The 111,396-nt window shown below is 66.9% G+C and carries 108 protein-coding genes, 1 tRNA gene and 1 riboswitch (1 of these 110 only partly in view); of the genes, 46 read left to right on the top strand and 63 right to left on the bottom strand.

Annotated features, from left to right (window positions below):
* From M4578_RS14785 to M4578_RS14765, 5 genes are all read left to right on the top strand, one after another.
* Positions 1-473, top strand: partial view of a type I polyketide synthase gene (locus tag M4578_RS14785; RefSeq protein ID WP_258094059.1) — the 3' end only. The gene continues 5,986 nt to the left of window position 1, outside the view; 473 of the gene's 6,459 nt are visible here — the last part of the coding sequence; the start codon falls outside the window, past its left edge; its stop codon occupies positions 471-473.
* Between the two features lie 5 nt (positions 474-478).
* Positions 479-1,501, top strand: a complete 1,023-nt coding sequence (locus M4578_RS14780; protein WP_258094058.1) for a glycosyltransferase family 2 protein — start codon at positions 479-481, stop codon at positions 1,499-1,501.
* A gap of 5 nt (positions 1,502-1,506) precedes the next feature.
* A complete protein-coding gene (locus tag M4578_RS14775; RefSeq protein ID WP_258094057.1) occupies positions 1,507-6,150 on the top strand; it encodes a MupA/Atu3671 family FMN-dependent luciferase-like monooxygenase in 4,644 nt (1,547 codons plus the stop codon).
* A gap of 4 nt (positions 6,151-6,154) precedes the next feature.
* On the top strand, positions 6,155-6,811 hold the full coding sequence (locus M4578_RS14770) for a 4'-phosphopantetheinyl transferase family protein (RefSeq protein ID WP_258094056.1): 657 nt from the start codon (positions 6,155-6,157) through the stop codon (positions 6,809-6,811).
* Between the two features lie 214 nt (positions 6,812-7,025).
* Entirely contained in the window at positions 7,026-8,351 is a 1,326-nt protein-coding gene (locus M4578_RS14765; RefSeq protein ID WP_258094055.1) for a GumC family protein, read from the top strand.
* 261 nt (positions 8,352-8,612) lie between these two features.
* Here the strand turns inward: M4578_RS14765 and M4578_RS14760 are convergent, their stop codons facing one another.
* The 6 genes from M4578_RS14760 to M4578_RS14735 all read right to left on the bottom strand — a co-directional run bounded on the left by M4578_RS14760 (position 8,613) and on the right by M4578_RS14735 (position 16,589).
* On the bottom strand, positions 8,613-9,983 hold the full coding sequence (locus tag M4578_RS14760) for a CpsD/CapB family tyrosine-protein kinase (RefSeq protein ID WP_258094054.1): 1,371 nt from the start codon (positions 9,981-9,983) through the stop codon (positions 8,613-8,615).
* Positions 9,984-10,205: 222 nt separating this feature from the next.
* The gene (locus M4578_RS14755; protein ID WP_258094053.1) at positions 10,206-12,305 is read right to left on the bottom strand and encodes an NAD-dependent epimerase/dehydratase family protein; all 2,100 of its coding nucleotides are present in this window, start codon (positions 12,303-12,305) and stop codon (positions 10,206-10,208) included.
* 12 nt (positions 12,306-12,317) lie between these two features.
* Entirely contained in the window at positions 12,318-13,277 is a 960-nt protein-coding gene (locus tag M4578_RS14750) for a glycosyltransferase family 2 protein (protein WP_258094052.1), read from the bottom strand.
* A complete protein-coding gene (locus tag M4578_RS14745) occupies positions 13,274-14,512 on the bottom strand; it encodes a glycosyltransferase family 4 protein (protein WP_258094051.1) in 1,239 nt (412 codons plus the stop codon). Before M4578_RS14745 ends, M4578_RS14750 begins: the two co-directional genes overlap by 4 nt.
* Complete coding sequence (locus M4578_RS14740) at positions 14,509-15,477, bottom strand: NAD-dependent epimerase/dehydratase family protein (protein ID WP_258094050.1); 969 nt, start codon at positions 15,475-15,477, stop codon at positions 14,509-14,511. The genes M4578_RS14745 and M4578_RS14740 overlap by 4 nt, the downstream gene beginning before the upstream one ends.
* A complete protein-coding gene (locus M4578_RS14735; RefSeq protein WP_258094049.1) occupies positions 15,465-16,589 on the bottom strand; it encodes a Gfo/Idh/MocA family protein in 1,125 nt (374 codons plus the stop codon). Before M4578_RS14735 ends, M4578_RS14740 begins: the two co-directional genes overlap by 13 nt.
* Positions 16,590-16,894: 305 nt before the next feature.
* Here M4578_RS14735 and M4578_RS14730 point away from each other — a divergent pair, with 305 nt between their 5' ends.
* Entirely contained in the window at positions 16,895-17,659 is a 765-nt protein-coding gene (locus M4578_RS14730) for a WecB/TagA/CpsF family glycosyltransferase (RefSeq protein WP_258094048.1), read from the top strand.
* 30 nt (positions 17,660-17,689) lie between these two features.
* Here M4578_RS14730 and M4578_RS14725 read toward each other — a convergent pair whose 3' ends face one another.
* The 5 genes from M4578_RS14725 to M4578_RS14705 all read right to left on the bottom strand — a co-directional run bounded on the left by M4578_RS14725 (position 17,690) and on the right by M4578_RS14705 (position 25,014).
* Positions 17,690-18,457: an SDR family oxidoreductase gene (locus M4578_RS14725; protein WP_258094047.1), complete on the bottom strand. Its 768-nt coding sequence runs from the start codon at positions 18,455-18,457 to the stop codon at positions 17,690-17,692.
* Complete coding sequence (locus tag M4578_RS14720; RefSeq protein ID WP_258094046.1) at positions 18,454-20,019, bottom strand: GMC family oxidoreductase N-terminal domain-containing protein; 1,566 nt, start codon at positions 20,017-20,019, stop codon at positions 18,454-18,456. Before M4578_RS14720 ends, M4578_RS14725 begins: the two co-directional genes overlap by 4 nt.
* Complete coding sequence (locus tag M4578_RS14715) at positions 20,016-22,085, bottom strand: acyltransferase family protein (RefSeq protein WP_258094045.1); 2,070 nt, start codon at positions 22,083-22,085, stop codon at positions 20,016-20,018. The genes M4578_RS14720 and M4578_RS14715 overlap by 4 nt, the downstream gene beginning before the upstream one ends.
* Before the next feature lie 223 nt (positions 22,086-22,308).
* Complete coding sequence (locus M4578_RS14710) at positions 22,309-23,604, bottom strand: glycosyltransferase family 4 protein (protein WP_258094044.1); 1,296 nt, start codon at positions 23,602-23,604, stop codon at positions 22,309-22,311.
* Positions 23,605-23,613: 9 nt separating this feature from the next.
* Positions 23,614-25,014 carry a hypothetical protein gene (locus tag M4578_RS14705; protein ID WP_258094043.1) on the bottom strand — a complete coding sequence of 467 codons (1,401 nt, stop codon included), beginning with the start codon at positions 25,012-25,014 and terminating at the stop codon, positions 23,614-23,616.
* Between the two features lie 267 nt (positions 25,015-25,281).
* Between M4578_RS14705 and M4578_RS14700 the strand changes: the two genes are divergently transcribed.
* From M4578_RS14700 to M4578_RS14680, 5 genes are all read left to right on the top strand, one after another.
* On the top strand, positions 25,282-26,421 hold the full coding sequence (locus M4578_RS14700; protein WP_258094042.1) for a glycosyltransferase family 4 protein: 1,140 nt from the start codon (positions 25,282-25,284) through the stop codon (positions 26,419-26,421).
* Positions 26,422-26,578: 157 nt separating this feature from the next.
* On the top strand, positions 26,579-29,428 hold the full coding sequence (locus M4578_RS14695) for a molybdopterin oxidoreductase family protein (protein ID WP_258094041.1): 2,850 nt from the start codon (positions 26,579-26,581) through the stop codon (positions 29,426-29,428).
* Entirely contained in the window at positions 29,425-30,174 is a 750-nt protein-coding gene (locus M4578_RS14690; RefSeq protein ID WP_258094040.1) for a 4Fe-4S dicluster domain-containing protein, read from the top strand. Before M4578_RS14695 ends, M4578_RS14690 begins: the two co-directional genes overlap by 4 nt.
* A complete protein-coding gene (locus M4578_RS14685; RefSeq protein WP_258094039.1) occupies positions 30,175-31,044 on the top strand; it encodes a dimethyl sulfoxide reductase anchor subunit family protein in 870 nt (289 codons plus the stop codon). It abuts the gene before it with no gap.
* Positions 31,045-31,995 (top strand): nuclear transport factor 2 family protein, encoded by a 951-nt coding sequence (locus M4578_RS14680; RefSeq protein WP_258094038.1) that lies wholly within the window; start codon positions 31,045-31,047, stop codon positions 31,993-31,995.
* Positions 31,996-32,041: 46 nt separating this feature from the next.
* Here the strand turns inward: M4578_RS14680 and M4578_RS14675 are convergent, their stop codons facing one another.
* Together M4578_RS14675 and M4578_RS14670 are read right to left on the bottom strand one after the other, a co-directional pair.
* Positions 32,042-32,659: a DUF1523 family protein gene (locus M4578_RS14675; RefSeq protein WP_258094037.1), complete on the bottom strand. Its 618-nt coding sequence runs from the start codon at positions 32,657-32,659 to the stop codon at positions 32,042-32,044.
* A 9-nt stretch (positions 32,660-32,668) separates the two neighbouring features.
* Positions 32,669-32,935: a hypothetical protein gene (locus M4578_RS14670; protein WP_258094036.1), complete on the bottom strand. Its 267-nt coding sequence runs from the start codon at positions 32,933-32,935 to the stop codon at positions 32,669-32,671.
* A 234-nt stretch (positions 32,936-33,169) separates the two neighbouring features.
* On the opposite strand from M4578_RS14670, the gene M4578_RS14665 reads away from it, so the two are divergent.
* A complete protein-coding gene (locus M4578_RS14665; protein WP_258094035.1) occupies positions 33,170-33,730 on the top strand; it encodes a hypothetical protein in 561 nt (186 codons plus the stop codon).
* Positions 33,731-34,043: 313 nt separating this feature from the next.
* Here M4578_RS14665 and M4578_RS14660 read toward each other — a convergent pair whose 3' ends face one another.
* The 3 genes from M4578_RS14660 to M4578_RS14650 all read right to left on the bottom strand — a co-directional run bounded on the left by M4578_RS14660 (position 34,044) and on the right by M4578_RS14650 (position 37,341).
* On the bottom strand, positions 34,044-35,246 hold the full coding sequence (locus tag M4578_RS14660) for an aminopeptidase P family protein (protein WP_258094034.1): 1,203 nt from the start codon (positions 35,244-35,246) through the stop codon (positions 34,044-34,046).
* A 248-nt stretch (positions 35,247-35,494) separates the two neighbouring features.
* Positions 35,495-35,863 carry a hypothetical protein gene (locus M4578_RS14655; protein ID WP_258094033.1) on the bottom strand — a complete coding sequence of 123 codons (369 nt, stop codon included), beginning with the start codon at positions 35,861-35,863 and terminating at the stop codon, positions 35,495-35,497.
* The gene (locus tag M4578_RS14650; RefSeq protein ID WP_258094032.1) at positions 35,860-37,341 is read right to left on the bottom strand and encodes an NAD-dependent succinate-semialdehyde dehydrogenase; all 1,482 of its coding nucleotides are present in this window, start codon (positions 37,339-37,341) and stop codon (positions 35,860-35,862) included. The genes M4578_RS14655 and M4578_RS14650 overlap by 4 nt, the downstream gene beginning before the upstream one ends.
* A gap of 81 nt (positions 37,342-37,422) precedes the next feature.
* On the opposite strand from M4578_RS14650, the gene M4578_RS14645 reads away from it, so the two are divergent.
* Positions 37,423-38,211, top strand: coding sequence for an alpha/beta hydrolase (locus tag M4578_RS14645; RefSeq protein ID WP_258094031.1), 789 nt, complete (start codon positions 37,423-37,425; stop codon positions 38,209-38,211).
* Positions 38,212-38,306: 95 nt separating this feature from the next.
* The gene (locus M4578_RS14640) at positions 38,307-40,466 is read left to right on the top strand and encodes an esterase-like activity of phytase family protein (RefSeq protein ID WP_258094030.1); all 2,160 of its coding nucleotides are present in this window, start codon (positions 38,307-38,309) and stop codon (positions 40,464-40,466) included.
* Between the two features lie 221 nt (positions 40,467-40,687).
* Here M4578_RS14640 and M4578_RS14635 read toward each other — a convergent pair whose 3' ends face one another.
* On the bottom strand, positions 40,688-41,212 hold the full coding sequence (locus M4578_RS14635) for a hypothetical protein (RefSeq protein ID WP_258094029.1): 525 nt from the start codon (positions 41,210-41,212) through the stop codon (positions 40,688-40,690).
* 319 nt (positions 41,213-41,531) lie between these two features.
* Here M4578_RS14635 and M4578_RS14630 point away from each other — a divergent pair, with 319 nt between their 5' ends.
* Complete coding sequence (locus M4578_RS14630; RefSeq protein WP_258094028.1) at positions 41,532-41,723, top strand: glycine zipper family protein; 192 nt, start codon at positions 41,532-41,534, stop codon at positions 41,721-41,723.
* 283 nt (positions 41,724-42,006) lie between these two features.
* Here M4578_RS14630 and M4578_RS14625 read toward each other — a convergent pair whose 3' ends face one another.
* The 7 genes from M4578_RS14625 to M4578_RS14595 form a co-directional block, all read right to left on the bottom strand.
* Complete coding sequence (locus tag M4578_RS14625; protein ID WP_258094027.1) at positions 42,007-42,483, bottom strand: Hsp20 family protein; 477 nt, start codon at positions 42,481-42,483, stop codon at positions 42,007-42,009.
* A 143-nt stretch (positions 42,484-42,626) separates the two neighbouring features.
* Positions 42,627-43,415, bottom strand: coding sequence for a trypsin-like serine peptidase (locus tag M4578_RS14620; protein WP_258094026.1), 789 nt, complete (start codon positions 43,413-43,415; stop codon positions 42,627-42,629).
* Positions 43,416-43,444: 29 nt separating this feature from the next.
* Positions 43,445-44,224 (bottom strand): trypsin-like serine peptidase, encoded by a 780-nt coding sequence (locus tag M4578_RS14615; RefSeq protein WP_258094025.1) that lies wholly within the window; start codon positions 44,222-44,224, stop codon positions 43,445-43,447.
* Between the two features lie 89 nt (positions 44,225-44,313).
* A complete protein-coding gene (gene glcF / locus M4578_RS14610) occupies positions 44,314-45,606 on the bottom strand; it encodes a glycolate oxidase subunit GlcF (RefSeq protein ID WP_258094024.1) in 1,293 nt (430 codons plus the stop codon).
* Positions 45,607-45,616: 10 nt separating this feature from the next.
* A complete protein-coding gene (locus tag M4578_RS14605; protein ID WP_258094023.1) occupies positions 45,617-45,970 on the bottom strand; it encodes a hypothetical protein in 354 nt (117 codons plus the stop codon).
* Positions 45,967-47,076 carry an FAD-binding protein gene (locus tag M4578_RS14600; RefSeq protein WP_258094022.1) on the bottom strand — a complete coding sequence of 370 codons (1,110 nt, stop codon included), beginning with the start codon at positions 47,074-47,076 and terminating at the stop codon, positions 45,967-45,969. Before M4578_RS14600 ends, M4578_RS14605 begins: the two co-directional genes overlap by 4 nt.
* A 70-nt stretch (positions 47,077-47,146) precedes the next feature.
* Positions 47,147-48,589 (bottom strand): FAD-linked oxidase C-terminal domain-containing protein, encoded by a 1,443-nt coding sequence (locus M4578_RS14595; protein WP_258094021.1) that lies wholly within the window; start codon positions 48,587-48,589, stop codon positions 47,147-47,149.
* A 121-nt stretch (positions 48,590-48,710) separates the two neighbouring features.
* On the opposite strand from M4578_RS14595, the gene M4578_RS14590 reads away from it, so the two are divergent.
* The 3 genes from M4578_RS14590 to speB all read left to right on the top strand — a co-directional run bounded on the left by M4578_RS14590 (position 48,711) and on the right by speB (position 50,879).
* On the top strand, positions 48,711-49,121 hold the full coding sequence (locus M4578_RS14590) for a CopD family protein (protein ID WP_258094020.1): 411 nt from the start codon (positions 48,711-48,713) through the stop codon (positions 49,119-49,121).
* Positions 49,122-49,125: 4 nt separating this feature from the next.
* Positions 49,126-49,830, top strand: coding sequence for a DUF599 domain-containing protein (locus tag M4578_RS14585; RefSeq protein WP_258094019.1), 705 nt, complete (start codon positions 49,126-49,128; stop codon positions 49,828-49,830).
* A 71-nt stretch (positions 49,831-49,901) separates the two neighbouring features.
* Complete coding sequence (speB, locus tag M4578_RS14580; protein ID WP_258094018.1) at positions 49,902-50,879, top strand: agmatinase; 978 nt, start codon at positions 49,902-49,904, stop codon at positions 50,877-50,879.
* A 30-nt stretch (positions 50,880-50,909) separates the two neighbouring features.
* On the opposite strand, the gene M4578_RS14575 is transcribed toward speB, so the two are convergent.
* The 3 genes from M4578_RS14575 to M4578_RS14565 all read right to left on the bottom strand — a co-directional run bounded on the left by M4578_RS14575 (position 50,910) and on the right by M4578_RS14565 (position 52,163).
* The gene (locus M4578_RS14575) at positions 50,910-51,251 is read right to left on the bottom strand and encodes a DUF2794 domain-containing protein (protein ID WP_258094017.1); all 342 of its coding nucleotides are present in this window, start codon (positions 51,249-51,251) and stop codon (positions 50,910-50,912) included.
* 353 nt (positions 51,252-51,604) lie between these two features.
* Complete coding sequence (locus tag M4578_RS14570; protein ID WP_258094016.1) at positions 51,605-51,847, bottom strand: hypothetical protein; 243 nt, start codon at positions 51,845-51,847, stop codon at positions 51,605-51,607.
* A gap of 231 nt (positions 51,848-52,078) precedes the next feature.
* Positions 52,079-52,163, bottom strand: a tRNA-Leu gene (locus tag M4578_RS14565).
* A 136-nt stretch (positions 52,164-52,299) separates the two neighbouring features.
* Between M4578_RS14565 and M4578_RS14560 the strand changes: the two genes are divergently transcribed.
* Positions 52,300-52,797 carry a Hint domain-containing protein gene (locus tag M4578_RS14560; RefSeq protein WP_258094015.1) on the top strand — a complete coding sequence of 166 codons (498 nt, stop codon included), beginning with the start codon at positions 52,300-52,302 and terminating at the stop codon, positions 52,795-52,797.
* Between the two features lie 12 nt (positions 52,798-52,809).
* Here M4578_RS14560 and M4578_RS14555 read toward each other — a convergent pair whose 3' ends face one another.
* The 4 genes from M4578_RS14555 to M4578_RS14540 all read right to left on the bottom strand — a co-directional run bounded on the left by M4578_RS14555 (position 52,810) and on the right by M4578_RS14540 (position 55,812).
* Positions 52,810-53,721: a DMT family transporter gene (locus tag M4578_RS14555; RefSeq protein WP_258094014.1), complete on the bottom strand. Its 912-nt coding sequence runs from the start codon at positions 53,719-53,721 to the stop codon at positions 52,810-52,812.
* A 99-nt stretch (positions 53,722-53,820) separates the two neighbouring features.
* Entirely contained in the window at positions 53,821-54,198 is a 378-nt protein-coding gene (locus M4578_RS14550; RefSeq protein ID WP_258094013.1) for a hypothetical protein, read from the bottom strand.
* 15 nt (positions 54,199-54,213) lie between these two features.
* Positions 54,214-54,987: a DUF6478 family protein gene (locus M4578_RS14545; RefSeq protein ID WP_258094012.1), complete on the bottom strand. Its 774-nt coding sequence runs from the start codon at positions 54,985-54,987 to the stop codon at positions 54,214-54,216.
* A gap of 69 nt (positions 54,988-55,056) precedes the next feature.
* On the bottom strand, positions 55,057-55,812 hold the full coding sequence (locus M4578_RS14540; RefSeq protein WP_258094011.1) for a dihydroxy-acid dehydratase: 756 nt from the start codon (positions 55,810-55,812) through the stop codon (positions 55,057-55,059).
* 240 nt (positions 55,813-56,052) lie between these two features.
* Between M4578_RS14540 and M4578_RS14535 the strand changes: the two genes are divergently transcribed.
* From M4578_RS14535 to M4578_RS14515, 5 genes are all read left to right on the top strand, one after another.
* A complete protein-coding gene (locus M4578_RS14535) occupies positions 56,053-56,940 on the top strand; it encodes a CPBP family intramembrane glutamic endopeptidase (RefSeq protein ID WP_258094010.1) in 888 nt (295 codons plus the stop codon).
* A 71-nt stretch (positions 56,941-57,011) separates the two neighbouring features.
* On the top strand, positions 57,012-57,917 hold the full coding sequence (gene accD, locus M4578_RS14530; protein WP_258094009.1) for an acetyl-CoA carboxylase, carboxyltransferase subunit beta: 906 nt from the start codon (positions 57,012-57,014) through the stop codon (positions 57,915-57,917).
* Positions 57,914-59,188, top strand: a complete 1,275-nt coding sequence (locus M4578_RS14525) for a bifunctional folylpolyglutamate synthase/dihydrofolate synthase (RefSeq protein WP_258094008.1) — start codon at positions 57,914-57,916, stop codon at positions 59,186-59,188. Before accD ends, M4578_RS14525 begins: the two co-directional genes overlap by 4 nt.
* A gap of 137 nt (positions 59,189-59,325) precedes the next feature.
* Positions 59,326-59,904 carry a rhodanese-like domain-containing protein gene (locus M4578_RS14520; RefSeq protein WP_258094007.1) on the top strand — a complete coding sequence of 193 codons (579 nt, stop codon included), beginning with the start codon at positions 59,326-59,328 and terminating at the stop codon, positions 59,902-59,904.
* A gap of 31 nt (positions 59,905-59,935) precedes the next feature.
* Positions 59,936-60,535: a LysM peptidoglycan-binding domain-containing protein gene (locus tag M4578_RS14515; RefSeq protein ID WP_258094006.1), complete on the top strand. Its 600-nt coding sequence runs from the start codon at positions 59,936-59,938 to the stop codon at positions 60,533-60,535.
* Between the two features lie 417 nt (positions 60,536-60,952).
* Here M4578_RS14515 and zapE read toward each other — a convergent pair whose 3' ends face one another.
* Positions 60,953-62,017 (bottom strand): cell division protein ZapE, encoded by a 1,065-nt coding sequence (zapE, locus tag M4578_RS14510; RefSeq protein ID WP_258094005.1) that lies wholly within the window; start codon positions 62,015-62,017, stop codon positions 60,953-60,955.
* A gap of 146 nt (positions 62,018-62,163) precedes the next feature.
* Between zapE and M4578_RS14505 the strand changes: the two genes are divergently transcribed.
* Complete coding sequence (locus M4578_RS14505; protein WP_258094004.1) at positions 62,164-63,408, top strand: MFS transporter; 1,245 nt, start codon at positions 62,164-62,166, stop codon at positions 63,406-63,408.
* A gap of 24 nt (positions 63,409-63,432) precedes the next feature.
* On the opposite strand, the gene M4578_RS14500 is transcribed toward M4578_RS14505, so the two are convergent.
* Genes M4578_RS14500 through M4578_RS14485 form a run of 4 tightly spaced genes read right to left on the bottom strand, consistent with a single transcriptional unit; the run spans position 63,433 to position 65,664 of the window.
* Positions 63,433-64,053: an HAD family hydrolase gene (locus M4578_RS14500; RefSeq protein WP_258094003.1), complete on the bottom strand. Its 621-nt coding sequence runs from the start codon at positions 64,051-64,053 to the stop codon at positions 63,433-63,435.
* A 2-nt stretch (positions 64,054-64,055) separates the two neighbouring features.
* Positions 64,056-64,508 (bottom strand): YaiI/YqxD family protein, encoded by a 453-nt coding sequence (locus tag M4578_RS14495; RefSeq protein ID WP_258094002.1) that lies wholly within the window; start codon positions 64,506-64,508, stop codon positions 64,056-64,058.
* Positions 64,505-65,431, bottom strand: a complete 927-nt coding sequence (locus M4578_RS14490; protein ID WP_258094001.1) for an AEC family transporter — start codon at positions 65,429-65,431, stop codon at positions 64,505-64,507. The genes M4578_RS14495 and M4578_RS14490 overlap by 4 nt, the downstream gene beginning before the upstream one ends.
* 53 nt (positions 65,432-65,484) lie before the next feature.
* On the bottom strand, positions 65,485-65,664 hold the full coding sequence (locus M4578_RS14485; RefSeq protein ID WP_258094000.1) for a zinc-finger domain-containing protein: 180 nt from the start codon (positions 65,662-65,664) through the stop codon (positions 65,485-65,487).
* A 74-nt stretch (positions 65,665-65,738) separates the two neighbouring features.
* On the opposite strand from M4578_RS14485, the gene M4578_RS14480 reads away from it, so the two are divergent.
* Positions 65,739-66,665, top strand: a complete 927-nt coding sequence (locus M4578_RS14480; RefSeq protein ID WP_258093999.1) for an ABC transporter ATP-binding protein — start codon at positions 65,739-65,741, stop codon at positions 66,663-66,665.
* Positions 66,666-66,831: 166 nt separating this feature from the next.
* On the opposite strand, the gene M4578_RS14475 is transcribed toward M4578_RS14480, so the two are convergent.
* Together M4578_RS14475 and M4578_RS14470 are read right to left on the bottom strand one after the other, a co-directional pair.
* Positions 66,832-67,200, bottom strand: a complete 369-nt coding sequence (locus M4578_RS14475) for an HIT domain-containing protein (RefSeq protein WP_258093998.1) — start codon at positions 67,198-67,200, stop codon at positions 66,832-66,834.
* Between the two features lie 7 nt (positions 67,201-67,207).
* Positions 67,208-68,785: a beta-1,6-N-acetylglucosaminyltransferase gene (locus M4578_RS14470; RefSeq protein ID WP_258093997.1), complete on the bottom strand. Its 1,578-nt coding sequence runs from the start codon at positions 68,783-68,785 to the stop codon at positions 67,208-67,210.
* A gap of 142 nt (positions 68,786-68,927) precedes the next feature.
* Here M4578_RS14470 and M4578_RS14465 point away from each other — a divergent pair, with 142 nt between their 5' ends.
* Positions 68,928-69,746: a sulfotransferase family protein gene (locus M4578_RS14465; RefSeq protein ID WP_258093996.1), complete on the top strand. Its 819-nt coding sequence runs from the start codon at positions 68,928-68,930 to the stop codon at positions 69,744-69,746.
* A gap of 4 nt (positions 69,747-69,750) precedes the next feature.
* Here the strand turns inward: M4578_RS14465 and M4578_RS14460 are convergent, their stop codons facing one another.
* Together M4578_RS14460 and M4578_RS14455 are read right to left on the bottom strand one after the other, a co-directional pair.
* Positions 69,751-70,356: a hypothetical protein gene (locus tag M4578_RS14460; RefSeq protein WP_258093995.1), complete on the bottom strand. Its 606-nt coding sequence runs from the start codon at positions 70,354-70,356 to the stop codon at positions 69,751-69,753.
* Positions 70,357-70,397: 41 nt separating this feature from the next.
* Positions 70,398-71,024, bottom strand: coding sequence for a TetR/AcrR family transcriptional regulator (locus tag M4578_RS14455; protein ID WP_258093994.1), 627 nt, complete (start codon positions 71,022-71,024; stop codon positions 70,398-70,400).
* A 79-nt stretch (positions 71,025-71,103) separates the two neighbouring features.
* On the opposite strand from M4578_RS14455, the gene M4578_RS14450 reads away from it, so the two are divergent.
* A complete protein-coding gene (locus tag M4578_RS14450; protein ID WP_258093993.1) occupies positions 71,104-71,856 on the top strand; it encodes an SDR family oxidoreductase in 753 nt (250 codons plus the stop codon).
* A gap of 26 nt (positions 71,857-71,882) precedes the next feature.
* Here M4578_RS14450 and M4578_RS14445 read toward each other — a convergent pair whose 3' ends face one another.
* Entirely contained in the window at positions 71,883-72,470 is a 588-nt protein-coding gene (locus tag M4578_RS14445; RefSeq protein ID WP_258093992.1) for a DUF1285 domain-containing protein, read from the bottom strand.
* A 68-nt stretch (positions 72,471-72,538) separates the two neighbouring features.
* Between M4578_RS14445 and M4578_RS14440 the strand changes: the two genes are divergently transcribed.
* From M4578_RS14440 to M4578_RS14425, 4 genes are read left to right on the top strand one after another with little or no spacing between them, the layout of a single operon-like run.
* Positions 72,539-73,540, top strand: coding sequence for an AAA family ATPase (locus M4578_RS14440; RefSeq protein WP_258093991.1), 1,002 nt, complete (start codon positions 72,539-72,541; stop codon positions 73,538-73,540).
* The gene (locus tag M4578_RS14435; RefSeq protein ID WP_258093990.1) at positions 73,537-74,415 is read left to right on the top strand and encodes a DUF58 domain-containing protein; all 879 of its coding nucleotides are present in this window, start codon (positions 73,537-73,539) and stop codon (positions 74,413-74,415) included. The genes M4578_RS14440 and M4578_RS14435 overlap by 4 nt, the downstream gene beginning before the upstream one ends.
* Positions 74,412-77,195: a DUF4159 domain-containing protein gene (locus tag M4578_RS14430; protein ID WP_258093989.1), complete on the top strand. Its 2,784-nt coding sequence runs from the start codon at positions 74,412-74,414 to the stop codon at positions 77,193-77,195. Before M4578_RS14435 ends, M4578_RS14430 begins: the two co-directional genes overlap by 4 nt.
* A complete protein-coding gene (locus tag M4578_RS14425; RefSeq protein WP_258093988.1) occupies positions 77,192-79,231 on the top strand; it encodes a glutamine amidotransferase in 2,040 nt (679 codons plus the stop codon). Before M4578_RS14430 ends, M4578_RS14425 begins: the two co-directional genes overlap by 4 nt.
* Here M4578_RS14425 and M4578_RS14420 read toward each other — a convergent pair.
* From M4578_RS14420 to rpsU, 3 genes are all read right to left on the bottom strand, one after another.
* Positions 79,228-79,575: a hypothetical protein gene (locus M4578_RS14420; protein WP_258093987.1), complete on the bottom strand. Its 348-nt coding sequence runs from the start codon at positions 79,573-79,575 to the stop codon at positions 79,228-79,230. The genes M4578_RS14425 and M4578_RS14420 overlap by 4 nt on opposite strands.
* Before the next feature lie 72 nt (positions 79,576-79,647).
* Positions 79,648-80,946: an alpha/beta hydrolase gene (locus M4578_RS14415; protein ID WP_258093986.1), complete on the bottom strand. Its 1,299-nt coding sequence runs from the start codon at positions 80,944-80,946 to the stop codon at positions 79,648-79,650.
* A gap of 225 nt (positions 80,947-81,171) precedes the next feature.
* Positions 81,172-81,378 (bottom strand): 30S ribosomal protein S21, encoded by a 207-nt coding sequence (gene rpsU / locus M4578_RS14410; protein ID WP_007818122.1) that lies wholly within the window; start codon positions 81,376-81,378, stop codon positions 81,172-81,174.
* 115 nt (positions 81,379-81,493) lie between these two features.
* Here rpsU and M4578_RS14405 point away from each other — a divergent pair, with 115 nt between their 5' ends.
* A complete protein-coding gene (locus M4578_RS14405) occupies positions 81,494-82,180 on the top strand; it encodes a COQ9 family protein (RefSeq protein WP_258093985.1) in 687 nt (228 codons plus the stop codon).
* Between the two features lie 9 nt (positions 82,181-82,189).
* Positions 82,190-83,173, top strand: a complete 984-nt coding sequence (locus M4578_RS14400) for an NAD(P)H-quinone oxidoreductase (protein WP_258093984.1) — start codon at positions 82,190-82,192, stop codon at positions 83,171-83,173.
* Positions 83,174-83,223: 50 nt separating this feature from the next.
* Here the strand turns inward: M4578_RS14400 and M4578_RS14395 are convergent, their stop codons facing one another.
* Positions 83,224-84,078 carry a DUF2189 domain-containing protein gene (locus tag M4578_RS14395; RefSeq protein ID WP_258093983.1) on the bottom strand — a complete coding sequence of 285 codons (855 nt, stop codon included), beginning with the start codon at positions 84,076-84,078 and terminating at the stop codon, positions 83,224-83,226.
* 191 nt (positions 84,079-84,269) lie between these two features.
* Here M4578_RS14395 and M4578_RS14390 point away from each other — a divergent pair, with 191 nt between their 5' ends.
* Complete coding sequence (locus tag M4578_RS14390) at positions 84,270-85,256, top strand: quinone oxidoreductase family protein (RefSeq protein ID WP_258093982.1); 987 nt, start codon at positions 84,270-84,272, stop codon at positions 85,254-85,256.
* Between the two features lie 45 nt (positions 85,257-85,301).
* Here M4578_RS14390 and M4578_RS14385 read toward each other — a convergent pair whose 3' ends face one another.
* The 3 genes from M4578_RS14385 to M4578_RS14375 all read right to left on the bottom strand — a co-directional run bounded on the left by M4578_RS14385 (position 85,302) and on the right by M4578_RS14375 (position 87,976).
* Positions 85,302-86,132, bottom strand: coding sequence for a C40 family peptidase (locus M4578_RS14385; RefSeq protein WP_258093981.1), 831 nt, complete (start codon positions 86,130-86,132; stop codon positions 85,302-85,304).
* Positions 86,129-87,511 (bottom strand): leucyl aminopeptidase family protein, encoded by a 1,383-nt coding sequence (locus tag M4578_RS14380; RefSeq protein WP_258093980.1) that lies wholly within the window; start codon positions 87,509-87,511, stop codon positions 86,129-86,131. The genes M4578_RS14385 and M4578_RS14380 overlap by 4 nt, the downstream gene beginning before the upstream one ends.
* Positions 87,512-87,583: 72 nt before the next feature.
* Positions 87,584-87,976 (bottom strand): hypothetical protein, encoded by a 393-nt coding sequence (locus M4578_RS14375; protein WP_258093979.1) that lies wholly within the window; start codon positions 87,974-87,976, stop codon positions 87,584-87,586.
* A 139-nt stretch (positions 87,977-88,115) separates the two neighbouring features.
* Here M4578_RS14375 and M4578_RS14370 point away from each other — a divergent pair, with 139 nt between their 5' ends.
* Positions 88,116-88,763: a carbonic anhydrase gene (locus M4578_RS14370; RefSeq protein ID WP_258093978.1), complete on the top strand. Its 648-nt coding sequence runs from the start codon at positions 88,116-88,118 to the stop codon at positions 88,761-88,763.
* Between the two features lie 6 nt (positions 88,764-88,769).
* On the opposite strand, the gene M4578_RS14365 is transcribed toward M4578_RS14370, so the two are convergent.
* Entirely contained in the window at positions 88,770-89,102 is a 333-nt protein-coding gene (locus tag M4578_RS14365) for a hypothetical protein (protein ID WP_258093977.1), read from the bottom strand.
* A 156-nt stretch (positions 89,103-89,258) separates the two neighbouring features.
* Here M4578_RS14365 and M4578_RS14360 point away from each other — a divergent pair, with 156 nt between their 5' ends.
* Positions 89,259-89,768, top strand: a complete 510-nt coding sequence (locus M4578_RS14360) for a relaxase/mobilization nuclease domain-containing protein (protein WP_258093976.1) — start codon at positions 89,259-89,261, stop codon at positions 89,766-89,768.
* Between the two features lie 170 nt (positions 89,769-89,938).
* On the opposite strand, the gene M4578_RS14355 is transcribed toward M4578_RS14360, so the two are convergent.
* Positions 89,939-90,076, bottom strand: coding sequence for a hypothetical protein (locus M4578_RS14355; protein WP_258093975.1), 138 nt, complete (start codon positions 90,074-90,076; stop codon positions 89,939-89,941).
* Positions 90,077-90,316: 240 nt separating this feature from the next.
* On the bottom strand, positions 90,317-91,339 hold the full coding sequence (locus tag M4578_RS14350) for an aspartate-semialdehyde dehydrogenase (RefSeq protein ID WP_258093974.1): 1,023 nt from the start codon (positions 91,337-91,339) through the stop codon (positions 90,317-90,319).
* A gap of 460 nt (positions 91,340-91,799) precedes the next feature.
* Between M4578_RS14350 and M4578_RS14345 the strand changes: the two genes are divergently transcribed.
* Complete coding sequence (locus tag M4578_RS14345; RefSeq protein WP_258093973.1) at positions 91,800-93,677, top strand: polysaccharide biosynthesis protein; 1,878 nt, start codon at positions 91,800-91,802, stop codon at positions 93,675-93,677.
* Positions 93,678-93,743: 66 nt separating this feature from the next.
* Here the strand turns inward: M4578_RS14345 and M4578_RS14340 are convergent, their stop codons facing one another.
* On the bottom strand, positions 93,744-94,586 hold the full coding sequence (locus M4578_RS14340) for an LOG family protein (protein ID WP_258093972.1): 843 nt from the start codon (positions 94,584-94,586) through the stop codon (positions 93,744-93,746).
* A gap of 75 nt (positions 94,587-94,661) precedes the next feature.
* Here M4578_RS14340 and M4578_RS14335 point away from each other — a divergent pair, with 75 nt between their 5' ends.
* Complete coding sequence (locus M4578_RS14335; RefSeq protein WP_258093971.1) at positions 94,662-95,579, top strand: threonine/serine dehydratase; 918 nt, start codon at positions 94,662-94,664, stop codon at positions 95,577-95,579.
* A gap of 11 nt (positions 95,580-95,590) precedes the next feature.
* Here M4578_RS14335 and M4578_RS14330 read toward each other — a convergent pair whose 3' ends face one another.
* From M4578_RS14330 to cobU, 6 genes are all read right to left on the bottom strand, one after another.
* Positions 95,591-97,813, bottom strand: a complete 2,223-nt coding sequence (locus M4578_RS14330; protein WP_258093970.1) for a sialate O-acetylesterase — start codon at positions 97,811-97,813, stop codon at positions 95,591-95,593.
* A gap of 108 nt (positions 97,814-97,921) precedes the next feature.
* Positions 97,922-98,728 carry a hypothetical protein gene (locus M4578_RS14325; protein ID WP_258093969.1) on the bottom strand — a complete coding sequence of 269 codons (807 nt, stop codon included), beginning with the start codon at positions 98,726-98,728 and terminating at the stop codon, positions 97,922-97,924.
* Positions 98,725-99,777, bottom strand: coding sequence for a GSCFA domain-containing protein (locus tag M4578_RS14320; protein ID WP_258093968.1), 1,053 nt, complete (start codon positions 99,775-99,777; stop codon positions 98,725-98,727). The genes M4578_RS14325 and M4578_RS14320 overlap by 4 nt, the downstream gene beginning before the upstream one ends.
* Before the next feature lie 75 nt (positions 99,778-99,852).
* Complete coding sequence (gene cobS, locus M4578_RS14315) at positions 99,853-100,602, bottom strand: adenosylcobinamide-GDP ribazoletransferase (RefSeq protein ID WP_258093967.1); 750 nt, start codon at positions 100,600-100,602, stop codon at positions 99,853-99,855.
* Complete coding sequence (gene cobT / locus M4578_RS14310) at positions 100,599-101,609, bottom strand: nicotinate-nucleotide--dimethylbenzimidazole phosphoribosyltransferase (protein ID WP_258093966.1); 1,011 nt, start codon at positions 101,607-101,609, stop codon at positions 100,599-100,601. The genes cobS and cobT overlap by 4 nt, the downstream gene beginning before the upstream one ends.
* Position 101,610: 1 nt before the next feature.
* Complete coding sequence (cobU, locus tag M4578_RS14305) at positions 101,611-102,117, bottom strand: bifunctional adenosylcobinamide kinase/adenosylcobinamide-phosphate guanylyltransferase (RefSeq protein WP_258093965.1); 507 nt, start codon at positions 102,115-102,117, stop codon at positions 101,611-101,613.
* 43 nt (positions 102,118-102,160) lie between these two features.
* Between cobU and M4578_RS14300 the strand changes: the two genes are divergently transcribed.
* From M4578_RS14300 to M4578_RS14285, 4 genes are all read left to right on the top strand, one after another.
* Complete coding sequence (locus tag M4578_RS14300) at positions 102,161-102,751, top strand: histidine phosphatase family protein (RefSeq protein WP_258093964.1); 591 nt, start codon at positions 102,161-102,163, stop codon at positions 102,749-102,751.
* Complete coding sequence (gene cbiB / locus M4578_RS14295) at positions 102,748-103,683, top strand: adenosylcobinamide-phosphate synthase CbiB (protein WP_258093963.1); 936 nt, start codon at positions 102,748-102,750, stop codon at positions 103,681-103,683. Before M4578_RS14300 ends, cbiB begins: the two co-directional genes overlap by 4 nt.
* A gap of 133 nt (positions 103,684-103,816) precedes the next feature.
* The gene (locus M4578_RS14290) at positions 103,817-105,205 is read left to right on the top strand and encodes a DUF1800 domain-containing protein (RefSeq protein WP_258093962.1); all 1,389 of its coding nucleotides are present in this window, start codon (positions 103,817-103,819) and stop codon (positions 105,203-105,205) included.
* Between the two features lie 5 nt (positions 105,206-105,210).
* Positions 105,211-106,446, top strand: a complete 1,236-nt coding sequence (locus tag M4578_RS14285) for a DUF1501 domain-containing protein (protein WP_258093961.1) — start codon at positions 105,211-105,213, stop codon at positions 106,444-106,446.
* Positions 106,447-106,480: 34 nt separating this feature from the next.
* Here M4578_RS14285 and M4578_RS14280 read toward each other — a convergent pair whose 3' ends face one another.
* A complete protein-coding gene (locus M4578_RS14280; protein ID WP_258093960.1) occupies positions 106,481-107,197 on the bottom strand; it encodes a response regulator in 717 nt (238 codons plus the stop codon).
* A gap of 132 nt (positions 107,198-107,329) precedes the next feature.
* Between M4578_RS14280 and mce the strand changes: the two genes are divergently transcribed.
* Both mce and M4578_RS14270 read left to right on the top strand, forming a co-directional pair.
* A complete protein-coding gene (gene mce, locus M4578_RS14275) occupies positions 107,330-107,734 on the top strand; it encodes a methylmalonyl-CoA epimerase (protein WP_258093959.1) in 405 nt (134 codons plus the stop codon).
* Between the two features lie 29 nt (positions 107,735-107,763).
* A complete protein-coding gene (locus M4578_RS14270) occupies positions 107,764-108,060 on the top strand; it encodes a DUF1467 family protein (RefSeq protein WP_258093958.1) in 297 nt (98 codons plus the stop codon).
* Between the two features lie 14 nt (positions 108,061-108,074).
* Here the strand turns inward: M4578_RS14270 and M4578_RS14265 are convergent, their stop codons facing one another.
* Both M4578_RS14265 and M4578_RS14260 read right to left on the bottom strand, forming a co-directional pair.
* Positions 108,075-108,776, bottom strand: a complete 702-nt coding sequence (locus tag M4578_RS14265; protein ID WP_258094104.1) for an EI24 domain-containing protein — start codon at positions 108,774-108,776, stop codon at positions 108,075-108,077.
* Positions 108,773-109,351 carry a nitroreductase family protein gene (locus M4578_RS14260; protein ID WP_258093957.1) on the bottom strand — a complete coding sequence of 193 codons (579 nt, stop codon included), beginning with the start codon at positions 109,349-109,351 and terminating at the stop codon, positions 108,773-108,775. The genes M4578_RS14265 and M4578_RS14260 overlap by 4 nt, the downstream gene beginning before the upstream one ends.
* 110 nt (positions 109,352-109,461) lie before the next feature.
* Positions 109,462-109,612: riboswitch (FMN riboswitch) on the top strand.
* A gap of 74 nt (positions 109,613-109,686) precedes the next feature.
* Here M4578_RS14260 and M4578_RS14255 point away from each other — a divergent pair.
* On the top strand, positions 109,687-110,121 hold the full coding sequence (locus M4578_RS14255) for a 6,7-dimethyl-8-ribityllumazine synthase (RefSeq protein WP_258094103.1): 435 nt from the start codon (positions 109,687-109,689) through the stop codon (positions 110,119-110,121).
* Between the two features lie 300 nt (positions 110,122-110,421).
* Here the strand turns inward: M4578_RS14255 and M4578_RS14250 are convergent, their stop codons facing one another.
* The gene (locus M4578_RS14250; protein WP_258093956.1) at positions 110,422-111,042 is read right to left on the bottom strand and encodes a hypothetical protein; all 621 of its coding nucleotides are present in this window, start codon (positions 111,040-111,042) and stop codon (positions 110,422-110,424) included.
* A 9-nt stretch (positions 111,043-111,051) separates the two neighbouring features.
* Positions 111,052-111,282 (bottom strand): hypothetical protein, encoded by a 231-nt coding sequence (locus M4578_RS14245; protein ID WP_258093955.1) that lies wholly within the window; start codon positions 111,280-111,282, stop codon positions 111,052-111,054.
* Positions 111,283-111,396: the final 114 nt, after the last annotated feature.

Here is a 111,396-nt window from a genome sequence, read left to right as displayed (position 1 = left end):
TGATCCAGATGCAGGAGCTGAAGGCCAAGGGGCTGTTCTATCCGGTGATCTGGGCGCGCAACCGGCTCCGCTGGGAGATTGCCAAGCGTCAGGCCAAGGACACGACCGAGGCGCAGCACAGCTTCCACAACGCCGAGATCGAGGCGGCCTTCCTGAGCGCCGTGGCGCAGTATCAGGTGCAGCCCTGGGACGGACGGCTGGTGCTCTACCGCCCGCCGCTGGTCGGCAAATGGCAGGTTTCGGGCGGCCGCATGGTCAACTCCGAACGCGCCTATGTGATGAACGATAACGACTGGGGCCAATATGTGCCGCATGTCGAGGTGCATGAGGTGCCGGGCGATCACGACTCCATGGTGCTGGAACCCAATGTGCGGGTGCTGGCCGGCCTGATGCGCGAGGCGATCACCGGCGCCGAGGCGCAGATGCGCGGTGCGCAGGTGGTCGAATTCCCCGGCAGCCGGGCAGCGGAGTGAGACAGATGGATCCCAAACTTCTGGTCGTTTCGCTGAACTTCCGTACCGCCGAGATGACGCTGCGCTCGGTGCAGTTCGCGCTGCGCGAAATGGCGGGGCTCAACGCCGAACTGGTGATCGTGGACAACGACAGCGGCGACGGCTCGTTCGAGGCGATGCAGGCGGCGCTGTCCGCCGAACCCTGGGCGCAGGGCGCGCCGATCCGGCTGATCCAGTCGGGCCATAACGGCGGGTTCGGCGCCGGCAACAATGTGGGCATCCGCGCCGGCTGGTCGGACGGGTCGGAACCCGATTACGTCTACCTGCTGAACTCCGATGCCTTTCCCGGTCCGGGCAGCCTGAAAGCGCTGCTCCGGCATCTCGAAACCCATCCCGAGGCGGGGTTCGCCGGAAGCTATATCCATGGCGAGGACGGCGCGCCGCATCACACCGCCTTCCGCTTCCCCACGATCCTCTCCGAGCTGGAAAGTTCCGCGCGCTTCGGCCCGATCTCGCGGCTGCTCGAAAAGCACCGCGTCTGGCTGGAGATCCCCGAGGCGACACAGCGGGTCGATTGGCTGGCGGGTGCCTCGCTGATGATGCGGCAGGGTGTTCTGGACGAAATCGGCCTCTTCGACGAGACTTTCTTTCTCTATTTCGAAGAAACCGAGCTTTGCCTGCGCGCCGCCCGCGCCGGCCATGAAACCCATTACGTCCGCGAGAGCGAAGTCGCCCATATCGGCTCTGTCTCGACCGGAATGAAGATCTGGAAGCGCGTGCCGGCATTCTGGCTCGACAGCCGCTGGTATTATTACACAAAGACCCGTGGCCGCGCCTATGCGGCCATGGCCACCCTCGCGCATCTGGCGGGCGGGGCGCTCTGGCGGGTGCGGCTGGTGCTGCAACGCAAGACCCCGGCAGACCCGCCGCATTTCCTGCGCGATCTTCTCGTCCACGATCTTAAGGCGCTCTTTCGGCCTTTGCCGGAAAAGCGCATAGCGGGGACCGTCCGCCAGACGGCACCCGCGCTTGAAGCACAAGCGGAGTAGGCAACATGGCCCAGTTTTCCAGTGTGGTAATCGGCAACGAATCCCTTCTCGTCCAGTGCAGCGAAAAGCTGCTGGCCGCAGGGCACCCCATCCGAGCGGTGATCACCCGCAACGCGGACATCGCGGCGTGGGCGGCAGGCCGCGGTCTGACGGTGGTGGCCCCGGGCAAGGGGCTGGCCGAGCGGCTTGAGGGCCTCTCCTTCGACTGGCTGTTGTCGATCTCAAACCTCGACATCATCCCCGCCGCCGTGCTGGCGATGCCCGCCAAGGGCGCGGTCAATTTCCACGACGGCCCGCTGCCGCGCCACGCCGGGCTGAACGCGCCGGTCTGGGCGCTGATCGAGGGCGAAAGCCGGCATGGCATCACCTGGCACATGATCGAGGGCGGCGTGGACGAGGGCGACATTCTGGTGTCGCGCGGCTTCGACATCTCGGCGGCGGATACGGCGCTGACGCTCAACACCAAGGCCTATGAGGCCGCCATCGACAGCTTCGGCGATCTGATGGAGCAGCTCGAACACGGGCTGCGCCGGGTGCCGCAGGATCTGTCGCTGCGCAGCTATCACGCGCTGGCCGACCGGCCCTCGGCGCATGGGCTGCTGGATTTCACGCGGCCCGCTGCCGAACTGGCGCAGCTCTGCCGGGCGCTGGATCACGGCGGCTATGCCAACCCGCTGTCCTCCCCCAAGGTCCGGTCGCATGGCAAGCTCTGGCTCGTGGGCAAGGCCGTGGCCGTCGAAGGCGCCGGTGCGCCCGGCGCGGTGCTGGAAGCGACCGACGATCATCTGACCATCGCCTGCGGCAGCGGCGCGCTGAAGATGGAGCATTTCACCCATGTCTGCGGCGCACTGGCGCTGGTCGCGCAGGTGGGCAAGCCGGGTGAGGTGCTCGACGTTCTTTCTGCCGACGAGCGTAGGACTGTGGATGCGAAGATTTCGCAGGTCGCAGGCGGCGAAGGCTACTGGCGCAAGCGCCTGACCTCGCTTGCCCCGGTCGAACTTCAGGGCCTTGGCAAAAACGGTGGCGAACTGGTCTCGCGCCCGCTGTCGCTGGGCTCGGACGTGACCGCCATCGCGCTGGTCGCCGCCTGGGCGGCGCGGCTCGACGGGCACGAGATCTGCGATCTGGCCTATGCCGACGCGACGCTGAAAGGTCTCTCCGAAGGCGGCTTCATCGCTCCTTGGGCGCCGCTGCGGGTCGAGGCGACGGGCACCGTTCAGGCGCTGTCCGAGGCCGTTGAGGGTGAACTGGCCAAGGTGCAGAAACACAAAGGGTTCGCCACGGATCTGCCCGCCCGCGACCCCGCGCTTTCCGGCGCGCCGCAGGTGCCGCATGTGGGCCTGAGCTTCGGTGCAGGGCATATCCCCGGCACCGCCGTTACCGTCGAACTGGGCGCAGATGGCGCCACGCTTCACACCGACACGGGCCGCATGCCGCAGGCGCAGGCCGAGCTGCTGGCCGCGCGGCTGGAGCTGCTGGCAGGCGCGGCGCAAAGCGACGCTCAGCTCGCCTCCCTGCCCGCGCTGCCCGAGGCCGAGCGTGATCTCGTGCTGAACGCCTGGAACGCCACCGGGCAGGAGCATGACCGCAGCCTGACCATGCAGGCGGCCTTCGAGGCACAGGTCGCGAAGACCCCCGACGCCGTGGCGCTGGTCTTTGAAGACCAGTCGCTGACCTATGCCCAGCTCGACGCGCGCGCCAATCAGGCGGCGCAGGTGCTGCGCGGCATGGGGGTGCAGGCGGGCACGGTTGTGGGCCTCTTCACCCGCCGCTCGGTCGACCTGATGGTCGGCGCCTTGGGCATCCTCAAGGCGGGCGGCGCCTATCTGCCGCTCGACCCGTCCTATCCGGCGGACCGGCTCAAGCATTACATCGCCGACAGCGGCGCGCCGGTGATCGTCACGCAATCGGCGCTGAAAGCCGACCTGCCCGAACACAACGCGGAAATTCTGGTGATCGACGCCGACCCGCGTCTTGCGCAGGCCACGTCCGAACCTCTGGGTGCCGCCAGCACGCCCGAGGATCTGGCCTATGTGATCTACACCAGCGGCTCGACCGGCACGCCCAAGGGCGTGATGATCGAGCATCGCAACGTGCTGAACTTCTACCTCGGCATGGATGCCAATGTGCCGCACGATCCGGCGGGCACCTGGCTGGCGGTGACCTCGCTCAGCTTCGACATCTCGGTGCTGGAGCTGTTCTACACCACCGCGCGGGGCTTCAAGGTCGTGCTGACCTCGGACGAGGATCGCGGGCTGATCTCCAAGGGGCCGATGCCGCTGTCGGATCACGAGATGGCCTTCTCGATCTACTACTGGGGCAACGACGATGGCGTCGGCCGCGACAAATACGCGATGCTGCTGGAAGGCGCGAAATTCGCCGACGAGAACGGGTTTTCCGCTGTCTGGACGCCGGAACGCCACTTTCACGCCTTTGGCGGCCCCTACCCGAACCCCTCGGTGACCGGCGCCGCCGTGGCCGCCGTCACCCGCAATATCGCCGTGCGCTCGGGGTCTGTCGTCGCCCCACTGCACCACCCGGCGCGCATCGCCGAGGAATGGGCGGTGATCGACAACCTGACCAACGGGCGCGCGGGGCTGGCCATCGCCTCGGGCTGGCAGCCCGACGATTTTGTGCTGCGCCCCGAGAACACGCCGCCCAACAACAAGCCCGCGATGATCGAGAATATCGACCAGATCCGCAAATTGTGGCGCGGCGAGCCGGTGCCTTTCCCGCGTCAGGACGGCACCATGTTCGACGTTGTGACCCAGCCGCGTCCGGTCTCGTCCGAATTGCCGATCTGGGTGACCACGGCGGGCAATCCCGACACCTGGAAAGAGGCGGGGCGGCTCGGCTGCAACGTGCTGACCCACCTGCTGGGCCAGTCCATCGACGAGGTCGCCGACAAGATCCGCATCTATCACGCGGCGCTGCGCGAGGCGGGCCACGACCCGGCGGATTTCAACGTCTCGCTGATGCTGCACACCTATATCGCGGAGACCCGCGACGAGGCGCGAGAAACCGCGCGCGGCCCGATGCGCGAATATCTGCGCTCGGCGGCGGGTCTGATCAAGCAATACGCCTGGACCTTCCCCGCCTTCAAGCGGCCCAAGGGGCTCAACAACCCGTTCGAGCTGGATCTGGAAATCCTCACCCCCGAGGATCTGGAAGCCATTCTCGATTTCGCCTTCGAGCGCTATTTCAACGAAAGCGGCCTCTTCGGCACCGTCGAGGACGCGCTGGCGCGGACCGAGCAGCTCAAGCGGATCGGGGTGACCGAGATCGCCTGTCTGATCGACTACGGCATCGCGCGCGAGCAGGTGCTTGAAGGGCTGCGCCCGCTGGCGAAAGTGGTGAAGGCGGCCAATGTGGCGCCGGAGCTGGATGCCGACGATTTCTCCATCGCCGCGCAGATCCTGCGCCATGGCGTGACGCATATGCAGTGCACGCCCTCCATGGCCCGGATGATCGCGATGAACGACGAGGCGCGCTATGCGCTGTCGAAAGTGCAGCATCTGTTCCTCGGCGGCGAGCCGCTGCCCGGCGCGCTGGTGCAGGAATTCGCCAAGATCACCGAGGCCTCGCTCACCAATATGTACGGGCCGACCGAGACGACGATCTGGTCCTCGACCGAGGTCGCCTCGGGCGCGGACGGTGTGGTGAATATCGGCCTGCCGCTCGCCAACCAGCAGCTCTATGTGCTGGACGACGCGCAGCAGCCGGTGGGCGTGGGCATGCCGGGCGAGCTGTGGATCGGCGGCGAGGGCGTGACGCGCGGCTATTGGGGCCGCGAGGAGATGACCGCCGAGCGCTTTGTCGAAAACCCGTTCCATGGCGGTCGGATGTATCGCACTGGCGATCTGGTGCGCCGCCGGATCGACGGCAAGATCGACTTCATCGGCCGGGTCGATCATCAGGTGAAGCTGCGCGGCTTCCGCATCGAGCTGGGCGAGATCGAGGCGGTGATGGAGGCGCAGGCGGGCGTCACCCAGGCGGTGGTTGCCGCGCGCGAGGATCAGCCGGGCGATGTGCGTCTGGTGGGCTACTACACCTCCGAGGCACCGCTGAACGAGGCGGCAATGAAGGCGTCGATGGGCGCCGATCTCCCCGCCTTCATGGTTCCGACCCATCTGGTACGGCTCGACGCCTTCCCGCTGACGCCGAACAAGAAGGTGGACCGCAAAGCGCTGCCGGCGCCGATGGCAAGGAAGGTGGCCGCGCCGAAGCCGGCGATGCCGCAGGCCGCGCCGGTGGTGCAGGCACTGCCGGTGACGGCGCAGGGCACGGTGAAGCTCCAGGCGCAGATCGCCGAGATCTGGTCGACGGTGCTAGGCGTCGCCGACATCACCGGGCGCGACAGCTTCTTCGATCTGGGCGGGCATTCGCTTCTGGCGGTGCAGGCGCACCGGTCGATCCGCGACGAGCTGGGGGCCAAGGGGCTGTCGATCACCGACATCTTCCGCTTCCCGGTGCTCGAGGATCTGACCGCCCGCGTCGCCGCGCTTGTGGAACCGGCTCCCGCCGCGACCGCAGCGCCCGAACCCGCGGCTGCCGCACCCGCCGAAGCCTCTGCGGGCAACGACCGCGCCAACGCCCGGTCCGACGCCATGGCCCGCCGCCGCGCGATGCGGGCCCGGCGCAGCGCCTGAGGAGATGTCTCCCGAGCGGCTGAGCGCTGCCCTCGCCCGGTCCGGCCTTCCCGCCGGTCTGGGCTGGGCCATCTGCAAACCGACCAGCGACCCCGGCGCGCTCTTCCCCGAAGAGCGCGCCGCTTTGCGCAACGCCCTGCCGACCCGCGTGGCGGAATTCGCCGGCGGACGCCGCGCCGCGCGGCAGGCCATGGCGCAGCTCGGCCTTGCCCCTCAGGCAATCCCGATGGCCCCCGACCGTGCGCCTGTCTGGCCCGAGGGACTCGTCGGAAGCATCACCCATAGTGCGGGGAATTGCCTGGCACTGGTCGGCCGTGCCTCGGACTGGCACGCCATCGGTGCCGATCTGGAACCCGACGCCGACCTGCCCGCCGACATCATCTCGGAGATTGCCACGCCGGAGGAACTGCTCCGCCTGGCACCGATTCCCCCCGCCCGCGCCGCCGCGCGCCTCTTCAGCGCCAAGGAAGCGGCCTACAAGGCGCAGTACCCGCTGACGCAAAGCCTGTTCGGATTCGATGCCATGCAGGGCGATCTTGTGGCAGGGCAGATGCGCATGGTGGCGGAAATTGGGCTCGGAAAAGGCGCCCTTCTGCCCATGCGACAGAAGATTCTGCACGGTCTGATCCTGTCTCTGTGCCTGATCCCGGCAAAAGCCTGACAATATGTCGAAAATGTGACCCAAATCCCCGAACCGGACACGGTTTGTTTCCCGAAACGCGCGTAAAAACGATGGCGAGAAAGGGGCAATTTGGGTAAATTGTGACACGAAAGCGGCGCTTCCCTCGGGTGATATGTGATCCCACAGGTCGGTTGGGCGGTAAGACGGGTTTTCGGTACGCAGGGTGGGGGCCACACGTTGCGGGAGCAGTAAGATGAACCAGTTCCAGTCGATCGGCGAGGTGTTCGCAGCACTGCGGCGCCGGACCTTTCTGATCTTTTTTGTGACCCTGCTCGGCTGCGCCCTGTCGGTGTGGATCGCGCTCAACCAGACCAAGACCTACGAAGCCACTGCGGTGGTGCAGATCGAAGAGGCCCAGGTGCCGGATTCGCTCGCTGGTGCCACGGCGCAGGGCGAGGATGCCGCGCGCCGGGTGCGTCTGATCGAACAGCGCCTGATGTCGCGCGACAATCTCGTGCGGATCATGGAAGACCATGCGCTGTTCACCAGCGATCCCGACATGACGATCAACGAGCGCGTGTTCCACATGCGCCAATCGGTTCGCATCGAGGAAATCCGCGCAAATCCCAATGCGTTCCAGGCCACCCAGGAGGCGCCCTCGGGCCTGCTCATCACCGTGACGCTGGACGATCCGCAAAAGGCTGCGGATCTCGCGAACCAGTTGATGCACACGATGATCGACCAGTCCCGCAGCCGCAGCGCCGGCCGTGCCCGCGAAACCCTGAGCTTCTTCGAAGGCGAGGCGGCGCGCGTCGAAGCCGAGATCGAAGAGATGGACGCCCGCGTTGCCGCCTACAAGCGGGAAAACGCTTCGGCCCTGCCGGGCGGGCTGATCTCGTTGCGCGACCAGCTGACGACTCTCCAGGACAACGAGCTGGAGCTGGATCGCGAGATCGTCGCGATGGAAGCGAACTCCAGCCGCCAGCGCGAAGAGGTTCTGGCGCGGCAGGTCACGCTGATGCGCGAACAGCGCGCGCTGGTTCAGGCCCGCATCGCCGAGATCCAGGACACGATCCTGCGCGCCCCCGAGGTCGAGCGCGAACTGAACGGGCTGGAACGGAGCCTCTCGCAGCTTCAGGACCAATATAGCGTCATCACCCGCCGCAAGGCCGAGGCCGAGATGGGGCAGATGCTGGAAGACCGTCAGCAGATGGACCGGTTCGAGGTTCTGGAAACCGCGCTGGTGCCCGAGGTGCCCTCGTCGCGCAGCCGCAAGAAAGTCGCCACCATGGGCGCCGTGGCCAGCGTCATCGCCGGGATCGCCGCCGCTTTCATCATCGAGCTGATGAACCCCGCAATCCGCAGCGCGGCGCAGATGGAACGCGCCCTCGGGATGCAACCGGTGGTCGCCATCCCGCCGATCCGCTCGCGCCGCGACCGCCGCCGCAAGGGGCTGGGCATCTTTGCGAGCCTCGCTCTGCTGGCCGCCTCGGTCTGGGCAGTGATCCGCTTCGCAGGCGACCGGATCCCCTGGCAGGCGCTGGTGGAGAAACTGCTGCCGCGCACCGCGCAGCCCTGACGCCCGCGACCGCAGGCCGAAAGCGATTGCCCGGCTCATGCCGGGCAATATCGTTTGAAGAGACCGTTCAGGATCTGCCGACCCGACAGCGATGCACCTGGCCAGGAACCGGACACCGGCCCACACTCCCGAACGCCTCCGGCGGGCGTATTGTCCCAAGAGAAGAAAACCACAGGACCGCAAGCGCCCTGTGGTTCTTCTCTTTCCAAATACGCAGATTCTGTGGACGCCCCACACGGAGGCAGGCCTACCGGACGCTGTTCAGTAGCTGTATTTGCGCAGCTTGGTGCCTTCGGCCTTGTTCAGCACCGTGCCCAGAAGCGGGGTGCTGTCGCCCAGGCGGCGCTCGACCTCGCGCACTTCCTTTTCGGTGGTCAGACCGCCGCCGACCACCAGAAGCACGCCGTCGAACAGCGGCCGGAAGGCGATGACGTCGTCATAATAGAGGGCCGGCGGCAAATCGAACAGGATCACATCCGGCGCGAGGCGCGTCTCGATCCCTTGCAGCACCTCTTCGGTTCTGGGGTCCTGAAGCAGCTCGGACGCATAGGGCTCGACCGCTCCGTTGAAACCGAAGGCGATGTTGCGCCCGGCATGGATCGTGTTCGGCCCAAGCCGCATCAGGTGATGCTCGGGCGGGATCCGACCGCGCAGCATGTCGCCCATCGAGCCGGGATTGCGCAGCCCCAGGACCTTGTGCAGCGTCGGGCGGCGCAGATCGCAGTCGAGCAGCAATGTCCGGCAGTTTTCCTGCCGCGACAGGCTGATGGCGAGATTCGCCGCGGTGAAGGTCTTGCCGCAATCCTTGGTGGGAGAGGTGATCGCCACGCGTTTCCAGCCATTCTCGGAAAGCGCCTGCAAGAGACGGGTGCGCAGCACGTCGAAGGCGGCATGCGCCGGATCCTGACGTTCGGCGGTGACGATCCGCTGACGGGCGAGATGGCGGGCATCGACCGAAAATTCGGGCAACCTGTCCCATAGCTGGACGGGGGCCGCGCGGCGCTCTTCCGCGCGCGCGGCAGCCTCGGCCCGGGCGGTCTCTTGCGCGCGCCGCGCCTCCTCTTCGGCACGCGCGTCCTCTGCCCTGCGCGCCTCTTCTGCCTGACGGGCGTCTTCTGCCTCGCGCAGCGCTTGGGCCTTGCGGGCCTCGTCCGCACGGCGGGCCCGTTCGGCCTTGCGCGCGGCGTCGATGCGGGCGCGACGGGCGGCCTCGCGGGTCTCCGCCTCGCGCTGTTCCCGGGCGCGCTGTTCAGCCTCTTGCTCGAGACGGGCCTGTTCCTGCGCCGCACGTTTCTGGCGGGCGGCCTCGGCCTTGGCCCGGCGTTCGGCGTCCAGCCGCTCTGCCGCGCGCCGCGCCTCCTCTGCCCTGCGGGCCTCTTCGGCCTTGCGCCGGGCCGCGTCTTCCTGCGCCTGCCGGGCGGCCTGTGCCTGGCGCCGCTGTTCGGCACGGGCAGCCGCTTCCGCCGCGGCCTGCGCACGCGCCTTTTCCTCGGCCGCCGCGCGCCGGCGGGCGAGCCGCTCCTCGCGGGTTTCCAGCGGCTCGATCGGGCTGTCTTCGGCAAAGCCCTGCGACGCGGCCTCGTCCGAAGGCCGGCGTTTACGGCGGAATTTGGGGCGATCGACCATGTTCATGCCTCTTGGCTCCGCCAGACACATGCCATCCCCCGGCTGCCGTTCCGGCATCCTTGCGGGTCGTACTGTACCAAATAATCGGTCGTTTGCATCTGCCTGCCCATTTCCGGCGCTCTGCGCGTTTCAGCCCGGATCGCTCGTTAACCTTGCACCTTTAGACCAGAGGAATCTGTCAAGAATAAGGATTGTTTTAGGGCATTGTTTACCCCTCAAGCCGATCCGTCAGAATCCGATCAGGTTGGCCTGCGTGATGGCCTGTTCGATAAACGCGCCGCGGTCGGCTTCCGGTTCCCAGCCCAGAACCTCTTTCGGCTTGCTGTTCACGAAGGGCGAGAAATGCGCCCGGCTCTTCCAGTCGGCGAGCGAGGGGCGGATCACACCGCGCTTGCGCAGGGCGTATTTCTTGAGCCCGTATTTCACCGCGTCCGACAGGTAAAAGGCCGTGAGATTGCCGCTGGTCACGCGAATCTTTGCGCCCAGCGCCTCGTGGATGGCGTCGAAATAGCCGCGTGCCGACATCATCGGCTCGCCGATCAGGTTGAAACTCTGGCCGATGGCGGCGGTGCGCGTGGCCATGCGCACCAGCCCGTCGGCCACATCGTCGATCAGCACGAAGGGCAGGATGTTCTCGCCCGGCCCCCAGATGCGCACGGCCCCGGCACCGTGCCAGCGCCCGATTCCCCAGTGCTGGAGCGGGCCGCCATGGCCGACCACGATGCCGGGGCGCGCGATGGTCAGCGGCAGCCCGCGCTCGCGGTGCAGCCGCATGAGCTGGCGCTCGCACTCCGCTTTCGATCGGGCATAGAGGTTGCGGTCGGTCATGTCGTCGGGGAAGGGCGTATCCTCGGTGATCTGCTGCGCCGGGTCCGACATGTCGTAGCTGGCGATGGTACCGGTATAGACCAGCCGCTTCACCCCCGCATGTTCGCAGGCCATGCCGACACGGGTGGCCACGCCGACATCGTTGATGAGCGCATCGGCCCAGGTCTTGTCCATCGACTTGGCGAGGTTGAAGACCACGTCGATGCCTTTCATCGCCTCGGTCAGCCCCTCCAGATCGTGCAGCGACACGCCCACGGTCTCCACCTGATCGGGCAGGTCGGGGAAGGGGCCGCTGCGCCCGCGCGACAGCACGCGCACGTCGTGCCCGTCGGCCACAAGGCGACGGGTCAGAGCGCGGCCGATAAAGCCGGTGCCGCCGATCACCATGGCGGTGGGTTTCGGCTGCCGCGTCTGCACGGCGGGGGCCTTCACCGCCAGCTTTTCCGCCGGGATCAACGCCAGCGCATCGTCGAGCGCCTGCATCACCGTTACGGCGCTTTCGCCGCTGAACCGCGCGTCCTGCGGTGCGCTCATATTGCCGTAAAGCGCGCGGTCCATGCCCCGGAAGCTGAGCGCATAGGGGCCTTTCTGGTTCAGCGATTTGGCCTGCGTCCAGGCGTTGCGCAGGCCCTCACGCAGATGCTGGCCGCTCAGGTCGAGCTGTTTGCGCAGCGGGTTCACAATCAGGTCCGAGGTATTCTCGCGCTCGACGATCAGCACGTCGCTGGCGAAATCCAGCCGTGCCCGTGCCGAAGAGCCGCGCAGCGTCACCGAACGGTCGTCCTGCGTTTCGACCAGAGAGACGGTCAGCGCCACCTCGACCTCGCCCGCGCGGGCGAGGATGCGGAAGGCCTGCGGACGCGGATCGTTGCCGGGCAGGTCCACGGGCTTGGTCGCCTCGGCAAAGGTGATCTCGGGCGTGCCGAACAGATCGACCACAAAGCCCATCAGGTGCGGGCCGACCTCGAGCAGCAGGTTCTTGGGTTCGCGCAGCAGCCAGAGGTTGAAGGGCCCCGACCGCAGCGGCGACAAAGGCAGCGCATAGCTGATCTCGGCGGCGGAGACGCGGCCCAGCTCGCCCGCCTGCACCATCTGTTTCAACCGCTCGTAGGAGGGCAGGCCAAGGAAGTTGTGCCCGGCGCTGAACCGTTTGCCAGCCGCCTGCGCGGCGGCGAGGATCTCGCGCGTTTCCCCGGCGCTTTCCGCGACCGGCTTTTCGACCAGCACATGCAGACCGGCCTCAAGGCACTGGATCGCCAGCGGCTTGTGCAGATGCGGCGGCGTCAGGATGTGCACCGCGTCGCAGCAGCCGCTCTCGATCAGCGCCTCGACCGATGTGAAGGGCTGGGCGCCATAGGCGTCTGCCATGCCCTTGGCGGCGCTTTCCGAAACATCGCAGATCGCGGCGACGGTGACGCCCGGCGTGGCTTTCAGCGCGTCGGCGTGCCAGGTGGCGATATACCCGGCCCCGATCAGGCCCACTCGTGTCGGTTCGGACATGGACTCAGTCCCTCACTTGTATTCGATGATGCGCATCTGCGCGTTACGGAGCCGGCGCCAGTGGAAGGTCGCCATGCCGATGAGATTGGGGAATTTCGACAGCGTCAGCAGGATGGAATGCCGGAAGGCCTCTGCCCGTGGCAGCCCCTCGCGCATCAGCCCCTGTGCGGTGCGCAGATAGTTCAGCGCGTAGGCGACAAGACCCAGCACCGGCAGCCCCCACCAGAGAAACGCGCCGATCAGGATGAAAAGCGGCAGCGCCAGCCCGTAGACCAGCACGCGCTTGCGCTCCTTCACGAAATACTCGGGGTGCAGATGCCCCACCTGCGCAAAGCCGTGGCCGGTGCGCACGGCGCGAATCCACCATTCGCGAAAGCGGTGCATATTGGCGTCGTGGCGGGTCATCTCTGCCGGGATGCGCTCCAGCACCCAGCCCGCCTTGCGCAGCCGCGTGCAGAACTCGTCATCCTCGGCGGCGATCACCGTGGGGTCGAACCCGCCGACGCCCTGGAACGCCTCGGCCCGCACCATCATGTCGCCGCCGCAGGCGAGGATCTCGCCCGCAGGACGGCGCCATTCGAAATCGGTGAGCTGGTTGTAGAGCGAGGCGTCGCGGTGGATTTCCGACCGCCAGCCGGTGACCATACCGAGCTGTGGGTGCGCCTCCAGATGCGCCCGCGCGGCGTCGAGGAACCCCGGCACCAGCGCGCAATCGCCGTCGATGAACTGCACCAGCTCCGGCACCTCCAGCGCCTCGAAACCCGCATTGCGGGCGCGGGCGGCGGTGAAGGGCACCGACATATCCAGCTCGACCACCGTGGCGCCGATCTTGCGCGCCTCGGCAATGCTGTCGTCGGTCGAGCCCGAATCCACATAGACCACCTGACGCGCAGCCCCGGCGACCGAGGCCAGCGCCGCGACCAGACGGGCGCCCTCGTTGCGGCCGATCAGGACGACATCCACCGGGATCATTCCAGCACCTCGCGTTTCGGCGGCGAGGGCTCTCCCGCGACATAGGCCGTGAAAAGCGACGACAGCCGGGCCGCCTCGCTGTGGATCGAATACTCCGCCTCGACCATGGCCCGGCCCGCCGCGCCCATCGCGCGGCGCTGGCCGGGGTCGCTCAGAAGCTGGTCGAGCGCGGCGGTCAGCGCCTCGGCGTCGCCGGGCGGCACCAGCACCCCGCTTTCCCAGGGGGTGACCAGTTCGGGGATCCCCGCGATCTGGGTGGTGACCACCGGCACGCCCGCCGCCATCGCCTCCATCAGCACCACCGGCACGCCTTCGGCAAAGCTCGGCAAGACGAACACATCGGTCCTCGCCAGCGCCTCGGCCACCTCGGCCTGGCTGCGATAGCCGAGAAACGTCACCGTATCGCCCAGCCCCGCGGCCCGCGCCTCGAGCGCGGCGCGTTCCGGCCCGTCGCCGATCAGGGTCAGGCGCAGCCCCGGGTGGCGCTCTTTCAGCGCGGCCACCGCGTCGAGCAGGATCGGCACGCCCTTGACCCCGGCCAGCCGCCCCACAAAGAGCAGATGCTGCCCGTCATGCGGCGCCGGGCTGTAGCGGTCGGGGTCGATGCCGCAATGGATGACATGCAGCTTGTCCCAATAGGCCGGCGCGGCGAAACACATGAGCTGCGACCGGCAATAATCGCTGATGCAGGCGACGAACCGCGCGCGCGCCGCCTTTTCGTCGATCCGCCAGTGCTGCGGTTCGAAGAAGATGTCCGGGCCGTGAATGGTGAAGCTGTAGGGGATGTCCGACAGCGCGCTGGCCAGCATCGCCACCGTGCAGGACGCCTTGGCGATGTGGTTGTGCAGATGCTGCACCCCCTCGCTGGCGAGCCTGTCGGCCAGAACCCCGGCCTCGGCGAAATAGATCAGATTGAAGAGCCGTCCCTTGATGCCTTTCGGCGCGGTGCGCCAGGCGAGTTTCAGGGCCGAGAGGTAACGTCCGGGCCGCAGCATCCAGCGCAGATGCGCCTTGATCAGCCGGAGCGGATTCTTTGCCGCGTCCAGCACCTTGAAGGTGCGGGCATGTTCCTCGCGCTGTTCCGGGCCGACCAGATGCTCGGGCCCGGTGGTGCGGATCGAGCAGGTCAGAACCTCGTGGCCCTGCGCCCGCAGCGCCGCCACTTCGCGCTGGATGAACGTGTCGGATGCCCTTGGGTATTCCCCGGTGAGATAAGCGAGCTTGGGCAGCGTCATGTTCGGATCTCCACCGAGCGGGTCAGCATCTCGTCGAAAGCGGCGTCGTCCTGGCCGCCAAGTGCCGCGCGCAGCGCGGTGTTGGGCCAGCGCAGCGGCATGATGCGGGCGCGCAGGATCGGCTCGCGCAGCAGGCCGGGCAGGCGCGCGGCCAGAGGGCGCACCAGCTTCGTGAGACCCAGCCAGAGCGTCCAGGGCAGCGTCAGCGCCAGCTTCGGCCAGCCGGTCGCCCGGCGATGCGCCGCGACGAAGCGCGCGCGCGTCGGCAGGTCGTCGTCGATCACGTTCAGCGCCGTCACGCCCCCGGGGTCGGTCTGGGCGGCGCCGACCAGCGCCCGCGCCACCTGTGTCACATGGGTGAGCGGCAAGGCCCCATCCGAGCCGAGCGTCACCTGAAGCGGTCCGACGGCAAAACCGTTCAACGCGTGCCATGTGCGCCCCGGCCCCCAGACCGCGCCCGGCCGCATCAGCCAGAGCGGATGGCCCGAAGCCCGGCAAAGCGCTTCCTGCGCCAGCTTTGCCTCGGCATAGGCGTCATGCGCCTGCCCCGGCACGGCCAGCGGCGTGTCTTCGTCGATCACCGTGCCCGGCACCACACGCATCGTGTCATAGACAGTGATCGAGCTGACCAGCACCAGCCGCAGGCCCGCAGGCAGCGCCGCAAGCAGATGGCGCGTTGCGGCAAGCGTGTCGGCCTCGAGCGCAGAGGCATCGCCCCCCAGATGCGCCGCAGCGTGGATCGCCGCATCGCACCCCTGCACCGCCTGCGACAGCACAGGAATGGCCCCGGGATCGGAAAGATCGGCCATCACCACCGTGATCCCGGTATCCTCCGACCACGCGGCGGGACTGGTCTTGCGAACCAGCGCCACGACCTCCAGCCCCCGGGCGCGGGCCTCGGCAACCGTTGCACGGCCGATGAACCCGCCCGCGCCGGTGATCAGGATGCGGGTCACTTCGCCCACGGCATCGGCTCCATGGGATCGCAGCGGGTGGTCATGGCCTGCGCCCCCGAGGTTTCTCCGGCATTCTGGATCGCCAGCGTGACCTCGGTCATGTGCAGCGCGAAATCCGCCGACAGCCGGCAGGCGCGGCCCGTTTCCAGCGCCTCGAGCATCTCGGCCGGGCCGAGCATGAAATTCATCGCCGCCGCGCCCCAGCGCTTCACCTTCGGATGGGTCTGTTTGCCCAGCGTGATGCGGCGCGGGAACGGGTGCTCCATCAGCCGCCGCCGGACCGTCATGCGCTTGGCAAAGCGCACCTTGGCGGCATTGTCCCAGGCGGCATCGCAGCGCAGCACACCCTTGTCGCCCACGATCCGGATCGAATGATCGTGCGGCGCGACGATCGAGCAGGTCAGCCGCGTCACCGGGCCGTTCTCGAAAAACAGCGTCGCCACCGACAGATCCGGCGCCATCGGCCCGTTGCCCGTCTTGTCCGGGATGGTTTCGGCGCTGGCGGCCACCACCGTGCGGACGGTGCCGAACCACGCGATCAGCCAGCCCAGATAATAGCCCGCATGTTCCAGCGTGCAGCCGACGCGGAACTCGTCCTCATAGGGCCAGGGCGCGCCGGTCTCGGACAGCCATTTCGTATAGGCGGCCTGCGGCACGAACCCGTCATCAAGCTCGGCATAGATCGCGCGCGGCGTGCCAGCGATCTGCTTGCGCAGCGCATGGCCCAGCGTCTGCGCCGCCTCGCCCAGCACCGAACAGGGCGCCGAGGCCAGCAGCAACCCGCGCGCCTTTGCCAGCGCATGCAGCTCTTTCGCCTCGGACACCTCCATCGCGAGCGGCTTTTCGGAATAGACGTGATGCCCCGCCTCCAGGCAGGCGCGGTTCAGCTCGTAATGCGCCGAAGGGTTGGTGAGGTTCAGGATCACCCCGCCCGGCGGCGCATCCGCCAGAAACTGTGTCAGCGACTGTTTGGCGGGCAGGCCCCAATGCGTGCAGAACCGGTCGAGCCGCGCAGCATCGCGGTCATAGACGCCGGCCACCTCGATCCCTTCCATCGCCTGAAGCGACCGCAGATAGAGATCGGCGACAAAGCCGCAACCAAGGATCGAGATCCGCTGCATCACGCCCCCTTTCGCGCGCTGCGCAAAACGATGAACGGCCCGCGTCTGCGGGGTGGGGTGTGAATGGTCATGACGTTCCTACTCGCGAATCCCGACCCTGCCGGTTAACGCTTCATTCACCAGACAATCTTGACGATATTTCGGCAGACTGCCCCATTTTGGCCATGATCCCCGCTCCGTGCCGGAAATGCCGCGCGGCTGAGGCGCCGGGGACACGGTTCGCCGCAAATCGGCATGTCCCGGCCCTCCGTTTGCCACAGATTTACGCTATGAGGAGGAGCGGGGCCGGAGGGATGTGTCGGAATATGGATTTCAGAATAGCCGGTGAACGGATTTCGGTGAACGTGCCGACCTGGGCGGCGTTGCAGGCCCGCGTGACCGAGCGGCTGGCACAGAAGCAAGGGTTTGCCCTGGCGACGATCAATCTCGACCATCTGGTCAAGCTGCGCGCCTCGCCGGCGTTCCGCCGCGCCTATCTGGCGCAGGATTTCGTGGTGGCCGACGGCAACCCCATCGTGTGGATGTCGCGGCTGGCGGGCCGTCCGGTCGAGCTCATTCCCGGATCGGACGCCATCCTGCCACTGGCGCGGCTGGCGGCCGGGCAAGGGGTGAGCGTGGCGCTGGTGGGCAGCACCACCGCCTCGCTTTCCGCTGCGAAAAGCTATCTGGAACGCGAGGTGCGCGACCTACAGGTCTCGGCGATCATCGCCCCGCCGATGGGCTTCGACCCCGAAAGCGATGGCGCGGACGAGGTCTTTGCCCGGCTCACCGCCTCGGGCGCGGGGCTGTGCTTCATCGCCCTCGGCGCGCCCAAGCAAGAGATCTTTGCCGCGGCCGGGCGCCGCAAGGCACCGCAGATCGGCTTTGCCTGTATCGGCGCCGGGCTCGATTTCTTTGCCGGCACCCAGAAACGCGCCCCGGACTGGGCCCGGCGCTTTGCGCTGGAATGGCTCTGGCGCGCGCTGAGCAGCCCGCGCCGGCTGGGGCCGCGCTATCTCAAATGCCTGGCGATCCTGCCGGGACAGGTGCTGCGCGCGATGCTGCAACGGTTCCGATCTCCGCAACACTGACGATCCCGGCCCGCCCGCTGGCGGGCCGCGTCATGTCAGCCGGCGCGGTTGCCGGCGCCGTAGCAACAGCAGATCCTTGAGCTTGCCCTTGAGCCCGCGCGGCGGCAGGACTTCGGTGTCCATCTCGAACACCGCGCCGGTCAGCGCCGGATCGGCCCGCAGCGCCAGCTCCGCCCCCCAGCGCGCCGAAACCTCGGGCGGCACGCCATCGGGAATGCCCATGGAGGTCTTGAGCATCCCGGGCATCCAGTCACCAATGACAATGTCCGGAAACCGGTCGCCCAGATCGGCGATCAGCGCACGAGTGAAAATCCGCGCCGCCCCTTTCGACACCGCATAGGCGGCGGAGGCCGGCAGCGGATTGAGATCGGCAAAGGTCGCGACGTTCAGGATCCGCCCGCGCCCGGTCTCGCACATATCCTCGAGCGCGGCGCGGGTGCAGGCCACCGTGCCGCCAAGATTGATCGCCACCGTGTCCATGAAACTCTCGGCGCTTTCATCCAGGAAATCGCGCCGCGGATAGACCGCCGCATTGTTGATGAGCAGCGCAATCGCACCGTGACGCGCACGGATCCCGGCAATGGCTTCGGCCACCGCCCGCGGATCGCTCACATCCAGCGGAAGCGGGTGAAACCGCTCCGGCGCCTCTGCCCGCGTCTCCTCCAGCGCGGCGGCGCGGCGGCCGGTTCCCACCACGGTAAAGCCCTGACGGGCCAGTTCCAGCGCCAGCGCCCGGCCAAGCCCCGACCCCGCGCCGGTCACGATGGCGATGCCGTCCTGCGGTGAAAGGCGGGTCATGGCTGCTCCTTCATCATGGCATCGGCCACGCGCAGCGCGTTGGCGGCGATGGTCAGGCTCGGGTTCACGCCCATCGAGCTGGGCATGAACGACGCATCCGCCACCCACAGGTTGGCCAGCTCGTGGGCGCGGCAATTGGCGTTCAGCACCGACATGGCCGGATCGTCACCAAAGCGCAGCGTACCGCTGGGATGGCCGAAATTCAGCTCTGGCCCCATGCCGAGAAACACCCGCCGCTGCCCCCGGAACGCCCGCGCGATGGCGCGGCGGAAGGCGCGGCGGCGCGTCAGAAGCTCGGGATGGAAATCGTAGCGCACCGACAGCCGGTCCGGATGCTCGGGCGCATAGGTGACGCGGTTCTCGGGATAGGGCAGATCCTCCATCAGCCCGACAAAGATCTGGGCATGGCCAAAAAGCCTGGCCGCAATCGCCGCGGGGATGCGGGTCAACTGGTTGAGCCCCGGCACCCGGCGCAGCGGCGACCGGGCCAGCATCAGGTTCAGGTAATGCACGATTTCGCCATAGGAGGCGCGAATGCCCATCGCCTGCACCATGCCCAGCCGCGCGCCCTCTGTCAGATAGAGATCGCGCAGCGAGATGGCCTTGGTCGCGCCGCCATCGGGCGTGCCGCGCGGCGGCCAGAGCGCGAACATCTCGTTCAGATGGAACATCAGGTTGCGCCCGACCAAGCCGGAGCCGTTCGCCAGCCCCTCCGGCCAGCGCTCGGACGCCGAGGCGAGCAGCAGTTTCGGCGACCCCAGCGCGCCCCCGGCAAGAACGACCTGCCGCGCCGCGAACACATGGGGTTCACCGCCGATGCGGGCCTCGACCCCGGTCACGCGGTCCCCCTCGGCCAGAAGCCGGGTCACCTCGGCCCGGTCGATCAGCGTGGCATTCCCGGTCTCCAGCGCCGGCTCGACCCCGGCCGAGCGCCCGTCCATCTTGCAGCGCCGCGGGCATTTGGTGCCGAGGCAGTTGAGGCACCCCTCGACCCGGTCGATGGCGGTATGGGCATGATAAGGGTGCAGCCCGCGCGCCTCGAAGGCCGCCATCAGCGCGGTCTCGGTCGCGTTCAGCGGCGGCGGCGCCGTCAGCGGCAGCGGCGGCTCGGGCGAAAGCGGATCGGGTGTGCCGTGGATGTGATAAAGCGCGGCGGCGCGGTCGAACCACGGGCGCATGGCGTCGAAACCCACGGGCCAGCCGCCGGTGGGGTGAGGACGGTCGGGCAGATCGTCGAGATCGTGGCGTTCCGGCCGTTCGAGCGTTGCCGCGTAGAACACCGAGGAGCCGCCGACCCCCGCCCCCAGCGGCGCGTAAAAGGCGCTGTCCTGCCCGTTCACCGTGGCGTGCAGCGGCCCGGGCCAAAGACCACGCGCCAGCCGCGCCTCGGGCACGAAGACCTCGGACAGCCCGTTGCGCGCGCTGCGCTTTCCGACGGCACCCTGTTCGAGAAACAGCACCTTGCGCCCGGCTTCGGCCAGCGCCCGGCCGGCGGTTCCGCCCCCGACCCCGGTTCCGACAACGATGACATCCCAGGCGACCTCGCTTGCGGGATGGCTCACGATCCGGCCCCCTCGCCCGATGCGAAGACCGGCGCGAACAGGTCGCGCAGCGCGCGCGCGGCACTGTTGGTCACATGGTTGTTGTCGAAATAATAGCCCGCATCGTCCACCAGCGCATGGCAGGCCGTGTCATCGCAGATGCGCGGCCAGGGATCGAGCCAGGTGACCACACCGGATTCGGCCAGTGCCCGCCAGGGCGCTTCCGCCGGGGCGATCCGCTGGGCCAGCGCGGCGCGCGGGATGTCGGGCTGCGTCACCGGCGCCTTGGCCAGCGGCCAGCCACGATGCGCCGCCTCGCGCGCCGCGAGGCGGCTGTCGTACTGCGCGATCTCGGGCGGCTGGCGCAACACGATCACCTCCTCGAACGTGTCGAGCAGCCTGTTCACCGTCGCCTCGGCGGCGGTGGCGACGATTGCCGCCTGCGGCTCGCCCAGATGGGTGGGCGTTTCGACCGGATGAACCGCGATTGTGTTCTCGGCATCAAGCCCGATGCCCGTGCCATTGGCGTAATAGGTCCAGCGGCCGATCAGCAGCACCTTCTTCAGCCCGTCCAGCCGGTCGAAGCTCTGCTTGATCTGAAGATTGGCGTTGGTGCAGGCAGTGTCCTGCGCCTGCGTGGCGGCGCTTTCCACCTTGCGCACATCGAAAAGCGGCGGACAGCCCGCGCGCCAGATGATGAGCCCCGGCGTGCCCGCCTCATGCGCCGCAAGGTCGAGCCCCTCCTTGAAGGCGCGCACATGGCTGTCGCCCCAGACCAGCACTTCGGGGGTCCCGTCGGGCCCGATCGGGCAGATCTCGAGCCCCATGAGCGGGCCCTCAGCCGGCGTGTGACAGCGGCTCCAGTCCTGAAGGAAATCGGCGGAGGCGGCGATATGCGGGCGCACCTCGGCGCCGAAGCGCCCGGGCAGCCCGTCCTTGAGATACAGCCAGCCGCCCAGACCCAGCATCGCCGCCGAGGCCAGCGCCGTGCCGCCGAGAATCGCCACCCCCGGCACCCGCAGATGCCGGACCGGGTTTTCCACAAAGCGCCAGGACAGCCAGGCGAGCCCCACCGAGACCGCCATCCAGACCACCGCCTCGGCCAGATTGGCATAGCCGCCGCGCAGGTAGACCGACAGCGTCATCACCGGCCAGTGCCAGAGATAGAGCGAGTAGGAGATCTTGCCGAAGAACACCGCCTCGCGGGTCGACAACAGCCGGTTCACCGGATTGCGCCCGCAGCCATTGGCCAGCAGCAGCACCGCCCCCAGAACCGGGAAGACGGCGAACAGCCCGGGGAAATGCGGCCCGGCCGGGATGAACAGCAGCGAGCCCAGCACCAGCGCCAGACCAAGGCCGCTGAGCAGCGCATGGCCCCGCCAGCGGCGCCCGGTCTCGCAGCCCCAGATCGCCAGAAGAACGCCGCTCAGCAGCTCCCACGCGCGGAAGGGGAAAAGGTAGAAGGTCGCGGTCTGGTGGCTGGGCGTGAACCAGATACAGGCCGCGAGCGAGGCCGCCCAGCAGCCCACCAGCGCAACGAGCAGAGCCCGCCGGTTGCGCGAGAACAGCAGGATGAACAGCGGCAGAAAGACATAGAACTGCTCTTCCACCGCCAGCGACCAGGTGTGCAGCAGCGGCTTGTCCTCGGAGGCCGTATCGAAATAGCCAGCCTGGCGGAAAAACAGCACGTTCGACAGATAGATCGTGGCCGAGATGAGCTGCTTGCCGAATTCGCGGAACTCGAACGGCAGCAGCAGCGCCCAGGAGAACAGCGCCGTCACCATGGCCATGGTGAAAAAGGCGGGCGCCAGACGGCGGAAGCGGCGCACATAAAAATGCCGCAGCCAGATCCGGCCGGTGGACTCGTATTCGCGCCACAGGATGCCGCCGATCAGGAAGCCGGAGATGACGAAGAACACATCGACGCCGACGAACCCGCCGTCAAAACCCGGCAGACCGAAATGATAGAAGAGCACCGCCAGAACGGCGATGGCGCGCAGCCCGTCGATGTCGCTGCGGTAGGGCAGCGAGGTATAGCCCGGGTCCTGGGCGCTGGAGTCGGTCGTGGTGGCCGGGGCCTGTCTCATCACTCGCAATCCGGGTTCTCCGGTGAACGTTTCGCGCCGCATGCCCCCAGTGGCGCGCCTCGCGGTTACCTAGCGGATCGAGTGGGGCGATTCAAAGGCAATGCGGCGGCGCGGCCGAGGCTATTCCGCAAGTGTTGCCGGAACGTCAATCTTGCCCGGGCTTGCCGAAACAATGTCACCGAAGGGCTGGGACTGTCTCGCAAGACCGGGAAAGCCGCGCGGCTCAGAAGAATGTCGGTTTGGGGGCCGGAGCGCCCGCGCGCAGCCAGTCATAGACCTGCGCAACCTGCCCGGCCTTGCGCGCCCAGGTGAAGTGGCTCTGCACCCGTGCGCGGGCCGCGTCGGCCATCGCCGGCAGGCCGGACGGATCCTGCGCCAACGCCTCCAGCGCCCGGGCAAAGCCGTGCACGATCTCGTCCCGCGTGCCGCAGGGCACCTTGAGACCGGTCCCCGGCACCACCAGTTCGCCAGGCCCCGCGTAATCGACGATCAGCGGCACGACGCCCAGCGCCATGGCCTCGAGCACCACCCCGCCGCCGAACTCGCGGATCGAGGGGAAGGACAGAAGATGGCAGCCGGCCATGATGTCCTGCACCTCGCGATGCTCCTTCCAGCCATGAAAGGTCACCCCGGCGGCGGCGCCCAGCGCCCCGGCCTGCGCCACCAAGCCCGCCATCATCGGCCCGTCGCCGATCATCTCCAGCCGCATCCGGCCGTCCCGCAACAGCGGCGCGGCAGCCTCCAGCAGCATGTCGGGCCCCTTGTAGGGCACCAGCCGGCCCACGAAACAGGCGCGCAGCACGCCGGGTTCGGGCGCCGCGACGCGGTTGAACCGCGCCGGGTCGATGCCGTTCTCGGGGATATAGAGGGTCTTTTCCCGATGTCGGGAAGGAATCTCGCCTTCTGTGTGGCGCGAGCCGACAAGGATCGCCGCCGCCTGATCCAGCGTCGCGCCCCGTCCCGGCAACAGCTTGTAGGCCGAGCGCAGGTAGCTCAGCCATTCTTTCTCGCGCCGGCGCTCTGCGTCGAACCCTTTGGGCCAGGGGACTCCGCCGTTGAGCGGCCCCAGCACAAAGGGCACCCTCGCCCGGGCGCAACGGCCCGCGAGAGATGAGGAGATCGTCGGTGACAGCGGCGTGATCCGGTGCACCACATCATAGTCCCCGGCCCGGATCGCGGCGCCGAAGCGCTGCCAGACCAGCCGCTCGAACCAGGGATAGCTCAGCGCGTTGATCGCCTGCACCATGGTCCAGCCCTTGCCCTCGCCCATGCGCAGCTTTTCCGCCAGCTTCCACATCGGGCGGGCGAAGGTCTCGGAATCGATGGCGGTGAATTCGGTGCCCTCGGTCAGCCCGGCGCGCAGGAAGGCGTCGCGGTTGCGCACCTGGGTGACGATATGCACATCGGCCACGTCGCGCAGCGCATTGGCCAGCGACCAGCCGACCAGCGGAACGCTGACCCATTCGGGATTGGCCGCTTCGGCAATCGCCAGCACGCGGGGTCGTTTCACCTCAGTCATCGGACGCCTTCACATGATGGATTGCCATTTCAGGGCCCGACCGTTCACCGGGCCCTGTTTCAGCCGCTCTGCCTTGAGCGCCTCGGCATAGCCGGTCAGCGCCCCCGCCAAGAGCCAGGTCAGCGGCGTCAGCGTGGCGTTCGGAATCATATCGAACACATTGATCGCCAGCATGAGAGAGAGCGGCGCGATAAAGGGCGAAACCGCATCCCGCCGCGCCGCGATCGCCTCGCGCCAGAGCAGGAAGAGCGGCAGCACCAGTAGCCCGAATTCGGCCAGGAATCCGACCCAGCCATAGATCCCGATGACGATGATCCAACGCCCGTCGGTGACGGTCTGGATATTGCCGGTGACCGGATCGAGGATGTGATTCCGCCCCCAGCTTCCCCAGCCGAAGACCGGCTTGAGATAGGCCCGGTCGAGCAGGATGTTCTCGTTGGTAAAGCGGAACTCCAGCGAATTGGCGCGCTCCGGGTCGATGCTCGCGGCCTGCGCCAGAATCTTGTCCTCGGGCACCAGATGGGCGCCCTTCAGGATCGGATAGCCGATCGCCAGCACCCCGATCAGGATCGCCACCTTGATCTGCGTGACCCGCCCGAGCAGCACCACGCAGGGGATCATCGCCACCGCAAAGATCAGCGACCCCAGCGATTTGGCCAGCACCAGGATCAGCGTCAGATACAGCGCCGCGCCGATCACCTTCACATTGTGCATGCGCTCGTCGAGGCGCCAGAGCGCAAAGCTCGCGACTGCGGCGGTCATGATGAAGAAAGCGACCCAAAGCCCGTGATAGAGGAAGATCACGGGCCGGTAGCCCCCCGCCCGGATCGACTGGCCGAAGAGGTGCTGGTAGTAGCCGTAGATCCAGTTGTTGAGCTGCGGCGACAGCCGGATCTCGATCAGCATCAGGAGCGAATAGACCAGCCCGCACCACATCAGCGCCACCAGGAAATCGCGCTGTGCCCCGCCGCTGGTCAGGAACTGCCGGGCCAGAAGGAAGGGCAGGATCAGCAGGAACTGCTGCACCATCAGCGCCAGGGCATCCTTGACGCTGAGACCCGGCAGGCCGATCCGGCCGTAAAAGACCGGCTCGGTGTTGTTCACCGCCGTCATGATCGGCGACAGGATGAAGGTCAGCAAAAGCACCTTGCCCACCAGCGACTGCGGCAGGATCGAGCCCCCGGGGCCGTATTTCCAGAGACAGAAGGCAAAGGCGGTAAGAGCTGGGATATTGTGCTTGGTCAGTGGCGGCATCAGCGGCAGGTCAAAGGCCGCCGGCGGTTCCGGCAGGAACAGATAGCCCACCATCAGCGACAGGATCAGCGCCCGTTCGACCGGCAGCCGGCGGAACAGCATGATGGTGACCAGCGGCCAGATGGCCAGCATGAGATAGGCTAGAGGGTTCGGCATCCTGTGCTTCGCAAATCCCGGGCTCGCGGCATCCTGCAGGCCCCCCATGCCCCAGACTGCGAGCGCGACAATAACAGGCAAGATGGCGGCTGTCGCCCTCTAGAAACCGAAACAATCGAGAACTGGCAGATATGGCACAATCGAGGAATTGACCTATTCTGGCAAAGATGGGTCATTATGACGCCGTATTGTTTCGGCAAAGCGCATTTGGGACCGGAAAGAATAGAGGCAGGACGGGTGACATCACCGCGGCTGAACATCGCTTATTTGTGCGATTTCTCCCCGCTCGACCGGAATTTCTATTCCGGCGGCAATGCGCGTATCTATGACGCGCTGCGCAAACATGCGGGCAACGTGACGATCCTCTCGCAGTCCTGGGGGCTGGCCGAGCCTCTGCGCCGTGCCATATGCCGCCTGCCCGACGACATCGCATTGCGGCTGCGCTGGCGGGCGCATCTGGCGCTGGCCCCGCTGATCGCACGCCATGTCCGGGCAGAGCTTGCGCGCGGTCGCTACGACGTGCTGTTCTGCGCCTATTCCTTTCATTCGCTCTACAGGGTCGCGCCGCCCGCGCCGCTGGTGACCGCCTTCACCTCGGACGCCACCCAAACCGTCTACCGCAATTCCGAGATCGGGCAGGCGCACCCGTCGAAATACCCGGGCGGACGGCGCCTCGACAATTGGGTGGAGCGCTGCGAAAGCCGCGTCTTCCGCAACACGGATGTCCTGTTCTGGCCCTCGCAATGGCTCAAGGACGCGGCGGACAGCCGCTACGGGCTCGACCAGAGCGCCTCTCTGATGGTGCCCTGGGGCGCGGGCATCGCCCCGCCTCCGCCCCCGACCCCCTCGCCCATCGCACGCGACCGGTCGGTCGAACTGCTGCTGGTCGGCCGCGACTGGTTTGCCAAGGGCGGCCCCATCGCCTTCGACACGATGGCGGCGCTGCGGGCGCGCGGGCTCGACGCGCGGCTCACGGTGATTGGCTGCGTCCCGCCGGAGTTCCACCGCAACGAGTGGGTCACCGTGCATCCGCAGCTCGACAAATCCGTGCCCGAAGAGGCCGCAACCTTTGCCCGCGCCTATGAGACGGCGCATTTCCTCGTCCAGCCATCCTACGAAAGCTATGGCTTCGCCTTCTGCGAAGCCTCGGCCCACGGCCTGCCGGCGCTGTGCCTGCGCGTGGGCGGCGTGCCCGTGCGCGACGGGATCAACGGGCATGCGCTTCCTCCGGGCAGCGAACCCGCGGCGTTTGCGGACATGATCGAAGGCTACGCCGGCACCCCCGAGGCCTATGCCGCGCTGTCGCGCGCCGCGCGGCGGGAATACGAAGAACATCTCAACTGGGATGCCTGGGGACGGCGCGTGGCCGATGTGCTGCACGAGACGGTGGCGCGGCAACAGCGATAGCCGCAGCAAACGAACCTTCGTTTTTTAAAGCGATTCAGGCGAAATACTGGCACGCGGGCCGGGTCTCGCCTAAGTCTTCGGGGGACAGCCGTTCCTTTCGCCGGGTCGCCCGGGCTCGGGAAAGGGCGTATATCGCAAGAGGAGACCCCGCCGCCGCATGACGGACGAGCCGCATATCGACCTGGCCCCGCGCGTCTCGGACGAGGTCCGGCAGACCACCTGTTACATGTGCGCCTGCCGCTGCGGCATCAACGTGCATCTCCGGGGGGGTCAGGTCTCTTATATCGAGGGCAACCGCGACCACCCGGTCAATCGCGGCGTGCTCTGCGCCAAGGGCTCGGCGGGGCTGAAGCAGGTCACCGCGCCCTCGCGCCTGCGCGCGCCATTGCGGCGGGTGGGACCGCGCGGCTCGGGCATGTTCGAGGAAATCTCCTGGGACGAGGCGCTGGAAACCGCGGTCTCCTGGCTGAAACCCCTGCGCGAGACGGCGCCTGAAAAGCTCGCCTTCTTCACCGGGCGCGACCAGTCGCAGAGCTTCACCGGCTGGTGGGCCCAGCAATTCGGCACCCCGAACTTCGCCGCTCATGGTGGGTTCTGCTCGGTCAATATGGCCACGGCGGGGATCTATACGCTGGGCGGATCCTTCTGGGAGTTCGGGTCGCCCGACTGGGAGCACGCCAAGCTGTTGCTGCTCTTCGGCGTGGCGGAGGACCACGATTCCAACCCGATCAAGATGGGTCTGGCAAAGCTCAAGGCGCGCGGAGCAAAGATCGTCGGCGTGAACCCGATCCGCTCGGGCTATAACGCGATTGCCGACGAATGGGTGGGGATCACGCCGGGCACCGACGGGCTCTTCATCCTGTCGCTGGTACATGAACTGCTGCGCGCGGGGCGGATCGACCTCGACTTCCTCGCTCGGTTCACCAATGCAGCGGTGCTGCTGAATACCGATCCGAAATCTTCCGATTTCGGCCTTTTCCTGCGCGACGAGGCAGGAAACCCGCTGGTGATCGACCGCCGCACCGGCAAACCGGCACCCTGGGACGGCGCCGGGGTGGAGCCCGATCTGCGCGGCCGGCTCCGGCGCGCCGGGGTCACGCACCGCTCGGTCATGCATCTGATCGCCGAACGCTATCTCGACCCCGCCTTCGCCCCGGAAAAGGTGGCCGGACGCTGCGGCATCGCGCCCGGCCAGATCCGGCGCGTGGCGGCGGAACTCGCCCGCGCCGCCTTCGACACACCCGTTGTCCTGCCCCGCACCTGGACCGACTTTCGCGGCAAGCGCCACGAGACCATGCCGGGCCGCCCCGTCGCCATGCACGCCATGCGCGGCATCTCGGCCCATTCCAACGGGTTTCAGACCTGCCGCGCGCTGCATCTGCTGCAAAGCCTGCTGGGGGCGGTCGAAACCCCCGGCAGCTTCCGCTTCAAGCCGCCCTACCCCAAACCGGCCGAAGCCCACCCCCGCCCGCATTTCCGCGCCACCCCCGGCCAGCCCCTCGACGGCCCGCATCTGGGCTATCCGCAGGGGCCCGAGGATCTGGCGCTGAAGGACGACGGCAGCCCCGCGCGCATCGACAAGGCCTTCACCTGGGAAAACCCGCTTTCGGCGCACGGGCTCATGCATATGGTGATCTCCAACGCCGTGGCCGGCGATCCCTACCGCATCGACACGCTGTTCCTCTACATGGCCAACATGGCGTGGAACTCGTCGATGAACACCCGCGGCACGATCGAGATGCTGACCGCAACGGACGAGACCGGCGCCTATCGCATCCCGCATATCATCTATTCCGATGCCTACCGGTCCGAGATGGTCGCCTATGCCGATCTCATCCTCCCCGACACCACCTATCTCGAACGGCACGACTGCATCTCGCTGCTCGACCGCCCGATTTCCGAACCGGACGCGGCGGCGGATGCCATCCGCTGGCCGGTGATCGCGCCCGACCGCGACGTGCGCCCCTTCCAGTCGGTGCTGCTCGACCTCGGCGCCCGGCTCGGCCTGCCGGGCATGGCCGACGCGCATGGCCAGCCGGTCTATGCCGATTACGCCGATTACATGGCCAACCACGAACGCAAGCCCGGGATCGGCCCGCTCGCCGGCTGGCGCATGGGCCCGCACGGGCTGACCCACGGGCGCGGCGACCCGAACGCCGCGCAGATCGACAGCTATATCAACAACGGCGGCGTGTTCACCGCGCCGCTGCCCGAAGAGGCCGCCTATTACAAACCCTGGAACCGCGCCTATCAGGACTGGGCGGTCTCCTTCGGTCTCCTCGACAGCCCCCGGCCCTATCTGCTCCAGCTCTATGCCGAGCCCCTGCGCCGCTTCCAGCGCGCCGCCGAGGGCAAGACCCCGCAGCAGCCCCCGGCCCATCTCCGCGGGCGCATCGCCACCACGCTCGACCCGCTGCCGGTCTGGTACGCCCCCATGTCCGATGCCTTCGAGGATCCGGCGGAATATCCCATTCATGCGCTCACCCAGCGCCCCATGGCGATGTATCACTCCTGGGGCGGCCAGAACGCCTGGCTACGGCAGATCCACGGGGTGAACCCGCTCTACCTGCCGACCTATTGGTGGGAAAAGCTGGGCCTCTCCGAAGGCGACTGGGTGCGCGTCATCTCCTCGCATGGGGAAATCACCGTACCCGCCGCGCATATGGCCGCGCTCAACAAGGATACGGTCTGGACCTGGAACGCCATCGGCAAGCGCAAGGGCGCCTGGGCCCTCGATCCAGAGGCGCCCGAGGCCACCAAGGGCTTTCTGCTCAACCACCTCATCCACGAGCTGCTGCCCGAGCGCGGCGACGGGATGCGCTGGAGCAATTCCGATCCGGTGACCGGTCAGGCCGCCTGGTTCGACCTTCGCGTCCGGCTGGAGAAATCCGCCGCCCCCGACGAAGCGCTCCCCGTCTTCCCGCCGATCCCCGGCTTTCATCTTTCCGCAAATACTCAAGAAACAACCGCACCAGATGCACCGCCGGAAGAAGGCGGCGCCTCATGACCGCCCTGCCCCCGCAAACCGGCAAGACACTCGGCCTGGTGATCGACCTCGACACCTGCGTCGGCTGTCACGCCTGCGTCGTGGCCTGCAAGGGCTGGAACGATCAGGCCTATGGCGCCCCGCTCTCCGACAGCGATGCCTATGGCGCCGATCCCTCCGGAACCTTCCTCAACCGCGTGCACAGCTATGAGGTCGTGCCCGAGAACGGCCCCGCGCAGCATGTGCATTTCCCGAAATCCTGCCTGCATTGCGAAGACCCGCCCTGCGTGCCCGTCTGCCCCACCGGTGCCAGCTACAAACGCGCCGAGGACGGCATCGTTCTGGTCAACGAAGACGCCTGCATCGGCTGCGGCCTCTGCGCCTGGGCCTGCCCCTATGGCGCGCGGGAAATGGATCCGTCGGCGGGGGTGATGAAGAAATGCACCCTCTGCGTCGACCGCATCTACAACGAAACCCTCCCCGAAGAAGACCGCGAACCCGCCTGCGTGCGCACCTGCCCGGCCAGCGCCCGGCATTTCGGCGATCTCGGCGATCCCGAAAGCGCGGTGTCGCAACTGGTCGCCGCGCGCGGCGGGATCGACCTGATGCCGGAACAGGGCACGCGGCCGGTCAACAAATACCTGCCCCCGCGCCCCCGCGATAGCTGGAGCGGTGAAACCGATGTGCTGGCGCCATTCCTCGACCCGGTCGCCGAAGACCCCTCGGGCTTTCTCGGCTGGCTCGACCGCACATTGGGAAAGCTCTGAATGCACCCGGCCCGCTCGATCATTCTCTTCACCACGCTCTCGGGACTCGGCTTCGGCCTGCTGGTTTGGCTCGGCATCGACCCGACCCCGCCGACCGGCTGGGTGGCCTTCGTCTTCTTCGCCATCGCCTATGCGCTGGCGCTTGGCGGGCTGGCGGCATCGAGCTTTCACCTGCACCACCGCGAACGCGCGCTCAAAGCCTTTTCGCAATGGCGCACGAGCTGGCTCTCGCGCGAGGCCTGGGGCGCGGCGGCAAGCCTGAGTGTGACGGGCCTCTACGCGCTGCTCCTGCTTTTCGGAATCGCGGTGCCGCCGCTCGGCTGGCTGGGCGCCGCGCTGGCACTGGCCACCGTGGGCGCCACGGCGATGATCTATGCCCAGCTCAAAACGGTGCCGCGCTGGCACCACTGGTCGACACCGGCGCTGTTCCTGGCGCTCGCCCTGACCGGCGGCGCATTGCTGTCCGGCAGGGTGATCGCCGCAAGCGCGATGCTCGCCCTCTCGGGCGCGCTGCAACTCTGGGTCTGGTGGGACGGCGACAAGCGGTTCGCCCGCAGCGGCACCACGCTCGCCACCGCCACCGGCCTCGGCGGATCCGGCACGCCCCGCGCGCTGTTTCCGCCGCACACGGGCAGCAATTACCTGCTCGACGAGATGGTCTATGTGGTCGGCCGCCGCCACGCGCGCAAGCTGCGGGTCATCGCGCTGCTGCTCATGTCGCTGCTGCCGCTTGGGCTGCTGCAACTCCCCCATCCGCATCTTTTCGGGCTGCTGGCCCTTGTCTCGCACGCCACCGGCGTGCTTGTCTCGCGTTGGTTGTTTTTTGCCGAGGCCGAACACGTTGTGGGCCTCTATTACGGGAGGCGCTGAGTGCCCTTTCTCGCCGGGTTCGATGCCCGCTGGCAGGATGCCGCCGAGTATCTCGACGCCTTGCGCCGGGATCTTGCGGAGGGGCGGCGGCTGGACCGCGTTCCCGAATATCTGGCCCCCGACATCCTCGTGACCGACGGCGCGAGTTCGCTGCTCGGGCTGGAGGCGGCGGGCACCGCGCTGGCGGCGCGGCTGGCGGCGCTGCCCGGGCTTGCACTGGTGAGCGAAGAGATGCTCTGGGCGCCCTCGGCACAGAATGCGTTTGTCGCCGCGCAGCGGTTTCACTGCGCCGCGCGGCATGACGGGCCGGGGCTTTACGGGCCCCCCAGCGGCAAGGCCCTCCGCTACCTGACGATGAGCGAAAGCTGGTGTGTCTCGGACAGGCTGCGCGCCGAATGGGTGCTGCGCGACGAGGCGGCGATTCTGGCGCAGATCGGCGTGACGCCGGAAGAAGGCGCGCGCTGGCGTCTGGCGCAAATGGCCGAGACCGGGGCGACGCCACTGCCCGACCCCGGACAGGGCAGTGACGATGCCTGGGGCCATACGCTCGGCGATCTGATCCACCGCCTGATGAGCGGCGATCTTTCGACGATCTCACGCCATTACGATCCGGCGGCCGAGCTGTTCCACCCCGGCGCCGCGACCGGCAGCGGCCCGGCAGAGGCCGAAGCCTTCTGGCTGGCGCTGCGCGCTGCCTTCCCCTCGGCCCGTTTCGAGGTCGCGCATCTTCTGGGCGCCGAAGAGCCCCTGTCGCCACCGCGCGCCGCGATCCGCTGGACGCTCACCGGGCGGCATGACGGCTATGGCGCCTTTGGCACGCCCACCGGCGCCGAGGTCACGGTGCTGGGCATGACACAGGCGGAGTTCGGGCCCGACGGGCTGCGCCGGGAATGGACCCTCTACGACGCGCCGGGCGTCTGGGCGCAGATCCTGCGGGCCACCGGGGGCTGACGCATTCGGTTCCCCGCGCCTGTGCCCGCGGGCGAACCCGAGTTGCCTAGCGGGACCGCTTGAACAGCCCTTTCAGCCAACCACCGGCATCGTCGAGATTGTCGCCCATCTCGTCCAGAACCGGGTCGATCCGCGCTTCGCGGAACCGGCGCCAGCGCACATAGACCGCCCAGCAGAATGCCACGAGCAGCGTGAGCAGGATGATGTTCATCCACGGAATGATCCGCGCATCGGGCCCGTCCACCGGCTTCAGGCTGATGGCGTTGGGATAGATCGACAGGAATTCGTTGCGCCAGCCGTAATGCTTGATCGCCACCCATTGCGGCGCGGCGGCGGTCGAGCGCAGATCGGCGGCCTCGGCCTGAAGGTTCGACGTGTCGAACTTGAAATAGGGCGGCCAGCTCCAGCCGGTATCCTCGTTGCGGTAGACCATCACCTTGTCGTTGTTCAGCCGGGTCTGGATGAAGAACACGTCGCGCCCCGTCACCGCGGTGCTTTCGCCCGAATCCGCCTTGCTCCAGAACCAGTGGTTCGACCCCGGATCGATCCGTTTCTCGTAGGTGTCGGTGATCCGCGCGATGTCATGCTGCGGCAGCGTGTAATGCAGGAAGGCCGCGACCAGCGTCCAGAACAGCAGAATGACAACCCATTTCACATAGCGCATGGCGGCCCCCTAGTAGAAATTCGTCAGATAGGTGATCAGAGCGATAAGGCAAAGCGGCAGGATATACACGCCCAGGATCAGCTTGCGGCGCAGAGAATGATCGTATTCCTTCAGCCCCTCCTCGACAAAGCGGTCGCGCGGGCCCGGGCCCTGCGCCTCGTCCCACGCGAGCTCCAGCTTGCGCCGCCGGACCGAGCGCGACCAGAGCGACAGCGCCACATAGATCACCGTCAGAACGATGAACCCGATTCCGAGAAACCGTGCGAGGGCCAGCATCTGCGCTCCCTGAGGCCGGGCCGTCCGTGAACCCGCTCTTCACCTGACCCGTCACGCCACGAAAATCAACCTCTGCCCGGCGGAAAACGCCAAGGCGCCCCGCCTCCGCCACGGGCCGGCGCGGCGGGGCGCCCCTGCGCGAAACCGCGGCACGGTCGGGATTTCCGCACCTTGCCGATGGCCCGGCTCTCCGGCATCGTGCGGCCACAGATCATTCTAAGACAAAGGCTTCCCATGTCCCCCCGCATTCTTCTTGCCCTTCCCTTCAGCCTCTGCCTTGCCGCACCGGCACTGGCCGACGAGATCACCGACACGCTGCAATCGGCCATCGAGGCCTATGAATCGGGCGATGTGCAATATGCGCTCGAAGAGCTGGACTTCGCCCGCTCCAAGCTTCTGGAGATGAAGACCGACGCGCTTGGCGCCTTCCTGCCCGAAGCGCCCGAAGGCTGGACGCGTGAGGTCAACGACGAGGCGAATGCGGCCATGACGATGATGGGCGGCGGCGTGGCGGCCGAGGCCGATTACGTCGCACCGGGCGGCGAGAGCTATCGCATCCAGATGTTCGCGGATAATCCGATCGTCGCCAGCATGTCGGCAATGATCACCAATGCCGGCGCGATGGGGCTGAAGACCGACCGGATCGGGCGCCAGAAATTCGCCATCCAGGACGACCAGACCATGGGGCTGATCGCCAACCGGATTCTGATCCAGGTCGAGGGGCCGGACGCGGAGACCCGCAAGACGCTGCTCGAAGCGATGGACTTTGCCGCCATGGCAAGTTTCGGCTCCTGAGCGGTCACATACGCCCAACAAGCGTCTACCCCTAAGCGCAAGCGCAACAAAACCCTGCGACACCTTCCATCCAGACAATATGGAAGGTGTCGTGATTCGGGCTCCTTCGCATCGTGTCGCCCACGCCCCGCGCGCAAGGCGCTTCAGGCCGATACCGGCGCAGCGGTATCCCATTGGCGCAGCGGCTTTGAGACGGTCGCCGAACCGCGCTCGGATCGCGACTGCGCCCAAGACCCGGTTCGCGACAGATTCGAAGATCTGGCAGAAGAAATGCGCCTGACGGATCCCGTCAGGCGCCTCTGCCGCGCGGCGGTCAGCCCACCACGTTGAACCCAGGCCCGTAGGGATAGCCGGTGATGTTCTCGCTGCCGTCCTCGGTGATCACCAGAATGTCGTGCTCGCGATAGCCGCCCGCGCCGGGGGTGCCCTCGGGAATCGTCAGCATCGGCTCCATCGAGATCACCATGCCGGGCTCCAGCACCGTGTCGATATCCTCGCGCAGCTCCAGCCCCGCCTCACGCCCGTAGTAATGCGACAGCACGCCGAAGCTGTGGCCATAGCCGAAAGTGCGGTATTGCAGCAGATCGCGCTCGGCGAAGAAGGCGTTGATCTGCTCGGTGACGGCGGCGCAGCTCACCCCCGGTTTCAGCAGGCTCATGCCATACTCATGCGCCGCGACATTGGCCTCCCAGATCTTCAGTGAGGCGACATCGACCTCGCCAACGAACATGGTGCGCTCCAGCGCCGTGTAATAGCCCGAGATCATCGGGAAGGCGTTGAGCGAGAGAATATCGCCGCGTTCCAGCACCCGGCCCGTCACCGGGTTATGCGCCCCGTCGGTGTTGATGCCGGACTGGAACCAGACCCAGGTGTCGCGATATTCGGCCTCGGGAAAGCGTTTGGCGATCTCCAGCTCCATCGCGTCGCGACCCGCCATCGCCACGTCGATCTCGCGCAGGCCCGCGCGCACCGCGTCGCGGATCGCGTAGCCGCCGACATCGGCAACCTGCGCGCCCTGCCGGATCAGCGCGATCTCGGCGGGGGATTTGTGCATCCGCTGCCGCATGGTCGCGGCGGCGATGTCGACGGTGACGGCGGGCGACAGGAAATCCTCCAGCAGCTCGCGCTGCGCCAGCGTCAGGTGGTCGGCCTCGTAACCGATGGATTTGCCCTCGCCGGTGACCGAGAGGATGGCACGCCAGTAATTATGCCGCGCCCAGTCGGTATAGGTGATGTTGTCGCCATGACAGCGCCGCCAGGGCTGCGCGGCGTCGATGCCCGCCGAGATCGTGACGCTCTCGGTTTCGGTCACCACCAGCGCATAGGGGCGTCCGAAGCTGCAATAAAGAAAGCCCGAGTAATAGGCGATATTGTGCATCGAGGTCAGCACCACGGCCTCGGCGCCCATCTCGTCCATAATGGCGCGCAGCCCGGCAAGGCGGGCGTCGTATTCCTCGGACGTAAAGGGCAGCACGCGCGGCCCCTGATGAAAACGGTAAAATGCGGGGCGGTCCATTTCGGCCCTCCTTCGAAGGCGCGGCGGGCGGAATCCGACCCTGCCGCGCTGGCAAAGCAAGATCCCGGCGTTCAGGACGGGTGAGGTCGGGCGTGCCTATTCGGCACCGGCGACGCCATCGCCTGCCCGGAACGGACGATGCTGCCTCGCGCGCGATTTGGCAAGGGGGTGCCTGCGGCCCGGCAACGTACCGCGTGGCGGGACCGGACGCCTCCGGCGGGAGTATTTTCCGGAAAGATGAAGGCGTGTCAGGGATGCCCGAGCCAGAGCTTGTATTGCAGCCGGGCGCCGTCGCGTTCGGCAAGCCGCAGCTTGCTCTGGAACAGGGCAAAGGCCCTGTCCGGGTCGCGATGATCGTCCCAGTTCTCGCCGGGCGCATCGGCACCGAGGATCTCCCACGCGATGTCGCGCGGCGGTTCGTGCATGGTGAAGGCGGCGGCCTCCATCATGCGGACCCCCTCGCCGCGTGTCAGCGCATAGCGCGCCAGCGCCTGCGCCTGATCGCGGGTCAGCCAGGGCGTGCCGCCGCCACGATGCGCGGCATTGAGCCAGGCAAGGAGCTGCTCCTCGCCCGGTGCCGGGTCGGACGCGAGAAAATCCTCGCGCGCCGGGCTCATACGCTCAGGCAGACGTATTTCATTTCAAGGAAATCGTCGATGCCGTGGTGGCTGCCCTCGCGGCCAAGGCCCGATTGCTTGACGCCGCCAAACGGCGCCACCTCGGTCGAGATGATGCCGGTGTTCACCCCGACGATGCCGTATTCCAGCGCCTCGGCCACCTTGTAGACCCGGCTCAGATCCTTGGCATAGAAATACGAGGCCAGACCGAAGATCGTGTCATTGGCCAGCGCAATCACATCGTCCTCGGTCTCGAACTTGAAGAGCGGTGCCAGCGGGCCGAAGGTCTCGTCGGTCGAGAACATCATCTCCTTGGTGGCGCCGGTCACGATGGTGGGCGCGATGTAATTGCCCGGCCCCTGCACCACGTCGCCACCGCCCAGCACCACCTGCGCGCCCTTGGCCTTGGCGTCGGCGATGTGGTCTTGCACCTTGGCGATGGCATCCTGGTTGATGAGCGGGCCGAGGTCGGTGCCCTCTTCCAGCCCGTCGCCCACCTTCATCCTGGCCACCGCCGCCGTCAGCTTTTCGGCAAAGGCGTCATAGACACCGGCCTGCACATAGATGCGGTTGGCGCAGACGCAGGTCTGGCCGTTGTTGCGGAACTTGCACATGATGGCGCCTTCCACGGCGGCATCCAGATCGGCATCGTCGAACACGATGAAGGGCGCGTTGCCGCCCAACTCCATCGAGCATTTCATCACCTGATCGGCGGCCTGACGCAGCAGGATGCGGCCCACCTGGGTCGAGCCGGTGAAGGTGATCTTGCGCACCTTGCCGTTCTCGCAGAACTCCTTGCCCATCTCCGAAGCGGCGGTGCCGGGCACCACGTTGAACACGCCCGCCGGGATGCCCGCGCGCGCGGCCAGCTCCGCCAGCGCCAGCGCCGAGAGCGGCGTGTCCTCGGCGGGACGGGCGACAAAGCTGCAACCCGCGGCCAGCGCCGGGCCGGCCTTGCGGGTGATCATCGCGTTGGGGAAGTTCCACGGCGTGATCGAGGCCACCACGCCAATGGGCTGCTTGATCACCATGATGCGCTTGTCGCGCTGGTGGCCGGGGATGGTCTCGCCATAGATGCGCTTGGCCTCTTCACCGAAGAACTCGATGAAGCTGGCGCCATAGGAGATCTCGCCCATGGCCTCGGTCAGCGGCTTGCCCTGCTCGGCGGTAAGGATGGTGGCCAGATCCTTCTGGTTCGCCATCATCAGATCGAACCACTTGCGCATCACCACCGCGCGCTCCTTGGCGGTCCAGCCCGCCCAGTCTTTCTGCGCGGCATAGGCGGCGTCGATGGCCTCGGCCACCTGCGCGCGGGACAGGTCGGCAACCTCGGCGATCACGTCGCCACGGGCCGGGTTGGTCACCTCGAACGTACCGGAGGCGCCGTCGATCCAGGCACCGTTCACATAGGCCTGGGTCTTGAGGAGGCTCGGATCGTCGAGACGGGCGGCAAGGTTGGTGGCGGTGTGATCGAGCATGACATCCTCCTAGAATTTCGCTGCTGCACCGGGCAGAGCATCAGATAGCACGAAAGTCTAGTACCAGACCGGAGAAAAGCCATGGACCTGAGCGACGCCTATGCAAACGGCCCCCATATTCCGCAGGCCGAAACCTATCCCCCTCGCTGGGCCGCCGCGGCGGCGGCCTATCGCGCGGAGCGGGCGGCACAAGGGCGGCTGCGAAGCGGGCTGCCCTATAGCAGCGGCGCGCGCGAGGCGCTGGATTTGTTCCTGCCCGACGACGCACCGCGCGGGCTGATGGTCTTTGTGCATGGCGGCTATTGGATGGCCTTCGGGCGCGAGGACTGGTCGCATCTGGCAGCGGGGGCGGTGGCGCGCGGCTGGGCAGTGGCGCTGCCCTCTTACGATCTTTGCCCGACGGTGCGGATTGCGCAGATCACCCGGCAGATCGCGCAGGCGGTAACCGTTGCGGCGGCAGAGGTGCCGGGACCGCTGCGGCTGGCGGGCCATTCGGCGGGCGGCCATCTGGTCGCGCGCATGCTGGCGCCGGGCCTGCTGCCGGAGCCAGTGGCGGAACGGATCGACCATGTGATGCCGATCTCGCCGCTCGCGGATCTGCGACCGCTGATGCAGACGGGCATGAACGCCAAGCTGAGGCTCGACGCGGCAGAGGCCTGGGCCGAAAGCCCGCTGGCCATGGCCGCGCCGGAGGTGCCCGTGACCGTCTGGGTCGGAGCGGAGGAACGCCCGGCCTTCATCGACCAGGCGCGCTGGCTGGCGGAGGGCTGGGGCTGCGGGCTGGTCATCGACCCGCAAAGACATCATTTCAATGTCATCGACGGGCTGGCACACCCCGAAAGCGACATGACCGCCACCCTGCTGGGCTGAAAAGCTGGGGGCTTTCGCAAATCTGTAACAGCGGTGTCACACGGGCGTTACCCTCGGGTTCCAAGGCGATGCGCGGAACCAACAGGGGACATTCCATGACATTCCGCACGATCTGCCTCACCTCGGCGCTCGCGCTGTCGGCACATGCCGCCGCCGCCGAGATGAATTTCAACCGCATTGCCAGCTTTGCCACGCCGCTCAACATGGCCGAAGGCGAAGACACCGCCCGCGAAACCTCGGCCGAGATCATCTATGCCACCGAAGACGGCATGACCCTGGTCTATACCGACAGCCCGCTGGGTGTGATCGGCCGTATCGACATCACCGACCCCAAGGCGCCGAAACCCTTGGGCAACATCGACATGGGCGGCGAGCCGACCTCGGTCGCGATCCTCGGCACCACCGCCTTTGTCGGCGTGAACACCTCGGAAAGCTACACCGATCCGTCGGGCAAGCTGGTGGTGCTCGACGCGCTGTCGGGTGAGGTCGCGGGCGAATGCGATCTCGGCGGCCAGCCGGATTCGGTGGCGCTCGCCAAGGACGGCAGCTTTGTCACCATCGCCATCGAGAACGAGCGCGACGAGGATCTGGGCGACGGCCGCGTGCCGCAGATGCCCGCCGGTTACGTGGCGATCCTCGATCTGGCCGACGGCATGGCGCAATGCGACAGCCTGGTGAAAGCCGATGTGACCGGCCTCGCCGAGATCGCGCCGGAAGATCCCGAGCCCGAATTCGTCGATGTGAACGATCTGGGCGAGATCGTCGTCACCATGCAGGAAAACAACCACATGGTGGTGCTGAACAAGGCCGGCGAGGTGCTGTCGCATTTCTCCGCCGGGTCCGTTGACCTGACCGGCATCGACGCCACCGACGAGCGCGGCGCGCTGATCTTCACCGAAAGCCAGCCGGGCCGCCTGCGCGAACCCGACTCGGTGCAGTGGATCGACGACAGCCATTTCGCCATCGCCAACGAAGGCGACATGGACGGCGGCTCGCGCGGCTTCACCGTGTTCAACAAGGACGGCACCGAGGTTTACGAGGCGGGCACCAGCTTCGAATACGCGGTGATCGAGGCCGGCCACTACCCGGACAAACGCTCCGACGCCAAGGGTGTGGAACCCGAGGGCATGGAAGTCGCCACCTTCGGCGGCACGCCCTTCATGTTCCTGCTGTCCGAGCGCGGCTCGGTGGTCGGCGTCTATGACATGACCGACCCTGCGGCGCCGGTGCTCAAGCAGATCCTGCCGTCGGGCATCGCCCCGGAAGGCGCCGTCGCGATCCCCGGCCGCAACCTGCTGGCCACCGCGAACGAGGCCGACCTGATCGAAGACGGTGGCGTGCGCAGCCATGTGATGCTTTACGAATATGCCGAGGGTGCCGCACAATACCCGACGCTGACCTCCGCCGGGGCTGATGAGCTGATTGGCTGGGGCGCGATCTCGGGCATGGTCGCGGGCGAGGACGGCATGGTCTATGCGGTCAACGACAGCTTCTACGGCTACCAGCCGACGATCTTCACCATCGACCCGTCGCAGACCCCGGCGAAGATCACCAAGGCGCTGCGCGTGACCCGCGCGGGCTATCCGGCGCAGAAGCTCGACATGGAAGGCATCACCACCGACGGCGAGGGCGGTTTCTGGGTTGCTTCCGAGGGCCGTACCGACCGCGTGATCCCGCATGCGCTCTACCACGTGAACGCCAAGGGCGCGATCAAGGAAGAGCTGGGCCTGCCCGCCGAGCTGCTGGCCGGTGAAAAGCGCTTCGGCTTCGAAGGCATCACCAAGGTCGGCGACGTGCTGTGGATGGCGGTGCAGCGTGAATGGGGCGGCGACCCCAAGAACCACGTGAAGCTTGTCTCCTACAACACCGACACCAAGGAATGGGGCGCCGTGCTCTACCCCAAGGCAGAGCCCGCCACCGGCTGGGTCGGCCTGTCCGAGATCGTGGCGCATGGTGACTGGTTCTACGTGATCGAGCGCGACAACCAGATCGGCGCAGCCGCGGTGACCAAGAAGATCTACCGCATCCCCGCCGCCGAGATGGTGCCGGGCAAGATCGGTGAAGAGCTGCCGGTGGTCACCAAGGAAGAGGTCCGCGACCTGATCCCCGACCTGCAAAGCTGGAACGGCTATGTGGTCGACAAGATCGAGGGTCTGGCGATTGCCGCAGACGGCACCGTCTATGTTTCGACCGACAACGACGGCGTGGACGACAGCTCGGGCGAGACCTTCTTCTGGTCCTTCAAGCTGGACTGATCTCTTCGCCTGCTACGACAAAGACGCGCCCCGCAGGATGCTGCGGGGCGCTTTGGATTCGTGCAGAGCGTTGTGCTGCGCTCAAAGGCCCGGCAGACCAAGTCACGAACGCGGAAGGCATCCGGCGTTGCCGCGAAGGGCCCGTTGGCGCCCGCCCTGCCTGACCGGCTGCGCAAGGACGGCAGCGGTGTTCAGCTTGGCAAAGCTCCGGCTCCGGCCCATCACCATGCGATGGGGGAGCCTGCGGGCAGATATTTCCGGATCGCATGGAGGAAGATGTCGATCTCCAGCGCCAGACCCACTTCGAAATCATTGAGCTCGGACCCGCTCCAGCGGTGCTCCTCGAGGCGTTCGAGAAACTCCCGGCGTATCTGGTCTTCGCGCGGGTCCAGCGGCAGGGTCCCGGCGACGCGCAGCAGGTCGATGCGCTTGTGCACCTCACACATGCCCGAGAAGGCTTCCATCATCACCCGCGTCAGGCGCGGATCCGTCTGCCAGGACTGGCCGGCGAATACCTCCTGAACGACACGGTTTCCGGCCCCCAGGCAATCATAGGCGACGCAGCCCGAAAACCCTTCCTGCGTGAGCCTGTCGTGGATCGAGCACCTGTGCCCCGAAAGGTTGCGGCAAGGCTCGCAGGGGTTCTTGGAAAAGGCGAAATCCTTGCCCTTGTCGAAGGCCAGCACAAGGCAGCAAAGCGCTGCGCATTTTGAACAATCGGTCTTGAGATGGTCGGTCTGAGGCATTGAGGCACCCGATTTTCAGTGGTCCGCCCAGAGGAGGGTGTTGCGCCGCCGTATCCCGCGAAATGCCACCGGAATGCAAGTTGCGGCCTTGCCGCCGCGGTCTCGCCGAAACATCTCGCTGGGCCGATGACACCTGTCTGGCCCGCGGATACGAGACCGCCCCCTGCCGAGGCGTGTTCGAGAGGTTGCCACGGGCTCCAGGTGTGGCCCATGTCAGCTTCGAAGCCGTCTTTGGAAAATTGATGCAGATCATATTTCGCGCGGCTGTAATCTGTGCAAACTGATCGCCTGACCAAATGGCTTTGAAGGGGACTTGAACATGCGAAGACTAATCACCCTTATCGCGGCGTCCTCGACGCTCGGGCTTGGCGCATGCATCAAAGCCGACACGGATCTCGAGCGCGCCGCCGTGGGCGCCGTTATCGGTTGCGCAGCGGGCGAAGTTCTGGTCGAGGGGCGTTGCGTAGAGGGCGCCATCGTCGGAGCGGGCGTCGGTGTCCTGACCAACTAGGCAGTCAGGGAACCACTGACGCACACCATCCGCGTCCGAAAGCGTTTCAAACGAAGCCCCTTGGAGGGAGGCCCGCGTCTCTCGCCACAACGGTTCACGTCGAAGCGCCGGAAGGCTCGTGCCGTGCGACGGTGAAAGACCCAGTAGACAGGCCCGCCTGCCGCGCCCTGCCGGCCTCCCAGATCGGACCGGCGCAGGGCAGATTTCCAGATCACCGCAGGCCAAATGCGCAAACGAAAAAGCCCCGGCTCAAACCGGGGCTTTGCTTGATATGGCAACAGGCTCAGTTCACAGCCTGGGCGTCCACCACATCCTTTTCGATGGCGGGTGCACCGCTGGCCCGCGCGATGGCGATCCGGCGCGGTTTCAGCGCCTCGGGAATCTCGCGCTTGAGGTCGATGTGCAGCATGCCGTTCTCATGCGTGGCGCCGGTGACGCGCACATGATCGGCGAGGGTGAAGCGGCGCTCGAAGGCGCGGGTGGCGATGCCGCGATGCAGATAGGTCTTGCCGCCGTCTTCCTCGGCCTTGCGGGCGGAGACGACGAGCTGATGCTCCTTCATCTCGACCGACAGATCCTCGTCCGAGAACCCGGCCACGGCAATCGAGATACGATAGGCATCGTCGGCGGTCTTTTCGATATTGTAGGGCGGATAGCTGGGCTGGGCCCCGTCGCTGGACAGTGCCCGGTCCATCATGTCGGCGATCTGGTCGAAACCGACGGTTGCGCGGTAAAGCGGTGCGAAATCAAAGTGACGCATGGGTCATCCTCCATTGAGCGATACCATTCCTGATGCGCCTTCCCCTCATGGGACAGGCGGCTTGCAGAGAACCGGGGCCCAGACAGGCACCCCGGATGCAAGTTACGTGGGAAAGCGCTCTTGGGGTTTCAAGACCTGCGCCGTCAGGGCCGCACGAAACGCGCGCCCGATGCCTCGCGCCCGCCGCCCACGATGACGCGCTTGGCGCCTGCCGTGACCTTGGGGCGGGACTCCGCCCGCATCAGACGGCCGGACAGTTCCGAAACCAGCCTCGGCAGGCTCGGGCCATAGGATTCGCCGCTGGCGGTGCCAGAGGAGATCACCGACAGGATGCGCAGACGCCCGTCTTCGCGCACAAAGACCGGTGCACCCGACGAGCCGAAGGTCACATCGCAGTCGAAGCCCAGAATATCGCCTCGATAGCGCCGGGTCATCTGGCAGTCGGGCTCGCGCGAGAGCACCTCTTCGCGACCGCGACCGTAGGAGACCACGCTGACGCGGGTGCCGTCGGCGGAGTCCTCATGCACGCGGAACGGATCGGCCTCGGCGCTCGACACCGCGCTTTCGAGCTTGAGCAGCGCGACATCGGTCGCCACAGCGGCCCCCGTGGTCGGCGACCCGCCACCCCGCATGATCGCCTCATAGGCTTCGGGCGCAACCCAACGCGCGACCCGCCGCGCGACGATCTCCGATCCCCGGTGATAACCCGCCCGAAACATCATGCCCTGCGCCGGTCGCGGCTGGCCCGTTTCCGTATCGTAGACGCAATGCGCGGCGGTCAGCACCAGATCGCGCCCGATCAGCGCACCGGTGCAAAATCCTCCGGGCAGATCGAGACGGCCCACCGCCTCCCAGCCCAGCAACGCGCCGCGGTTGTCCATGACGTCGAAAACCGTGCGCTGCTGCGCCGCCGCCGGGGACAGGGCGGACAAGAGCGCCAGAACGAGCGCGGCGAGATATGTCAGGGCTTTATGAATTTCGCCCCCGTATCCCGCCGTTCGCCGGCGCTGACGGTTTGCCGAACCCCGTCCGCCGCCATGGCGGCGCGCAGCACGGCAAGGGAGTCTTCGAGTTCGGTGCCCAGAGACACCGGCCGCCCGTCGGCCTCGGCCTTGGCCGAGATCACCGAGACGATCCGCGGCACCCCGTCGGCATAGGCAAAGACCGGCGATCCGGAACTGCCGAAATCGACCTGACAGGACAGCACGAACATCCGTCGCTGCCGGTCGAGAACCTCACAATAGCCCTGAAGCGACGGCGCCTCCGAGCGGTCATGCGCATAGGAGACCACGCTGACCTCGGCCCCGGTCTGCGGATGCGGCCCGGTGGCGAAGGGGAGGATCGTGGTGTTGCGGATCGGAAGCTGAAGTTTGATCAGCGCGATGTCCTTGCGCACGCGCTCGGGGCTGGCCGGCGCGTTGAAATCGTATTCGGGATGCGCCATGGCGCGCCGGACACGGCGATAGGCTGCGGCCCGCCCGTTGCGCCAGCCCGCGAGAAACTGGATCTCATCGACCGGAATCGGCGCGCCGCTGGCGGCGTCGTAAAGGCAATGCGCGGCGGTCAGCACCAGATCCGGCGCGATCAACGCGCCGGTGCAGAACGCCTTGCCCGCCAGCTCCAGGCGGCCCACCGCCTCCCACATCCGGCCGTCCTCGCGGCTCTGCATGGAAAACAGCCCGCTTTCGGCCGACACGGCCGTCGCCAGGCAGATCGCCATCAATGCCAGAAATGCCCGCACCGGTGTCCCCTCTTTCTCCTAGAGGGAGTTAACCGGAAGTTTTGTCAAAAATTGGGCGAAGGTCGTCTTTCCGGCGCAATGGGCAGCACTCAGTCCGCCGCCACCAGGGCCGGGGGCTTCGGCCCCCCCGTCGCCCAGTCGAGCAGTTCCACCGTATGCACAATCGGAATCCCGGTGCCCGAACCGATCTGCATCATGCAGCCGATATTCCCGGCAGCGATCACATCGGGGCTTTTCGCCTCCAGCGTCCGCAGCTTGCGGGCCTTGAGCAGGGCGGAAATCTCGGGCTGCAACAGGTTGTAGGTGCCCGCGCTGCCGCAGCACAGATGGCTGTCGGCGGGCTCGACCACCTCGAAGCCGGCGCGCTTCAGTAGCGTCTTGGGGTGGGTCTTGATCTGCTGGCCGTGCTGCAAGGAACAGGCCGCGTGATAGGCGATGCGCAGCCCCTTGTCGCCGCCCTCGGGCAGATCGAGCTGCATGAGCAGCTCGCTGATGTCCATCGCCAGCACCGAGACCCGCGCCGCCTCAGCCGCCAGCGGTTGGTTGCGGAACATGTGGCCGTAATCCTTCACCGTCGTGCCGCAGCCGCTGGTGTTGATCACGATGGCATCCAGCCCCGCACCGTCGAGTTCGGCGCCCCAGGCGCGAATATTGCGTGCCGCCGAAGCGTGGCTGTCGCCCTCCTTGCCCATGTGATGGGTGAGCGCGCCGCAGCAGCCGGCGCCCTTCGCCACCACCACCTCGCAGCCCAGCCGGGTCAGCAGGCGGATCGTCGCATCGTTGATGTCGGTGTTGAGCGCCTTCTGCGCGCAGCCCGTCATCAGCGCCACGCGCTTCTTGCGCGGCGCCTGCGGGGCAAAGCTCTGCGGATCGTCGTTGCGGCTGACCGGCGGGATGGTCTGGGGCGCCATGTCCAGCATGGCGCGCAGCCGCGCGTCGGGCATCAGCCCCTTGAACGGCTGGCCCAGCTTGGCGCCCAGAAGCGCCAGCCGGAACCGCCCCGGATAGGGGATGATCCGCGCCAGCAGCCAGCGCAGCGCGCGGTCGCTCCAGGGCCGTTGATAGCGCGCTTCGATATAGGCCCGGGCCTGATCGACCAGATGCATGTAATGCACCCCCGAGGGGCAGGTGGTCATGCAGGCCAGACAGCTCAGGCAGCGGTCGATATGTTTGACGGTCTTCTCGTCCGGCTGCCGCGCGTTCTCCAGCATGTCCTTGATGAGATAGATCCGGCCGCGCGGGCTGTCGAGCTCGTCGCCCAGCACCTGATAGGTCGGGCAGGTCGCGGTGCAGAACCCGCAATGCACGCAGGCGCGCAGGATCTCGTTGGCGCGGGCGATGCCCGGATCCTTGAGTTGCTCTTCGGTGAAATTCGTCTGCATGGGAAAGGTCTCAGGACAGCAGGGAGCGGGCGGTGGCAAGCCCGAACCAGGGAAGCGTGGTGGCCAGAAGGCCGGCGATGATCACCCAGCGGCGCGGGACCGATGGCGGCAGGCGGCGGCGCAGCGTCAGCGCCACCATCGCCACCGCCAGCACCCAGGCGAGCCAGAGCATGCCCAGCGAAACCAGCAGCGCGCCCCGGTCCTGCAACAGCAGCGCCAGAAGCACCGCGCTCACCACGCCGAGCGCGAGCGCCAGAAGCAGGGTGAGCGACTGGCCGAAGCGCATCAGCAGCGCAAACAGCAGCGGCCCCGCGACGAAGCAGAGGGTGAAGAGAACAAAGGCTTCGCGCGTCATGCCAGTCATGCCATCAGCCCCGGGTTCAGGATGCCGCGCGGGTCGAAGCGCGCCCGCAACCCAGCGCTCAGCGCCGCCACCGGCGCCGGTTCCGGCTGGAACACCGGCACTGCCGCAGCGCCACGCACAAGCGTGGCATGACCCGCGAAGGCCCCCAGCCGCGCGCGCGCATCCCCCCCCTCGGGCACCAGTGCCCAGATCAGCCCGCCGCCCCAATCGAACAGCAGCGCCTCGGCCCCCAGCCGTGCCGCCAGCGCCGGCGCGTCGGAGGGCTTGCAGGAGATCCGCCAGACATCGCCCGCGCGCTCGTGGAACGGCGCCACATCGCGCAGGTCGCGCCACAGCGCGGCATTGCGCTCCGGGTCGGTCTCGACGCGCGGTCCCCGCGCCGCGAACTGCGCGCAAAGCCGCTCCGCGCGATAGCCGACGGAGTCCGAAAACCCCTCGATCCGCAGCAGCGTGCGCGGCGTGCCCTCCGGCCCGTCGGGCAGATGCGCCGCGCCGGTCAGATCGTAGGGCGAGCCCAGCGCCGCGGACATCGCCGTCACGGCACCCCCGATTTCCAGCCCCTCGAGCAGCACTGTCGCCACCGCCTCGGGTTTCGGCAGCACCTTGAAGGCCACCTCGGTCAGCACCCCCAGCGTGCCCCAGCTTCCCGCCATCAGCTTGACCAGATCGTAGCCGGTGACGTTCTTCATCACCCGCCCGCCATTGCGCAGGATCCGCCCGGCGCCATCGACGAACCGCACCCCCAGCATGTAATCCCGGCAGGCCCCGGCCTGCACCCGCCGCGGCCCCGACACATTGGCCGCCGCCATGCCGCCGACCGTCGGCGCGCCGGAGGTGCCCAGCAGGGCGCGGTGATCCATCGGCTCGAAGGGCAGCCGCTGCCCCTCGGCCTCCAGCGCCGCCTCGATCTCCGCCAGCGGCGTGCCGGCGCGTGCCACCAGCGTCAGCGCCCCGGGCTCGTACAGCACGATCCCCGACAGCCCGCCGGTTTCCAGCAAGGCGCCGGTCGTCCGGCCGATTGCCCGCGTACCGCCGCCGCGCACGTGCAGCGGCCCCTGCGCCGTCTTGATCGCCTCGGCCAGCTCGGTTTCCGTCTCAGGTCTCATGCGTTTCCATTGGCTTTAAATATCCCGGGGAGTCCCGGCCCCGGCCGGGACGGGGCAGCGCCCCAAACTCTCACTCCGCCGCCACCGCGCGCCGCGTCTCCGAGGCAGCCAGCGGAAACACCTTGGCGGGGTTCAGCAGCCATTGCGGATCGAACACGTCCTTCACCGCCATCTGCACCTCGAGATCCTCCGGAGTGTATTGCACCGTCATCAGATCCCGCTTCTCGATCCCCACCCCGTGCTCGCCGGTCAGGCAACCGCCGACCTCGACGCAGAGTTTCAGGATCTCCGCACCGAAGCGCTCGCACAATTCCAGATCGCCGGGCTTGTTCGCGTCGAACAGGATCAGCGGATGCATATTGCCGTCGCCGGCATGGAACACATTTCCCACGTCCAGCCCGAATTCCTTCGACATCTCGCCGATGCGCCGCAGCACCTGCGGCAGTGCCGAGACCGGGATCGTCCCGTCCAGACACATGTAGTCGTTGATCTGCCCCATGGCGCCGAAGGCGCTCTTGCGGCCCAGCCAGATCCGCGCCGCCTCATCCGCATCCCGCGCCTCGCGCAGCTCCACCGGATTGTGCCTGCGCGCGATCTGCAGGATCAGCCCGAGTTGCTCGGCAATCTCCGCCTCCGAGCCCTCGACTTCGACGATCAGCAGCGCCTCGCACATCGGATATCCGGCCTTGGCAAAGGCTTCGGTCGCCTCGATACAGGGCCGGTCCATGAACTCGATGGCCACCGGCAGCACGCCCGCCTTGATGATGTCGGACACGCATTCCCCCGCCACCTCGTTCGCGGCGAAGCCCATCAGCACCGGCCGCGCGCCCTCGGGTTTGCGCAGGATGCGCAGCGTGGCCTCGGTCACCACGCCAAGCTGCCCCTCGGAGCCGCAGATCACCCCCAGCAGGTCCAGCCCGCCCGCATCCAGATGCGCGCCGCCCAGCTCCACCACCGTGCCGTCCATCAGCACCATGGTAACGCCCAGCAGATTGTTGGTCGTCACGCCGTATTTCAGGCAATGCGCCCCGCCCGAGTTCATCGCGATATTGCCCGCGATGGCGCAGGCGAGCTGCGACGACGGGTCGGGCGCGTAGAAGAAATCCCCTTCCTCCACCGCGCCGGTCACGCTCAGATTCGTGCGGCCGGTCTGCACCCGGATGATGCGGTTGGCATAATCGGTTTCCAGCACCGCGTTCATCCGGGCCACCCCCAGGATCACCGAATCCGCCGTGGGCAGCGCTCCCCCCGCCAGCGAGGTGCCCGAGCCGCGCGGCACCACCGGGACGCCCTCTTCGTGGCAGATGGTCAGAACCGCCGCGACCTCTTCGGTGGAGGAGGGCAGCACGGCGCAAAGCGGCGGGCAACGATAGGCGGTCAACGCATCGCACTCATAGGCGCGCGTCTCCATCGCATCCTCGATCACCGCGTCGGCGGGCAGCACGCCGCGCAGGCGCGCCACGATCTGGGCCTTGCGCGACAGCACCCGTGCATCGGGCTCCGGCATCTGCATCGGACGATCCTCCCTAGAATTGGTCAGGTGATATAACCAATTTCCCGATTCCGCCAGCGCTTTTCCCCTGCGCGCCCGCGCCACCTTGCGCTTGGCGCGGAAAACAGATCACTACTGCCGTATGGATTGGGTAAAGATCATACACATTCTCTGCGTCATGGGATGGATGACCTCCATCTTCGCGGTGCCGCGCGCGCTGATCTACTGGAAGCGCGAATACACGCGGCTGGGCGAATTCGGCCCGCTGGGCGATCTGACCGTCCGGCTCTACCGGTTTTCCGCAGGGCTCGCGGTGATCGCCATCGCCACCGGGCTCTGGCTGGCCTGGCTTCTGGGCTGGCCCGGCTGGGTGCATCTCAAGATCGCGCTCGTGGCGCTTCTGGCGGTGCATTACATCTGGACCGGACGGCTGGTGATCCGCGCCCGGCGCGGCATCTTCGCGGAATCCGAGCTGTTCCTGCGTATCTTCAACGAAGTCAGCGTGATCGGCGCCATCGCGATCCTCTGGGTCGTGGTGGTCAAACCGTTCTGACCGCATGATCTGGCTCGATCAGTTCGGCGATTTCACCGCGCTCGACCTGGCCGCGACGCTGTTTCTGGCGATCACCTGGCTCGGCAGTTCCTGGGTGGTCGAGCATCCGCCCGCGCGCCGGCCCTCGGTGTCGCGGCTGATGGCGCATTACCGGCGGCTCTGGATGCGTGAATTCGTCACCCGCCAGCCGCGCATCTTCGATTCCCAGATCGTCGCCTCGCTGCGCCAGAGCACCGCTTTCTTCGCCTCCGCCTCGATGATCGCCATCGGCGGGATCTTTGCGCTGCTCGGCAATGCCGATCAGCTACGCGGCGTGGCGGGCGATCTGGCGGCAGGCGACGCGCCGGTGATCGTCTGGGAGGTGAAGCTGCTGCTCACCCTGCTCTTCGCCGCCAACGCCTTTCTGAAATTCGTCTGGTCGAACCGCCTGTTCGGCTATTGCTCGGTGATGATGGGCGCGGTGCCCAACGACCCGGACGAAACCGCCTATGCCCGCGCCGCCAAGGCGGCAGAGCTGAACATCCTCGCCGCGCGCAGCTACAATCGCGGCCTGCGGGTGGTCTATTTCGGGATTGCGTCGGCCGCCTGGCTGCTGGGCGCGGGGGCGCTGATCCTTGCCACGCTGGTGACGCTGACGGTGATCCTGCGGCGCGAATTCGCCTCGCAGTCGCGCGTGGTGCTGCTGCAAAGCGAGCCGGAAGACCGATAGGCCGCAAAGCGCTTGCAAATCGCGGACAAAAGTTTTGCTCTCGGCGCAAGCTGTCTCTGCAAGGAAGCCTCATGACGACCGCCCCCTTCTTTCATCCCGTGTCCGGTTTCGAGCTGCCGCGCTACGCGGGCATTCCCAGCTTCATGCGTCTGCCGCTGATCGAGCCGGACCACGCGCGTTTCGGAGAGGTGGAGATCGGCATCGTGGGCGTGCCCTGGGACAGCGGCACCACCAACCGCCCGGGCCCCCGCCACGGGCCGCGCCAGCTACGCGACGCCTCGACCATGATCCGCGCCGAACATCCGGTGACCGGGCTACGCCCCTTCGAGACCAGAGCCTGCGCCGATCTGGGCGATGTCGGGCCGAACCCGGCGGATATTCTCGACAGCATGGAACGGATCACCGCCTTTTACGGCCGGCTCATGCGCAATGGCACGCGCCCGCTGACCGCCGGGGGCGATCATCTGACCTCCTTGCCCGTGCTGCGCGCACTTGGCCATGACACGGCGCTCGGCATGGTGCATTTCGACAGCCACACCGACCTCTATCACTCCTATTTCGGCGGCACGATGTATACCCATGGCACGCCGTTCCGCCGCGCCGTGGAAGAGGGGCTGCTCGATCCCAAACATGTGGTGCAGATCGGCATCCGCGGCACGATGTACGACCGCGAGGATCGCGACTTCGCCGCCGCCAACGGCATCCGCATCATTCCCATCGAGGAATTCCATGCCCGCGGCGTGGCCGATGTGATGGCCGAGGCCCGCGACATCGTCGGCAGCGCCCCCTGCTATGTGAGCTATGACATCGACTTCGTGGACCCGACCTTTGCGCCCGGCACCGGCACGCCCGAGGTGGGCGGTCCGAACAGCTATCAGGCGCTTCAGGTGGTGCGCGAGCTGGATGGGCTGACGATTGTCGGTGCCGATCTGGTCGAGGTCTCGCCGCCCTTCGACCCCAGCGGCGGAACCGCCTTCCTGGGCGTGTCGATCATGTTCGAACTGCTCTGCGCCATGATCGGCAGCGGCAAGGCCGGTACGGCGGGGTAAGCCCCCGCCTGCGGCGCGGCGCCCCTCCGGTCACTCCACCGGGCGGATCAGCTTGCGTTCGAGCACGCGCAACACCGTGCGCAGATCGTGCCCGCGTTTCAGCACCTGCCCGTCCATGCCGATGACCGCATATTCCCCCTGCCGGTTGCGCAGCTTGGGGCGCTTCTCGATGCGGTAGAGCGGATTTTCTGCGGTGCGCCGGAACACGGAAAACACCGCCATATCCCGAAGCGAGGAGATGCCGTAATCGCGCCATTCGCCGGCCGCCACCATGCGGCCGTAAAGAGACAGGATGACATTCAGCTCCGTCCGGTGGAACGCAACGACCTCGGCCCCGCGCCCGCCCCCCGGAAAAGGTGTAAGGCTGTTCATGCTCTCAAGCTGCGCTCGTTGTGCGCGCAAATCAAGGGTTTGATGGTCGGAAACGCCCCGCCGCGGCGATTCTGAGCAGCGCCGTCACCGACGGGCCTCGGGCAGCCGAACGGGCCTATCCGAAATCCGATGTCATCGCCCGGCTGCGTCGCGCGGTTGGAGCGTTGTTCAAGACTGAGCCGGAAACACCCCCACAGGCCCGGCATGCCCGCGAATCCGGCTGCTCGAGGACCGGCAAACGCGCATTCCACGCCGAAGGCTGGATTGGATCAAGCCGCTCAGAGCGTAGTCCTGCGCCCAGACGAAGGACACCCTCACTCGGACCTGTCGGCATCGGCTCACCGCAACCTTCGTCAGACAAACAGGCTTGCGTCGTAGCCATAGACCACGCCGGAGCCGTCGAAAGCAAAGTAAACGACAGTCTCGGCCCCATGGCCAATCTCGGCGTCGAGGCTGATATCCTCCTGCGCGTAGACCTCGAACGTCGTGCCGCTCAACCCCGATCCCCGCGCCCAGGCCGGATCCGCGCCGCCGAAGCTCGACAGCATCGCCACAACACCGTCCGCCGCCAGATCCAGCGTCACCGACGCATCCACATCGCCAACGCCCGACGCCCGACCAGCCTCCCAGGAAAACCCGCCGACCGTGCCGCTGCCCGTCGCCGCTCACGATGGGTCCGAACCGTTGCGCTGCGTTCAGCCCTGCCGGACAGCACACGCATGGCGATTGTGCCGTTTATCCGGTTCGCGTCTCCGGTGCGATGAGGGGATGACTGGCGGTCCGAAACCGGCCTCAAGTGGCCCTTCGCGCAATCGCGCGATGAACGTTGGTGCGGGTGGAGGGACTTGAACCCCCACGCCTTGCGGCGCCAGAACCTAAATCTGGTGCGTCTACCAATTTCGCCACACCCGCTGAATGCCGCGATGTCCTAGCAAAGCGGGGCGGCCAAGGCGAGCGGAAAATACCGCCCAGAAATGGCGCGACATTTACCGAATCTTGCCGTACAGTGGGAGATAATAAACGAGGCAGAACAAACAGGACGGCGCCCATGGAACCGAAAACGGTCCGGCGCGATGACGGGACTCTTCCCGCGCGCCATGTCGAGTCATCCGACTCTCTGAATGCGCTTGTCGCGGGCACGGTGGTGCTCACGCTCGATGGCGCCTTGCCGGTGGAATATCTCTCGCCCGGCGATCGTGTGATCACCCGCGACAGCGGCACCGCCGTCTTGCGGGGCATCCGCCGCCGCAAGGCGCAGGCCAAACTGGTGGCGATCCGCGCCGGCACGCTGGGCAGCGCCCGGCCGGACTCCGATGCGATCGTGCCGGCAGGACAGGAAATTCTGGTTCGCGACTGGCGCGCCAAGGCCCTGTTCGGGGCCTCCCGGGCGCTGGTCCCGGCAGAACGGCTGGCCGACGGCGAATTCATCCGCGTGATCGGCACCCGCGAGGTCGAGCTGCTGGAATTGCAGTTCGACGCGCCGCATATCCTTTATGCCGACGGGCTGGAACTCGCCTCGGCCGCACCGGCGACCGTGTCGGCCTGAACGGCGCCGCGCTCAGCCCTGCGGCGTCATGCCGGGGCGGGCGCGGAACCGCTTCAGCCCCAGATAGCGTTCGCGCAGGATGATCGCGACACCCGAGGCCACCACGACGCCCGAGCCCAGCAGCATCATCGGTGTGGGAACCTCGGAAAAGGCCACATAGCCGATCAGGATCGCGAACAGGATCGAGGCATAGTCGAAGGGCGCCAGAAGCGCGGCTTCGGCACCGCGATACCCCGAGGTCAGACAGATCTGCGCGACACCGCCGATCAGCCCCGCCGCGATCAGAAACGCCGCGTCCCGGGGCGAGGGCAGCACCCAGCCGAAGGGCAGCGTCAGCAGCGAGAGCACCGTCGCCGTCAGCGAGAAATAGAACACGATGGCCGAGGTCTGCTCGGTCTTCACCATGCGGCGGATATGGATCTGCACCAGCGCGCGCAATACCGCCGAGGCCATGACAAAGCCGATCCCCAGCAGCACCGTGTCGCTGACCTCGGACACGGTGAGCAGCGGCCACATCACCAGCCCCACCCCCAGAAGCCCGGTGCCCACGGCCGAGATCCGGAAAAGCCGCACCTTCTCGCCCAGCAGGATCGCGGCGAAGATCACCGTCAGCAGCGGGGCGGCATAGCCCAGCGCCGTCACCTCCGGCAGCGGCAGAAGCACCAGCGCGGCAAAGTTGCACCCCATGGCCGAGACGCCGACGATGCCGCGCAGGAAATGCATGCCCGGCCGATGCACCCGCAGCCCGGTGGCGAGATCGCCGCGCCAGAGCAGCCAGATCACGATCACCGGCAGCGCAAAGAACGAGCGGAAGAACACGGCCTCGCCGGTCGGCACGTCGGAGGCGGCCTTGATCAGCGCCGACATGATCACGAAAAGAACGACAGAGGTGAGCTTCAGCGCAATGCCGCGCAAAGGGGTCATGATGGCTCCGGACTGACAACCGCGCCACACTGGACCGTGACGCCGGCAAGCGCAATCGCCCGGCGCCGCAAACCCGCCATGCCCAAGGGCTGGCCCGGGTTACATCGTCTCCAGGCAGTGCCGGCGGAAAGCCCGCTTGAGCATGTCCAGCTCGGCCCGCAACAGCGACATCTCGGCGCGGATGTCATCGCCCAGCGCGTCGCCCGCGATCAGCGCGAAGCTCTCGAGTTTCTCGTCCGTTGCCGCATCGGAGATGAGAAAGGTCTGCACCCCGTCGCCCAGCGCCTCGACAGGCACCGGCACTTCGACCGCCCAGCGCCCCTCGGCCCCGGCCTGCACGACGGTAACCCCGCGCACCGGAATGTCGTTCAGCGTGACGACAATCTCGGGTGGCGGCGCGCCTTTCTCCTCGGCCGCCAGAAGCCCCTCCCAGATGCCTTCCCGAAAACGTGTCTTGGTCAGCGAATAGGCGCTCATGGCATCTCGTCTCCGTTACAGCTCGGCCCGGGGGCGGCGGCTGAAGGTCAGATCCCGCAGGATCACCTCGTTCATCTCCGGCCCCTCGAAGATCAGATCGAGCCAGATCCGCTCGATCCGCTTTTCGTTGAGCTTGGTATAGGCAAGATCGAATTCGACCCGGATCTCGTCTTCGTGCAGCGGCAGCTCGCGCACGATCTGTTCGGTATTGGGCCCGTATTTGATATTGAGCCGCGCAAAGATCTCGATGGGTTTCTCCATCTCGACAATGCTATCCACCCGGATCAGATGCTTGCGCTTGAGGCCCTCGCCCGCCTCCGGCGGCAGGTCGACGGCCAGCGACAGATAGGATCCGTCGAATTTCAGCACGTCGAGGCGCAGCCCGTAGGCGGCGAGATCGGCTTCGCGCGTATTGCGGATCTGGCGCAGCGTGATCTCGGATTGGGCGCAATCGTGGAACAGGGTGATGTCGCTGCCCAGCATGGATTTCGACGGCACCGAGGCAAGGCCGGCGACCGGCAACGGGCCGCACCAGGGTTCGGGGCGCCAGGTCCAGTCGGCATCCGGCGGATGCGGAAAGCTCTGATTGCCGACCACCGGCAGGGCGAGACGGCCATCGGCGATGAAGATCAGCTTGTCGATGCGCTGCTTCAACCGCCGCGCCGCGGCGCGCTGCCGGCGCAGCAGGCGCAGGTCGGCGGTTTCGGCGTCGCGCGCCGCCACGCTCCAGCGGCGCAGCATCGCCGCCGAGAACACGCGGTCCATCCATCCCTTGCCGATGCCTGCCATTCGCTCCGCCCGTGGTCTGTCGCCGGTCCTTGGGCCCGGCCGTTGCGCCGGTGACCGTCTTTGCCAATGTTATCGCAAATCCTTTGCGCCGAATAAACGTCCAAACAGCCCGTCTCCCGCAGCGGCGGCCGGAGGCGGCGCGGTTTGCTCATCCTCCGGGCGCGGCGGCGCGGCCTCGGGGCTGAGACGGAGAATGCGGGTCTGCACCGCGCGCAGCATCTCGCGGCCATCGGCACCGGCCAGGAAGCTGCCGCGCGGCGCGTAGAGCGCCAGGCCGATCATCCGCCCGTTGTGCAGAAAAGCGCCCCGCCAGTAGCGCGGATCGCCATCCTCGAGCACCTCGGTGCCGCCGCCCGCAAGCTGCGCGGCGACAAGCCCATCGCGGGTGCTGCCGCCGATCAGCTCCTGCCCGGCCTGAAGCGCCAGCGCCGAGGGGGCCGGAAGGGCCGCCGCGCTGTCGATGCCGCCCACCGTGACGGTCATGATCATCGGTTCGACGAACATGCCCGCCTTGCCACCCGACAGGATGTTGCACGAGGCGATCACCGCGAAATCCCGCCCGGCGCGCCGTGCCAGCGTCACCGGATCGACGCAATAGCCCTCGGGCCCCGCCACCACCACATCGCCACGCACAAGATCGGCGCGCGCAAGCGGTGTGGGGCGCTGCGGCTCGGGCGGTTCGCCGCCCGCCGCGAAGAGCCCGCCAAAAAGCCCGCCGCCGTTCTCGGCGGCCTCGTCCGGAGGGGCAGTATCTGGCGCGGTCTGCAGGCACCCGGCCAGCCCGAACACCGCGATCACCCCGGCCAGACCCGTCTTCCGCCTCATCGCTCGCAGCCCCTGCACCCGTTCCCCAACATCTTCGGAATAGCGAAGCGCTTGCAGTGAAACAAGAATTTATTGCCCGCCTGGCGTCTGGCCGGAACGCGGGAGCGACCCGGAAGGCGCGTGAGAGCCGCCGGGCGGGGCAGAGGGACACCTTGCGGGACAGGGCGCCATTCCCTAAGTGCCCATCATCCGCCCGGGGTTTCACCGCCCCGTCCCGCCGCGACTTCGGGGAGCGCCCAGATGTCTTACCGCGCCTTCGACCTGATGACCCGGCCCGCCCGGGGCGCCGAGCTCTGGCGTCTGGCGCTCGGGCTGATCCTGGCGATGCTGGTGACCTACGGGCTTGGGCAGGGAGTGATCGCGATGGCGGCCCTCGTCCTGCCGCGCGAGAGCTACTGGGCGCTGATCGCACAGATGGAGCGGGGCGAAACGCCGGTGGGGCTGCTGGCGCTGCTGTTCAACGCCGGAACCATGGGCATCGGCGCGCTGGTCGCGGCGCAGACGCTGCACCGGCGCGCGCCGGCAAGCCTGTTCGGCCCGCTGCCCCTTGCGTTGCGGCAGTTCCTGCGCGTCGCCGCCGCGGTTGCGGTACTTTATATCGTGATCGCCGCGCTGCCGCCCTGGACGCAGGCGGAAACCCTGGTGCCCGGGCTCGCCCCCGAGCGCTGGCTGACGCTGCTGCCGCTGACGCTGACCGCGCTGCTGATCCAGACCGGCAGCGAGGAGCTGCTGTTCCGCGGCTATCTACAATCGCAGCTCGCCGCGCGGCTGCACCATCCGGCGGTCTGGCTCATCGCCCCTTCGGCGCTTTTCGCGCTGGGGCACTGGGCACCAGGCGTCTATGGCGGCAATGCCGGGCTGGTGGTGCTCTGGGCCTTCGCCTTCGGGCTCTCCGCCGCGGATCTGACCGCGCGGGCGGGCACGCTGGGCCCGGCGATCGCGCTGCATCTGCTCAACAACCTCGCGGCCATCGCCATCGTCTCGCCGCAGGGGCTCATGTCGGGGCTGGCGCTGTTCCTGCTGCCCTTCGATCCCGCCGACGAGGCGGCGGTGCGCGCGCTGCTGCCGCTCGATCTGATCTCGGTCTTCCTGAGCTGGCTCACGGCGCGCATCGTCCTGCGGGTCTGAGCCCGCGATTGCATTTCGTCGCAACCGGGCATAAGTCAGCCGCAACCACGGAGCCGCGAAGGGCGCAAGCCATGAACTGGATCACAAATTACGTCCGCCCCCGGATCAACTCGATCTTCTCGCGCCGCGAGATGCCGGAGAACCTGTGGACGAAATGCGATAGCTGCGGAACCATGCTGTTCCACCGCGAGGTGACGGACAACCTGGGCGTCTGCACCAGCTGCGGCCACCACATGAACATCTCGCCGCGCGCGCGGTTCGAGTCGCTGTTCGACGGCGGCGTGTTCGCAGAGCTCAAGGTGCCCGAACCGCTGGCCGATCCGCTCCAGTTCCGCGACCAGAAGAAATATCCCGACCGCATGAAGGCGGCGCAGAAATCCACCGGCGAGAAAGAGGCGATGCTCGTCGCCACCGGCGAGATCGGCCGTACCCCGGTGGTCTGCGCGGCGCAGGATTTCTCCTTCATGGGCGGCTCCATGGGGATGTATGTGGGCAACGCCATCATCAAGGCGGCGGAAGAGGCACGAAAGCTCAAGCGCCCGCTGATCCTGTTCTCGGCCGCCGGCGGCGCGCGCATGCAGGAGGGCATCCTGTCGCTGATGCAGATGCCGCGCACCACCGTCGCCGTGCAGATGCTGCGCGAGGCCGGGCTGCCCTATATCGTCGTGCTGACCCACCCGACCACCGGCGGGGTCACCGCCTCTTATGCCATGCTGGGCGACGTGCAGATCGCCGAGCCCAATGCGCTGATCTGCTTTGCCGGGCCCCGCGTGATCGAACAGACGATCCGCGAAAAACTGCCCGAGGGCTTCCAGCGCGCCGAATATCTGCTGGAGCACGGCATGCTCGACCGCGTGACCGACCGCCGCCAGATGCGAGACGAGCTGATCACCATCACCCGGATGCTGATGGGTCTGCCGCCTGCCGTGGCCGGCGACCTGCCCCCGCCCGCCGAAGAGGCGCCGGCGAAGGAATGAGCGCGCAGGGCTCGGACGTCATCCTGCAACGGATGATGTCGCTCCATCCCAAGATCATCGACCTGACGCTGGATCGGGTCTGGCGGCTGCTCGACGCGCTCGGCCACCCCGAGCGCGCGCTGCCGCCGGTGATCCATGCGGCCGGCACCAATGGCAAGGGCTCGACCCTGGCGATGATCCGTGCCGGCTACGAGGGCGCGGGCAAGAGCGTGCACGCCTATACCTCGCCACATCTGGCGCGGTTTCACGAGCGCATCCGGGTGGCGGGCAAGCTGATCTCGGAAGACGCGCTGAGCGCGGTGCTGGACGAATGCTGGACCGCCAATGGCGGCGAGAGCATCACCTATTTCGAGATCACCACCTGCGCCGCCTTCCTCGCCTTTGCGCGGACCCCGGCGGATGTGACGCTGATGGAAACCGGGCTTGGCGGGCGGCTCGACGCCACCAATGTGTTCGAAAAACCGGCACTGACGGTGATCACGCCGATCTCGCTCGATCACCAGCAGTTCCTGGGCGAGACCCTGGCGGAGATCGCCGGGGAAAAAGCCGGAATCCTCAAGCGCGGCGTGCCCTGCGTGGTCGGCCCGCAGCCCGACGAGGCCATGGAGGTGATCGAAGCGCGGGCGGCACGGCTGGGGGCGCCGCTGCTGGCGCATGGCCAGCACTGGCACGCCTGGGAAGAGCGCGGCCGGCTGGTGTTTCAGGACGAGACCGGGCTGATGGATCTGCCGCTGCCCAACCTGCCCGGCGCGCATCAGATCGAGAACGCCGGCGCGGCGCTGGCGGCGCTGCGCCATCTGGGGCTCGGCGAGGCCGCGTATGAGGCCGCCGTGACCCGCGCCGAATGGCCGGCCCGGATGCAGCGGTTGCGCGAAGGGCCGCTGGTGGAGATGGCCCCGGACATCGAACTCTGGCTCGACGGCGGCCACAACCCGGCGGCGGGCGAAGCTCTGGCAAAACATCTCGCAACCCTGCCCGACCGGCCCACGCATCTGATCTGCGGCATGCTCAACACCAAGGACGTGACCGGCTACCTGCGGCCGCTCGCGGCACGGGCGCAAAGCCTGACCGCCGTGTCGATCCCGGGCGAGGCAAATACCCTGCCCGCCGAAGAAACCGCAGGGATCGCGGCCTCGGTCGGGCTGTCCACGGGCACCGCCGCGTCGGTTGCGGAGGCGCTTGCGCAGATCGTCGCAAAGGCTCCTGCGGCGCGTGTGCTGATCTGCGGGTCGCTCTACCTCGCCGGGCATGTGCTGCGCGAAAACGGCTGAAACCGCTGAATCGGGACGGGAATTCCCCCTTAGGGCAGGCCCCTGCATATTGACTGATTCTCGTCCAATCGCCTATATTTTGCGGCAAATAAGACGTCCGGTTGTGCCTTTGGTTCCGGTGTAATGAGGAAAAGCAGATGTTGCAGGGTGTTCGCCTGACCGGTTTCGGGCTGGCCGCGGTGTTGGCCGCCGCCCCGGCAATGTCCCAGCAAAGCCGCATCACCGCCAACGACCCGGGCTTTCACGTCCTTCTCAACGGCACCGAAATCAGCATCACCCGCGAGGGCGCGGCCTGCCCGCCCGCCTGCGTGCAGCCGATGCAGGCCGCGCCCGAGATCGCCACCATCGGCGAGCTCGAGGTGCTGGCCTTTCTCGACGCCGTCGCCGCCAAGGGCACCGGCCTTCTGGTGGATGCACGCCTGCCCGACGGTTTCGCCGCCGCCACGCTTCCCGGCGCCGTCAATGTGCCGGCGGCGACGCTTGTGCCCGGCAACCCCTATCGCGACGACCTGCTGGCGGCGCTGGGGGTTCACGGCGGCGATTTCTCGGAAGCCTTCGATCTTGTGATCTTTGCCGGAGGGCCGGATTCGCCGGACGCGCCGCAGGCGCTGCGCAGCCTGCTCGATGCGGGTTATCCCGGCGGGAAACTGAAATACTACCGGGGCGGCGTACAAGCCTGGACGGCGCTGGGGCTCAGCACCGCAGCGGGGCAGTGAGCCGCACAGACGGCAGCAAGGGGAGGATCGCATGATCCGTATGGTGCTTCTCGGGATCGGCTTTCTGGCCATCACCATCGCGCTGATCGCCTTCCAGCCCGGCGCGCGCCGCAACGCCCTGCCCGATCCGCGCGACGGCACGGTGACCCGCGCCGATCCCGCGCTCGCCGCGCTGCCCGAGCCTGACCTCAGGCCCGCGACCGCGCCAGAGCCGGTGCCCGTTGCCGTGGCGCCTGCGCCGAAACCGGTGGCAGCGCCCGTTCGGCAGGCGGAGCTGGACGACAGCGCGTTGCGCAAGATGACCTGGCAGACCCTGTCCAACCTCAACAGCGCCACCGGTCACGACACCGCGCCGGGCCAGCCCGGCAGCCTGCTGCACACCATCGTCAAACGCTCGCTGAGCGAAACCGGCACCGATGCAGCCGCCCCACAGCCGGACACGGCAACCGAACCAAAGGCCACGCTGCCCGAGCTCTATGTCGTACAGGCGGGCGACAGCCTCGTGAGCATCGCGCAAGCGCTTTATGGGGATGTGAACATGACGGGCCCGCTCTTCGCCGCGAACCAGGCCCTTTTGGCCCGTCCCGACGATCTGCGCCCGGGCCAGACGCTGATTCTGCCCAGCAGATAGGCAGCGGCCAGCTTCAACCAATGGGGCCCGGAAGAAAAATCGAACATAGTTTTAGAAACCGCTACTAAATGTTGACGGTTTGCCACAGTTCCCCCTATCCTTCAGCAAAGAGCAGCGTTCCGCCGGTTGGGCCCGGCGCGCGAGCTTGGGGGACAACGGAATGGGGACGAAAACGGCTCTTGCGGGGAAAACCCCCGTGGGAACGACGGGGGCAAAGCCATGATCCGGCTGCCGTCCCGGATCGTCCTTCGCATCTGCGGCCGCTGCGCCGCTCTTTCTGACAGTTTTACCGTAAATACCGGTGCAAAACCGGATTCCGATCTCCTGCACAGCGGATCGGAACGGTGCCAAAGTCACTAAACAGGCAAAATCGCCATTCGAGCAGCCTTGAGGGTCCTTCGGGACCCTTCTTTTTTCTCACAGCGGGTGGTGCCCCCAGTCGGCGCCCTGCATCTCCTGCAACCGGCTCGCCGTCCGCTCGAATTCAAAGGCCCCCGGCCCTTCGATATAGAGGCTTTCTGGCACATCCACCGCACTGGCGATCAGCTTGACCTTGGCCTCGTAAAGCGCGTCGATCAGCGTGACGAAGCGCTTGGCCTCGTTGAAGTTGCTGCGCCCCAGACGCGGGATGTTCTCGATCACCAGAAGCCGTAGCGCATCGGCCATCGCAAGGTAATCCGCCGGCCCCAGCGGCTGCCCGCAGAGATCGTAGAACGAGGCCCGCGCGACGCCGTTCCAGTAGCGCGGCAGTTCGACCTTGCGGCCCTTCACATGCAGCACTAGCACCTCTTCGCGATCATGCGTCAGCTCCTGCCAGACGCGGTTGATCTCGGCCCGCGCGGCGGCATCCACCGGGGTGAAATAGACCCGCGCGCCTTTCAGCCGGTCCTGCCTGTGGTCACGCTCCGAGGCCAGCTCGCGCACCGTCAGCCGCTCCTTGATCAGCGCGATGAAGGGCAGGAAGAGCTGCCGGTTCAGACCATCCTTGTAAAGCGCATCGGGCACCCGGTTCGATGTGGTCACCACCACGGTCCCGGCGGCGAAGAGCTGTTCGAACAGTCGCCCCACCAGCATCGCATCGGCGATGTCGGTGATCTGCATCTCGTCGAAGGCCAGCACCTTCACCGCGTCGCTGACCGCCTTTGCCATCGGCTTGACCGGATCCTCGACCCCCTCGCCCCGCAGCCGGTGCAGTTCCGACTGCATCTCCTGCATGAAGGCGTGGAAATGCACCCGCCTGACCGGCACAGCAAGGCTTTCGACAAAGAGATCCATCAGCATCGACTTGCCGCGCCCGACGCCGCCCCAGAGATAAAGCCCCCTGGGCGGCTCCGGCGCCTTTCGGAACAGGCCCTTCTTTACCGGCTGCGCCAGCGCGGCGCGGATGCGCTCGAGCTCGGGCAGCGCTTCTTCCTGAGCGGGGTCGCGCAGCAGCCGCCCTTCGGCGACCTGTTCGTCATAGAGGTCGATCAGCGTGGTCATAAGGGCCGCATAACGCGGCTGCGGCGGTTTGTGTAGAGGCGATACGCTCTGCCCGTGCCGGCAAAGATGATTGTAACGGTTACATTTCTCGAATTGACGCCACCGGCCCAGCCGCCCAACTTGCCGCCGGAACAGGAGCCGCACCGATGGACAAACAACCCAGCATCTTCACCCCCGTGCTCATCGTGGGGTGTTTCATCATTCTGGTGTCCTTCGCCGTGCGGGCGAGCTTTGGCGTCTTCCAGATCCCGATTGCCGAAGAGTTCGGCTGGATGCGAACCGAGTTTTCGCTGGCCATCGCAATCCAGAACCTTGCCTGGGGCATTGGCCAGCCTCTGTTCGGCGCCATGGCGGAAAAGATCGGCGACCGCAAAGCCATCGTGCTGGGCGCGCTGACCTATGCGGTGGGTCTGGTGCTGTCGAGCCAGTCGGTCACCCCCGGCGCGCTACAGCTCAACGAGGTGCTGGTAGGCTTCGGCATCGCGGGCACGGGCTTTGGCGTGATCCTTGCCGTCGTGGGCCGCGCCGCCTCGGACGAGAACCGCTCGATGTCGCTGGCCATCGCCACGGCGGCGGGCAGCGCCGGACAGATCTTTGGCGCGCCGCTTGCGGAATGGATGCTGGGCATGTTCCCGTGGCAGACCGTGTTCCTGATCTTTGCCGCTGCGATCCTGGCAATGCTGGCCGCCCTGCCGCTGATGCGCGCTCCGGTGCAGCCCGCCAGCCGGGCCGAGCTGGAGGAGAGCCTGGGCACCATCCTGCTGCGCGCGGCGCGCGACCCGTCCTTTGCGCTGATCTTTCTGGGCTTTTTCTCCTGCGGCTATCAGCTTGCCTTCATCACCGCGCATTTCCCCGCCTTCGTGACCGAGATGTGCGGCCCGATCCTGCCCGGCGGACTGCTGCACGACATCGGCATCACCAGCACCTCGGCGCTGGGGGCGGTGTCGATCGGGCTGATCGGCATGGCCAATATCGCCGGCACGCTGACGGCGGGCTGGGCCGGCAAGCGATGGCCCAAGAAATACCTCCTAGCGGGCATCTACACCGCGCGGACCATCGCCGCCGGGCTCTTCATCATGCTGCCGATCACGCCGCTTTCGGTGATCGTGTTCTCGGTCGCCATGGGGTCGCTCTGGCTGGCCACCGTGCCGCTCACCTCGGGGCTGGTGGCGCATATCTACGGGCTGCGCTACATGGGCACGCTGTATGGCATCGTCTTCTTCTCGCACCAGCTTGGCGGCTTTTTGGGCGTCTGGCTGGGCGGGCGGATGTATGACATCCACGGCGATTACACGCTGGTCTGGTGGATCGGCGTCGGTGTCGGCGCGCTCAGCGCCATCGTCCACCTGCCGGTTCGGGAAGACCGCACACCGGCGCCCGCGCTCGCCTGACCTCTGCCACCCGACCGGGCGGGCTCAGACCGCAATGCCCTCGGGCAACAGCCCGTAGGACACAAGACAGTCGGCCCAGCCCTTCGCGTCGCGAAACTGATGCCCCTGCCAGCCCCGGGCCTCGGCGGCGGCGATATTCTCGGCGCGGTCGTCGGCAAAGAGCAGCGTTTCCGGTGCCAGACCGCAATCGGCCTCGACCAGCTCATAGATGCGCGGGTTGGGTTTGGTCACCTTCATCGCGCCGGAAATATACTCCCGGTCGAATTCCGACAGGAACGGGTAGGCGCCCCGCCCCAGCGCCAGCGTGCCCTCACCGATATTGCTGAGCGCGAACACCGGAATCCCCTGCCCGCGCAGCGCCCGCAACAGCCGGACCGAACCGGGGATCTCCGGCGCGGCAAGCTCGATCCAGTTGTCGTGCCATTGCCGGATCTCGTCGCGCCAGCCGGGGTATGTTTCGGCGGTGTCATAGATCACCTCTCGGAAATCCTCACCGGCATCGACCCGCTCGTTCATGCCATGCAGATCGACCTCCGCAAACATCGCACGACGCCGGTCCTCTCCGATTGTCCGGTCGTAATAGCGTTCGGGCTGCCATTCGATCAGCACGTTCCCGATGTCGAAGACCACCGCTTCGATGCCCATGCCTACCTCTTTGCCTGCCTCATCTCGCGTTCGAGCGCATCCAGAAAGCGCGAGCGATCCGCCTTTGTAAAGGCCCTGCCACCGCCGCCCTGGCCCAGCGGATTGGCAGCGCGCAGATCCGCCATCAGATCGCGCATGGCAAGCTGCTGACCGATATTGGCCTCGGTAAAGCGCTCGCCGTTGTGTCGCAGCACCCGCGCCCCCGTGGCCACGCATTTCGCCGCCAGCGGAATGTCTCCGGTCACCACCACATCGCCGGGACCGCAGCGCTCGGCGATCCACATATCGGCAACATCCGGCCCCTCGGGCACGATCACCGTCTCGACCAGCGGATTGGCCGGCGGCCGCAGCCCGCCGTTTGACACCAGGTAAAGCCGGACACCGTGCCGGGTGGCGACCCGCTCCGCCTCGGTCTTGACCGGGCAGGCGTCGGCATCGACGTAAAGCGCGGTCATGGGCTCACCAGCGCGATCACGGCGCTGACGGTGAAGATGCTGGCGGTGGTCGAGATCAGGATCGCGGCCGACACCCGCTGCGGCGCCACGCCGTAATGCTGCGCCAGGATGAACACGTTGCCCGCCACCGGAAGCGCCGCGGCCGACACCACCACGGCGGCCTGGAAGGGCGTCACCGGGAAGAACAGATAGACGCCCGCGGCGACGAAAAGCGGGTGCAGGACGAGCTTGGCAAAGCTCAGCCAGCCCGACACCGCGATCCGCTCGGCGGATTTCGAGGCCAGCGAGGCGCCGATGGCGAAGAGTGCGCAGGGCGTCGCGGCATTGCCGAGGATGGTCAGGAATTCGGTCAGCACATCGGGCAGCGGCAGGTTCAGCGACGACACGACCAGCCCGGCCGAGATCGAGACGATCATCGGGTTCTTGAGCAGCCCCACCCCCACGATGCGGAAGATCCCCAGCGACATGCGTCCTTCGCGCGCCCCGGTCACCAGGATCACCAGCAGCGACGAGAACACGATCAGGTCGATGCAAAGCACCAGGATGATCGAGCCGACGGCCTCGGGCCCGAACAGCAGCGCCAGCATCGGCACCCCGAGAAAACCGGTATTGCCGGTACAGGCGCATTGCGCCTCGATGGCCGCCGTCTGCACGTCGAGCCGCCGGGCAAAGGCGACCGCGGTGCCGATGGCATAGACCGCCAGGCTGCCCCAAAGATAGGCCGAGGCCAGCCGCGCGTCGAAGATCTCGGAAATCGACAGCGTCGCGGAGAAGCGGAACAGCATCGCCGAGAGCGCGAAATAGAAGACGAATTTCGTCAGCGCCGCGGTGGCCTCTTCGGGAAAGAACCGCGTGCGCCCGGCGCCATAACCGAGGCCGATCAGGGCAAAGAACGGAACGGTCTTGAGGAAGATGGCAAGCATGTCACCCAGTCGGCTGAGGGCGGGCCCGCATCACCCGGCCCGGGAGGCGGGGCTCAGACCTTGCCTTCGAAATCGCGGTGGATGTATTTCGCGTCGCAATAGGGGCATTCGACATAGCCCTTGTCGTGCGGGATGTTCAGCCAGACCCGGGGATGGCCCAGCGCGCCCTCGCCGCCGTCGCAGGCGATTCGGTGGCTGTCGACGATCTTGATCTCCGGGGCTTCGGTGGTCATCCTGCGGTTCCCTTTTCGCCAGAGCTGCACTACCTGCGTTATGAGCGAAGAACAGCACAGGGGCAAGGCTCGGCATGACAGGCGACGCGATCCGGATCGAAGGGCTGCGCAAGACCTACGCAGGCGGCAAGCAGGCGTTGAAGGGGGTGGACCTGACGGTTCCGACCGGTTCGATCTTCGGCCTGCTCGGGCCGAACGGCGCGGGCAAATCGACCCTGATCAACATCCTGGCCGGTCTGGTGGTGAAAAGCGCAGGCAAGGTGACGATCTGGGGCTGGGACCAAGACCGCAACCCGCGCCAGTCCCGCGCCGCCATCGGGATCATGCCGCAGGAGCTGAACCTCGATCCGTTTTTCACCCCGCGTCAGGCGCTCGAGGTGCAGGCGGGGCTCTACGGCGTGCCCAAGCGCCTGCGCCGCAGCGACGAGATCCTCGGCATGGTGGGGCTGTCCGACAAGGCCGAAGCCTATGCCCGCACCCTGAGCGGCGGCATGCGCCGCCGGCTTCTGCTCGGCAAGGCGCTGGTGCACGCCCCTCATATCCTGGTGCTCGACGAGCCCACCGCAGGCGTCGATATCGAGCTGCGCCAGATGCTCTGGGCCAATGTCCGCAAGCTCAACCGCGAGCGCGGCATGACCATCATCCTCACCACCCATTATCTCGAAGAGGCCGAGGAGATGTGCGACGAGATCGCCATCATCGACCAGGGCGCGGTGGTGGCCCGCGACAGCACCCGCAACCTGCTCGGCCAGCTCGACGCCAAGACCATGGTGATCCAGCCCGAAAGCCCCCCCGACATCCTGCCGCAGGCCCCCGGCATCAGCGCCGAGCGGCGCGAGGGCGGGCTCATCGCGCTCAGCTATCACGCCTCGCAGACCGCCGCCGAGGAGGTTCTGGAACTGGTGCGCGGCGCCGGCATCCGCATCCGCGACGTGCGCACGGAACAGGCCGATCTCGAGGATGTGTTCCTCGAACTCACCCGCAGCACGCCCGCCGCCTGACCCGGACCGGCCCTTTCATCTTTCCCGAAAATACTCCCGCCGGAGGCGTCACAACACCCGCACCGGCGCAGCACCCGGCAAACCCGTCACGCCGCCAGAGGCGCCGATCCGCCGCCCCGGGGGCGGCGGAGAGAAAACCTGTGCGGCCAGCGGCCGCGCCGTTGGATCAGGCCGGGTTCAGCATCCGGCCCAGCGTGCGGCCGCCCAGAATATGCACATGCAGATGCGGCACCTCCTGCACGCCATGCATGCCGGCGTTGGCGATCATGCGGAACCCGTCGGCCTCCACCCCCGACATCTCGCAGACCGTGCCGATGGCGCGGGTATAGTCGAGGATCTCCGCATCCGAGGCATTGCGGGCGAAATCGTCGTAATTCACGTATTTCCCCTTGGGGATCACCAGCACATGCAACGGCGCCTGCGGACGGATGTCGTTGAAGGCGAGGCTGTGCTCGGTCTCCAGCACCGTATCATTGGGGATCTCTCCGCGCAGGATCTTCGCGAAGATGTTCTCGTCGTCGTAAATATAGGCCATTCTATCCTCAGTCGGCGAACAGGTAGTCGGTTTCCGCGATCTCCAGCGCCTTGTCCTCGGGCAGCCCGAGGAAGACGGAAATCGCTTTGGCGTTGGTCGCGGGCGGGTCGATTTCGCGCAGCCGCAGGTGATTTTCGAAATGCGCGTCGCGGATGCGGTCGCTCTCGTGCATCATGTCGTTGCGGATCGTCGGCAGCAAGCGGTTCAGCGTCTCGCGTGGCGTGCGGTCGCCCGCCAGCCCCACGCGCATCGCGTGGCCGATCAGATAGCTGTCGGAGAACCGGCATTCGATCTCGAGCAGCCGGGTGACCGAGCGGTCGCGCACGAAATCCTCCATCAGCTCCAGATTCGACGGATCGAGGCAGATGACCAGCCGGTCGCTTTCGAAATAATCGAACAGCATCCGCATCAGCGCCCGCCGGTGACGGTGCCGCTTGCCCATGGTCGACTGGATCCCGCCGAGATCGGGCAGCGGACAGCTTTCCTCGTTGAACAGATAGTCGATGCAGGGAATGTCGGTCACCTGCCGCATGCGTTCGAGCAGCCGCTTGGCCACGTGCCATTTCTTGCAGACCACGATGAGCAGCTCGCGCTCGCGCCCCAGCGAGCTTTCGGTTTCCCAGAAGCGCGGAGCGAACCGGCGGCCGATCCGCCCCCGGCCGGTGAGGAACTTGAACAGCGACCGCCCTTCGTTGGAAATCTGGAACCGCGCCCCTTCCGAGGAATACAGCACCCCCAGCCGCCGCTTCAGTTCCTTCGCATCCGGGCTGATCTTGCGCGCGAACAGGAAATCCTGGCTCAACAGCAGGTCGTAATGGTCGTTGTGAAAGACCACCGGCATGCCGTAATCGGTGAACATCAGGAAGGTGAGCGTCCGGCTCTCGATCTCCTGCTCGGGCACCAGATGGCGCACCAGGGTCTGGAAGAACGTCTCGTCGGGAATCCAGGTGGTGCGGAAAAAGCGCATCACATCGGGGCGGCGCTTGCAGAACTCGAGGATCCATTCGATGGTCCGCCGGCGCAGGCACCACCATTGCGAGCCGATCATCACCTCGATGTCCTCGGGGATTCGCCGTGTGATCCCCAGACGCCGCTGAAGCCGGAACATGGCGTAGAACCGTTTCTTCTGCGTCCGCTCGTTGAACCAGTGGCGATAGATCAGCCGCTCTTCCTTCCAGCCGGTCTTGATCCAGTCGGATTTGAAGAAATCGAAGCTCTCGATGTAATCGACGTCGCGCCGGTCGAGGAACTCATGCGCGTATTCCGCCGATTTGATCGCCATGCAATCGCCAGACAGCATGTAGAAATGCGTCGCGCGCGGAAAGGCCTCTACCGCCGCCTCGACCGCGTTCAGCGTCGCCTGCACCAGACTCCACGCCCCCCAGCCGCATTTGATGCGGCGTTTGGCAAAGGCGACATTGGGGTTGTCGGCAAGCGCCTTGCGGATCTTGTCATAGGCCGATTGCGGCGCGCGCGCATCGAAATGGATGGACATGTAATCGCCCACGGCCGTCAGGCTCTGCGCCTGCTTGATGATGGCGTCAGGGTCCTTGTGACACAAAAGGATGAAGGCAATTTTCGCCATTCAGGAAACAATCCGCCCCATTTTCGCCTAATTGTTCAGGTTGATAGCCATCAACGGGCGTTGAAGAAACCGGGTTCTTCTGCTTTTTTGCACCTGCACGCGCCCGCGACAAGACAAGGGTGCGCATGGGAGGCGAAAGTAAATGGGTTTTCCAGGCACTTGGATGACCGAAAGCGAAAGCATGGTGTATCGGGTCGTTCCGAAATGCGCTTGCTCGACGATTGGCCAGATCATGTTCTATTCGGATCATGGCCGGTTTTACGACGGTGACATCCACGATGCGGAGCACGGTCTGCACAAATGGGCGCTGGACGACAGCCAGTCCGCGATCAAGGCCAATGTGAAGACCCGCAGCTCCTATGCGTTCACCTGCGTGCGCAATCCCTATACGCGCGTCCTGTCCAGCTTCTTCGACAAGATCTGCGGCATCCAGCGCAACGGCAAGCGCTATCGCGGCAATCTCGTGCCGCTGCTGATCCAGAAATACGGCATCGAGGTCGGCGGCGAGGACGGCAAGGAAGAGTTCGACCAGATCAAGAGCTTCCGCCGCTTCCTGCTCTTCGTGCGCGATACCATCCGCTGGCGCCGTCCGATGGATCCGGACATCCACTGGTCGGCGATGTCCGGCCATGTCTCGACCTTCATCGTGAACGGCGGGCGCTACAACAAGATCTTCTGGACCGAGAGGTTCAACGACGGCATGCAGGAGGTGCTCGACGCGGTCGAGACGCCGCATGCGGTCGATCTGTCGGCAATCCCGCGTTTCAACGAATCCGAAGGCCACGGGCCCAAGCGCGCGCACCCGGTCGAGGCCTATTTCGACGATCTCGCGATGCATCTCGTCTACGAGATCTACAAGCGCGATTTCGACCTGTTCCGCTACGATTTCGAAAACCCGGGGAACAAGATGCCCATCGGAGAGATCGACCTCGACGAGGTGCACGCAAAGCTGGGCGACTGACCGGCTACCGGGGAGCGCGCAGCGCCTCGGCCGCGTGCCAGAGATAGCGCAGCGAGGTCACGCCAAGCACCACGGCCAGCAGCAGCGTCCGCGCCGGGTCGGACCAGATCGGAACCTCTCCGGACAGCGTCAGCGCGCCCCGGTCGATCAGCATCAGCGCGGTCAGCCAGATCCCGCCCAGCGCGGCAAATCCGGTGGCCAGCGCCGGAACCTCGTCGGCCTTGTCCCGGTGCAGGAACAGACGCACGAACAGCAGCAGCGGCACCAGCGCGCACAGATAGAAGGCCGCGATTTCCGCCGTCGCGAGCAGCAGCGCCGAAAGTTCGGGCGTGCGCAGATCGAGCGCGCCGAGATAGGGCAGCTCGATCGGGGCGCCGGCGCGCAGCCGGGTCTGGGCGAGATAGAGATTCTCCAGCGTGCCGATGATCAGCGCGGCCGGCAACAGCAGGACGTTCGGCGGAAACGCCGCCCGCCCGCGCTCGGGCCATCGGCGCGACGCGACCAGGGGCTCGGGGTGAAACAGCCAGGCGGCCAGGGCGCGCGGCAAGCTCAGCGGCAGGGCCATCAGCGCATCGGTCAAATTGAGCGGCGGGGTCTTCGAAAGCGACATCGTCTAAATCCTTTTGTCCGGGGACACCGGAAACCAATGCGCTAAGTCAAATCCGGATCGCCTGCCGGATCAAGTCCGAGATACCCGACTATCGCGGGCAGAAGCCGGCGTTCTATACGGGCCAGATCGGTCTCGCCCGCGAACAGCGCCGCATGGACCAGCCCCTTACTCATCGCGGTAAGATCGCGCGCCACGACGGCGGGTTCGGGCACACCATGGGTCTGTAGCAACCCCGCCAGTCGGGCATAGACCTCGGCAGTGACCGCCTCCGCCTCGGCGTCGAGCGGCAGGTCCCGTTCCAGCCGCTCCAGCTCGCGCGAGAGTTCCGGCGCGCGGGCATGGTGGCGGATCGAGGCCGAGAGCACGACATGCGCCGCCTGGCGCAGCGGCAGATTGGACGCCTCTTCCAGCGCCCCCACCAGATCCTCCACAAGCTGGGCCTTGAGCCGCCGCACCAGCTCTGCCGCGATGGCCTCCTTGCCGGGGAAATACTGGTAGAGCGTCCCGATGCTCACACCGGCACGCTCGGCCACCGCATTGGTGGTCAGCGCAGCCGCGCCCTCGCGTTCGAGAATCTGAGCCGCCGCCGTCAGGACCGCCTCATACGAGACGCGCGACCGGCTCTGTCGCGGTGCTTTTCTTGGCTGAAGCGAGGTCGGGGCAGGCATGGCGGAAATGCGAGTATGAAACCTGAGTGAATACTCACATTCTTGCCAGAAATTCGGACAACGGGCAAGGAGCAGGGCGATGGAGCCTTTCTGGAACGGCAAGAAGGTGCTGCTGACCGGCGCGACGCGCGGGATCGGCCGCGAGATGGCACGGCAGCTTGGGGCGGCGGGGGCGCAGGTGCTTGCGGTGGCGCGCAACCCGGCCGCGCTGGAGGCGCTGTGCCAGACCGGGGATTGCGTGGATTTTCTCGAGGCGGATCTGGCCGATCCCGAGATTCCGCTGGGCGTCGTCAACTGGATTCGCGACGCTCACCCGGACTGCGCGGTGCTGATCAACAACGCCGCCGTGATGCGCTATCCGCTGCTGACCGACGGCACGGCGGATCTGGCCGGGATCGAGGAAGAGACCCGCATCAACCTGATCGCGCCGATGCAGATCGCGGTGGGACTGCTGCCCGTGCTTGCAGAGCAGGACGAGTCGCGAATCGTCAACGTGACGTCTGGGCTGGCGGTGGCGCCCAAGGCCGATGCGCCGGTCTATTGCGCCACCAAGGCGGCGATGCGCAGCTTTACCCGGACGCTGCGCTATCAGACCGAGGATGCGGGATTCGGCACCGGAATCTGTGAAGCGCTGTTGCCTGTGGTCGATACCACGCTGTCGCGCGGCGCGCCCGAGGGCAAAATGGCGCCCGACGCGGCGGCGGCAGCCATTCTAAACGGTGCGGCGCGCGGCATGCCGGAAATCTGGATCGGCAAGGCGCGGCTGTTGCGCCAGATCATGCGGCTTTCGCCCCGGCTGGGCCATGGCATGATGCGGCGCATGGCCGCGTAGGGTGGGCAATCCTGCCCACCGCCCCCTTAGGGCAGCTCGACCGACGGGATGATCGGAAAGAACGCCCCCGAGGACCAGACGCCGAACCAGCTCTGGCCCTCGACCTCATGATGCGTGCCGCGCTCGACCAGCCGGTAAAAGCTCTTGCGGTCGATGAGCGCCTCGAGATTGGCGCGGATCAGCACATAGGGCGCGGGTTCGCCGGTTTCCGGGTCGCGCACCACGCGGATCGGATGTTCGGGCCCCGCCACCGCCGTATCGCCCACATGGGTGTGGAAGGTCAGAACCTGCTCGTCCCCCGCCCCTGCGGTTTCGAAATCCGTGGCGACAAAGGGCGCGTCATCGACGGTGATTCCCACCTTCTCCACCGGCGTGACGAGGAAATACGCCTCGCCATCCTTGCGCAGAATGGACGAGAACAGCTTCACCAGCTCGAACCGGCCGATCGGCGTGCCAAGATAGAACCATGTTCCGTCGCGGGCGATCCGCATGTCGAGATCGCCGCAAAACGGCGGGTTCCACTTGTGAACGGGCGGCAATCCGCGCTTGGAAGCGGCGCGCGCAGAGGCAGCCAGACCCTCGGCGGACGGTGTAACGGAATTTTGTGTGCTCATTGCTTTTGCCATTTTCCAACCCCGCGATAGAGTTGACTCGTAAAGAAGAAGTTTCAAGGAGTCAGGACATGGCGGAAGACCTGGTCGCCGAGATCGAGGCGCTGGAAGAAAAGCTGGCCGAGGCCAAGCGGGCGATCACCAGCCGCTTCATCGGCCAGGAGCGGGTCGTCGAGCTGACCCTCTCGGCGCTGCTCTGCGGTGGCCACGGGCTGCTGATCGGCCTGCCCGGCCTGGGCAAGACCCGGCTGGTCGAAACGCTTTCGACCGTGATGGGGCTGAACGGAAACCGCATCCAGTTCACCCCCGACCTGATGCCCGCCGACATCCTCGGCTCCGAGGTGCTGGAAACCGGCACCGACGGCACGCGCGCCTTCAAGTTCATTCATGGCCCCATTTTCTGCCAGCTTCTGATGGCCGACGAGATCAACCGCGCCTCGCCCCGCACGCAATCGGCGCTGCTGCAGGCGATGCAGGAGAAATCCGTCACCGTCGCGGGCGAAACGCGCAAGCTCGAGCTGCCGTTCCATGTGCTGGCCACCCAGAACCCGATCGAGCAGGAGGGCACCTATCCGCTGCCCGAAGCGCAGCTCGACCGCTTCCTCGTGCAGATCGACGTGCAATATCCCGACCGCAAGACGGAAAAGGACATCCTGCTCGCCACCACCGGCACCGAAGAGGCCGAGGCGCATGAGGTCTTCGATCCGGCCTCGCTGATCGCCGCGCAGCACCTGCTGCGGCGGATGCCGGTGGGCGATGCGGTGGTGGAGATGATTCTCGACCTGGTGCGCGCTTTCCGCCCCGACGACCCGTCCGCCTCCCAGCGGGTGCGCGACACCGTCGCCTGGGGCCCCGGCCCGCGCGCGGCGCAGGCGCTGATGATGACCGTGCGGGCGCGGGCACTGCTCGAAGGCCGTTTGGCACCCTCGCCGGCGGATGTGATCAATATGGCCCGCCCCGTGCTCGTCCACCGCATGGCGCTGACCTTCTCGGCCCGCGCGCGCGGCGAGGATCTGGGCAAGATCATCGACGATGTGGCCGGCGGGCTGATACCGGGTGAGGCCGCCGCTTGAGCGAGCGCATCGCCCTTCTTCGCCGCGACGCGCAGGAGGAAGCCAGCCGCTTCCCCGCGCTGCTCGCCCGCGCCGAGCATCTCGCCGGCACCGTGCTGCTGGGCGAGCACGGGCGGCGGCGTTCGGGCATGGGCGACGATTTCTGGCAGTACCGCCCGCTGCGCCCCGGCGACACCTATCGCAGCATCGACTGGCGCCGCTCGGGCCGGGGCGACGAACAATTCGTGCGCGAGCGCGAATGGCAGATCGCGCAGAGCGTGCAGCTCTGGGTCGATGGCGGCGCCTCGATGCGCTTTGCCTCGGACAGGGATTTGCCCAGCAAGGCCGAGCGCGCGCGTCTGGTGGCGCTGGCCACGGCAATCCTGCTGATCCGGGGCGGCGAGCGCGTGGGCTTTACCGGCTGGTCGCTGCCGCCGCGCAACGGCGATGTGCAGATCCTGCGGCTGGCCGAGGCGCTGTCGGAAGACGGCGGCGAGGATTATTCCGAACCCGAGGCGCGCGGCATGATTCCGCATGCGCGCGCGCTCTTCGTGTCGGATTTCCTCGGCGATCTGACGCCGGTCGAGGCGGCACTGACCAAGGCCGCCGACCGGGGCGTGCGCGGCGTGCTCTGCCAGGTGCTCGACCCCAGCGAGGAAAGCTTCCCCTTCAAGGGCCGCACGATTTTCGAAAGCGTCGGTGGCACCGTGGCGCATGAGACGCTCAAGGCGGGCGACCTGCGCGCGCGCTATCTCGACCGGCTGGCCGAGCGCAAGGACCGGCTCGCCCGATTGTCGCGGTTAACGGGTTGGCAATACCTGTGTCATCATACCTCTGACAGCGCGCAATCGGCGCTGCTCTGGGTCTACCGCGCGATGGATGGAGGCCACGGATGACCATGCTTGGCCCTCTGGGCTTTACCGCGCCCTGGCTGCTGCTGGGGCTGATCGCGCTGCCCGTGCTCTGGGTGATCCTGCGCGCGGTGCCCCCGGCGCCGATCCGCCGGATGTTTCCCGGCGTGGTGCTTCTGCTCGGTCTCAAGGACGAGGAACAGGTCACCGACCGCACCCCCTGGTGGCTGCTGCTGATGCGCATGCTGGCGGTGGCGGCGGTGATCGTCGGGCTCGCCGGGCCGGTGCTGAACCCGCAGGACGATGGGGGCGATCAGGCGGGCTCTGGCCCCTTGCTGGTGGTGATGGATGCGAGCTGGTCGAGCGCATCGGACTGGCGGGCACGGCTGCAGGCGCTGGAGGCGCTGCTGACCCGGGCCGAACGCGAAAGCCGTCCGGTGGCGCTGCTGCGGCTGACCGCGCCCGAGGCGGTGCAGTTTCAGGCGGCAGGCGTGCTGAAAAGCCGGCTGAGCGGCATTCTGCCCGAACCGTGGCAACCGGATGCAACGCAGATGGCCCGCGCGCTGGCGCTGCTGCCCGACGGGGATTTCGACAGCTACTGGATGTCCGACGGGCTGGCCCGCGACAGCCGGGCGGCGCTGCTGGCGGCGCTGGAGGCGCGGGGCGCCGTCACCGTCTTCGAAAGCCCGCGCGCGCATTACGCGCTGACGCCGCCGCGTTTCGAGGACGGGCATGTGGCGCTGACGTTGCGCCGGCTGCGCCCGGGGCCGGAGGCCGAGGTCTCGGTGGCCGCGCATGGGCTCGATCCGGCGGGCAATCCGGCGCTGCTGGCGCGCAATCCGGTGATTTTCGAGCAATCGGCCACCGAGGCGGAGCTGGTGCTGAACCTGCCCTCGGAATTGCGGGCGCGGATCACCCGGTTCGAGATCGAGGGCGCCCGCAATGCCGGCGCCGTGGCCCTGCCCGACGACAGTCTGCGCCGCCGCGAGGTGGCGCTGATCGCGGGCAACGAGAACCGCGAAGGGCTCGAACTTTTGTCGCCGCTGCATTTCCTGCACAAGGCGCTGGTGCCCACCGCCGATATTCTCGACGGCGCGCTGATCGACGTACTCCCCGCCAATCCCGATGTGATCGTGCTGGCGGATGTCGCCACGCTGTCGCCGGACGAACAGGCCGGGGTAAGCGACTGGCTGGAGAAGGGCGGCACGCTCCTGCGCTTTGCCGGGCCGCGTCTGGCGGCCAGCGATGTCAGCCGCAGCGAGGAAGACCCGCTGATGCCGGTGCGGCTGCGCGCGGGCGGGCGCAGCGTGGGCGGCGCGATGAGCTGGGGCGAGCCGAAATCGCTGGCGCCCTTCGCCGAGGACAGCCCGTTTTTCGGCCTACCGGTGCCCGGGGATGTCACGATCAGCTCTCAGGTCATGGCGCAGCCCGATCCGACGCTGGCATCGCGGGTCATCGCGCAGCTGACCGACGGCACGCCGCTGGTGACGCGCAAGCGCGTGGGTCAGGGCCAGGTGGTTCTGTTTCACGTCTCGGCCAATGCGGAGTGGTCTTCGCTGCCGCTGTCGGGACTCTTCGTGCAGATGCTCGAACGGCTGGCGGTGTCCTCGATGCCCGCCGCGCCGGATGCGCAGGATCTGGCGGGTACGGTCTGGCAACCGATCCGCGTGCTCGATGCTTTCGGCAAGGTCGGCGACGCAGGCAACCTGCCCGGCGTCGCGGGCGAGGCGCTGCTGAGCGACCCGCTGGGGCCGGAACTGCAGCCGGGGCTCTATCAGGGCGAGGACCGCAGCCTCGCGCGCAACGTGGTGAGTGTCGATACGGTGCTCGAGCCAACGCTCTGGCCCGAGGGCGTTCCGGTCGAGGGGCTGTCGCGGCCGCAGGAAACGCCGCTGGCGGGCTGGCTGCTGGCCGGCGCCATCGCGCTGCTTCTGGCGGATGTGGTCGCCTCCTTGGCCCTTTCGGGCCGCCTCGGCGGCACCCGCGCCCGGGGCGCCACCGCCGCCGCGCTGACCGCACTGGCGATCCTGGTGTTGCCGCAGCCGGGCCAAGCACAGGATCAGAGCGACGATGCCGCCGCGATCCTCGCGGCCTCGGAAGTGACGCTGGCGCATGTGCTGACCGGCGACCGGCAGCTCGACGATCTGGCTCAGGCCGGGCTGCGGGGTCTGTCGGAAACGCTGTTCTTCCGCACCTCGGTCGAGCCCGCCGAACCGGTGGGCGTGGATCTGGAAAGCGACGAGCTGGCGTTCTTCCCTCTGCTCTACTGGCCGGTCACGCCCGGCCAGCCGGCGCCCTCGGCCGCCGCCTATACCAAGCTCAACGACTACCTGCGCTCGGGCGGGATGATCCTTTTCGACACGCGCGATGCGGATGTGGCGGGCTTCGGCACCGCCAGCCCCGAGGGGCGCAAGCTGCAGCAGCTTGCCGCGCCGCTCGACATTCCGCCGCTGGAGCCGGTGCCCGCCGATCACGTTCTGACCCGCACCTTCTATCTGCTGCAGGATTTTCCCGGCCGCTACAACAGCCGCGATGTCTGGGTCGAGGCCGCCCCGCCCGATGCGGAGCTGATCGAGGGCATGCCCTTCCGCAACCTCAACGACAACGTGACCCCGGTGGTGATCGGCGGCAATGACTGGGCCGCCGCCTGGGCGATGGACGAGCGTGGCAACCCGCTGGTGCGCATCGGCTCGGGCTTTGCGGGCGAGCGTCAGCGCGAGATCGCCTATCGTTTCGGGGTCAATCTGGTGATGCATGTGCTGACCGGCAATTACAAATCCGACCAGGTCCATGTGCCTGCGCTGCTCGACAGGCTGGGCCAATGACCGGACAGATCGTTTTCGACCCGCTTCTGCCCTGGGTGGCGATCTATGCGCTTGGCGCTGTGGCGCTGGCGGGGGTGGTTCTGGCGCTCTGGCGCGGGCTGACCGGCTGGCCGTTGCGCTTCTTCGCCGGGCTCATTCTGGTCGCCGCGCTCACCCAGCCCAGCTTTCAGGAGGAAGACCGCGCGCCGCTTTCGGACATCGTGCTGATGGTCGTGGACAAGAGCGCCTCGCAACAGCTTGCCGACCGGCTGGAGGTGACCGAAAGCGCGGCGCAGGCGCTGGAGGCGCGCATCGCCGCCCGCCCCAATACCGAGCTGCGCCGGATCGAGGTCGGCGACGGCGAGGGCGACAGCGGCACGCAGCTCATGACGGCGCTGTCCGCCGCCATGGCCGAAGAGCCGCGCGGGCGCATCGCGGGGATCTTCCTGCTGTCCGACGGACGGCTGCATGATCTCGAACGCGCACCGGGCCTGCCCGCGCCGATGCATCTGCTGCTGACCGGCCACCAAGACGACTGGGACCGGCGGCTCATCGTCAAGAACGCCCCCGCCTTCGCCATCCTAGGCGAACCGGTCACCCTGACCCTGCGGGTCGAGGACGACGGGGCCGCGCCGCAGGAAACGCGCACGACGCTGGACATTTCGGTGGATGGCGGCGAGGCCCAGAGCTTTACCGTACCGGTGGGCGAAGACGTGGAACTGCCCATCGAGCTGCCGCATGGCGGGCTGAACGTGATCCGTTTCGCGGTGCCCGAAGGCGCCGGCGAGCTGACCGACCGCAACAATGCCGCGCTGGTGCAGATCAACGGCGTGCGCGACCGGCTGCGGGTGCTCTTGGTCTCGGGCGAGCCGCATGCGGGCGGGCGCACCTGGCGCAACCTGCTGAAATCCGACGGCTCGGTCGATCTGGTGCATTTCACCATCCTGCGCCCGCCCGAAAAACAGGACGGCGTGCCGGTGACCGAACTGTCGCTCATCGCCTTCCCGACGCGCGAGCTGTTCCTCGAGAAGATCGAGGATTTCGACCTGATCATCTTCGACCGCTACAAGCGGCGCGGCATCCTGCCGGCGATCTATCTCGACAATGTGCGCAACTATGTCGAAAACGGCGGCGCCGTTCTGGTGGCGGCCGGCCCCGATTTCGCCAGCGCCGATTCCATCTACCGCTCGCCGCTCGCCGAAATCCTGCCTGCCGAACCCACCGCGCGGGTGATCGAGGAAGGCTATCGCCCCACCGTGACCGATCTGGGGCAGCGCCATCCGGTGACCGCCGGGCTGTCGGGCGCCGAGAGCTGGGGCCGCTGGCTGCGGCAGATCGACCTGACCCCGCTCGAAGGCGATGTGGTCATGTCCGGGGTCGAGGGCAAGCCGCTGCTCATCCTAGACCGGGTCGGCGAGGGGCGCGTGGCCCTGCTGGCGTCGGATCATGCCTGGCTCTGGTCGCGCGGCTATGAGGGCGGCGGGCCGCAGCTCGAACTGCTGCGGCGGCTGGCGCATTGGATGATGAAGGAACCCGAGCTCGAGGAAGAGGCGCTCTGGGCCGAAGCCACGGGCCAGACCATGCGCATCATCCGCCGCTCGCTGGACGAAACCGTCGGCGCGGTGACGGTGACCCGCCCGGATGGCGGGACCGAGGAAGTGACGCTGGACGAGGTGTCGCCGGGCCGGTTCGAGGCGCTTTACGAGGGGCCCGAGATCGGCCTGTACCGGCTGAGCGAGGGTGACCAGGAGGCGGTGATCGGCCTCGGTCCCGCCGCGCCGCGCGAATTCGAGCAGACCATCGCCAGCGGCGACGCACTGGAGCCGGTTATCGACACGATGCGTGGCGGCGTGATGCGGCTCGACGACGGAATTCCCAGCATCCGCGCGGTCTCCGCCGGACGGCCCGCCGCCGGGCGCGGCTGGATCGGCCTGACCCCGCGCGAAGCCTATGAAACGATGGATGTGCGCCAGATCCCGCTTCTGCCCGCCTGGCTGACGCTGCTTCTGGCCTCGGGCTTCATCATCGGCGCCTGGCTACGCGAAGGGCGCCGCTAGGGCAGATCGAGAGGGTTGCGATCCGCCGACCAGCCATCCACGAGGCAGCGCGCGCGGATATAGACGCGCGCCATGCCCTGCGGGATCGCGACAGTGGAAAGCGACCGCGTGAAGGGCTGCTCGGCCTCATGCGGATGCGTGAGGACACGGGTGCCGAGGATCGTGCCGTCCTCCGCCTCGATCCGCCAGCCATCCGCATAATGCGCCCAGCCAGTATCGGGATGGCGCAACGTGACCGAGATGCGCCAGCCATCGCTTTGCGGCACGGCCTCTGCCGCGACGATCTTGGACGGGTCGGCCAGCGCGGGGGCGCCAAGGAGCAGGAGGGCGAAAAGCGGTCGCATGCCGCGACCCTAGCATCCCCGCTTTCGCGCCGGAGATCACATCTTGGAAAAGCGCCGCGAGGCGCTGCGCTTTCAGCCCGGCATGCGCCAGTAGAGGCCCCGCTGCCCGGCGATTTCCTGCAAGGTGGGCATCCGCAGCTTTGGCGGGCGCTGCCCGGTCAGGAACAGCGCGCCGAGATCGTCGAGCACGCCGCGATCCTGCGCATAGACATTGTGGTTGAGCGAGAACAGATCGGTGCCCACGGCGCTGACGTCGATGGAATCGACCCCGGGCACCACCATCGGCCCGTCGGGGCCCACATCGCCCAGACGGATATAGTTGCCGCGGATCTTCTGCGCCGCCAGCAGCGCCCGGTCCGAGGCGCAGGCGTAAAGCGTCACCCCTTTCGCCACGGCGGTGAAATGCCGGTAGATATTGCCGAACTCGCCGGCGTCCAGATCGGGGGCCGCCAGCACCATCTGCTCGATCGCCTGCCCCCGCTGCCCCAGTCGGGTGCCGGCATGGGTCAGAAGCTGCGCCAGCGCGGCATTGCCCATGGAATGGGCGATCAGATGCACCTTCTCGACCCCCGGCACGTTGAAGACGACCTCGAGGAACCGGTCCATGAAGGGGGTGGCGTTGTCGGCGCTGTCCATGTCGGTGACATAATCCAGCGTCTCGCCCACCGAGGGCCAGCTATAGGCGAAGGCCGGGCCGTCAAAGCCCAGATCATGGGCAAGTTGCGCGGCACGGAACATCGCCTCGGCGAAGGTGGTGTTGAAACCGTGGATGAAGACAAAGGCGGTGTTGGCATAGGTTTCCGCGCTTTGCGCCGCTTCGGCGGCCATGTCGGTAAAGGCGGTCTCGGTCAGGATTTCGGTCTTGTGCACGGTGAAGTGCTTTGCCGGATCCTCTGTCTGTTTCCAGAGCGTGACCTTGAACAGCGTGATTTCCTTGGGCCGCTCCACATGGCCCAGCCGATGCGCCCCGCGCGGGATGGTGATGTCGGTATGGCCGAGCGTCAGCGTATTGGCGCGCTTATGGCCGAAGACCGGACCGGTCTCTTCCTGACGGTCGATAGTGCGGTCGGTGCCGAAAAACAGCCTTTGCACCCAGAACCGATCATCCTCGGGGGCCAGCGCCGTGGCCTCGGGCAGTGGCGCGGCCTCTTCGCGCTCCCAGGGCGGCTCGGCACGGGAGGGCTCTGGCGCGGGCGCCGGCTCGGGCGGAGGGGCCGCCTCCTCAGCCTGCTCTTCCGGCTCGGGCGGTGCGCTGCCGCGGGTCTCGGGCGGGGTGGATCGGTTGGCCCCGTCGCCCTTACGCCGCACCAGCATGAAAACCAACACCAGCAAAAGCAGCACGAGAATGGAAATGACGGCAGTGTCGGCCATGCCGGAAAACCCTTTTGTGAAAACCACGGCTTGCCGCGAAACCTGCGGCGTATGACCGTGAGCCTATCACATTTCGGCGCAACCTATAGGGGATATCCGGACCCGACATCGCAGCAGGCTGCAAAGTCAGAAGGTCCCAGAAACGACAAACCCCCGAAAGGCCGTTGCCCCGGGGGTCGTCTGAAAGGTGTCGGAAGAACCGCTACCTGGCCTTTTGCGAGGGTCTTAGAGAAGACCTTCGCGCTGGGCTTTCTTGCGTGCCAGCTTGCGGGCCCGGCGAATCGCCTCGGCCTTTTCGCGTGCTTTTTTCTCGGACGGTTTCTCGAAATGCTGCCGAAGCTTCATTTCACGGAACACGCCTTCACGCTGCAGTTTCTTCTTCAGGGCGCGGAGCGCCTGATCGACGTTGTTGTCGCGAACACTAACCTGCATGTGGTTTTCACCACCTTTCTAAGTTTGAGTTGCAAGGAATTGCAGGAAGCCGCCGTATAGCGCGACTTGGCAGAATTGTCTAGACTCCTAAGTGTTGAGTCGAAGGAGAGGCCCCATGACAGATGACATAGCTGGGCGCCTGCTGGATGCGGCGCTAAACCATGTCGCCTTCGATGGCTGGTCGGAAACGACCTTCCGCGCGGCGGTGACGGATGCGAATATAGACCCGGTGGTAGCCCGGGGGCTTTATCCGCGGGGTGCGGTGGACATGGCGGTGGCGTTTCACAAACGCGGCGACGATGCCATGGTCACCCAACTTCAGGAAATGGACGATGACGGGCTCCGATACCGGGACAAGGTGGCGCGGGCGGTGCGCACCCGTATCGAGGTGGTCAAGGACCGCGAGGCGGTGCGGCGCGGCACGACGCTGTTTGCCCTGCCGATCTATGCGCCTGACGGTGCCAAGCTGATCTGGTGTACGGCGGACCGGATCTGGAGCGCGCTCGGCGACACCGCGCGCGATTTCAACTGGTACACCAAGCGGGCAACGCTGAGCGGGGTCTATTCCTCGACGGTGTTGTACTGGCTGGGAGACGATTCGCCCGATCACCAGGCAACCTGGGACTTTCTCGACCGGCGTATCGAAGATGTGATGCGCTTCGAGACCACCAAGGCGCGCATGCGCGACAACAGGTTGCTGAAACGGGTTTTCGCTGGCCCGGAGCGGGTGCTAAGCAGTATTCGTGCACCGCGATCCGTGCGCGAGAACGATTTGCCGGGCGGCTGGACCGCCCCAAGATAAGGAACATCCATGACTGACAGCATGCGCGCCGTCGAGATCTCGGAACCCGGCGGCCCTGATGTGCTGCGCCTGACGATGCGGCCAGTGCCGCAACCCGGTCATGGCGAAGTGGTGATCCGCGTGGCCTGGGCCGGTGTAAACCGGCCTGACGCGCTGCAACGCGCCGGCAGCTACGCCCCGCCCAAGGGGGCAAGCGATCTTCCCGGGCTTGAAGCCTCGGGCGAGGTGACGGCGGTGGGCCCCGGGGTGACCTGGCCTGCGGTTGGCGACACGGTTTGCGCGCTGCTGCCCGGTGGCGGCTATGCGGACTATGTGGCGACGCCCGCAGCGCATTGCCTGCCTGTCCCCGACGGGATGGCCTTGCGCGAGGCGGCCTGCCTGCCCGAAACCTTTTTCACGGTCTGGTCGAACGTCTTCGAACGCGGCGGGCTCCAGGCCGGCGAGCGGTTTCTGGTGCATGGCGGCTCCTCAGGCATCGGGACGACGGCGATCCAGCTTGCCCGTGCGTTCGGCGCGCGGGTCTTTGCCACCGCCGGGTCGGACGAGAAATGCGCGGCCTGCCTGTCGCTCGGGGCCGAACGCGCGATCAACTACCGCGAGGAGGATTTTGTCGAGGTGATGCGCGCCGAAGGCGGTGCGAACCTTATCCTCGATATGGTCGGCGGGGAGTATCTGCCGCGCAATGTGAAAGCGCTGGCCGACGAAGGGCGGCTGGTCCAGATCGCCTTTTTGCAAGGCCCCAAGGTGGCGTTGAACTTTGCCCAGGTGATGATGCGGCGGCTGACGATCACCGGATCGACGCTGCGTCCGCAAAGCGATCTGGCGAAGGCCCGCATCGCCGCCGGGCTGCGCAAGGCGGTCTGGCCGCTGCTCGATGCGGGCCGGGTTGCGCCGGTGATGGATTCCGAGTTTCCGCTGGAGGAGGCCGCAAAGGCCCACGCGCGGATGGAAAGCTCGGCCCATGTGGGCAAGATCGTGCTGAAGGTGGCCTGATCCGGCAGTTGCCGGGAGGGGAGCAAGGCTTGCCCCCCTCACTGGCGCGCCTAGACCACCGCGCGGCGGTAAAAATGCCAGCTCGCATGGCCCAGCACCGGCAGCACCACGATCAGCCCCAGAAGCAGGGGGATCGCCGCCAGCACCATCATCGCCGCGATCAGCGCCCCCCAGCTCAGCACCACGCGCGGGTTCTCGCGCAGCACACGGATCGAGGTGGCCACCGCCAACGGCGCGCCGACATGCCGGTCGAGCACCAGCGGGAAGGACACGACCGAGGTGGCCAGCGCCATCAGCGCGAACAGAAAGCCCACGCCGCCGCCGATGACAATGAGCGCCCAGCCCCCGGCGGTGGTGAACACCTGCGCCGCGAAAGCACCGAGGCTCTCGGGCACGGCCGGCCCCATGATCGCCGCATGAATCTCGGCTGCGGTGAGCATCCAGACAACGAACAGCGCGGCCAGATACAGCCCCATGATCAGCATCGCGCCGAAGCCGGGCGAGCCCAGCACCGCGAATGCATGGCCCCAGCGCGGCGCCTCGCCCCGCTCGCGCTGGCGGCTCATTTCATAAAGCCCGACCGCCGCGACCGGCCCGAGGATGGCAAAACCCGAAATCAGCGGGAAGAGCAGCGGCAGAAGTGCCATTTGCAGCCCGATCCCCATCAGCAGCAGCCCCGCGACCGGATAGACCAGCACGAGGAACATCACGTCGCTGCGGCAGGCTTCGAAATCTTCCCAGCCCGCGCGCAACGCGGCGCCGATGTCCGACATCTCCAGCCGCCGGATCTGCGGTTCGGCAATGTCCTGACTGCCCAGCGCGCGCGAGGCGGCGGCAAGGTGATGACCGGCGCCGCTCAGGCGCTGCGCGGTCCAGGACAGCGGGTTTCCGATTGTGTGAGCCATGGTTCTCCTCCCTTTGGCGTGGGGCACCAGGGCGGGTCTGGCCGGAGCGCGGGCGGGGCCAGACCGACCGGCACCGCGTACGGCCCAGCATAACACGGATCGCGCGGGGCGGCGGTCACGTCCCCTTGTGCCCGCGCGCCCGAGAGCGCAGGGTGCGCGGCAAACACGCGCCGAACGCAGAGGAGAGGACGATGGGAGAAACGGCCAAGACGGTGATCATCGAGGAACAGGGCGGACCCGAAAAGCTCAAGCTCGTGGACCTGCCCGTGGGCGAACCCGGCCCGGGCGAGATCCGCATTCGCCAGGCGGCCTGCGGGCTCAACTTCATCGACTGTTATCAGCGCTCGGGCCTGTATCCGATGACCCTGCCGCATGCCCTGGGCATGGAGGCGTCGGGCATTATCGAGGCGGTGGGCGACGGGGTGACCCATCTCGCCGTGGGCGACCGCGCCGCCTATGCGGCGGTGCCGCCGGGGGCCTATGCCGAAGCGCGGGTGATGCCCGCGGCGCAGGTCTGCAAGCTGCCCGACGCCATCCCCTTCGAGGAAGGCGCGGCGATGATGCTGAAGGGGCTGACGGTGCAGTATCTCTTTCACCGCACGACCCCGCTGAAGGCGGGCGATACGGTGCTGTTTCACGCCGCCGCCGGCGGGGTCGGGCTGATCGCCTGCCAATGGGCCAAATCCGAAGGCATCCGGCTGATCGGCACCGCCGGGTCGGACGAGAAATGCGCACTGGCGCTGGCCCATGGCGCCGATGCCTGCATCAACTACGCCACCGAGGACTGGGCGGCGAAGGTGCGGGAGCTGACCGACGGCAAGGGCGTGGACGTGGTGATGGATTCGGTCGGGAAATCGACCTTCGAGGGCTCGCTCGACTGCCTGAAGCCGCTGGGGATGATGATCTCTTTCGGCAATGCCTCGGGGGCGGTGGAGAACTTCAACCTCGGCATCCTGGGGCAGAAGGGCTCGCTCAAGCTCACCCGGCCGACATTGTTCACCCATATCGCCGATCACGACGCCTGCCAGGAGATGGCGGCGATGCTCTTCGCCAAGGTGGTGTCGGGCGATGTGAAGATCCGCATCGACCAGCGCTTTCCGCTGGCCGAGGTGGCCGAGGCGCATCGGGTGCTGGAGGCGCGGCGGACAACCGGCCAGACGATCCTGACGCTCGATTGATCCGCGGGGCCCCGGGACGCGGCGATGGCCCGTCCCGGACTGTCGCTAGGCCAGACGGGCGTGCCGGGTGACCGGCCCGTCGCCCTGCGCCTCGATGCGGCGGATGGCTTCGTCGAGCGGCTCATAGGCCACCGCCATGTGAAACACATTGGCGTGCAGCATGGTCTGCGGGTCCGAGACCAGCGCCACATGCCCTTTCCAGAACAGCAGGTCCCCGCGTCGCGGCGCGGTGCCGGGGGGCAGGGTCTCTCCCAGCGCGGCCTCTTGCAGGTCGCTGTCGCCGGGACAGAGGATGCCGCAGGCGGCCAGCCCCGCCTGGACGAGCCCGGAACAGTCGATGCCGAAACCGGAATTGCCGCCCCAGAGATAGGGCGTACCGAGATAAAGCGCGGCGACCGCGACCCAGTCCTTTGCCGGCTCATCGGTCAGATGCACGCTCGGCACCCAGCCGCGCTCTGTCTCGGTAAAGCGCCCCTCCTGCCGCCCGACGGAGAGAGTCGACAGGTGGCTGAGCGCGCAGCGTTCGGGGGTCTTGAAATCCGGGGCGCTGTAGGCGTGGGTCTGGCGCACCGCCACCCGATGGGTGGCGCCTGCCCGGTCGGTCGCGGGGCGCAGCGCCGCCATTGCAACCCAACCCGCGTAATTTGCATCCGGCGCATGACCGAAGGCATGATCGCCCCGGCGTTCCAGCACATCGAAAGCGTCGCCGTATCGAAGCTGCCGGTCGCGTTTGCCGCCGGGCGAGAGGCTCAGATCCAGCACCGGCTCGGCGATATAGCAGGGCTCGGGATCGACCGGGGTCAGATCCTGAAAGCGATCGGCCAGGCGGCGGGCGACGACCCGATCATTGGCCGGGGTCTGACGGCGGTCGCTCACAGGCCCAGCACCTGCGGAAGCGCGCCGAGAATGGCGCGCGGACCCTGACCAAGACCGCCTTTCGGGCGTGCCGGGGCGGGGCTTGGCTGCCAGGCGTAGATGTCGAAATGGGCGTAACGCGGCGTCTCGGTGACGAAGCGGCGCAGGAACAGCGCGGCGGTGATCGACCCGGCCATGCCGCCCGCCGGCGCGTTGTCGAGATCGGCGATGCCCGGCTCGATCTTGGCTTCGTAGGGATCCCAGAACGGCAGGCGCCAGAGCGGATCGGCCGCTGCCGCGCCGGCCTGCGCAAGCGCGGCGGCCAACGGTTCGTCATCGGTGTAGAAGGGCGCAAGATCGGGCCCGACCGCCACCCTCGCGGCGCCGGTGAGCGTGGCCATGGAGATGATCAGATCGGGCGTTTCCTCATCCGCCAGCGCCAGAGCGTCGGCCAGCACCAGACGGCCTTCGGCGTCGGTGTTGTTGATCTCGACGGTCAGCCCCTTGCGCGAGGTCAGGATGTCCTGCGGGCGGAAGGCGTTGCCGGACACCGCGTTTTCCACCGCCGGGATCAGCACGCGCAGCCGCAGCGGCAGGTCGAGCGCCATGATGGCGCGGGCGAGCCCCAGAACATTCGCGGCACCGCCCATATCCTTTTTCATCAGCCCCATGGAGGCGCCGGGTTTCAGGTTGAGCCCGCCGGTATCGAAACAGACGCCCTTGCCCACAAGCGTCAGCGTCGGGCCGGACTGGCCCCAGCGCAGGTCGATCAGACGCGGCGGGCGAGTGCTGGCGCGGCCCACCGCATGGATCATCGGAAAGTCGTCCTCCAGCCTGTCGCCGGAGATGACGGCGATGCTGGCGGAGAACTCGGCGGCAAGGCTGCGCGCGGCGTTCTCAAGCTCTTGCGGACCCATGTCGGAGGCGGGCGTGTTGACCAGATCGCGGGTCAGGGCCTCGGCTTCGGCAAGGATCTCGATGCGCCGGGCATCGAGCCCCTCGGGCGCGACCAGCGTTGCGCTTTCGGCAGCCGTGCCGGCGTAGCGGGTGAAGCGGTAGGAGGCGAGCAGCCAGCCAAGCGCCTCTTCGGCGGCTGTCTCGGCGGGCAGGCCAGACGCGATGCGGAAACAGCGCGACCCGAGACGCGGGACCGCCGCGGCGAGGGCGAAGCGGGTGCGGCGGCGGGTCTGCGCGGTGCCGTATCCGGCCAGCGCGGTGGCGGGCAGACCATTGTCGCCCGGCAGCAGCAGCGCATCGCCAATGGCACCGCGAAAGCCGCTGGCCGCGATCCAGGCACGGGTGGCCTCGGGCTGGGTTGCCAGCCACTCGTCGAGCCCGTCGGACGTGACGAGATGCAGCGGCAGCGCTTCGGCTTGCGGATCGGCGAAACGGTACGGCATGGGCGGGCCCCTTCTGGCATGTGACGTTGCCCGGAGCCTAGCGATGCCTGCGGCGCCTGCAAGGGGCGCTGGCTAGACGGTCAGATCCTGCAGATCCCAGACCGCATAGAGCGAGCGTTCACCCATCCGTGCCATGCGCGCCAGCGTCGCCGCCAGCGCCACCGCATCGCCATCGTCGATGCATTGCACCACATCCGCCGAGATCCGGCACAGCCCGCTCATGCCGATCTGCTCGGCGATGGCGCCCAGCGCGCGGGTGCATTTGCGCATGCCCGCAAGATCCGCCTGTTCATAGAGCCGGTCTGCCATGCCCAGCCGATAGGCCAGCTCTTCCATCGCACGGCAAACCAGGTTTTCCCCTTCCTGCGTGCCAAACCGGGCGTAAAGCCCGTGGAGACGTTCGGGATCGAGCCCGGCCTTTTCGGTCGGACACAGCGTTGCGACCTGTTCCACCACCTCGTCCATTCCTTCACCACGTCCCCACAGAGGAGGGACTAGCGCGGCGAGGTTCCCAAAAGGTTAGACACGGTGCATTTATTCTCTCGAATTCCAATTGAATCCCGCGTATTGCCTAGTCGGATCGTGATGCGAACAGGAGGATGTGATGCAGGCCGCAAGACCGCTTCCGCAATATCTCGTGCAGCGCTTTCAGGGCTGGAAGGCCACGAGCTATAGCGAAAACCATGCCTGGTACCGGCGACTGGCGTCCGAGGGGCAACATCCCCGGGCCATGGTGATTTCCTGCTGCGACAGCCGGGTGCATGTGACGTCGATCTTCGGCGCCGACACCGGCGAATTCTTCATTCACCGCAACATTGCCAATCTGGTGCCGCCCTACGAGCCCGATGGCGACCATCACGGCACCTCGGCCGCGGTGGAATACGCGGTGACGGCGCTCAAGGTCGCGCATGTGATCGTGATGGGCCATTCCAGCTGCGGCGGCGTGCAGGGCTGTCTCGACATGTGCTCGGGCAAGGCCCCGGCGCTGGAAGAGAAGTCGAGCTTTGTCGGGCGCTGGATGGACATCCTCCGTCCGGGCTATGAGAAGGTGAAGGACCTGCCGGAAGAGACGATCTCGAAAGCGCTGGAGCAGCAGGCGGTGCTGACTTCGCTGGAGAATCTGATGAGCTTTCCCTTCGTGCGCGCGGCGGTCGAAGCCGAAGAGATGACCCTGCACGGGCTCTGGCACGAGATCGGCAAGGGCACGCTCGAAGTCTACGACCCCAAGGTCAGCGGCTTCGTCGAGGTCTGAGGTCGCTCAGAGATCGAGTTCCGCAGAGCAACCATCGGGGTTGAGACGCAGCGCCGGGCGGCCCAGCCGCCCGGAGAGGCTTTGCAACGGGGCGCCAAGCATCCGCCCGGTGCAAAGCGCGGCGCCTGTCTCGGCGTTGAGAATGACCATGTGCCCCATACGGAAGGTGATGTCATAGCCTTTCCGAGCGAGGGTTTTGGCCAGAGTCTTCCAATCCGGCGCGGTTTCGAGAACCGGCAGCAGCACCTGGCGCAGCAGCGCCGCGGTTTCGCAATCGAGCGGATCGGGGAGCGGCGCGGAACTGGCCCAGCCGGCCGCAGTGTGAGTCTGGAGTTGCATCTTGACCTCCTTGCCTGTGCGATCAGGCTGCGCCCGAAGTTGGGCGCAAATTGGGCAGGGTTCACACAAACGCCGCAGCTGCGGCAGCGGTGCAACAGCCCTGCAAGATCAACAACGCTAACCTGTTGTTAACGCTGATCCGTCAGGCTGGCGGACATGTTGGAGCAAGATGTGACAGTGCGGTTGCCCGGACCGCTCTATGAGGCAGCGGTGGCCCTGGCACGGCAGCGGGATGAGACGCTGGGCCGGGTCATCCGCGAAGCATTGGCAGCCGAACTGCGGCGGCAGCGCAACGGGGCGAAGACGCCCAATCGGGCGGATGAGCAGCTCCTCGGCCCCTTGCGGGTCCTCCTCGCGACGGATCTGGCCGAAGCGCGCGGTTGGGGGGAGCTTTGTGCCCGGCTGCAAGAACGCGGCTTCGCGCTGCGCGAAGCCGGCGGCGGGCTCGCACTCTACAGCCATCCCGACGGGGAACGCTTGTGCAAAGCCTCGGAACTGGGGCACAGCTATGCCACGTTGATGCGGCGCTTCGGCCGTCCCTTTCCCGGACATGCGCATCGCTGGATGGCCGAGCGGGTCCTCGGCGCAGACCAGTCAGCGGACCAAAGGACAGATTTGGGCGACGACGATTTCGAGGTCATCGAGCGGGAAACCGGCCCCTTGTGACCCCCGCGGAACCGCCACCTTGCGGCAGCCGCGGGGGTCGAGGCTTGCGATGTCCGCTGGACCCGGGAGAGAGAGTGAGAGAGAGCGGGCCTGGCGGACAGCAGCGGAAGAGCCGGTGCCGGTCCGGCCGCCCCGCGAGGCGACCAGAGAGATGGGCGGGTGCGGCAGGATCAGAGCCCGAACAGGCGCAACGCGCGGGAAAACGGGCTGACAACCGGACGTTCGTGGCGCTCACAGAGCAGCAGGCTGCGGGCGGTGAGAGCAGCGACGCGGCGGCCGCGGGCGAGTTCGATCAGATCGGTGGTCATGGCTGGGCTCCTGCAAAGGTCGGGGTGCCCTTCTGAGCCTGTCGCGCTGCGTTCTGCCGCCGTCTACGCAAACAGGAATAGCGCAACCGGCTCTGCCAGGCCAGTTTTCCGACGGGTAGAGGCGGGATCGCAAAGGGGCTGGCGGCCTATCCTTCGGAATAGGTCCCATTTGATACAAAAAGAAAACGGCGCCCGCCCGGGACGCCGTTTTCTTGTTTCAAAGGAAGGGGATCTGCCGGATCAGCCCTTTTTCAGCGCCTTCTGCCCCAGCACTTCGGCGATCTGCACCGCATTCAGCGCCGCGCCTTTCCGAAGGTTATCCGAAACACACCACAGGTTCAGACCGTTCTCGATGGTCGAGTCCTGGCGAATCCGGCTGATGAAGGTGGCGTAATCGCCCACGCATTCCACCGGTGTCGCGTAGCCGCCGGGCTCGCGCTTGTCGATCACCATGATCCCCGGCGCTTCGCGCAGGATGTCGCGGGCCTCGTCCTCGTCGAGAAACTCCTCGAACTCGATGTTGATCGCCTCGGAATGGCCGACAAAGACCGGCACCCGCACGCAGGTCGCGGTGACCTTGATGCTCGGATCCACGATCTTCTTGGTCTCGGCGACCATCTTCCACTCTTCCTTGGTCGACCCGTCCTCCATGAACACGTCAATTTGCGGAATGACGTTGAAGGCGATCTCTTTCTGGAACTTCTTCGGCGGCACCTCGGAGACGGGATTGTAGACCGCCTTGGTCTGATCCCAGAGCTCGTCCATGCCCTCTTTGCCCGCGCCCGAGACCGACTGGTAGGTCGAGACCACCACGCGCTTGATCTTCGCACGGTCGTGCAGCGGTTTCAGCGCCACCACCATCTGCGCGGTCGAGCAGTTCGGGTTCGCGATGATGTTCTTCTTGGTGTAGCCCATGACCGCCTCGGCGTTCACCTCGGGCACGACCAGCGGCACGTCCGGATCGTAGCGGTAGAGCGACGAGTTGTCGATCACCACACAGCCCGCCGCCGCAGCCTTGGGGGCGTATTTCTTCGTCGCGTCCGAGCCGACGGCAAACAGCGCGATGTCCCAGCCGGTGAAGTCGAAAGTGTCCAGATCCTGGGTCTTGAGTGTCTTGTCGCCAAAGCTCACCTCGGTGCCGAGCGATTTTCGCGACGCCAGCGCCGCCAACTCGTCCACCGGAAACTCGCGCTCGGCGAGGATGTTCAGCATTTCTCGGCCCACGTTCCCCGTGGCACCGGCGACAACCACCTTATAGCCCATCTGGGTCTCCTTGCATTTTCGGTCCGCGCGGGCGCCGGTTTGCGCCGCATCGGACTGGCGCGCGTCATATCGCATGGCCGGACGCAACGAAAGGGGGCTTTCGGGGGCCGCATCACGAAAGCCGCCGCGAATCGCGCCACAGCCGCGACAGGTCCCGATCCGCGCCGCTGGCGGCCACTTGGAACCGGGGATCCGTCTGAAATTGTGGCAAGCGGACGAGGATGCCGAAAATGCTGGCAAACGGAGCGGTCTATCGGTGAAATCCCGCCAATTCTCGCAGGTGCAGAAATTCCTGACTTGTCTAACGATTGGGCAGTCGCGTAGAAAACCCATGAATTTGATCACTGGTTAAGCAGATGAATCGCGTTGTGTGCCGTTGTTCTGGGTGAAATCTCGTCAGTTGCGCCACGCTTTTTGAGAACTTGTTAAAGCGAACTGCGTTCGTGGAGGACGGAATATCATGTTCTACAGGATCGTCACATCTTTGACGCGAACGCAGAAGCAGCTTCTTTTCATGTTGATGGATGCCGGCATGATCGGGGTGGCGATGTTCGCCGCGCTCGCCCTGAACGCCACCGTCAACCCCAACCTTCCGCTGATGATGCGTCTGATGCCGCTGGTTGGTGCCCTTGTCGTTCTCGGCGGAGTGGCCTCGTGGTGGCTCGGGCTGCCGCGCTTCAAGCTGAATGCCTATGACACGCGGGGCATCACCCGCACCGCCGCCTTCGCGGCGGTCTGCGGCGTTGCCGGCGTTGCACTGGACGGGCTGCTCGTCCCCTCGCTCTCGATGGCGGTCTATTTCAACTTCGCCCTGCTCCTGCTGGTGCTTTGCGCGTCCTGGCGCATCCTGCTGCGCTACGCCACGACCGAGATCTACCGCCGGGGCCAAAACCGGATGCGGGTGCTGATCTACGGCGCGGGGCAGACCGGCCAGCAGCTTGTCGCGGCGCTGCGGCACGACAATGCCATCGAGGCGGTGGCCTTCATCGACGACAACCCGACGCTGCAAAGCCAGGTGATTTCCGGCCTGCGGGTGAACGCCCCCTCGGCAATCAAGGATCTGATCGCCCGCAAGGGGATCGACCGGGTGGTTCTGGCCATGCCCTCGATCAGCCAGCCCCAGCTTGCCCGTATCGCGCACCGCCTGCGCAGCATCGGCTGCGAAGTGCACGCCCTGCCCTCTTTTGCCGAGCTGGTCGGCGAAGGCGAGCTGAAAAAGCGCGTGGCACCGGTGACGATCGACGATCTTCTCGGACGCAACCGGCTCGAATCGGAGCTTCCCGGCGTCAGCCACGCCTATTCCGGGCGCCGCATCCTGATCACCGGCGCGGGCGGGTCGATCGGGTCCGAGCTTTGCCGTCAGCTCATCGGCTGCAAACCCGACTGCATCGTGCTCGTCGATCACTCCGAGCTGGGCCTCTACAACATCGACAAGGAACTGCGCGATCTGTCCGAAGGGCTGACCGTGGTGCCGGTTCTGGGCTCGGTGCTCGATGAAAAGCTGATGGCCCAGGTGATGGCCGAGCACCGCATCGAAGTGGTCCTGCACGCCGCCGCCTACAAGCATCTGCCGCTGGTCGAATGCAATGTCCTGTCGGGGCTGAACAACAACGTCGTGGGCACCAAGGTTCTGGCCGAAGCCGCGCGCGAAGCCGGCGTCGAGCGCTTTATCCTGGTGTCGTCGGACAAGGCCGTGCGCCCGACCAACGTCATGGGCGCATCCAAGCGCCTGGCCGAACTGATCGTGCAGGATCTGGCCACCCGCAGCACCGGCACCCGGTTTTCCATGGTGCGCTTCGGCAATGTGCTGGGCTCGTCGGGCTCGGTGATCCCGCTCTTCGAAGAGCAGATCGCCCGCGGCGGGCCGGTCACGCTGACCGACCCCAAGGTCACCCGCTACTTCATGACCGTGTCCGAGGCGGCGCGGCTGGTGCTGCTGGCGGGCTCTTTCGCGCGCGGCGGCGATGTCTTCGTGCTCGACATGGGCGATCCGGTGCCGATCGAGAAACTGGCGCGCCAGATGATCGAAGGTGCCGGCTATACGGTGAAGGATGTCAACCATCCCGATGGCGACATCGAGATCCAGATCACCGGTCTTCGCAAGGGCGAGAAGCTGCATGAAGAGCTGCTGATCTCCTCCGACATGCTGACCACGCCGCATCACAAGATCATGCGCGCGCAGGAAAGCTACCTGTCGGAATTCGAGGTCGCCACCGCCCTCAAGGATCTGCGCAACGCGATTACCGGCCTCGACGAAGAGCTGGCCCGCAGCGTCATCGCCCGCTGGGTGGAACGCGGCGAAAAGGTGCCCCATACCGAGGAAAAGCAGAGCGTCTGACGCCTGCGCCCATCATTCGGTTCCGTTGCGGGAGGCCATGCGGCCTCCCTTTTTATTGGCCGAGGGTCAGCGCCCGGGAATGTCGTCGCGCGCAGGCGCCGGGCCCCATTCCTCGATGATCGCGGCGGCCTCGTCGGCGTTTTCCACGAAGCGGAACAGGTCGAGATCCTCGGGGCTGATGGTGCCGGCATCTTCCAGCGCGCCCCAGTCGATGATCCGTTCCCAGAAGGCGCGCCCGAACAGCAGGAAGGGCACGCGGTTCATCCGTCCGGTCTGGATCAGCGTCAGCGCCTCGAACAGCTCGTCCAGCGTGCCGAAACCGCCGGGGAAGACGCAGATCGCCCGCGCGCGCATCAGGAAATGCATCTTGCGGATCGCAAAATAATGGAAGTTGAAGCACAGGTCCGGCGTCACATAGGTGTTCGGCGCCTGCTCGTGCGGCAGCACGATATTGAGCCCGATGGACACGCCGCCCGCTTCCTCCGCGCCCAGATTGCCCGCTTCCATCACGCCGGGGCCGCCACCCGTGGCGACGACGAACTCGCGGTTCCCCGAAGCGACGGATTTCGCCGTCATCTTCTGCGCAAAAAGCCGCGCCTCTTCGTAGAAATGCGACAGATCCGCCAGGGTCTGCGTGCGCGCCGTGTGTTTCTGCGCCGGCGAGGGGATGCGCGCGCCGCCGAACAGCACCACCGTGGATTCGATGCGGCGCTCGTCCAGAATGAGCTGCGGTTTCAGCAGTTCCAGTTGCAGCCGCACCGGGCGCAGCTCGTCGCGGCAGAGAAACGCTTCATCGGCAAAGGCCAGCCGGTAGGAGGGCGCGCGGGTCTGCGGCGTATCGGGGATCTGCTCGGCGGTTTCGCGGTCGAGCCCGGCATCGCGAAAGATGGAATGGCGGTCGTCGTTCATGCGGCGGTCATCCTTGTGCTGCGCCTTCCCTGACTATAGCGTTCGCCCTCGTCGCGCCAGAAGGGGAGTATCCGAATGAACTGGAAACCGCAGATCGAGGCCGCCGCTGCCCGGATCGAGGGCCATGTGCAGGTCACCCCCGTGATGACCAGCGCCACCTTGTGGGACCGCCCGGTGGCGCTGAAGCTGGAGCAGCTCCAGCACACCGGCAGCTTCAAGGCGCGCGGCGCGTTCAACACGCTGTTCGCCTCCGAGGTGCCGGAGGCCGGGGTGGTCGCCGCTTCGGGCGGCAATCACGGCGCGGCGGTGGCCTATGCAGCCACGCGGCTGGGTCACAAGGCGCAGATCTTCGTTCCCGAGATGGCGGGCCCGTCGAAGATCGCGCTGATCGAGCGCACGGGCGCCGGGCTGACCGTGGTCGCGGGGGAATATGCCAACGCCGCCGAGGCGGCCGAAGCCTATGAGGCCAAGACCGGCGCGATGCAGATCCACCCCTATGACCGGCCCGGGACGGTGGCCGGGCAAGGCACCCTGATGCGCGAATGGGAGGCGCAGGGGCTCGACGCGGATACGGTGCTGATTGCCGTGGGCGGCGGCGGGCTGATCGCGGGGGCGCTGGCCTGGCTCCAGGGCGCGCGCAAGCTGGTGGCGGTCGAGCCCGAAACCTCCTGCGCACTGCATGCGGCGCTGGAGGCCGGTCGGCCGGTGGATGTCGAGGTGTCGGGCGTCGCGGCCAATGCGCTGGGGGCGCGGCGCATCGGGTCGATCTGCTTCGATCTGGCGCAGACGCATCTGGGCGCGTCGGTGCGGGTGTCCGACGCAGCGATCATTGCCGCGCAGCGGGCGCTCTGGCAGGCGCACCGCCTGCTGGTGGAGCCCTCGGGCGCCTGCGCGCTGGCGGCGCTGCTGTCAGGCGCCTATGTGCCCGAACCCGGCGAGCGGGTGGCGGTGCTGCTGTGCGGCGGCAATATCGCGCCGGATCCGCTGGGCTAGCGGGCGCTTTCTCAGAATAGGAAATCATTGGCGCCAAGATCGCCCGCGTCGATGCCCACGAGGGTGATCGTATTGCCGTGACCGTCGTCGATCACCGCGTTGCCACCGATGTCGCGCAGGTGATTGGCGGCCAGATCGGCAAAGCCCGTGATCGCGGAAACGCCGCTGAGGTCGATGACCTCGCCCCATTGGCGGATCTCGAAATCGGCGATGCGGTCGTTGCCGAACCCGTCGGTGAACAGGAACACATCGCGCCCGCCGCCGCCGCTGAACAGGTCGTCGCCCTTGCTGTCGCACAGCGTGTCGTTGCCGGCGCCGCCGATCAGCGTGTCGTCGCCCCAGGCACCGTTCAGGACATTGTTGCCGCTATTGCCCCGCAGCACATTGTCGCCGGCATTGCCGACCCCCGAAAGGTCCTCCGTCCCGGTAAGCGTCAGGGCCTCGATATACTGGCTGTGGTTGCGCAGGGCGGTATCGACCGACGCAAAGACCAGATCCCGGCCCTCGCCCTCGCGCTCGACGATCCGGTCTCCGGGCGAGTCGAGATAATAGACATCGTTCCCGCTGCCGCCGATCAACAGATCGGCGCCGCTGCTGTCGCGCAGCGTGTCGTTGCCGGCCCCGCCCACCAGCGTGTCGTCGCCCCAGGCGCCGTTCAGAAAATTGTCGCCGGCATTGCCGGTGATCCGGTTGGCCTGCCCGTTGCCGATCCCGGTCAGATCGCCCCGGCCCAGCAGCGTCAGCGTTTCGAGATGCTGGCTATGCTGGCGCAGCTCGATCGAGATGCTGGAAAAGACCCGGTCGAACCCCTCGCCCGGCGCCTCGACGATCACATCGCCGCGGTTGTCGATGTAATAGCGATCGTCACCGCTGCCGCCCACCATCCGGTCGGCGCCGCCGTCGTCGCGGAACGTGTCGTTGCCGGCCCCGCCCACCAGCGTGTCGCTACCCCCGGCGCCGTTCAGGACATTGTCACCCGCATTGCCGGTGATCCGGTTGGGTTGTGCGTTTCCTGTCCCGTCGATATTGCCGGTCCCGGTCAGCGCGAGATTTTCCAGATGCTGGCTATGATCGCGCAGCGCGAAGCTGACCGAGGACAAGACCCTATCCCAGCCTTCCCCCGCTGCCTCCACAACCCGGTCGCCCGGGTCATCGACATAGTAAAGATCGTCCCCGGCCCCGCCGACCATCAGATCCGCGCCCTTGCTGTCGCGGAACGTGTCGTTCCCCGCGCCGCCATACAAGCGGTCGTCGCCCCAGGCACCGTTCAGCAGATTGTCACCGGCATTGCCGGTGATCCGGTTGGCCTGCCCGTTGCCGATGCCGGTCAGATCGGCGGTCCCGGTCAGCGTAAGCTCTTCGAGATACTGGCTGTGGCTGCGCAGATCGAGACTCAGCGCGGCAAAGACCCGGTCGTATCCCGCGCCCTCCGCCTCGATGATGCGGTCGCGCGGATTGTCGACATAATAGGTATCATCCCCCGCAAGCCCTTCCATCACCGTGGCGGCACCGTCATTCAGGAACCGGTCGTCGCGAGCCGTGCCCCGATTAGTCGCCCCGGCGGCCCCGCCGCCGCCAAGGCTCTGTTCGGGAGGATCGGTGAGGGTGGCGACCAGCGCATTGGCGAGACGCTGGGCGAAGGCGTCGGAATAATGCAGCCCGTCGCTGAACATGGCGTTCTGCCGGATCCCGGCCCGCGCAGCCACATCGTCGGGATCCACGCTGCTAATCAGCCGGCCGCTCGCACCGAGCCTTTCCTGCGCCGCGATGATCTCGTCCCAGGCGCCACGTCCTTCGGCGGCGGGGGCCTGCTCGGACAGTTCCGAAATCACGATACGGGCGGTTTCGGCGCCGGTGACCCCGGACCCGAATTCCGCCACCAGCGCCCGGCGGAGCCCACCGAACAGCGCCACGAAATCGGAGGCGTACTCTTCCGGAGCGCTCGCCCCGACGGTGTCGCCCTCGCCCTGTACCCAGATGATCCCCACGAACCGGCCGTTCGGCGTATCGTTCAGCGCCGCGATGGCGTTGCGCAAAAGCTGGTTGGGCAATTCGCCCCGGGTCGCCCAGTCGGCATTGCCGTCGCGCGCGCGGGTCAGCGGTGCACCGGCGGCATAGACCTCGACCAGCCGGTATCTGCCCGCGCCGTATTCCGCATCCAGCGCCGCGACGATCTCGTCGGAAATGCGCGAGGCGTTGCTTTGCCCCGCCAGAATGATGATGGGAGTTGCCATGCCAGACCACCGAGTTGCGATGGTCCGAGTGATGCGCGAGACGCCCTAAGGTTTCCTTATCCGAGAAATCCGGAATATATTCTTATTTACAATGATTTACTTCGAATTTTAGAGGGTCGGCAGCGCAGCGCGGAGGCTGTCGAGATAGCGCGCCCCGAGCGCCGGGCCGGCGTGCAGGACATCGTCCCGGGGCAGCGTGTCGGTCTGACTCAGCCGCACCGCGTCGCGGGTATAGGCGGCGGCGGTCAGGAAATCCTGGGCGATGGTGTCGGCGGGTTGGTCGAATGCCACCAGCCCGGGGATGCCGGCAAAGGCGCGGGCGTGGGCGCTGCGCAGACAGGCCGCCAGCGCCGCCGCGTCGCCACGCCGGACCACCCGCCGGAACATCGGATATTTCTTGTCGCCGTCGAACAGCCGGTCCGAGGGGAAGGGCTGCGGGATGACGCAAATGGGCACGGCGCTTGCGGCGCGCAGCGCGGTGGCCAGCTTGTAGGTCAGGTTTCCGCGGATCAGATCCGTGAGCGCGGCAAGATAGGCGGGTTCGGAAAGCATCGGGTGTTTCAGCGGCGCCGCGAAGGGCGTCAGCGCGCCGGAGATCATTTTTCTGGCCGAGGGCCAGCCCGACACCCGATGCCCCTGCAACAAACGCACCGCGGCAAAGGCCGACGCCGTGCTGCCGACAAACACCACCCCGTCGAACGCGGCGAGGTCCACATATTCCGGCGTTCCCAGCCTCTCCAGCCGCGTCACGAGATCGGGGTCGCGGGCACAAAGCCTGCTGCCGTCGAGCACGGCCTCGCCCTCGGCCAGACCCGGCTTGGCGAACCAGGTGATGTCCATATCGGCCGGAGCCGCATCGCGCAGCGCCGCCATCAGCATGGCCACATGCGAATTGCCGATCACACAGAGCTTCATTTTGGCGCCAATGCCTCCAGCATTGCCTCTTCGCAGACCACCGCGTCCTCTTCGTCGGGGTCGCTTGAGGGCCGCGCCAGGCCGGTGTCGGGCCGGTCGACCGGGGCCAGCCCGTCATGCGCGCCAAAGAACACCGACATGACCCTCTGCACACCCTCGGTGGTGACGTTGCGCAGATTGTCCTTGTAGTTGCGCGCCCCGAACGGCGTGCCGGTGATGATCTCGTAGGACGGGAAATAGTCGATGCCGGGATCGAGCGCGGCGACCTCCTCGGCCACCGCCCGCAGCACCGATTTCGAATAGGTCGTCGCCCGCAGCACATGATGGCCGCTTGCGGTGGCGGTCAGCGGCACGGGCGAGACGGTGAGCAGAATCCGGATTTCGGGCGCCAGCTCGCGGATCAGCGTGATGGCGGCGGACAGATCCTCCAGCGTTTCCCCCATGCCGAGATTGAGAAAGGCGTGGCGATCCGGGTCGAACTGCCCCGCGATCACCCCGGGCGCGGTGGGAAAGACCACGCCGGTGTCCGTATCGGTCCAGGTTTCCGTCAGCCCGAGGGTGAAGACAAAGACATCCGCCGTGTCGAAGATCGCCCGCACCCGGCGCAGATGGTCGAGACGGTGGGCGCGCAGCTCGTCTTCCGACCCCAGCCCCTCGGGCTCGGTATTGGGACGCAGCCCGTCATAGAACCGCCCGTCGCGCTGCCAGAGCGTGCAATCGTGCAGCCGGTCGCCCACCGCGTCCTCCAGCAACTGGCGCAATTGCCGCGCGGTATAGATGTTTCCGTAACGCGCCGAGAACAGCCCGTAGCCGAACCGCTGGGCGGTTTCGGCAGGCATCAGGGCGGGGGCCGGTTCGGTATCGACCAGCTCCAGTTCCGAGGCGCGGACATAGCGGCCGATATTCTGCGCAAAGCAGCTCCCGGCGGTGGCGATACGCATCCCCGGGGTCAGCGAGAATTTCGGCTGGTAGATGTCGGACAGCAGGAAATCGCGGTCGTTCCGGCAGAGTTTCCAGAAGGCGGACGGCGGCAGGGAAGAATAGGGCATGCGGTCTCGGGCCTGATCACGTGTCGTGAAGCCTAGGGGAAAGCCCCCCGCGCCGCCAGCAAAATGGCCGGGATGTCAGAGCAGCGCGCCCAGCACCAGCCAGCCGGCGGTCTCGGAGCAAAGCTGTACGGCGCCCAGAACGTCGCCGGTCTGCCCCCCAAGCCGCGCCTGTGCCCGCCGCGCCAGAACCAGCGCCGTCAGAGCCATCACCAGCAGCGCGGCAAGCCCCGCGCCGCCCAGCGGCAGGCAGAGCAACACGGCAAGCGCCCCGCCCGGCAGCCAGCCGGCACGGCTGCCGCGGCCCCCCGAGGCCATCTGGCCCAGCCCGTCGCCGCGCGCGGGCGGCAACGTGTCGAGCACGACCAGCATCAGCAGCCGGCTCGCCACCGCGCTCAGCAGCAGCGCCGCCGCGCCACGGGGCGTGACGGGCAGCTCGGCCAGCGACGCGGCGCCCAGAGCGAGGACCAGCACGAGGGCAAGCACGCCGTAGCTGCCGATGCGGCTGTCGCGCATGATCTCGAGCCGGCGCGCCCTGTCGCGGCCGCCCATGCCATCGGCGAAATCCGCCAGCCCGTCGTGATGCAGCCCGCCGGTTGTCAGCGCCAGGGCCGCCAGCGCAACCAGCGCCGCGACCAGCGGCGCCAGGCCCAGCGCGGTCCCGCCCGCAAACGCAGCCCAGCCGATCAGGCCCACAGGCACGCCCGCCAGGGGATAGACCCAGCGCGCCGCCGCCATGTCGGGCGGAGTCTCGAACCGTCCGACGGGCAGACGGGTGAGCAGCATCAGCGCAAGCCGCGCCTCGTCGATGCGGCGGCAGGCGGTCACCCGTCCGACACGCCGGCTTCGGCAAAGGTGGCCATGCCGTTGTGGCAGGCCAGCGCCCCGCGCAGCACGCCAAGCGCCAGCGCCGCGCCCGAGCCTTCGCCCAGCGCCATGCCGAGATCGAGCAGCGGGCGCTTGCCCATCGCTTCGGTCATGCCGCGATGCCCCGGTTCGGCGCTGGCATGGCCGATCAGGCAGTGATCGAGCAGCGCCGGCGCCGCGCCATGCAGCGGCGCCACCGAGGCGGTGCAGATGAACCCGTCGAGCAGAACCGGAATCCGGTTGCGCCGCGCCGCCAGCACCGCGCCGCAGATCGCCGCCTGTTCGCGCCCGCCGAGCGCCGCCAGCACCTGCATCGCGCTTGCCCCGCCATGGCGGGCCACGCCGCGCGCCACGACCTCGGCCTTATGGGCGATGGCCGGCGTATCCGACCCGGTGCCGCGTCCGACCCAGTCTTCGGGCCGGCCACCAAAGATCGCATGCGCGAGCGCCGCCGCCACGGTGGAATTGCCGATGCCCATCTCGCCCAGCAGCAGAATATCCGCCGCCGGATCAACCGCCCCGGCGCCCCGCGCCATGGCCGCCAGCGTCTCGGCCTCGCTCATCGCAGGGTCTTGGGTGAAATCCGCCGTCGGCGTATCAAGATCGAGCGGCACCACCGAAAGCGCCGCGCCGGTCAGCGCGCAAAGCTGGTTGATCGCCGCGCCGCCGGCTTCGAAATTCGCCACCATCTGGGCGGTGACCTCCTGCGGAAACGGGTTCACCCCCTGCGCGCAGACCCCGTGATTGCCGGCAAAGACCAGCGCCTGCGCGGTCTCGATCCGCGGGCGTTCGCGGCCTTGCCAGCCGGCAAGGAACACCGCCAGATCCTCGAGCCGGCCAAGCGAGCCCGGCGGTTTGGTAAGCTGCGCCTGCCGGGCGCGGGCGGCCTCGGCGGCATTGCTGTCGAACGCGGGCAGGGCCAGCGCGGCCACATCGTCGAGCCGGTCGAGAAAGAAGCCGTCGGTCATGTCATTTCACCTTCATCGGATAGCCTGCCACACAAAGCCAAAGCTCGTCGCTGGCGGCAGCGATCTTTTGGTTGACCAGCCCCGCCGCATCGCGAAAGGCGCGGGCCAGCGCATTCTCGGGCACGATCCCGGCGCCCACCTCATTGGTGACGAAGACCACCGGCGCGCGCATCCGCGGCAGCAGCGCGGCCAGCGCGTCGGTCTCGGCCTCCCAGTCCCGTTCCGCCAGCATCAGATTGCTGAGCCAGAGGGTCAGGCAATCCACCAGCCGGGGGGCACCGCCATCGCTTTCGCGCAGGACCCGAGCGAGGTCCATCGGCTCGGCCAGCGTCTGCCATTCCGCGCCACGCCGAGCGCGATGACGGGCGATGCGGTCGGCCATTTCGTCGTCGCGGGGCTCGGCGGTGGCGATATAGATCGCCGGCTGGCCCAGCGCGAGCGTCATGCGCTCGGCAAGACGGCTCTTGCCCGAACGGACGCCGCCGGTGATGAGGATCGACTTTCCCATGGCGCCGTGACAAAGCAGGTTCCGCGCGATTTGGAAAGCCCGGATGACACCCCCTGACCGCACCGAGATGCTGCTGATCCGACACGCCCCCGCCGATCACGGCGGGCGGCTTTGCGGTCGCCGGGACGTGCCCGCGCGGATAGCCGAAGGCCCGGCGCTGACCGCGCTCCGCACCTGGCTTTCGGCCTGTTCCGAGGTGGTGACAAGCCCCGCCCTGCGCTGCCGCCAGACCGCCGGGGCGCTGTTTCCGGGCCGCCCTCTGGCCTCGGACCCGGCCCTTTGGGAGCAGGATTTCGGAGACCATGACGGGCTGCGCTTCGAGGAGATTCCCGATCTCGGGAAATTATCCCAAGACGAGCTGAGCACCTATCGCCCCCCCGGAGGAGAGAGCTTTGCCGAGATGGCCGCGCGGCTTCGCCCCGTCCTGACCGCTTTGTCGCGGCGGGCGCAGGCGGGCGGGCCGCTTGCGGTGGTCGCCCATGCCGGAACGGTGCGCGCGGCGCTGGGGATCGCCCTGGGGCAGATCCCCGCCGGGCTGGGGTTCGAGGTGGCGCCGCTGTCGGTGACGCGGCTGCGCTGTTTCGGCGATGGGTTTTCCGTCGCCGGGGTCAACTGGCCGGGCCCCGCAACATGAGCTTTGCCGGACTGATGGTCGTGGCCTTCGGCATCGACGCCCTGCTGGGCTGGCCCGCCGGGCTGTTCGCCCGGATCCGGCATCCGGTGGTCTGGCTCGGCACGCTGATCGCGGCGCTTGAGACAAGGCTCAACGGCGGCGCCCCCCTGCGGCGGCGCGCGGCGGGCGCGCTGACGGCGGTGGTGGTCCTGACGGCAGCGCTCTTGCCGGCGCTTCTGGTGCAGGCGGCGCTGCCCGCCGGCTGGATCGGCATCGTGCTGGGCGGAGTCTGTGCCTGGCCCCTGCTGGCGGTGCGGTCGATGCACGATCACGTGGCCGCCGTGGCACGGCCGCTCGCGGCTGGCAACCTGCCCGCCGCCCGGCGCGCCGTGGCGATGATCGTCGGCCGCGACCCCGAGCGGCTCGACGAGGCCGGGTTGGCAAGGGCGGCGTTGGAAAGCCTGGCCGAGAACAGCTCGGACGGGATCGTCGCGCCGCTGTTCTGGGGGCTCATCGGCGGCTTGCCGGGAATCGCGGCCTATAAGGCGGTGAACACGATGGATTCGATGATCGGCCACCGAAACGCCCGCTACGAGGATTTCGGCAAGGCCGCCGCGCGGCTCGACGATCTGGTGAACCTGATTCCCGCTCGACTGACCGGGCTGCTGTTCGCGCTGGCCTCGGGACGCATGCGCACCGCGTTGCGGGTCATGGCGCGGGATGCCGCGCAGCACCGCTCGCCCAACGCGGGCTGGCCCGAGGCGGCGCTGGCCGGCGCCCTGCCCGCCCGGCTTTCGGGGCCGCGTGCCTATGGCGACCGGGTGTCCGAAGAGCCCTGGGTCAATGGCGGCGCGCCCGATCCCGGCCCGCAAACACTGTGGCGCGGCCTGGCGCTCTACCGCCGCACCATGGCGCTCTGCGCGCTGATCCTGCTCGGCCTGGCGCTGATCTGAGGGCATGTGCCGCTCTGCTGGGCAAAGCCCCGCCGATGGGCGGGCTCTGCCAGTCACATCTTTGCGCCAGTGGCTGCAAAGCGCCCGGCTTCGCGCTATCCTGCAAGTGCCCGAGTTCATGCGGAGAGCGCCCATGGCCGCCTTCGATCCCGTTCTTGCCGATATCCGATTTGGCTGCGGCCTGTCGCCCGCTCTTGCGCCGGCGCCGGATGCCGCTGCGTTTCTGGCAACGCTGACCGGTCCGGACGACAGCGCCGCGCGCCACCCGGTCGAGCGTTTCGAAACCTTCCTGACCCGCTTGCAGGAGGTGCGCAAATATCAGCAGATCCGCCGCAAGAATCGCGGCACGCCCGAAGGGCTTGCCGCGCGCGACGCCATCCGCGATCTCAACAAGGTGGCCAATGTCGCCCAGCTTCACTGGATGGCCCAGCGCCTTGCGCGCCGGGTCACCACCGCCGCGCCGTTTCGCGAGCGGCTGGCGGCGTTCTGGGCGGATCACTTCACCGCGACGGGCAAGGCCGGGGTGATGCGCCGCGCGGGCGGGCCCTATGTGGAAAGCGCCATCCGGCCCCGGCTCGCGGGCAAGTTCGAGGATCTGCTGATCGCGGCGGTCACCCATCCGCTGATGGTGCATTATCTCGACCAGGAGCGCTCTGCCGGGCCGAATTCCAAACGTGCGCAGAGCGGCGACAAGAAACTGGGGCTGAACGAGAACCTGGCCCGCGAGATCATGGAACTGCACACGCTGGGGGTCGGCGGGCCCTATACGCAGACCGATGTGCGCGAACTCGCCGAGCTGCTGACCGGGCTGACGATGAACCGCACCGTGGGGCGGCAATTCCGCAAGGATATGGCCGAACCCGGCGCCGAGACGGTTCTGGGCAAACGCTACGGTGGCGGGCAGCCCCGGTTCAGCGACATCGAGGCGGTGCTGCGCGATCTGGCGCGCCACCCGGCCACGGCGCGGCATCTGGCGGGCAAACTGGCCACCCATTTCGTATCGGATTCGCCCGATCCGGCGCTCACCGGCGCCATCGAGGCGGCGCTTCTGGAGAGCGGCACGGATCTCAAGGCCGGCTATGAGGCGATGCTGGCGCATCCCGCCGCCTGGAGCACGCGCAGCCCCAACGTGAAGCGGCCCTTCGACTTCATCGCCTCCGCGCTGCGCGCGCTGGAGGTGCCGCCCGAGACCTTCCTGTCGCTCAAACCCGGGATGTTCCGGCGCCGGTTCCATGTGCCGATGGTGCTGATGGGCCATGTCTGGGAAAAACCCGTGGGGCCGGACGGGCTGCCCGAAGAGGACAGCGCCTGGATCACCCCCCAGGGGCTTGCGGCGCGGCTGCAATGGGCGGTGACGGTACCGCAGCTTCTACAGGACGAGCTGCCCGACCCGCGGGCCTTTGTGACACAGGCGCTGGGGCCGCGCGCCACGCCCGCGGTGCATTTAGCCGCCAAGGCGGCCGAGAGCCGCGCCGACGGGATCGGGCTGGTTCTGGCCTCTCCGTCTTTCCAGAGGATGTGATCGCCATGGCTCAGGATCTTTCGCGCCGCGCCTTTCTGACCCGCTCTGCCGCCATCGGCTGCTCGCTGGCGGCCAGCCCGCTGGTCACCCCGGTGACCCTTGCCGCGGCGCCGGGCGAAAACCGGCTGATCGTGATCATCCTGCGCGGCGCCATGGACGGGCTCGGCGCGGTGATGCCCTATGGCGATCCGGCCTGGACCGCGCTGCGCGGCCGGCCCGCGCTGGGGACCGAGGACGGGCCCGCCGACCTCGACGGGTTCTATGCGCTGCATCCCGCGCTGAAACCGCTTCTGCCGCTCTGGTCGCAGGGGCAACTGGGGTTTGTGCACGCGGTCTCGACCCCTTATCGCGACAAGCGCAGCCATTTCGACGGGCAGGATCTGCTCGAGGCCGGAATCACGGATCTGAGCCACGGGCTCAGCCGCGACGGCTGGCTCAACCGGATGTTGCGACATTACCCCGGGATCGGGACGGAAACCGCCTATGCAGTGGGGCGCGACACGCTCAAGCTGCTGAACGGCCCGGCGCCGGTCTCGCGCTGGACGCCGGAATCGGATCTGGCGCTGAGCCCGCAGGCAATCCGCCTGGCGGAGCTTGTGATGCAGGACGATCCCGTCTTCGCCGCCGCGATGGCGCAGGCGCTTCAGATCGCCGACAACGACGGCGATGCGGTGGCCAGCACCATGGCCCCCGCCGAGATGGACGCCATGATGGCAAAGGAGCTGAACTCCAGACGGGGCGAGACCGGCGAGGCGCGCATCGCCCAATTTGTCGGCCGCCAGCTTCGCGGACCCTCGCGCATCGCGGCCTTCTCGATCAACGGTTGGGACACGCATGAACGGCAGGGGGTCTATCTGACCCGCTCGCTGCGCCGCCTGACGGACGCGATCCTGAGCCTGCGCGAAGAGCTGGGCGGGCCGGTCTGGCAGAACACCGCCGTGGTGGCGATGACGGAATTCGGGCGCACGGTGCGGATCAACGGCACGCAGGGCACCGATCACGGAACCGGTGGCGCGATGGTGCTTGCCGGTGGCGCGATCCGGGGCGGGCGCGTGGTGACGGAGTGGCCCGGGCTCGACGAAGCCTCGCTCTACAACCGGCGCGACCTGATGCCGACCCGCGATCTGCGCGCCCATGCGGGCTGGCTCATCAACGGGCTGTTCGGGCTCGACCGCGGCACCATCGAACGCGATGTCTTTCCCGGTGTCGAACTGGGCGGCGATCCGCGCCTGCTGCTTTGAGCCGCCCAGAACGCAGCGCGCGCTCAGAGGGCACCTAGATCGCCACCCGGTCGGCCAACCGATCCTGCACAAGCCCGGCGACCCGGGCGATGTCGGCCTTGGTCGGCCGGCCTTCGGCGCGGGTCTCAGCCAGCCCTTCGGCGGCGGCCTGAAGCACATGGTCGCCGGCGCTATGGGCCACGCCGCGCAGGAAATGGGTGACGTAATCCAGCATCCGTTCGTCGCCGTCGTCGCCCAGGACATCCGCCGCATGCGCCATGTCGTCACGATAGGCCAGCGGGTCGGGGCGGATCGGGTCGTCGGAGACCATGCGCAGCCCCTTCGGCTGCCGCTCTTCCGGCAGCGCCGCGATGATTTCGTTCTGGAAGGTAAGAATGCTCTCGACCGGTTTGGCAAGAAAGCCGTCCGCCCCCGCCGCAAAGGCCACATCCTCGGCGAAATTGTCGCCGCTGGTGCCCAGGATCACCGAAACCCGTGGCAGGGTCGTTGCCAGTTCCGAGATCAGCTCGGCCCCCGATCCGTCGGGCAGGCCAAGATCGACGATGGCCACCGTAGGCCGGTACACCATCAGGTGCCGCCGCGCCGATTGCAGGCAATCCGCCCGGCGAATCCGCGCACCGCTGCGCAGACAGAGCAGGCGCATCGCGTCGCAGGCAAAGCGGCTGTCCTCGACCACGAGAACGGTCATCCCCAGCAGGGGCCGCGTGGCAGTGGGGCGCGGGATCGCGGTGAATCCATCCGAGTCGGTCATCTTGTCCTCCATAGGGCTCCGACCGCAGCATTCCGCTTTGTCCCTAACGGCTGGTTAACGCTCGCACCATCTTGCGAAAACGGGCGCGCACGGGCGATAAGCGAAGCCAGACAGCACCCAAGGGAGAATGATATGATCGGTCGCCTGAACCACGTCGCCATCGCCGTGCCCGACCTCGAGGCCGCGGCGGCGCAATACCGCAACACGCTGGGCGCCAAGGTCGGCGCGCCGCAGGACGAACCCGATCACGGCGTGACGGTGATCTTCATCGAACTGCCGAACACCAAGATCGAGCTTCTCTATCCGCTGGGCGAGAACTCTCCCATCGCGGGGTTTCTGGAAAAGAACCCCTCGGGCGGCATTCACCATGTCTGCTACGAGGTGGACGACATCCTCGCCGCCCGCGATCACCTGAAGGCCTCGGGCGCCCGCGTGCTGGGCACCGGCGAGCCCAAGATCGGCGCCCATGGCAAGCCGGTGCTGTTCCTGCATCCGAAGGATTTCCAGGGCACGCTGGTGGAACTGGAACAGGTCTGAACTAGGTTCGGACCGAAAGGGAGGTCACCATGGCGATCACATCGGCGATCGTGCTTTTTGCCGTCATCTGGTTCATGACCTTTCTCGTTGTCATCCCCTTCCGGCTGGAAACGCAGGGGGATCGTGGCGAGGTGGTCGAGGGCACCCATGCGGGCAGCCCCGAGGTGCACAATCTCAAGCGCAAGGCCTGGATCACCACCGGGATCGCATTCGTGCTCTGGGTGATCATCGCCGGGGTGATCATCTCCGGCATGATCAGCGTGCGCGACATCGACGGCTGGATGTTCAACCGCATGGGCCCCGCGCAGGGGCACATAGGGGAGTAACCCGGCCGACCGCTTCAGGCGCGGGCGCTGCGCGCCTGAAGCCGGTGGAAGAGATGGGTGAAGGTGGCGGCGCCCAGAATCGGGATAATCAGGTTCACCAGCGGCAGCGAAAGCGGCAGCGCCATCAGCACGCCCGCCACCCAGATCGTCGCAAAATGGCGTTTGCGCAGCTGCGCGGCGCCCTCGCGCCCGACCCGACGCATGGCCGCCAGGGTGAAATATTCGCGGCCCAGAAGGAACCCGTTCAGGCCCCAGAAGATGAAGGGCGCAAACGGGGCGAGGAAGATGTAAAGCACCAGCGCCACGATATTGGCGCCGATCAGCACCCCGAGAAAGCTGAGAGTATCGCGCAACGCATCGGCCAGCGGCACCTGCATCGCGGGCCCGAGGCCGGGATAATGCTTGTCCTCCACCGCCTGCGCCACGTCTTCCAGAAAGAACGACGTGATCGCAGAGGCCACGGGCACCATCAGCACGACCGAAAGCAGCAGCATCAGCGGCACCGCGCCCCAGCTTATGACGTTATCGACCCAGCCCACCGTGCCGATCCAGGGCAGGGTCACGCTATCGCCGACCAGCCAGCCCACGACCCAGACGAAAACCGCGTAGAAGGCCACGAAGATACCGATGGTAAGGCCCAGCCCTTTCAGCAGCACCCCGCGAAAGCGCGCATCGCCGATCTGGCCGAGCGCGGCGAGGAAGGCCGCCGGGATCATGCCGTCACCCATTCGGTGATCGCCGCGATGTCCGGGCGTGGCCGGTCGGGCGGAGCGACGGTTTCGGTGCCGAGATGCAGGAATCCCGCGATACGTTCGTGAGCGGCGAGGCCCAGCTCGGTCTCGACAAAACTCCTGTCCTCCGAGATCCAGCCGGTCAGCCAGTTCGCGCCCCAGCCGCTGGCCAGCGCGGCGTTGAGCAGCGCGAGGCAGACGGCACCGGCGGAATAGGTCTGTTCGATGGCCGGCACCTTGGGGCTGTCCTTGGGCGATTCCACCACCGCCACGCAGAGCGGGCTGTCGGCGAACTGCCGGCGGCCCTTCTCGGCGGTCTCCGGAGCCAGCCCGAGCGCGGCGCCACGGGCCAGCGCCGCCGCGGCCAGCCGGTCGAGCGCCGCGCCTTCCAGAACGACAAAGCGCCAGGGTTCGAGCTTGCCGTGATCGGGGCTGCGCGCGGCGGCGGTCAGGATGGGAATGAGCGCGTCGCGATCCGGCGCCGGGCCTGTCAGCGTCTTGGCCGGGCGCGAACGCCGGGTCAGCAGAAAGTCCATCGCGGCCGGGTTCGGGCTGGGCATGAGCGTCTCCTTGATCGTCCGCCCTTATGTCTGCCTTTGTCCGCCGGGATTCAACCGCCCCGGCACAGCGACGGGCGCTTGCGCAGTACCACGCGCAGCGATTAAGGTCGCGGCGTTCTCAGGGCGGGGTGAAATTCCCCACCGGCGGTAAGCACCCGAAGGTGCAAGCCCGCGAGCGCCTCGGCTCTCTGGAGTCGGGGGTCAGCAGATCAGGTGAGAATCCTGGGCCGACGGTCATAGTCCGGATGAAAGAGACCACGCCTGTGCCCGGCCTGCCGCCGGGCATAGCGCATGTGATCGCCTTGGGTGACGTGTCGTTACGAAAGGAGATCACGATGACACACACCCGTTATGCCTTTGTCAAAGCTGGCTGGCATGCCGATATTGTCGACCAGGCGCTGGTCGGATTTCTTCAGAAGGTGCCGGAAGAGGCTGTCGAGGTTTTCGACGTTCCCGGCGCTTTCGAGATGCCGCTGCTGGCGCGCGATCTGGCAAAGACCGGACGATACGACGCCGTCATCGCCGCCGCCTTCGTGGTGGACGGGGGTATCTATCGCCACGACTTCGTCGCGCAGGCCGTTGTCAACGGGCTGATGCAGGCCGGGCTTGAAACCGGGGTCCCGGTTCTCTCCGTTTCGCTGACCCCGCATCAGTTTCAGGAGACCGAACATCATACGGCGATTTATCGCGAGCATTTCGTCGTCAAAGGACGGGAAGCCGCCGAAGCGGCTCTGAAGCTGCGGCAGTCGCGCGCGGTGCTTGCTGCGTAAGCTATGCCCGGCGGCACGCGGGTGTCGCCGGGTCCCTGCGCGCGAGTGGCTATTGCGCATTGTGGAAGGTGGCGGGGAGGTGTGTTGCGGTTCGCGGCATTCTGCGCAAGTGACGGTATGCGGACGAAGTTGCCGTTCGAACTGCCGTAATCAATGGCCGCTTTCGGTGGCGCCGGGGGGTAGGGTTCACTATGTCAATTAGGTTTGGCGCGGTGCATTCTTGCAATTTCGGAATTCGACCTTGCCCACTGCGATCCAGCGGTGGTTTGATGGTATTGCCATTGTAAATGCCGCTAGATTTTACCCGCTGCAAAAGGGCCAGACCCAAGTGAAATTGTCAAAGAAACTAATTCCGCCTGCATTCAGCATTTTTGCCTCATTGTATGTAGCAAATTGAACGGCAAATAGCGCTTGCGCAGAGACTATGCCATTAAACAACCTGCCGTTGGTTGAGATACCAGCCTCAGAACACCATTCGGTGAAAGCTTCTTTCTGGCCTAAATAGGTTTCTTGAAGCGCGGCCGCCAAAGATTGGCCAAACTCTGACTTAGTAAAATCCATACGATCAGCTGTCATTGCTTCAAACTTTGAGGACTGATCAGCGAACAACATGTTTCGACCATCTCTCCCCAAAAAGGGAGAAAACGATGCATCCCATGCCGTTCTGGCCCCACTCGACCAAAAAGGCTGATTCTCATATTCAAATGGCCCACCCAGTAGGCTTCGAATTTGAATAAACTGCCAGGAAAGGTTACGAAGGAAGATGAATTCATCTCCCCCGCCATCAACGCGACCGTTGAACAAGATACCCTGGTATTCGTCGGTATTCTGGGCTTCTACAGTGAAGGGAAGTTGTGTGATTAGCAGAGCCGTTGAAGAAACAAGTGTTTTTTTGATGAAATCGCGTCGACAAATCATCATAAATCCTTCTCATCTTCTGTTTATTGCAACAAAGACAGCGCCAGCGACAATGGACATTAGAAAAGCCAAGAACTGTAGTCCAGAGATGACCTGGAGGCCTGCCATTGGTGCGCTGCCGAAATTCTGATTGCCAAACGATTTCGAAGTGTCGAATTCAACAGAGAATATCTGCGGAGCCATTTCAACCAACATTCCTGAAACAACATAGCTCAATGCAATGGATGCTGCGGCCAAAGTCATAGAGCTCCACATTAACCAAACATGCCTTAGGGAACGTCTGATCTACCGTTTTGGCTGTGCCGATTTCCATGCAATCGGGCTTTGATTTAGCATACAGGGACCGATTTTGGGCTC

The sequence above is a fragment of the Salipiger pentaromativorans genome (assembly GCF_024721115.1).
Classification (GTDB): Bacteria; Pseudomonadota; Alphaproteobacteria; order Rhodobacterales; family Rhodobacteraceae; genus Salipiger; species Salipiger pentaromativorans.
Note: the sequence above shows the minus strand (reverse complement) of the source record. Positions and strands in the feature narration are given on the sequence as shown.

Excerpts from the sequence above, each read along its gene's own strand:
- M4578_RS14335 (WP_258093971.1), top strand. The coding sequence starts at position 94,662 with ATGAACTGGAAACCGCAGATCGAGGCCGCCGCTGCCCGGATCGAGGGC.
- M4578_RS14685 (WP_258094039.1), top strand. The coding sequence starts at position 30,175 with ATGCACCCGGCCCGCTCGATCATTCTCTTCACCACGCTCTCGGGACTC.
- M4578_RS14560 (WP_258094015.1), top strand. The coding sequence starts at position 52,300 with ATGGAACCGAAAACGGTCCGGCGCGATGACGGGACTCTTCCCGCGCGC.
- M4578_RS14710 (WP_258094044.1), bottom strand. The coding sequence starts at position 23,604 with ATGACTGAGGTGAAACGACCCCGCGTGCTGGCGATTGCCGAAGCGGCC.
- M4578_RS14350 (WP_258093974.1), bottom strand. The coding sequence starts at position 91,339 with ATGGGCTATAAGGTGGTTGTCGCCGGTGCCACGGGGAACGTGGGCCGA.
- M4578_RS14765 (WP_258094055.1), top strand. The coding sequence starts at position 7,026 with ATGAACCAGTTCCAGTCGATCGGCGAGGTGTTCGCAGCACTGCGGCGC.
- M4578_RS14280 (WP_258093960.1), bottom strand. The coding sequence starts at position 107,197 with ATGACCGACTCGGATGGATTCACCGCGATCCCGCGCCCCACTGCCACG.
- rpsU (WP_007818122.1), bottom strand. The coding sequence starts at position 81,378 with ATGCAGGTTAGTGTTCGCGACAACAACGTCGATCAGGCGCTCCGCGCC.
- M4578_RS14360 (WP_258093976.1), top strand. The coding sequence starts at position 89,259 with ATGTTGGAGCAAGATGTGACAGTGCGGTTGCCCGGACCGCTCTATGAG.
- M4578_RS14750 (WP_258094052.1), bottom strand. The coding sequence starts at position 13,277 with ATGATCCCGGTGGATGTCGTCCTGATCGGCCGCAACGAGGGCGCCCGT.
- M4578_RS14400 (WP_258093984.1), top strand. The coding sequence starts at position 82,190 with ATGACTGACAGCATGCGCGCCGTCGAGATCTCGGAACCCGGCGGCCCT.
- M4578_RS14485 (WP_258094000.1), bottom strand. The coding sequence starts at position 65,664 with ATGACCACCGAAGCCCCGGAGATCAAGATCGTCGACAGCCACCGAATC.
- M4578_RS14735 (WP_258094049.1), bottom strand. The coding sequence starts at position 16,589 with ATGCAGCGGATCTCGATCCTTGGTTGCGGCTTTGTCGCCGATCTCTAT.
- M4578_RS14535 (WP_258094010.1), top strand. The coding sequence starts at position 56,053 with ATGTCTTACCGCGCCTTCGACCTGATGACCCGGCCCGCCCGGGGCGCC.
- glcF (WP_258094024.1), bottom strand. The coding sequence starts at position 45,606 with ATGCAGACGAATTTCACCGAAGAGCAACTCAAGGATCCGGGCATCGCC.
- M4578_RS14370 (WP_258093978.1), top strand. The coding sequence starts at position 88,116 with ATGCAGGCCGCAAGACCGCTTCCGCAATATCTCGTGCAGCGCTTTCAG.
- M4578_RS14690 (WP_258094040.1), top strand. The coding sequence starts at position 29,425 with ATGACCGCCCTGCCCCCGCAAACCGGCAAGACACTCGGCCTGGTGATC.
- M4578_RS14365 (WP_258093977.1), bottom strand. The coding sequence starts at position 89,102 with ATGCAACTCCAGACTCACACTGCGGCCGGCTGGGCCAGTTCCGCGCCG.
- cobT (WP_258093966.1), bottom strand. The coding sequence starts at position 101,609 with ATGACCGACGGCTTCTTTCTCGACCGGCTCGACGATGTGGCCGCGCTG.
- M4578_RS14505 (WP_258094004.1), top strand. The coding sequence starts at position 62,164 with ATGGACAAACAACCCAGCATCTTCACCCCCGTGCTCATCGTGGGGTGT.
- M4578_RS14445 (WP_258093992.1), bottom strand. The coding sequence starts at position 72,470 with ATGAGCACACAAAATTCCGTTACACCGTCCGCCGAGGGTCTGGCTGCC.
- M4578_RS14730 (WP_258094048.1), top strand. The coding sequence starts at position 16,895 with ATGGATTTCAGAATAGCCGGTGAACGGATTTCGGTGAACGTGCCGACC.
- M4578_RS14715 (WP_258094045.1), bottom strand. The coding sequence starts at position 22,085 with ATGAGACAGGCCCCGGCCACCACGACCGACTCCAGCGCCCAGGACCCG.
- M4578_RS14475 (WP_258093998.1), bottom strand. The coding sequence starts at position 67,200 with ATGGCCTATATTTACGACGACGAGAACATCTTCGCGAAGATCCTGCGC.
- M4578_RS14285 (WP_258093961.1), top strand. The coding sequence starts at position 105,211 with ATGGCTCAGGATCTTTCGCGCCGCGCCTTTCTGACCCGCTCTGCCGCC.
- M4578_RS14655 (WP_258094033.1), bottom strand. The coding sequence starts at position 35,863 with ATGAGCCCGGCGCGCGAGGATTTTCTCGCGTCCGACCCGGCACCGGGC.
- M4578_RS14415 (WP_258093986.1), bottom strand. The coding sequence starts at position 80,946 with ATGGCCGACACTGCCGTCATTTCCATTCTCGTGCTGCTTTTGCTGGTG.
- M4578_RS14595 (WP_258094021.1), bottom strand. The coding sequence starts at position 48,589 with ATGCAGATGCCGGAGCCCGATGCACGGGTGCTGTCGCGCAAGGCCCAG.
- M4578_RS14540 (WP_258094011.1), bottom strand. The coding sequence starts at position 55,812 with ATGAGGCGGAAGACGGGTCTGGCCGGGGTGATCGCGGTGTTCGGGCTG.
- M4578_RS14455 (WP_258093994.1), bottom strand. The coding sequence starts at position 71,024 with ATGCCTGCCCCGACCTCGCTTCAGCCAAGAAAAGCACCGCGACAGAGC.
- M4578_RS14390 (WP_258093982.1), top strand. The coding sequence starts at position 84,270 with ATGGGAGAAACGGCCAAGACGGTGATCATCGAGGAACAGGGCGGACCC.
- M4578_RS14465 (WP_258093996.1), top strand. The coding sequence starts at position 68,928 with ATGGGTTTTCCAGGCACTTGGATGACCGAAAGCGAAAGCATGGTGTAT.
- M4578_RS14640 (WP_258094030.1), top strand. The coding sequence starts at position 38,307 with ATGACATTCCGCACGATCTGCCTCACCTCGGCGCTCGCGCTGTCGGCA.
- M4578_RS14495 (WP_258094002.1), bottom strand. The coding sequence starts at position 64,508 with ATGACCGCGCTTTACGTCGATGCCGACGCCTGCCCGGTCAAGACCGAG.
- M4578_RS14450 (WP_258093993.1), top strand. The coding sequence starts at position 71,104 with ATGGAGCCTTTCTGGAACGGCAAGAAGGTGCTGCTGACCGGCGCGACG.
- speB (WP_258094018.1), top strand. The coding sequence starts at position 49,902 with ATGACGACCGCCCCCTTCTTTCATCCCGTGTCCGGTTTCGAGCTGCCG.
- M4578_RS14525 (WP_258094008.1), top strand. The coding sequence starts at position 57,914 with ATGAGCGCGCAGGGCTCGGACGTCATCCTGCAACGGATGATGTCGCTC.
- M4578_RS14425 (WP_258093988.1), top strand. The coding sequence starts at position 77,192 with ATGACCGGACAGATCGTTTTCGACCCGCTTCTGCCCTGGGTGGCGATC.
- M4578_RS14755 (WP_258094053.1), bottom strand. The coding sequence starts at position 12,305 with ATGTCCGAACCGACACGAGTGGGCCTGATCGGGGCCGGGTATATCGCC.
- M4578_RS14650 (WP_258094032.1), bottom strand. The coding sequence starts at position 37,341 with ATGCTCGATCACACCGCCACCAACCTTGCCGCCCGTCTCGACGATCCG.
- M4578_RS14460 (WP_258093995.1), bottom strand. The coding sequence starts at position 70,356 with ATGTCGCTTTCGAAGACCCCGCCGCTCAATTTGACCGATGCGCTGATG.
- M4578_RS14770 (WP_258094056.1), top strand. The coding sequence starts at position 6,155 with ATGTCTCCCGAGCGGCTGAGCGCTGCCCTCGCCCGGTCCGGCCTTCCC.
- M4578_RS14760 (WP_258094054.1), bottom strand. The coding sequence starts at position 9,983 with ATGAACATGGTCGATCGCCCCAAATTCCGCCGTAAACGCCGGCCTTCG.
- M4578_RS14440 (WP_258093991.1), top strand. The coding sequence starts at position 72,539 with ATGGCGGAAGACCTGGTCGCCGAGATCGAGGCGCTGGAAGAAAAGCTG.
- M4578_RS14575 (WP_258094017.1), bottom strand. The coding sequence starts at position 51,251 with ATGAACAGCCTTACACCTTTTCCGGGGGGCGGGCGCGGGGCCGAGGTC.
- M4578_RS14490 (WP_258094001.1), bottom strand. The coding sequence starts at position 65,431 with ATGCTTGCCATCTTCCTCAAGACCGTTCCGTTCTTTGCCCTGATCGGC.
- M4578_RS14660 (WP_258094034.1), bottom strand. The coding sequence starts at position 35,246 with ATGGACCGCCCCGCATTTTACCGTTTTCATCAGGGGCCGCGCGTGCTG.
- zapE (WP_258094005.1), bottom strand. The coding sequence starts at position 62,017 with ATGACCACGCTGATCGACCTCTATGACGAACAGGTCGCCGAAGGGCGG.
- cbiB (WP_258093963.1), top strand. The coding sequence starts at position 102,748 with ATGAGCTTTGCCGGACTGATGGTCGTGGCCTTCGGCATCGACGCCCTG.
- accD (WP_258094009.1), top strand. The coding sequence starts at position 57,012 with ATGAACTGGATCACAAATTACGTCCGCCCCCGGATCAACTCGATCTTC.
- M4578_RS14625 (WP_258094027.1), bottom strand. The coding sequence starts at position 42,483 with ATGCGTCACTTTGATTTCGCACCGCTTTACCGCGCAACCGTCGGTTTC.
- M4578_RS14255 (WP_258094103.1), top strand. The coding sequence starts at position 109,687 with ATGACACACACCCGTTATGCCTTTGTCAAAGCTGGCTGGCATGCCGAT.
- M4578_RS14265 (WP_258094104.1), bottom strand. The coding sequence starts at position 108,776 with ATGATCCCGGCGGCCTTCCTCGCCGCGCTCGGCCAGATCGGCGATGCG.
- M4578_RS14605 (WP_258094023.1), bottom strand. The coding sequence starts at position 45,970 with ATGACTGGCATGACGCGCGAAGCCTTTGTTCTCTTCACCCTCTGCTTC.
- M4578_RS14670 (WP_258094036.1), bottom strand. The coding sequence starts at position 32,935 with ATGCTGGCCCTCGCACGGTTTCTCGGAATCGGGTTCATCGTTCTGACG.
- M4578_RS14470 (WP_258093997.1), bottom strand. The coding sequence starts at position 68,785 with ATGGCGAAAATTGCCTTCATCCTTTTGTGTCACAAGGACCCTGACGCC.
- M4578_RS14675 (WP_258094037.1), bottom strand. The coding sequence starts at position 32,659 with ATGCGCTATGTGAAATGGGTTGTCATTCTGCTGTTCTGGACGCTGGTC.
- M4578_RS14585 (WP_258094019.1), top strand. The coding sequence starts at position 49,126 with ATGATCTGGCTCGATCAGTTCGGCGATTTCACCGCGCTCGACCTGGCC.
- M4578_RS14290 (WP_258093962.1), top strand. The coding sequence starts at position 103,817 with ATGGCCGCCTTCGATCCCGTTCTTGCCGATATCCGATTTGGCTGCGGC.
- M4578_RS14430 (WP_258093989.1), top strand. The coding sequence starts at position 74,412 with ATGACCATGCTTGGCCCTCTGGGCTTTACCGCGCCCTGGCTGCTGCTG.
- M4578_RS14775 (WP_258094057.1), top strand. The coding sequence starts at position 1,507 with ATGGCCCAGTTTTCCAGTGTGGTAATCGGCAACGAATCCCTTCTCGTC.
- M4578_RS14550 (WP_258094013.1), bottom strand. The coding sequence starts at position 54,198 with ATGAGCGCCTATTCGCTGACCAAGACACGTTTTCGGGAAGGCATCTGG.
- M4578_RS14480 (WP_258093999.1), top strand. The coding sequence starts at position 65,739 with ATGACAGGCGACGCGATCCGGATCGAAGGGCTGCGCAAGACCTACGCA.
- M4578_RS14330 (WP_258093970.1), bottom strand. The coding sequence starts at position 97,813 with ATGGCAACTCCCATCATCATTCTGGCGGGGCAAAGCAACGCCTCGCGC.
- M4578_RS14745 (WP_258094051.1), bottom strand. The coding sequence starts at position 14,512 with ATGACGCTGCCCAAGCTCGCTTATCTCACCGGGGAATACCCAAGGGCA.
- M4578_RS14500 (WP_258094003.1), bottom strand. The coding sequence starts at position 64,053 with ATGGGCATCGAAGCGGTGGTCTTCGACATCGGGAACGTGCTGATCGAA.
- M4578_RS14515 (WP_258094006.1), top strand. The coding sequence starts at position 59,936 with ATGATCCGTATGGTGCTTCTCGGGATCGGCTTTCTGGCCATCACCATC.
- M4578_RS14590 (WP_258094020.1), top strand. The coding sequence starts at position 48,711 with ATGGATTGGGTAAAGATCATACACATTCTCTGCGTCATGGGATGGATG.
- M4578_RS14260 (WP_258093957.1), bottom strand. The coding sequence starts at position 109,351 with ATGCCCAGCCCGAACCCGGCCGCGATGGACTTTCTGCTGACCCGGCGT.
- M4578_RS14320 (WP_258093968.1), bottom strand. The coding sequence starts at position 99,777 with ATGCCCTATTCTTCCCTGCCGCCGTCCGCCTTCTGGAAACTCTGCCGG.
- M4578_RS14395 (WP_258093983.1), bottom strand. The coding sequence starts at position 84,078 with ATGGCTCACACAATCGGAAACCCGCTGTCCTGGACCGCGCAGCGCCTG.
- M4578_RS14300 (WP_258093964.1), top strand. The coding sequence starts at position 102,161 with ATGACACCCCCTGACCGCACCGAGATGCTGCTGATCCGACACGCCCCC.
- M4578_RS14380 (WP_258093980.1), bottom strand. The coding sequence starts at position 87,511 with ATGCCGTACCGTTTCGCCGATCCGCAAGCCGAAGCGCTGCCGCTGCAT.
- M4578_RS14345 (WP_258093973.1), top strand. The coding sequence starts at position 91,800 with ATGTTCTACAGGATCGTCACATCTTTGACGCGAACGCAGAAGCAGCTT.
- M4578_RS14340 (WP_258093972.1), bottom strand. The coding sequence starts at position 94,586 with ATGAACGACGACCGCCATTCCATCTTTCGCGATGCCGGGCTCGACCGC.
- M4578_RS14725 (WP_258094047.1), bottom strand. The coding sequence starts at position 18,457 with ATGACCCGCCTTTCACCGCAGGACGGCATCGCCATCGTGACCGGCGCG.
- mce (WP_258093959.1), top strand. The coding sequence starts at position 107,330 with ATGATCGGTCGCCTGAACCACGTCGCCATCGCCGTGCCCGACCTCGAG.
- M4578_RS14695 (WP_258094041.1), top strand. The coding sequence starts at position 26,579 with ATGACGGACGAGCCGCATATCGACCTGGCCCCGCGCGTCTCGGACGAG.
- M4578_RS14355 (WP_258093975.1), bottom strand. The coding sequence starts at position 90,076 with ATGACCACCGATCTGATCGAACTCGCCCGCGGCCGCCGCGTCGCTGCT.
- M4578_RS14780 (WP_258094058.1), top strand. The coding sequence starts at position 479 with ATGGATCCCAAACTTCTGGTCGTTTCGCTGAACTTCCGTACCGCCGAG.
- M4578_RS14545 (WP_258094012.1), bottom strand. The coding sequence starts at position 54,987 with ATGGCAGGCATCGGCAAGGGATGGATGGACCGCGTGTTCTCGGCGGCG.
- M4578_RS14375 (WP_258093979.1), bottom strand. The coding sequence starts at position 87,976 with ATGGACGAGGTGGTGGAACAGGTCGCAACGCTGTGTCCGACCGAAAAG.
- M4578_RS14635 (WP_258094029.1), bottom strand. The coding sequence starts at position 41,212 with ATGCCTCAGACCGACCATCTCAAGACCGATTGTTCAAAATGCGCAGCG.
- M4578_RS14645 (WP_258094031.1), top strand. The coding sequence starts at position 37,423 with ATGGACCTGAGCGACGCCTATGCAAACGGCCCCCATATTCCGCAGGCC.
- M4578_RS14600 (WP_258094022.1), bottom strand. The coding sequence starts at position 47,076 with ATGAGACCTGAGACGGAAACCGAGCTGGCCGAGGCGATCAAGACGGCG.
- M4578_RS14705 (WP_258094043.1), bottom strand. The coding sequence starts at position 25,014 with ATGCCGAACCCTCTAGCCTATCTCATGCTGGCCATCTGGCCGCTGGTC.
- M4578_RS14405 (WP_258093985.1), top strand. The coding sequence starts at position 81,494 with ATGACAGATGACATAGCTGGGCGCCTGCTGGATGCGGCGCTAAACCAT.
- M4578_RS14555 (WP_258094014.1), bottom strand. The coding sequence starts at position 53,721 with ATGACCCCTTTGCGCGGCATTGCGCTGAAGCTCACCTCTGTCGTTCTT.
- cobU (WP_258093965.1), bottom strand. The coding sequence starts at position 102,117 with ATGGGAAAGTCGATCCTCATCACCGGCGGCGTCCGTTCGGGCAAGAGC.
- M4578_RS14325 (WP_258093969.1), bottom strand. The coding sequence starts at position 98,728 with ATGAAGCTCTGTGTGATCGGCAATTCGCATGTGGCCATGCTGATGGCG.
- M4578_RS14630 (WP_258094028.1), top strand. The coding sequence starts at position 41,532 with ATGCGAAGACTAATCACCCTTATCGCGGCGTCCTCGACGCTCGGGCTT.
- M4578_RS14250 (WP_258093956.1), bottom strand. The coding sequence starts at position 111,042 with ATGATGATTTGTCGACGCGATTTCATCAAAAAAACACTTGTTTCTTCA.
- M4578_RS14520 (WP_258094007.1), top strand. The coding sequence starts at position 59,326 with ATGTTGCAGGGTGTTCGCCTGACCGGTTTCGGGCTGGCCGCGGTGTTG.
- M4578_RS14270 (WP_258093958.1), top strand. The coding sequence starts at position 107,764 with ATGGCGATCACATCGGCGATCGTGCTTTTTGCCGTCATCTGGTTCATG.
- M4578_RS14245 (WP_258093955.1), bottom strand. The coding sequence starts at position 111,282 with ATGACTTTGGCCGCAGCATCCATTGCATTGAGCTATGTTGTTTCAGGA.
- M4578_RS14420 (WP_258093987.1), bottom strand. The coding sequence starts at position 79,575 with ATGCGACCGCTTTTCGCCCTCCTGCTCCTTGGCGCCCCCGCGCTGGCC.
- M4578_RS14665 (WP_258094035.1), top strand. The coding sequence starts at position 33,170 with ATGTCCCCCCGCATTCTTCTTGCCCTTCCCTTCAGCCTCTGCCTTGCC.